General features: G+C 66.4%; 112 protein-coding genes (2 of these 112 running past the window's edge). 53 read left to right on the plus strand and 59 right to left on the minus strand.

What is annotated here, in order from left to right; all coding sequences use genetic code 11:
• On the minus strand, nt 1-26 hold the 5' portion of the coding sequence (locus G6N38_RS03745) for an ATP-binding transcription factor AbmR (protein WP_163746309.1). The gene continues 550 nt to the left of window position 1, outside the view; the window shows 26 of its 576 coding nt (coding positions 1-26); its start codon is at nt 24-26; its stop codon lies off the left edge, out of view.
• A gap of 92 nt (nt 27-118) precedes the next feature.
• On the opposite strand from G6N38_RS03745, the gene G6N38_RS03750 reads away from it, so the two are divergent.
• A complete protein-coding gene (locus G6N38_RS03750) occupies nt 119-331 on the plus strand; it encodes a hypothetical protein (RefSeq protein ID WP_163746310.1) in 213 nt (70 codons plus the stop codon).
• Nucleotides 332-343: 12 nt separating this feature from the next.
• Here the strand turns inward: G6N38_RS03750 and G6N38_RS03755 are convergent, their stop codons facing one another.
• The gene (locus tag G6N38_RS03755) at nt 344-1537 is read right to left on the minus strand and encodes an adenylate/guanylate cyclase domain-containing protein (RefSeq protein ID WP_163751781.1); all 1194 of its coding nucleotides are present in this window, start codon (nt 1535-1537) and stop codon (nt 344-346) included.
• A gap of 116 nt (nt 1538-1653) precedes the next feature.
• On the opposite strand from G6N38_RS03755, the gene G6N38_RS03760 reads away from it, so the two are divergent.
• Genes G6N38_RS03760 through G6N38_RS03770 form a run of 3 tightly spaced genes read left to right on the plus strand, consistent with a single transcriptional unit; the run spans nt 1654 to nt 3830 of the window.
• Nucleotides 1654-2568, plus strand: coding sequence for a sulfite exporter TauE/SafE family protein (locus G6N38_RS03760; protein WP_246227681.1), 915 nt, complete (start codon nt 1654-1656; stop codon nt 2566-2568).
• Nucleotides 2569-2577: 9 nt separating this feature from the next.
• Nucleotides 2578-3291: a FadR/GntR family transcriptional regulator gene (locus G6N38_RS03765; protein ID WP_163746311.1), complete on the plus strand. Its 714-nt coding sequence runs from the start codon at nt 2578-2580 to the stop codon at nt 3289-3291.
• 44 nt (nt 3292-3335) lie between these two features.
• Complete coding sequence (locus tag G6N38_RS03770; RefSeq protein WP_163746312.1) at nt 3336-3830, plus strand: DNA-deoxyinosine glycosylase; 495 nt, start codon at nt 3336-3338, stop codon at nt 3828-3830.
• Here the strand turns inward: G6N38_RS03770 and G6N38_RS03775 are convergent.
• The gene (locus G6N38_RS03775) at nt 3827-5218 is read right to left on the minus strand and encodes an amidase (protein ID WP_163746313.1); all 1392 of its coding nucleotides are present in this window, start codon (nt 5216-5218) and stop codon (nt 3827-3829) included. The two genes, G6N38_RS03770 and G6N38_RS03775, sit on opposite strands and share 4 nt — an antisense overlap.
• Before the next feature lie 36 nt (nt 5219-5254).
• Here G6N38_RS03775 and G6N38_RS03780 point away from each other — a divergent pair, with 36 nt between their 5' ends.
• Complete coding sequence (locus tag G6N38_RS03780) at nt 5255-5686, plus strand: HIT family protein (protein WP_163746314.1); 432 nt, start codon at nt 5255-5257, stop codon at nt 5684-5686.
• A gap of 10 nt (nt 5687-5696) precedes the next feature.
• Nucleotides 5697-6134 (plus strand): nitroreductase family deazaflavin-dependent oxidoreductase, encoded by a 438-nt coding sequence (locus G6N38_RS03785; protein WP_163746315.1) that lies wholly within the window; start codon nt 5697-5699, stop codon nt 6132-6134.
• A 73-nt stretch (nt 6135-6207) separates the two neighbouring features.
• On the opposite strand, the gene G6N38_RS03790 is transcribed toward G6N38_RS03785, so the two are convergent.
• Nucleotides 6208-7239 (minus strand): LLM class flavin-dependent oxidoreductase, encoded by a 1032-nt coding sequence (locus G6N38_RS03790; RefSeq protein ID WP_163746316.1) that lies wholly within the window; start codon nt 7237-7239, stop codon nt 6208-6210.
• A 56-nt stretch (nt 7240-7295) separates the two neighbouring features.
• Entirely contained in the window at nt 7296-8093 is a 798-nt protein-coding gene (locus G6N38_RS03795) for a uracil-DNA glycosylase (protein ID WP_163751783.1), read from the minus strand.
• Between the two features lie 144 nt (nt 8094-8237).
• Here G6N38_RS03795 and G6N38_RS03800 point away from each other — a divergent pair, with 144 nt between their 5' ends.
• Together G6N38_RS03800 and G6N38_RS03805 are read left to right on the plus strand one after the other, a co-directional pair.
• Nucleotides 8238-9479: a multidrug efflux MFS transporter Tap gene (locus G6N38_RS03800; protein WP_163746317.1), complete on the plus strand. Its 1242-nt coding sequence runs from the start codon at nt 8238-8240 to the stop codon at nt 9477-9479.
• A gap of 9 nt (nt 9480-9488) precedes the next feature.
• Nucleotides 9489-10856 carry an FAD-binding oxidoreductase gene (locus tag G6N38_RS03805; protein ID WP_163746318.1) on the plus strand — a complete coding sequence of 456 codons (1368 nt, stop codon included), beginning with the start codon at nt 9489-9491 and terminating at the stop codon, nt 10854-10856.
• Here the strand turns inward: G6N38_RS03805 and G6N38_RS03810 are convergent.
• From G6N38_RS03810 to G6N38_RS03830, 5 genes are read right to left on the minus strand one after another with little or no spacing between them, the layout of a single operon-like run.
• Entirely contained in the window at nt 10834-11316 is a 483-nt protein-coding gene (locus G6N38_RS03810; RefSeq protein WP_163746319.1) for a hydrogenase maturation protease, read from the minus strand. The two genes, G6N38_RS03805 and G6N38_RS03810, sit on opposite strands and share 23 nt — an antisense overlap.
• Nucleotides 11300-12754 (minus strand): Ni/Fe hydrogenase subunit alpha, encoded by a 1455-nt coding sequence (locus tag G6N38_RS03815; RefSeq protein ID WP_163746320.1) that lies wholly within the window; start codon nt 12752-12754, stop codon nt 11300-11302. The genes G6N38_RS03810 and G6N38_RS03815 overlap by 17 nt, the downstream gene beginning before the upstream one ends.
• 14 nt (nt 12755-12768) lie before the next feature.
• Nucleotides 12769-13398 carry an NADH-quinone oxidoreductase subunit B family protein gene (locus G6N38_RS03820; RefSeq protein WP_163746321.1) on the minus strand — a complete coding sequence of 210 codons (630 nt, stop codon included), beginning with the start codon at nt 13396-13398 and terminating at the stop codon, nt 12769-12771.
• Nucleotides 13395-14108: a 2Fe-2S iron-sulfur cluster-binding protein gene (locus G6N38_RS03825; RefSeq protein WP_163746322.1), complete on the minus strand. Its 714-nt coding sequence runs from the start codon at nt 14106-14108 to the stop codon at nt 13395-13397. The genes G6N38_RS03820 and G6N38_RS03825 overlap by 4 nt, the downstream gene beginning before the upstream one ends.
• Entirely contained in the window at nt 14105-15895 is a 1791-nt protein-coding gene (locus tag G6N38_RS03830; protein WP_281357883.1) for an NAD(P)H-dependent oxidoreductase subunit E, read from the minus strand. The genes G6N38_RS03825 and G6N38_RS03830 overlap by 4 nt, the downstream gene beginning before the upstream one ends.
• 276 nt (nt 15896-16171) lie before the next feature.
• Between G6N38_RS03830 and G6N38_RS03835 the strand changes: the two genes are divergently transcribed.
• On the plus strand, nt 16172-17401 hold the full coding sequence (locus G6N38_RS03835) for a cytochrome P450 (RefSeq protein ID WP_163746323.1): 1230 nt from the start codon (nt 16172-16174) through the stop codon (nt 17399-17401).
• Nucleotides 17401-18003, plus strand: coding sequence for a TetR/AcrR family transcriptional regulator (locus G6N38_RS03840; RefSeq protein ID WP_163746324.1), 603 nt, complete (start codon nt 17401-17403; stop codon nt 18001-18003). Before G6N38_RS03835 ends, G6N38_RS03840 begins: the two co-directional genes overlap by 1 nt.
• 13 nt (nt 18004-18016) lie before the next feature.
• On the opposite strand, the gene G6N38_RS03845 is transcribed toward G6N38_RS03840, so the two are convergent.
• Nucleotides 18017-18886, minus strand: coding sequence for a lysophospholipid acyltransferase family protein (locus tag G6N38_RS03845; protein WP_163746325.1), 870 nt, complete (start codon nt 18884-18886; stop codon nt 18017-18019).
• A 149-nt stretch (nt 18887-19035) separates the two neighbouring features.
• On the minus strand, nt 19036-19614 hold the full coding sequence (locus tag G6N38_RS03850) for a TetR/AcrR family transcriptional regulator (RefSeq protein ID WP_163746326.1): 579 nt from the start codon (nt 19612-19614) through the stop codon (nt 19036-19038).
• A gap of 75 nt (nt 19615-19689) precedes the next feature.
• Between G6N38_RS03850 and G6N38_RS03855 the strand changes: the two genes are divergently transcribed.
• Both G6N38_RS03855 and G6N38_RS03860 read left to right on the plus strand, forming a co-directional pair.
• On the plus strand, nt 19690-20541 hold the full coding sequence (locus G6N38_RS03855; RefSeq protein ID WP_163746327.1) for a class I SAM-dependent methyltransferase: 852 nt from the start codon (nt 19690-19692) through the stop codon (nt 20539-20541).
• Nucleotides 20538-21422 (plus strand): lysophospholipid acyltransferase family protein, encoded by an 885-nt coding sequence (locus G6N38_RS03860; protein WP_163746328.1) that lies wholly within the window; start codon nt 20538-20540, stop codon nt 21420-21422. The genes G6N38_RS03855 and G6N38_RS03860 overlap by 4 nt, the downstream gene beginning before the upstream one ends.
• An 88-nt stretch (nt 21423-21510) precedes the next feature.
• Here G6N38_RS03860 and G6N38_RS03865 read toward each other — a convergent pair whose 3' ends face one another.
• Complete coding sequence (locus tag G6N38_RS03865; protein WP_163745672.1) at nt 21511-21678, minus strand: hypothetical protein; 168 nt, start codon at nt 21676-21678, stop codon at nt 21511-21513.
• Here G6N38_RS03865 and G6N38_RS03870 point away from each other — a divergent pair.
• Nucleotides 21677-22924 (plus strand): glycoside hydrolase family 27 protein, encoded by a 1248-nt coding sequence (locus G6N38_RS03870; RefSeq protein WP_246227684.1) that lies wholly within the window; start codon nt 21677-21679, stop codon nt 22922-22924. The genes G6N38_RS03865 and G6N38_RS03870 overlap by 2 nt on opposite strands.
• Before the next feature lie 55 nt (nt 22925-22979).
• Nucleotides 22980-23579 (plus strand): DedA family protein, encoded by a 600-nt coding sequence (locus G6N38_RS03875; protein ID WP_163746329.1) that lies wholly within the window; start codon nt 22980-22982, stop codon nt 23577-23579.
• Here G6N38_RS03875 and G6N38_RS03880 read toward each other — a convergent pair.
• On the minus strand, nt 23576-24715 hold the full coding sequence (locus G6N38_RS03880; RefSeq protein WP_163746330.1) for an acyltransferase family protein: 1140 nt from the start codon (nt 24713-24715) through the stop codon (nt 23576-23578). The two genes, G6N38_RS03875 and G6N38_RS03880, sit on opposite strands and share 4 nt — an antisense overlap.
• Entirely contained in the window at nt 24712-26397 is a 1686-nt protein-coding gene (locus G6N38_RS03885) for a DEAD/DEAH box helicase (protein ID WP_163746331.1), read from the minus strand. Before G6N38_RS03885 ends, G6N38_RS03880 begins: the two co-directional genes overlap by 4 nt.
• Before the next feature lie 146 nt (nt 26398-26543).
• On the opposite strand from G6N38_RS03885, the gene G6N38_RS03890 reads away from it, so the two are divergent.
• From G6N38_RS03890 to G6N38_RS03900, 3 genes are read left to right on the plus strand one after another with little or no spacing between them, the layout of a single operon-like run.
• Nucleotides 26544-27056 (plus strand): LppP/LprE family lipoprotein, encoded by a 513-nt coding sequence (locus G6N38_RS03890; protein ID WP_246227686.1) that lies wholly within the window; start codon nt 26544-26546, stop codon nt 27054-27056.
• 30 nt (nt 27057-27086) lie between these two features.
• Nucleotides 27087-30476 carry a TM0106 family RecB-like putative nuclease gene (locus G6N38_RS03895; protein ID WP_163746333.1) on the plus strand — a complete coding sequence of 1130 codons (3390 nt, stop codon included), beginning with the start codon at nt 27087-27089 and terminating at the stop codon, nt 30474-30476.
• The gene (locus G6N38_RS03900) at nt 30473-31825 is read left to right on the plus strand and encodes an FAD-binding oxidoreductase (RefSeq protein WP_163746334.1); all 1353 of its coding nucleotides are present in this window, start codon (nt 30473-30475) and stop codon (nt 31823-31825) included. Before G6N38_RS03895 ends, G6N38_RS03900 begins: the two co-directional genes overlap by 4 nt.
• Before the next feature lie 52 nt (nt 31826-31877).
• Here the strand turns inward: G6N38_RS03900 and G6N38_RS03905 are convergent, their stop codons facing one another.
• Nucleotides 31878-32696 carry a thioesterase family protein gene (locus G6N38_RS03905; RefSeq protein WP_163746335.1) on the minus strand — a complete coding sequence of 273 codons (819 nt, stop codon included), beginning with the start codon at nt 32694-32696 and terminating at the stop codon, nt 31878-31880.
• Nucleotides 32697-32698: 2 nt separating this feature from the next.
• On the minus strand, nt 32699-33547 hold the full coding sequence (locus G6N38_RS03910; protein WP_163746336.1) for an SMP-30/gluconolactonase/LRE family protein: 849 nt from the start codon (nt 33545-33547) through the stop codon (nt 32699-32701).
• Nucleotides 33548-33650: 103 nt separating this feature from the next.
• Here G6N38_RS03910 and G6N38_RS03915 point away from each other — a divergent pair, with 103 nt between their 5' ends.
• From G6N38_RS03915 to G6N38_RS03940, 6 genes are read left to right on the plus strand one after another with little or no spacing between them, the layout of a single operon-like run.
• Nucleotides 33651-34622 carry a zinc-binding dehydrogenase gene (locus G6N38_RS03915; RefSeq protein WP_163746337.1) on the plus strand — a complete coding sequence of 324 codons (972 nt, stop codon included), beginning with the start codon at nt 33651-33653 and terminating at the stop codon, nt 34620-34622.
• Nucleotides 34619-35374: an HpcH/HpaI aldolase family protein gene (locus tag G6N38_RS03920; RefSeq protein WP_163746338.1), complete on the plus strand. Its 756-nt coding sequence runs from the start codon at nt 34619-34621 to the stop codon at nt 35372-35374. Before G6N38_RS03915 ends, G6N38_RS03920 begins: the two co-directional genes overlap by 4 nt.
• A complete protein-coding gene (locus G6N38_RS03925) occupies nt 35371-36102 on the plus strand; it encodes an SDR family NAD(P)-dependent oxidoreductase (RefSeq protein WP_163746339.1) in 732 nt (243 codons plus the stop codon). Before G6N38_RS03920 ends, G6N38_RS03925 begins: the two co-directional genes overlap by 4 nt.
• Nucleotides 36084-37565 (plus strand): flavin-containing monooxygenase, encoded by a 1482-nt coding sequence (locus G6N38_RS03930; RefSeq protein ID WP_163746340.1) that lies wholly within the window; start codon nt 36084-36086, stop codon nt 37563-37565. The genes G6N38_RS03925 and G6N38_RS03930 overlap by 19 nt, the downstream gene beginning before the upstream one ends.
• A gap of 4 nt (nt 37566-37569) precedes the next feature.
• Nucleotides 37570-38511, plus strand: a complete 942-nt coding sequence (locus tag G6N38_RS03935) for an alpha/beta hydrolase (protein WP_163746341.1) — start codon at nt 37570-37572, stop codon at nt 38509-38511.
• 38 nt (nt 38512-38549) lie between these two features.
• Entirely contained in the window at nt 38550-39116 is a 567-nt protein-coding gene (locus G6N38_RS03940) for a hypothetical protein (RefSeq protein ID WP_163746342.1), read from the plus strand.
• A gap of 9 nt (nt 39117-39125) precedes the next feature.
• On the opposite strand, the gene G6N38_RS03945 is transcribed toward G6N38_RS03940, so the two are convergent.
• A complete protein-coding gene (locus tag G6N38_RS03945) occupies nt 39126-39956 on the minus strand; it encodes an SDR family oxidoreductase (protein WP_163751786.1) in 831 nt (276 codons plus the stop codon).
• 108 nt (nt 39957-40064) lie between these two features.
• Entirely contained in the window at nt 40065-41960 is a 1896-nt protein-coding gene (locus G6N38_RS03950; RefSeq protein ID WP_163746343.1) for an MFS transporter, read from the minus strand.
• Nucleotides 41961-42231: 271 nt separating this feature from the next.
• Here G6N38_RS03950 and G6N38_RS03955 point away from each other — a divergent pair, with 271 nt between their 5' ends.
• A complete protein-coding gene (locus G6N38_RS03955) occupies nt 42232-43338 on the plus strand; it encodes an Rv2629 family ribosome hibernation factor (protein WP_163746344.1) in 1107 nt (368 codons plus the stop codon).
• Here the strand turns inward: G6N38_RS03955 and G6N38_RS03960 are convergent.
• Nucleotides 43335-44591, minus strand: coding sequence for a multidrug effflux MFS transporter (locus G6N38_RS03960; protein ID WP_163746345.1), 1257 nt, complete (start codon nt 44589-44591; stop codon nt 43335-43337). The two genes, G6N38_RS03955 and G6N38_RS03960, sit on opposite strands and share 4 nt — an antisense overlap.
• A 160-nt stretch (nt 44592-44751) precedes the next feature.
• Here G6N38_RS03960 and G6N38_RS03965 point away from each other — a divergent pair, with 160 nt between their 5' ends.
• The 3 genes from G6N38_RS03965 (at nt 44752) to G6N38_RS03975 (ending at nt 50349) form a co-directional block, all read left to right on the plus strand.
• Entirely contained in the window at nt 44752-45492 is a 741-nt protein-coding gene (locus tag G6N38_RS03965) for a hypothetical protein (RefSeq protein ID WP_163746346.1), read from the plus strand.
• Between the two features lie 210 nt (nt 45493-45702).
• Entirely contained in the window at nt 45703-49389 is a 3687-nt protein-coding gene (locus tag G6N38_RS03970; protein ID WP_163746347.1) for a multifunctional oxoglutarate decarboxylase/oxoglutarate dehydrogenase thiamine pyrophosphate-binding subunit/dihydrolipoyllysine-residue succinyltransferase subunit, read from the plus strand.
• Between the two features lie 519 nt (nt 49390-49908).
• Nucleotides 49909-50349, plus strand: coding sequence for a TetR family transcriptional regulator C-terminal domain-containing protein (locus G6N38_RS03975; protein WP_163746348.1), 441 nt, complete (start codon nt 49909-49911; stop codon nt 50347-50349).
• A gap of 142 nt (nt 50350-50491) precedes the next feature.
• Here G6N38_RS03975 and G6N38_RS03980 read toward each other — a convergent pair whose 3' ends face one another.
• Complete coding sequence (locus tag G6N38_RS03980; protein ID WP_163746349.1) at nt 50492-50866, minus strand: DUF732 domain-containing protein; 375 nt, start codon at nt 50864-50866, stop codon at nt 50492-50494.
• Nucleotides 50867-50967: 101 nt separating this feature from the next.
• Between G6N38_RS03980 and G6N38_RS03985 the strand changes: the two genes are divergently transcribed.
• A complete protein-coding gene (locus G6N38_RS03985) occupies nt 50968-51798 on the plus strand; it encodes an SDR family NAD(P)-dependent oxidoreductase (RefSeq protein WP_163746350.1) in 831 nt (276 codons plus the stop codon).
• A gap of 4 nt (nt 51799-51802) precedes the next feature.
• Here G6N38_RS03985 and G6N38_RS03990 read toward each other — a convergent pair whose 3' ends face one another.
• Together G6N38_RS03990 and G6N38_RS03995 are read right to left on the minus strand one after the other, a co-directional pair.
• Entirely contained in the window at nt 51803-52642 is an 840-nt protein-coding gene (locus tag G6N38_RS03990) for a glycine betaine ABC transporter substrate-binding protein (protein WP_170314201.1), read from the minus strand.
• 23 nt (nt 52643-52665) lie between these two features.
• Nucleotides 52666-53835, minus strand: a complete 1170-nt coding sequence (locus G6N38_RS03995; protein ID WP_163746352.1) for an NAD(P)-dependent malic enzyme — start codon at nt 53833-53835, stop codon at nt 52666-52668.
• A 138-nt stretch (nt 53836-53973) separates the two neighbouring features.
• On the opposite strand from G6N38_RS03995, the gene G6N38_RS04000 reads away from it, so the two are divergent.
• Complete coding sequence (locus tag G6N38_RS04000) at nt 53974-55080, plus strand: magnesium and cobalt transport protein CorA (RefSeq protein ID WP_163746353.1); 1107 nt, start codon at nt 53974-53976, stop codon at nt 55078-55080.
• A 21-nt stretch (nt 55081-55101) separates the two neighbouring features.
• On the opposite strand, the gene G6N38_RS04005 is transcribed toward G6N38_RS04000, so the two are convergent.
• From G6N38_RS04005 to G6N38_RS04030, 6 genes are all read right to left on the minus strand, one after another.
• Nucleotides 55102-55698 (minus strand): suppressor of fused domain protein, encoded by a 597-nt coding sequence (locus G6N38_RS04005; RefSeq protein WP_163746354.1) that lies wholly within the window; start codon nt 55696-55698, stop codon nt 55102-55104.
• Complete coding sequence (locus tag G6N38_RS04010) at nt 55699-56871, minus strand: ABC transporter ATP-binding protein (RefSeq protein WP_163746355.1); 1173 nt, start codon at nt 56869-56871, stop codon at nt 55699-55701.
• Nucleotides 56872-56882: 11 nt separating this feature from the next.
• Nucleotides 56883-57719 (minus strand): carbohydrate ABC transporter permease, encoded by an 837-nt coding sequence (locus G6N38_RS04015; protein ID WP_163746356.1) that lies wholly within the window; start codon nt 57717-57719, stop codon nt 56883-56885.
• On the minus strand, nt 57720-58643 hold the full coding sequence (locus G6N38_RS04020; RefSeq protein WP_163746357.1) for a carbohydrate ABC transporter permease: 924 nt from the start codon (nt 58641-58643) through the stop codon (nt 57720-57722).
• Nucleotides 58640-60052, minus strand: a complete 1413-nt coding sequence (locus tag G6N38_RS04025) for an ABC transporter substrate-binding protein (RefSeq protein WP_163746358.1) — start codon at nt 60050-60052, stop codon at nt 58640-58642. Before G6N38_RS04025 ends, G6N38_RS04020 begins: the two co-directional genes overlap by 4 nt.
• 188 nt (nt 60053-60240) lie before the next feature.
• Complete coding sequence (locus G6N38_RS04030) at nt 60241-60759, minus strand: general stress protein (protein ID WP_163746359.1); 519 nt, start codon at nt 60757-60759, stop codon at nt 60241-60243.
• Between the two features lie 151 nt (nt 60760-60910).
• Here G6N38_RS04030 and G6N38_RS04035 point away from each other — a divergent pair, with 151 nt between their 5' ends.
• Complete coding sequence (locus tag G6N38_RS04035; RefSeq protein WP_163746360.1) at nt 60911-61501, plus strand: DUF4190 domain-containing protein; 591 nt, start codon at nt 60911-60913, stop codon at nt 61499-61501.
• A gap of 4 nt (nt 61502-61505) precedes the next feature.
• The gene (locus tag G6N38_RS04040) at nt 61506-61970 is read left to right on the plus strand and encodes a DUF4190 domain-containing protein (protein WP_163746361.1); all 465 of its coding nucleotides are present in this window, start codon (nt 61506-61508) and stop codon (nt 61968-61970) included.
• Between the two features lie 6 nt (nt 61971-61976).
• Here G6N38_RS04040 and G6N38_RS04045 read toward each other — a convergent pair whose 3' ends face one another.
• Complete coding sequence (locus G6N38_RS04045; RefSeq protein ID WP_163746362.1) at nt 61977-62945, minus strand: HpcH/HpaI aldolase/citrate lyase family protein; 969 nt, start codon at nt 62943-62945, stop codon at nt 61977-61979.
• 24 nt (nt 62946-62969) lie between these two features.
• Here G6N38_RS04045 and G6N38_RS04050 point away from each other — a divergent pair, with 24 nt between their 5' ends.
• The 5 genes from G6N38_RS04050 to G6N38_RS04070 all read left to right on the plus strand — a co-directional run bounded on the left by G6N38_RS04050 (nt 62970) and on the right by G6N38_RS04070 (nt 67985).
• On the plus strand, nt 62970-64277 hold the full coding sequence (locus G6N38_RS04050; protein WP_163746363.1) for a magnesium transporter MgtE N-terminal domain-containing protein: 1308 nt from the start codon (nt 62970-62972) through the stop codon (nt 64275-64277).
• Nucleotides 64274-64813, plus strand: coding sequence for a DUF1003 domain-containing protein (locus G6N38_RS04055; protein WP_163746364.1), 540 nt, complete (start codon nt 64274-64276; stop codon nt 64811-64813). Before G6N38_RS04050 ends, G6N38_RS04055 begins: the two co-directional genes overlap by 4 nt.
• Nucleotides 64814-64931: 118 nt before the next feature.
• A complete protein-coding gene (locus tag G6N38_RS04060) occupies nt 64932-66110 on the plus strand; it encodes a lytic transglycosylase domain-containing protein (RefSeq protein WP_163751787.1) in 1179 nt (392 codons plus the stop codon).
• Nucleotides 66111-66205: 95 nt separating this feature from the next.
• Nucleotides 66206-66853, plus strand: coding sequence for a VC0807 family protein (locus G6N38_RS04065; protein ID WP_163746365.1), 648 nt, complete (start codon nt 66206-66208; stop codon nt 66851-66853).
• The gene (locus G6N38_RS04070) at nt 66840-67985 is read left to right on the plus strand and encodes an Mrp/NBP35 family ATP-binding protein (RefSeq protein ID WP_163746366.1); all 1146 of its coding nucleotides are present in this window, start codon (nt 66840-66842) and stop codon (nt 67983-67985) included. Before G6N38_RS04065 ends, G6N38_RS04070 begins: the two co-directional genes overlap by 14 nt.
• 6 nt (nt 67986-67991) lie before the next feature.
• Here G6N38_RS04070 and tatB read toward each other — a convergent pair whose 3' ends face one another.
• The 4 genes from tatB to sigE form a co-directional block, all read right to left on the minus strand.
• Nucleotides 67992-68396 carry a Sec-independent protein translocase protein TatB gene (gene tatB, locus G6N38_RS04075; RefSeq protein ID WP_163746367.1) on the minus strand — a complete coding sequence of 135 codons (405 nt, stop codon included), beginning with the start codon at nt 68394-68396 and terminating at the stop codon, nt 67992-67994.
• 4 nt (nt 68397-68400) lie between these two features.
• Nucleotides 68401-69897, minus strand: coding sequence for a serine protease HtrA (gene htrA / locus G6N38_RS04080; RefSeq protein ID WP_163746368.1), 1497 nt, complete (start codon nt 69895-69897; stop codon nt 68401-68403).
• A 79-nt stretch (nt 69898-69976) separates the two neighbouring features.
• Nucleotides 69977-70411 (minus strand): anti-sigma E factor RseA, encoded by a 435-nt coding sequence (gene rseA / locus G6N38_RS04085; protein WP_163746369.1) that lies wholly within the window; start codon nt 70409-70411, stop codon nt 69977-69979.
• Nucleotides 70412-70527: 116 nt separating this feature from the next.
• Nucleotides 70528-71235, minus strand: a complete 708-nt coding sequence (gene sigE, locus G6N38_RS04090; RefSeq protein WP_246227949.1) for an RNA polymerase sigma factor SigE — start codon at nt 71233-71235, stop codon at nt 70528-70530.
• Nucleotides 71236-71545: 310 nt separating this feature from the next.
• Here sigE and G6N38_RS04095 point away from each other — a divergent pair, with 310 nt between their 5' ends.
• The 5 genes from G6N38_RS04095 to G6N38_RS04115 all read left to right on the plus strand — a co-directional run bounded on the left by G6N38_RS04095 (nt 71546) and on the right by G6N38_RS04115 (nt 76122).
• Nucleotides 71546-72214, plus strand: a complete 669-nt coding sequence (locus G6N38_RS04095; protein WP_163746370.1) for an O-methyltransferase — start codon at nt 71546-71548, stop codon at nt 72212-72214.
• Between the two features lie 67 nt (nt 72215-72281).
• The gene (locus G6N38_RS04100; protein ID WP_163746371.1) at nt 72282-72959 is read left to right on the plus strand and encodes a TetR/AcrR family transcriptional regulator; all 678 of its coding nucleotides are present in this window, start codon (nt 72282-72284) and stop codon (nt 72957-72959) included.
• Nucleotides 72925-73848, plus strand: a complete 924-nt coding sequence (locus G6N38_RS04105; protein WP_163746372.1) for an ABC transporter ATP-binding protein — start codon at nt 72925-72927, stop codon at nt 73846-73848. Before G6N38_RS04100 ends, G6N38_RS04105 begins: the two co-directional genes overlap by 35 nt.
• On the plus strand, nt 73845-75440 hold the full coding sequence (locus G6N38_RS04110; protein ID WP_163746373.1) for an ABC transporter permease: 1596 nt from the start codon (nt 73845-73847) through the stop codon (nt 75438-75440). The genes G6N38_RS04105 and G6N38_RS04110 overlap by 4 nt, the downstream gene beginning before the upstream one ends.
• Before the next feature lie 7 nt (nt 75441-75447).
• The gene (locus tag G6N38_RS04115) at nt 75448-76122 is read left to right on the plus strand and encodes a methyltransferase family protein (RefSeq protein WP_163746374.1); all 675 of its coding nucleotides are present in this window, start codon (nt 75448-75450) and stop codon (nt 76120-76122) included.
• Between the two features lie 28 nt (nt 76123-76150).
• Here the strand turns inward: G6N38_RS04115 and G6N38_RS31155 are convergent, their stop codons facing one another.
• From G6N38_RS31155 to G6N38_RS04155, 8 genes are all read right to left on the minus strand, one after another.
• On the minus strand, nt 76151-76522 hold the full coding sequence (locus G6N38_RS31155) for a thioesterase family protein (protein ID WP_407662925.1): 372 nt from the start codon (nt 76520-76522) through the stop codon (nt 76151-76153).
• 89 nt (nt 76523-76611) lie between these two features.
• Complete coding sequence (locus G6N38_RS04125; protein WP_163746376.1) at nt 76612-77463, minus strand: substrate-binding periplasmic protein; 852 nt, start codon at nt 77461-77463, stop codon at nt 76612-76614.
• Nucleotides 77464-77496: 33 nt separating this feature from the next.
• On the minus strand, nt 77497-78147 hold the full coding sequence (locus G6N38_RS04130) for an amino acid ABC transporter permease (RefSeq protein WP_163746377.1): 651 nt from the start codon (nt 78145-78147) through the stop codon (nt 77497-77499).
• Nucleotides 78147-78797: an amino acid ABC transporter permease gene (locus G6N38_RS04135; protein WP_163746378.1), complete on the minus strand. Its 651-nt coding sequence runs from the start codon at nt 78795-78797 to the stop codon at nt 78147-78149. The genes G6N38_RS04130 and G6N38_RS04135 overlap by 1 nt, the downstream gene beginning before the upstream one ends.
• Nucleotides 78794-79567: an amino acid ABC transporter ATP-binding protein gene (locus G6N38_RS04140; RefSeq protein WP_163746379.1), complete on the minus strand. Its 774-nt coding sequence runs from the start codon at nt 79565-79567 to the stop codon at nt 78794-78796. Before G6N38_RS04140 ends, G6N38_RS04135 begins: the two co-directional genes overlap by 4 nt.
• Nucleotides 79568-79652: 85 nt before the next feature.
• Nucleotides 79653-80345 carry an HAD family hydrolase gene (locus G6N38_RS04145; RefSeq protein WP_163746380.1) on the minus strand — a complete coding sequence of 231 codons (693 nt, stop codon included), beginning with the start codon at nt 80343-80345 and terminating at the stop codon, nt 79653-79655.
• 49 nt (nt 80346-80394) lie between these two features.
• Nucleotides 80395-81189 carry an enoyl-CoA hydratase/isomerase family protein gene (locus tag G6N38_RS04150; protein WP_163746381.1) on the minus strand — a complete coding sequence of 265 codons (795 nt, stop codon included), beginning with the start codon at nt 81187-81189 and terminating at the stop codon, nt 80395-80397.
• Nucleotides 81186-82790 carry a class I adenylate-forming enzyme family protein gene (locus G6N38_RS04155; protein WP_163746382.1) on the minus strand — a complete coding sequence of 535 codons (1605 nt, stop codon included), beginning with the start codon at nt 82788-82790 and terminating at the stop codon, nt 81186-81188. The genes G6N38_RS04150 and G6N38_RS04155 overlap by 4 nt, the downstream gene beginning before the upstream one ends.
• 283 nt (nt 82791-83073) lie before the next feature.
• On the opposite strand from G6N38_RS04155, the gene G6N38_RS04160 reads away from it, so the two are divergent.
• Nucleotides 83074-83697, plus strand: coding sequence for a GntR family transcriptional regulator (locus tag G6N38_RS04160; RefSeq protein WP_163746383.1), 624 nt, complete (start codon nt 83074-83076; stop codon nt 83695-83697).
• A gap of 18 nt (nt 83698-83715) precedes the next feature.
• Here G6N38_RS04160 and glgC read toward each other — a convergent pair whose 3' ends face one another.
• Nucleotides 83716-84930, minus strand: a complete 1215-nt coding sequence (gene glgC / locus G6N38_RS04165; RefSeq protein WP_163746384.1) for a glucose-1-phosphate adenylyltransferase — start codon at nt 84928-84930, stop codon at nt 83716-83718.
• 151 nt (nt 84931-85081) lie between these two features.
• Here glgC and glgA point away from each other — a divergent pair, with 151 nt between their 5' ends.
• Nucleotides 85082-86245, plus strand: coding sequence for a glycogen synthase (glgA, locus tag G6N38_RS04170; protein WP_179968479.1), 1164 nt, complete (start codon nt 85082-85084; stop codon nt 86243-86245).
• A gap of 69 nt (nt 86246-86314) precedes the next feature.
• On the opposite strand, the gene G6N38_RS04175 is transcribed toward glgA, so the two are convergent.
• The 7 genes from G6N38_RS04175 to G6N38_RS04205 all read right to left on the minus strand — a co-directional run bounded on the left by G6N38_RS04175 (nt 86315) and on the right by G6N38_RS04205 (nt 91947).
• On the minus strand, nt 86315-86482 hold the full coding sequence (locus tag G6N38_RS04175) for a DUF3117 domain-containing protein (RefSeq protein WP_005059648.1): 168 nt from the start codon (nt 86480-86482) through the stop codon (nt 86315-86317).
• A 165-nt stretch (nt 86483-86647) separates the two neighbouring features.
• Nucleotides 86648-87223, minus strand: coding sequence for a DNA-3-methyladenine glycosylase I (locus G6N38_RS04180; RefSeq protein WP_163746385.1), 576 nt, complete (start codon nt 87221-87223; stop codon nt 86648-86650).
• Entirely contained in the window at nt 87220-87570 is a 351-nt protein-coding gene (locus G6N38_RS04185) for a DivIVA domain-containing protein (RefSeq protein WP_163746386.1), read from the minus strand. The genes G6N38_RS04180 and G6N38_RS04185 overlap by 4 nt, the downstream gene beginning before the upstream one ends.
• A 56-nt stretch (nt 87571-87626) precedes the next feature.
• Complete coding sequence (locus tag G6N38_RS04190; protein WP_163746387.1) at nt 87627-88565, minus strand: glucosyl-3-phosphoglycerate synthase; 939 nt, start codon at nt 88563-88565, stop codon at nt 87627-87629.
• On the minus strand, nt 88562-89437 hold the full coding sequence (gene folP, locus G6N38_RS04195; RefSeq protein WP_163746388.1) for a dihydropteroate synthase: 876 nt from the start codon (nt 89435-89437) through the stop codon (nt 88562-88564). The genes G6N38_RS04190 and folP overlap by 4 nt, the downstream gene beginning before the upstream one ends.
• An 84-nt stretch (nt 89438-89521) precedes the next feature.
• Nucleotides 89522-91321, minus strand: coding sequence for a long-chain-acyl-CoA synthetase FadD6 (fadD6, locus tag G6N38_RS04200; RefSeq protein WP_163746389.1), 1800 nt, complete (start codon nt 91319-91321; stop codon nt 89522-89524).
• Between the two features lie 56 nt (nt 91322-91377).
• Nucleotides 91378-91947: a cytokinin riboside 5'-monophosphate phosphoribohydrolase gene (locus G6N38_RS04205; RefSeq protein WP_163746390.1), complete on the minus strand. Its 570-nt coding sequence runs from the start codon at nt 91945-91947 to the stop codon at nt 91378-91380.
• A 72-nt stretch (nt 91948-92019) separates the two neighbouring features.
• Between G6N38_RS04205 and G6N38_RS04210 the strand changes: the two genes are divergently transcribed.
• On the plus strand, nt 92020-94083 hold the full coding sequence (locus tag G6N38_RS04210) for an ATP-binding protein (protein WP_163746391.1): 2064 nt from the start codon (nt 92020-92022) through the stop codon (nt 94081-94083).
• On the opposite strand, the gene dapE is transcribed toward G6N38_RS04210, so the two are convergent.
• On the minus strand, nt 94068-95132 hold the full coding sequence (dapE, locus tag G6N38_RS04215; RefSeq protein WP_163751790.1) for a succinyl-diaminopimelate desuccinylase: 1065 nt from the start codon (nt 95130-95132) through the stop codon (nt 94068-94070). The two genes, G6N38_RS04210 and dapE, sit on opposite strands and share 16 nt — an antisense overlap.
• Before the next feature lie 59 nt (nt 95133-95191).
• On the opposite strand from dapE, the gene dapD reads away from it, so the two are divergent.
• The 3 genes from dapD (at nt 95192) to G6N38_RS04230 (ending at nt 99488) form a co-directional block, all read left to right on the plus strand.
• Entirely contained in the window at nt 95192-96136 is a 945-nt protein-coding gene (gene dapD / locus G6N38_RS04220) for a 2,3,4,5-tetrahydropyridine-2,6-dicarboxylate N-succinyltransferase (protein WP_163746392.1), read from the plus strand.
• An 83-nt stretch (nt 96137-96219) separates the two neighbouring features.
• Nucleotides 96220-96921 (plus strand): ABC transporter ATP-binding protein, encoded by a 702-nt coding sequence (locus tag G6N38_RS04225; protein ID WP_163746393.1) that lies wholly within the window; start codon nt 96220-96222, stop codon nt 96919-96921.
• Entirely contained in the window at nt 96921-99488 is a 2568-nt protein-coding gene (locus tag G6N38_RS04230) for an ABC transporter permease (RefSeq protein ID WP_163746394.1), read from the plus strand. Before G6N38_RS04225 ends, G6N38_RS04230 begins: the two co-directional genes overlap by 1 nt.
• Here the strand turns inward: G6N38_RS04230 and G6N38_RS04235 are convergent.
• The 4 genes from G6N38_RS04235 to G6N38_RS04250 are packed head-to-tail and all read right to left on the minus strand — an operon-like array spanning nt 99485 to nt 103938.
• Complete coding sequence (locus G6N38_RS04235) at nt 99485-100804, minus strand: acyltransferase (protein ID WP_163746395.1); 1320 nt, start codon at nt 100802-100804, stop codon at nt 99485-99487. The genes G6N38_RS04230 and G6N38_RS04235 overlap by 4 nt on opposite strands.
• A 5-nt stretch (nt 100805-100809) precedes the next feature.
• Entirely contained in the window at nt 100810-102135 is a 1326-nt protein-coding gene (locus tag G6N38_RS04240; RefSeq protein ID WP_246227689.1) for a cytochrome P450, read from the minus strand.
• A 58-nt stretch (nt 102136-102193) separates the two neighbouring features.
• Nucleotides 102194-102541: a VOC family protein gene (locus G6N38_RS04245; protein ID WP_163746396.1), complete on the minus strand. Its 348-nt coding sequence runs from the start codon at nt 102539-102541 to the stop codon at nt 102194-102196.
• Nucleotides 102538-103938: an acyl-CoA synthetase gene (locus G6N38_RS04250; protein WP_163746397.1), complete on the minus strand. Its 1401-nt coding sequence runs from the start codon at nt 103936-103938 to the stop codon at nt 102538-102540. The genes G6N38_RS04245 and G6N38_RS04250 overlap by 4 nt, the downstream gene beginning before the upstream one ends.
• Nucleotides 103939-104019: 81 nt before the next feature.
• Here G6N38_RS04250 and G6N38_RS04255 point away from each other — a divergent pair, with 81 nt between their 5' ends.
• The 3 genes from G6N38_RS04255 to G6N38_RS04265 all read left to right on the plus strand — a co-directional run bounded on the left by G6N38_RS04255 (nt 104020) and on the right by G6N38_RS04265 (nt 106432).
• Nucleotides 104020-104514: an NUDIX domain-containing protein gene (locus G6N38_RS04255; protein ID WP_197748133.1), complete on the plus strand. Its 495-nt coding sequence runs from the start codon at nt 104020-104022 to the stop codon at nt 104512-104514.
• An 81-nt stretch (nt 104515-104595) separates the two neighbouring features.
• Nucleotides 104596-105099: an Rv2253 family sensor-like surface protein gene (locus tag G6N38_RS04260; protein ID WP_163746399.1), complete on the plus strand. Its 504-nt coding sequence runs from the start codon at nt 104596-104598 to the stop codon at nt 105097-105099.
• Between the two features lie 34 nt (nt 105100-105133).
• Nucleotides 105134-106432 (plus strand): acyltransferase family protein, encoded by a 1299-nt coding sequence (locus G6N38_RS04265; protein ID WP_163746400.1) that lies wholly within the window; start codon nt 105134-105136, stop codon nt 106430-106432.
• On the opposite strand, the gene G6N38_RS04270 is transcribed toward G6N38_RS04265, so the two are convergent.
• A complete protein-coding gene (locus G6N38_RS04270; protein WP_246227690.1) occupies nt 106404-107171 on the minus strand; it encodes a sulfite exporter TauE/SafE family protein in 768 nt (255 codons plus the stop codon). The genes G6N38_RS04265 and G6N38_RS04270 overlap by 29 nt on opposite strands.
• 156 nt (nt 107172-107327) lie before the next feature.
• Here G6N38_RS04270 and G6N38_RS04275 point away from each other — a divergent pair, with 156 nt between their 5' ends.
• Nucleotides 107328-108623: a threonine/serine exporter family protein gene (locus tag G6N38_RS04275; protein WP_163746401.1), complete on the plus strand. Its 1296-nt coding sequence runs from the start codon at nt 107328-107330 to the stop codon at nt 108621-108623.
• On the opposite strand, the gene G6N38_RS04280 is transcribed toward G6N38_RS04275, so the two are convergent.
• Both G6N38_RS04280 and pruA read right to left on the minus strand, forming a co-directional pair.
• A complete protein-coding gene (locus tag G6N38_RS04280) occupies nt 108548-109507 on the minus strand; it encodes a proline dehydrogenase family protein (protein WP_163746402.1) in 960 nt (319 codons plus the stop codon). The genes G6N38_RS04275 and G6N38_RS04280 overlap by 76 nt on opposite strands.
• Nucleotides 109504-111138 carry an L-glutamate gamma-semialdehyde dehydrogenase gene (gene pruA, locus G6N38_RS04285; RefSeq protein ID WP_163746403.1) on the minus strand — a complete coding sequence of 545 codons (1635 nt, stop codon included), beginning with the start codon at nt 111136-111138 and terminating at the stop codon, nt 109504-109506. The genes G6N38_RS04280 and pruA overlap by 4 nt, the downstream gene beginning before the upstream one ends.
• Nucleotides 111139-111222: 84 nt before the next feature.
• On the opposite strand from pruA, the gene G6N38_RS04290 reads away from it, so the two are divergent.
• On the plus strand, nt 111223-112785 hold the full coding sequence (locus G6N38_RS04290; RefSeq protein WP_163746404.1) for a PucR family transcriptional regulator: 1563 nt from the start codon (nt 111223-111225) through the stop codon (nt 112783-112785).
• Nucleotides 112786-112971: 186 nt separating this feature from the next.
• On the plus strand, nt 112972-113610 hold the full coding sequence (locus G6N38_RS04295; RefSeq protein ID WP_163746405.1) for a porin MspA: 639 nt from the start codon (nt 112972-112974) through the stop codon (nt 113608-113610).
• 42 nt (nt 113611-113652) lie between these two features.
• On the opposite strand, the gene dapC is transcribed toward G6N38_RS04295, so the two are convergent.
• Nucleotides 113653-113655, minus strand: the 3' portion of a protein-coding gene (dapC, locus tag G6N38_RS04300; protein ID WP_163751793.1) for a succinyldiaminopimelate transaminase. The gene runs 1083 nt beyond the window's last position; the window shows 3 of its 1086 coding nt (coding positions 1084-1086); the start codon falls outside the window, past its right edge; it ends in the stop codon at nt 113653-113655.

The following is a 113655-nucleotide window of genomic DNA, read 5'->3' on the forward strand; positions in this document are numbered from 1 at the left end:
CGACGGTGCGTGTGCTGATGCTTCATGAATTACATGATTACATCATTACGTGGTGTTCACCACGCATTCTCTGACGGCGAACACTTACAAACCCGCTGCGAGTGCGGATAATGACCGCATGGCAGGCAACGAGCTCGACCGTGATCGTGTCCGGGCTGCACGCGACGTGGCACGCATGCACCCCGCCCTGGTGGCGGTGGTGCTGGGGATCCCGACAGCGGCCGCTGTCGCATTGGTGTGGTGGCTGCTCGGGTCCGCCACGGCGGTGCTGATGCTGCTCGCGGCACTTCTCTTCGGTGGCTGGTCGATGGTGCGCAAGCGCAGGCGCTGAAACGGTTACCGCTCAGGGCTTGTCGGCACGACGCGCGCGAAAGAGCTTGACGTCGCCCTGGATGCCTTTGAGTCGGCGCGCCTTGGCGAACGACCAACTGAAGGAACCGTCGTCGCCGATCTTCTCGCGGGCCGCCTCCGCAACCAGGACCGATCCAGGCCGGGCGGCCGAGGTGACCCGGCTGGCCAGGTTGACCGGGCTGCCGAACCAGTCGCCCACCCGACTCACCGCGGGCCCGTAAGCCACGCCCACCCGCAATTGGGGCAATGCCTCGTCGGCTTCGGTGGCCTCGATGAGCGTCAACATCGCATCCAGCAGCGCTGCCGTATTCGTCGACACCATCATCACCGCGTCACCGATCGTCTTGACGAACCGCACCGGGGGCACGGCCACATCGCGGGCCGCGTCGGCCAGCCGGTTGGCAAGCTGCTCGAGTTCTTCAGGCGCGACCGTCTCGCCAAGCCGAGTGAACCCGACGAGGTCGGCGAAGGCGACGGCCACCAGACGGGCCCCGGGCAGCGGCGCCCCGGCCGCCCGTTCGTTGGCATTGACCGCCTCGGTTTCCATCGCATGCCGCAACTGCAGCATCAGCATGTCCTGGATCATCGGCCCCAACAGCGGGGCCGCAGTGCTCACCAATGCCCGCATACCCTTGGCCATCTCGAGTTCGGTGGTGCCCGCGCGCTGCATCGTCGACGCCACCCCGGTGTAGCGAATCGCCTCGGCAGCGTGCGAAAGCCCTTCTGCCAGCACCCGAACCACGGTGAGCAACTGATCGGGATCAAAACCCAGATCGAGGAAACGCTTGATGTGCACGACGGTCTCGGCGTCGGGTCGCAGGTAGACCTCTGCGTCAGGATCCTCGACCGATGGCAGCCCGCTGGCCCTCAGGAATCGCATGAGCTGGTCGACATCGAGGCCGGTCCGCTCGCTGATCTGCCGGACCGACAGCCGGGTGCCGTCATCGCCGAGGGTGCGGCGGCCCGGCAGCAGCATCGGCGCGAACGAAGCCTGGATCTCCTCGACCGAGATGCCCTGCTCCAGCAGCCACGGGATCAACTCCGCCCGCTGGGCTCGGGCATCGCCGGTCAATCCGTCGAGCAGCCCGGACGCCTCCGGGTCGACGGTGTCGGTCACTGACCCAACGTATACCGGGGCCAGCCCCCACCGTGGGCCTGGTCGTCTAGGTCGGCGGCTCCTGCACATCGAGGTGACGCGCCTCAACGAAGACTGTTTACGGCACGAGGCGATCGGTCCCATGACATATTCCGCTCGCCTCACCTCAGACATTTACTTGTCTGACATGTGCTACTTTGGCTCGCGTGAGCACGCGATCAATAGGAAGCAAGCGACCGAAAGCAACCGCCGACACGACGGGTTCCGCCTCGACCGCCAAGACCAAGGCCGAACTGGGGATCGGATTCACCGGTGGAGTCATCGGTGGCCTGTTGGGCGGAGGAAGCGGTGTCTTCTACGTCCCCGCCCTGGAGAAAGTGGCTGCCCTGTCAAGACCGTCGCTGCACGGAACGGCGGGAGCGGCCAACATCGCCGTAACCGGTGTCGGCGCTGCGACGTTCGCATTGGCCGGGGGCTCCATCGACTTCCGCGCCGGGATGGGATTGGTCGTCGGGGCGACGCTGGGAGCGTTTCTGGGCGCCAAGCTCATCTTGCGTATCCCCCACCGGTTCCTGCGTTGGCTGTTCGTGACGATTTTGCTCGCAACCGGCGCGAAACTGCTGCTGGACGCCGCGGGGGTGGGATCGCTCCGAGGCGCGACCATTGTGCCGCCCTCGCTGATCGCAAACCTGTGGTTCACCGTGCCCACCTCGCTTGTTCTCGGCTTCATCATCGGGGCATGGGCAGCGGGAATGGGTCTGGGCGGAGGACTGCTGGCCGTCCCCGTGCTGATGGTGCTGTACGGCGCGGACCTGCCCACCGCTGAGGGCACGTCACTGCTGATGTTCTTCCCCAACGCCATCGTCGGCACCGTCGTGCACGCTCGACAAGGCACCGCCGATAAACGTCTCGGGGTGATCTTGAACATCGGGGCGCTACCCGGCGCGATCGTGGGAGCGCTGGCAGCCCTGGCGCTAGACGTGCGGGTTCTGAGCATCGTTTTCGCGGCATTCGCGCTGTTAGTTGCCGTGCGCGAGATGTACCGGATGCACCGGACCCGTGGTGAGACTAGAGCCGCTGCCGATAGCATGTCGTCAGACAAGCGATTGAATGAGGAGTGAGATACGGCGGTGGAGGCCCTGACCCGTATCCCGCTGTCGGAGAAGGCGGCTCGATCGCTGTTGAGCGAGATCGCCAGCGGACGATGGCAAATCGGCGACCAGCTCCCCGGGGAAATGGCTTTGGCCGCCGAACTGCGCGTCGGACGCTCCACCATCCGAGAAGCAATCCGACTCCTTGCCGCACGCGGAGTGCTGAGCACCCACCAAGGCATCGGCGTCTTCCTCACCGCCACCGCACCCCATGAACCCTGGGACCGACTCGCCCAGATAGCGGCGATCGCCGAAGTGGTGCAGGTCAGGGTTGCCATCGAATCGCGCGCCGCAGCCATGGCCGCGCAGTGGCATCGCGAGGACGACGCCACCGCGATCGGTGACGCGCTCGCCGAACGCAACGGCCTGCTCAATGACACAGCCAGCAACCTCGCCAGCGCTGACATCAGATTGCACCGGCGAATCGTCGCCGCCTCGCACAACACGCTGTTGCTGTTCTTGTTCGACAGCATGCAGCAACGCCTCATCGCCAGCATGACCGAACTCCTCACACTCATGCCCGTCGACCAACACGACGCCGACGAACACACCGCGCTCGTCAGCGCCATCCTCAACCGCCAACCACGGGAAGCCGAGGACCTGACCCGCCGACACCTGCTCGGCCTAGCCGAGGACCTTGCAGCGCTACCGACGGCCAGCGAGGGGATCCCCCCTGCCAACCGAGGAGAGTGAACAACCCACATGCACGACACACACGAGCTTCTTGATCTCCCCTGATGCCCAAGTTGCCACTATTGCAGGGGTTTTCGCCGATAGCCGGTAATCGCCCCGGCACGCTGATCCTCGGCAACATGCCCAGCGCCATGTCATTGGCCACCGGAGAGTATTATGGCAACCCACGAAACATGTTCTGGCGCTTAGTCGCTGAGCTATTCGGGTTCGACGCCGACGATCCATATCCGCAGCGAGCCGCATCGCTTCGCAGGAGCGGCATCGCCGTGTGGGACGTACTCAGACACTGCCGGCGAACGGGCAGCCTCGATTCGGCCGTCGAACAAGACAGCATGGTGGCAAATGACTTCGCGACCTTCTTCGCCGAACACCCCTCGATCAAGCGCGTGTACTTCAACGGTGCGGCCGCCGAACGCAACTTCATGCGGCTGGTCACATTGGACGTGCCCCGCACCTACGTGCGACTGCCCTCGACGAGTCCGGCACAGACCATGCGCTATGCAGACAAACTCGCGGCGTGGCGGGTGATCACCGACTAGGACACCGGCGGCCTGCGGTGCGCCCACGGGCGGGCGATCTCGATCTGGTGGCTCAACGACAACAGCGTCGCCTCATCGGAGGGCCGGCCAACCAGTTGTATCGAGACCGGGACTCCATCGTTGTCCAGTCCCCACGGGACGACCGCGGCGGGCTGGCCGGTGGCGTTGAACATGCCGAGGAACGGAACCCGGGAGGCCACCATGGCCAACGTGGACACCCCACCGCGGTGCTGGTACTGACCGATCCGTGACGGCCCCAACGCGGTTCCGGGAGTGATCACCACGTCGACGTCGTCGAAAATCGACTGCACCCGTGCGTTCAACGCCGGTTCGGCGGCCCGCACCCGCGCGATCTGGGCATCGGAGATCAACCGGCCCAGGCGGGCAATGCCTTTCGTTCTGGGCTCGAGCCGCTCGCGGTGGGGCAACGCGGTGACATCCTGGTAGGCGCCGCGCCACATCCGTGGCAGCAGATGACCGTAGACGGCCCATGCCGGGTAATCGGGGTCGCGCCAGAGGACCTCATGGCCCAGGTCGCGCAGCAGCGTCTCGGCTCCGTCCAGCGCCTTCTGCTGAGCGGACCCGATGCGGCCGACCAACGTCGGCGGGATCTTGGTGCTCAACGCAATTCGCAGCCTGCCCGGTTCGCGGTTGGCGGCTGCGACGAACCCGCCCGACGGAGCGGGTTGGGCCGTCGTCGCATCGAGGAACAATGCGGCGTCCTCCACCGTGCGGGTCATCGGGCCGTTGACGGACAGCCCGCACCAGGCGTCGTCGTGCGGGGCTATTGGCACCCGGTCACGCTGCGGCTTGAGACCGAAGAGACCGCACCAGGTGGACGGGATCCGAATAGATCCGGCACCATCGGAGCCCAGCGCCATCGGCGCCAAACCCGCAGCCACCGCTGCCCCACTGCCACCGCTGCTGCCACCGGGTGTGCGGGCCAGATCCCACGGATTGTGCGTGGCGCCGAACGCGACGGTCTCGGTGAAGGGCCACAGCATCATCTCCGGAACCGCCGTCTTGCCCAGGATCACCGCACCGGCCTCGCGCAGCCGGCGCACCACCTCGGCGTCGGCCGTCGGCGCCAATCCGTAGGCGCTGCTGCCGTAGCAGGTGAACTCGTCGGCGACATCGACGTCGTCCTTGATCGCGATCGGAACCCCCAGCAGGGGCTTGCGTTCACCGGCGTCGAGCAGTTCCTGTGCGGCCGCGGCTTCGCGCCGCGCGCTCTCGGTGAAGACGACGCGATAGGAACGCAACTCCCGATCCACGCGGGCTATCCGCTCGAGATAGAGCTCCAAGAGTGCCGGGGCGGTGATCGTGCCGTTGACGAGCATGCGCGCCTGCTCGGCGGCACCGGCGAAGGCAATGTCGGTGGAGTCCATCTGCCGCAGCGTAGCGCTGGGCGCTACGGTGACGAGATGGCATGCGTGTTCTGCGAGATCGTCGCCGGTACGGCGCCGGCCATCCGCGTCTACGAGGACGACGACTTCCTGGGCATTCTCGACATCCGCCCGTTCACCCGCGGCCACACGCTGGTCGTACCCAAGCGGCACAGCGTCGATCTGACAGATACGCCGGCCGAGACCCTGGCCGGAATGCTGTCCGTCGGCCAGCGAATCGCGCAGGCCACCCGGGCCTCAGAGTTGGGCGCGACCGGGAACAACATCGCCATCAACGACGGCAAGTCGGCGATGCAAACGGTCTTCCACATTCACCTGCACGTGATCCCGCGGCGCGACGGGGACAAGCTCTCGTTCGCCAAAGGGATGCTGCTGCGCCGCGATCCCGATCGCGAGGCCACCGGCCGGATTGTGCGCGATGCCCTCAAAGCACTGGATACGACCGGATGAGAGTGATGGCATGACGTCGCTTAACCACAAGGCATTGATGCGATTCGTCAAGGCGCACGATGCGGTGTATCGGCGCAGCAATGGGTGGATCGGCCATCGGATGCCCGGTGTGCCACCTTCGTTGATGTTGCACACCATCGGGGCGAAAACCGGCGAGCCGCGCTCGATGCTGCTGGCGTACTACCGCGACGGCGACGACTATCTGATCGTCGCATCCAACGGCGGTGCGGACCGCAACCCGGCCTGGTATCACAATCTGCGCGCGCACCCGGACATCGAGATCAACCTCGGCAGAAGGCGTTTGGCGGTCACCGCACACATCCTGCTACCAGACGATCCAGACTATGCGCGGCTATGGCAACTCTGCGACTCGGCGAACGGCGGCCGGTACACCGCCTATCAGCAGGGAACGAAGCGCCCTATCCCGGTTGTGCGCTTGACGCCATGACGGCTGCGCCCAGACTGCACTTGTTTACGCGTCCGCTCGCGAAACGCGTACAACAACTGCAGTTTCGGCGCGGTTAGAACAGCTCTTTGGCCAGCAGTTCCAGCGTGGCCTCGCGCGCGGGCGCGGTGCGGGGGTCGGTGCCGCGATGCGCCGAGGCGACGGGGTTGACCATCACCTCGTCGACGTCGAACTCCAAGGCCACCGCGCGGACCTGCTCGGCGGCTTCGGCAGGCGAGCCCACCACGGCCATGGCGCGACCGGCCGCGATCACGGCCTCGGCCTGCGGGTGCATGGTCAGTGCCGCGGCATCTTCGACGAGGTCAAGCGGGCCTAGAGGCTGCCCGGTGCGCAGCCGCGCCATCATCTGCAGATTCGGCAGCAGCAGGGCCTCCGCCTCGGCCCGTGTGGGTGCGACCGCCGCGTTGACGGTCATGAACGTCACCGGCTCGGCGGCCACATCGCTGGGCCGGAACTCCGACCGGTAGGCCGCCAGTGCCTCGACGGTGCCCTGCCCGGCAAAGTGATGGGCGAAAACGTAGGGCAACCCCTTGGCGGCGGCCAGATGCGCGGAGTACATCGACGAACCCAGCAGCCACAGCCGTGGCTCCTCAACCGCCGCCGGGGTGGCCTTGAGGATGTAGTCCTGGTTGCGGATCGGGATCCGGACGCCGTGGGCGCTCATCAGCGCGGCGACATCGTCGAGGTACTGCGGGAAGTTCTCGATGTCGGAATCGTCCCGAGTGCCCCTCAGCATGATCGACGTCACCGGATCGGAACCGGGCGCCCGGCCGATGCCCAAATCGATGCGCCCGGGGGCGGCAGCCTCCAGTAGCGCGAACTGCTCGGCGACGGCCAACGGCGCATGGTTGGGCAGCATCACCCCACCCGAACCCAGCCGCAGCTGCGTGGTCTGGGCGGCCAGGTAGGCGAGGATCACCGGTGGGCTGGTGGCAGCGACAGCGGGCATGTTGTGGTGTTCGGCCACCCAGTACCGGGTGAATCCCAGCCGGTCGGCGGTCTGCGCCAGCCGCACGGTGGCCGCCAGCGCGTCTCCGGTGGTCTGGTCGGTGCGTACCGGAACGAGGTCGAGGACAGAAAGCCGCATAGCAGCCTCAACGATACGGCCGGCTGCTTGCTTCCCGGCTCATCAGCCTTCCCCACTCACTCGCGCAGACCGGCCCGCTTCGCGGCATCGGCGAAGACGTCGTCGAGCATGGCCGGGGTGAGCCGTCCGGTGAACATGTTCTGCTGGCTGGGGTGATAGCAACCCAGCAGTTGTCGACCCGACGGCAGCTCGACGACCACTCCGTGGCCAAACTTCGGCTTGGCCGAGCCCGGTAGGTCGTCGGCGAGCAGCCGTAGGGCGGCCTGCCAGCCGAATCCGCCCAGGGTGACGATCACCCGGACCGACGGGGCAATCATGTCCCACTCGGCGGCCAGCCACGGCTCGCACGTCGACCGCTCGTCCGGCGTCGGTTTGTTGGCCGGCGGCGCACACCGGACTGCCGCGGCGATGCGGATGTCGTTGGTGCTCAAGCCATCCGCGGCGTCGACACTCGTCGGTTGGCTTACCAAGCCGGCCCGGTACAGCGCGGCGAACAGTTGATCTCCCGACCGATCGCCGGTGAAGACCCGCCCCGTGCGATTACCGCCGTGGGCGGCCGGGGCCAGCCCCAGCACCAGAATCTTCGGCTGCGCCGAGCCCCACCCCGTGATCGGTCTGCCCCAGTACGGCTCACCGGCGAACGCACGCCGTTTGGTGACCGCCACCTCTTCCCGCCAGTCGACCAGCCGTGGGCATGCCCGGCACACGCTGACCAGCGCATCCAGATTGGCCAGATCGCACGCCGTGGCGGCCAGCGTGGCCACCTGCCCCGGATCGGTGGCCACCGGAGTGTGGGGCGTCGCGGGGTCACCCGGCCAGCCCGTCCCCGGCGCGACCGGCGACTCGAACAGCATCCCGGTACGCGGATGGGCATAGGGGGTCACCGGTCCACTGTGCCCGTGTGCACGGCTCTTCGCGAGAGGGCATGTGATTTCGGCGCGGAAACGATCGCTAGCGGCGGTTCGCGCGCCGAAATCGCCGGGAACTAGGCTCTCTCAGTGGCCAACACGCGCCTTCCCGCGCTGCTGATCCTGTCTTCGACGTTCCTGGCCGCAGGCGCCAACGGGATCTCGATGGTCGCGTTCCCGTGGCTGGTGCTGCAGCGCACCGGCAGCGCGGTGGACGCCTCGATCGTCGCGGGCGCGGCGACCCTGCCACTACTGTTCGCCACGCTCATCGCCGGCGCCGCCGTCGACTTCATCGGCCGGCGTCGGGTCGCGATGCTCTCCGATGCCCTGTCGGCCGCCGCGGTCACGGCGATCCCGATACTGGCCATCGTCTTCGGCACCGATGTGCTGAACACGCTCGTCCTGGCCGCTCTGGCCGCGCTGGGCGCATTCTTCGATCCGGCCGGCATGACCGCGCGACAGTCGATGCTGCCCGAGGCCGCCGCCAAGGCGGGGTGGACCCGGGATCACACCAACAGCGTCTACGAGGCGGTGTTCAATCTGGCTTACATCACCGGGCCGGGCATCGGGGGTCTGCTCATCGCGACGCTCGGCGGGGTCAACACGATGTGGGCCACCGCGGCGCTGTTCGGGCTGGCAATCCTGACGATGGCGGTGCTGCGACTCGAGGGCACCGGACGCCCGGCGCGCGAAAAGCTACCCGAGAGTGTGGTTTCCGGTGTCCTGGAAGGGTTGAAGTTTGTCTGGCGCAACCGGGTGCTTCGCACTCTCGGACTCATCGACCTGGCCGTGACCGGCCTGTACCTGCCGATGGAAAGCGTGCTCTTCCCCAAGTACTTCACCGACCGCAACGAACCGGCCCAACTGGGTTGGGTGTTGATGGCACTGTCGATCGGCGGGTTGATCGGGGCGTTGAGCTGGACGGTGCTGTCGAAGTTCTCCAGCAAGCGCAGGACCGTGCTGACGGCGGTACTGACGTTCGGCATCGCCGTGGCCGTCATCGGGTTCCTGCCGCCGCTACCGGTGATCCTGTCGTTCGCCACGGTGGTCGGCCTGGTCTACGGACCGATCGGGCCGATCTACAACTCGATCATGCAGAACCGCACCCCCGAGCAGCTGCGTGGTCGGGTGGTCGGGGTGATGACATCGATGACCTACGCCGCAGGTCCCATCGGGTTCATGCTGGCCGGCCCACTGGTCGACGCGTTCGGTCTGAAGGTGACATTCCTGGTGCTGGCGGTCCCGATTCTGCTGATCGGCCTGCTGTGTCCGTGGCTGCCCGCCCTGCGCGAACTGGACGACGAGCCCGAACCGCAGACGGCCCACGCCTAGGATGGCGCAATGGCCGTGAGCGCTGTGGCCGGGCTGGCCGCCGAACTGCCCGACGGGGTCGTCATCACCGACCCCGACATCGTGGCCTCCTACCGCCAGGACCGCGCCGCCGATCCCGGCGCCGGTACACCAGTGGCGGTGGTCCGGCCCACCCGCACCGAAGAGGTGCAGACGGTGTTGCGTTGGGCCTCGGACAATCACATCGCGGTGGTGCCGCGCGGGGCGGGCACCGGGCTGTCCGGTGGGGCGACAGCGGTCAACGGCGGGATCGTGCTGTCGACGGAGAAGATGCGCGACATCACCGTCGACCCGGTGACCCGCACCGCTGTCGTGCAGCCCGGGCTGCTCAATGCCGAGGTGAAGAAGGCAGTCGCGGAGCACGGGCTGTGGTATCCCCCGGATCCGTCGTCGTATGAGATCTGCAGTATCGGTGGCAACATCGCCACTAACGCCGGTGGACTGTGCTGCGTAAAGTACGGCGTGACAACCGATTACGTCCTCGGACTGCAGGTCGTGCTGGCTGACGGGACCGCGGTGCGTCTGGGTGGGCCGCGGCTCAAGGACGTGGCCGGACTATCGCTGACCAAGCTGTTCGTCGGCAGCGAGGGCACCCTGGGAGTCATCACCGAGGTGACCCTGCGACTGCTGCCACCGCAGCCCTCGGCGTGCACCGTGGTGGCCACGTTCGATTCGGTGGAGGCGGCCGCGTCGGCCGTACTCACGATCACCAGCCGCATTCGGCCCTCGATGCTGGAGTTCATGGACGCGGTCGCGATCAACGCCGTCGAGGACAAGTTGCGGATGGGACTGGACCGTTCGGCGGCGGCGATGATGGTCGCCGCCTCCGATGACCGCGGACCGACCGGTGCGCAGGACGCCGAGTACATGGCCGGAGTGTTCACCGAAGCCGGTGCCACCGAGTGCTTTTCCACCGCCGACCCGGACGAGGGAGAGGCGTTCGTGGCGGCACGAAGGTTCGCCATTCCGGCGGTGGAGGCCAAGGGCTCGTTGATGCTCGAGGATGTCGGGGTGCCACTACCTGCGCTGGCTGAGTTGGTCGGCGGGGTGGCCAAGATCGCAGCTGACCGCGACCTGACAATCTCGGTGATCGCGCATGCCGGGGACGGCAACACGCACCCGCTGATCGTCTACGACCCCGCCGACCCCGCGATGACCGAGCGCGCCGCGAAGGCGTTCGGCGAAATCATGGATCTGGCGGTGTCGCTCGGTGGAACGATCACCGGCGAACATGGCGTCGGCCGGCTCAAAAAGCCTTGGCTGGCAGGCCAGCTGGGGCCGGAGGCGATGGAGCTCAATCGCCGGATCAAGGCGGCGCTCGACCCCGACGGAATCCTCAATCCCGGCGCGGTGATCTAGCGGTCCGCGGCGACAGCACGCTCAAGGCCTTGTCGAGGTTGCGTTCCGCGGCTCCGGTCAGCCCTTGTCGCAGCTCCCATTGATAGCCGCGAATCGCGAGCAGGTAAGCGTCCGGGACGCGCTCGAAGCACTGCTGAGCGGTCGCCAGGATCGTCGGGACCGACATCGCATGCGAGGTGAAACTGAAGTCGAGCACCGGTTCGGGACGGCTGACGGCAAAAGATTCCACCGCCGGGTCCTTGGTCGCGTCGACGAACAACACCTGGGCGTATCGGCTGATCAGATCGGCATCTTCGAGGTTGAGTTGGTAGGTCCGGCGCAGACATGCCCCGAGTTTGTCCGGCCACTCCTCGAGCCGGTCGATGAACGCCCACCCCAGTCCGTCGTCTTCACGGCCGGCGTTGCCGATGCCGTAGATCAGAGTGTCGGGGCTGTCGAGCAGCTCACCGAGTCTGTTCATTGATCACCCGCCCGTTGCCATCCACCACAGACACGATCAGCGGCATCTGACCCAACGCGTGTGTGGCACAACTCAAGCAGGGATCGTAGGCACGGATACCCACCTCGATCGCGTTCATCATGCCCTCGGTGATCTCGGTCTTGCCGCCGAGGTACGCCTCGGCGACGCTGCGCACCGTCCGGTTGAGTACCTGGTTGTTCTGCGTGGTGGCGACGATCAAGTTAGCGAAGGTGATGTTCCCCTCCCGGTCGGCGCGGTAATGATGGAGCAGGCTGCCGCGGGGAGCCTCCACCACACCGATACCCTCACCGACCCACGCGTCCCCGCCCGGTACCACCACGAGGTCGTCCTTGCAGATGTCCGGGTCACCGAGCAGGTCCTTGACTACCTCGGCGGCATGGATGATCTCGATCGTCCGAGCCCAATTGGTGTGCAGCGTCATGGTGTTGGCGCGTCCGCCGGTGTAGGCATGGAATCGTTCCAGCGCTTCGGCAGCCAGCGGGGTCGGGAGGGTCTTGGTGACATTGAGCCGGGCCAGCGGTCCCACCCGGACAGACCCCGCGTCGCGGCCCAGGTCGGTGAGGTAGGGGAACTTCATGTAGCTCCACGTCTCGACGGCCTCGGAGATGTGGTTGAGATAGTCGCGGTAATCGAACTCCCGCACGACGTTCTTATCGTCATCGGTGATCCTGAGCCGGCCGTCGTAATAGTCGACATTACCGTCGTCATCGACCAGAGCCATGTTCAGCGCAGGCACGTTGGCGAAGGCATCGACCTCACCGCGATGCTGGTCATGGAAGTCGTAGAACATCTGCAACCCGAGCTGAGCATCCTCGATGACCTGGTCGACCGACGACAATCCGTCGCCACCGCGCAGAAACCGGTCCACGTCGGCGGGCGTGAGGCTCTTGTTCACGCCGCCGGGGACGGACGAGATTCCGTGCATACGTTTCCCGAAGACCGCCTCGATGACCTCCTGACCCCATTTGCGCAGCCGGACAACGCGTTTCACGAGCTCAGGATTGGCCTCGATCAGCCCGATGAAGTTGCGTTTCTCCGGAGCGGCGTCGATTCTGAACAGCATCTCCGGCACGACGAGGTAGAAGTAGGCCGTGACATGAGACTGGAGCATCTGCGCGTAGTGCCCCAGCCGACGCATTTTCACCGCGGTCGGGGTGAGCTGCGTTCCCACCCCGACCATGTCGTCAAGGGCCTTCGCCCCGGCCAGATGGTGGCTGACGAAGCAGATCCCGCAGATCCGCTGCATGAGAACCGGTGCCTCCCAGTACGGATGGCCCTGGATAAAGCGCTCGTAGCCACGGAATTCCACCACGTGCAGCCTGGCGTCGGTCACGTTGTGGTCGTCGTCGATTTCGATGACGACCTTTCCGTGTCCCTCGATGCGGGTGACCGGATCGATGACGATCGTCGTTGCCATGGTGAGGAGTTCCCCTAGTCGAAGTGGCGGAGCGATGTCGGCAGAGCGACCGGTCGGCCCTCGATCAGATCCTCGAGGACGTCGAGGATCGTGTCGGCGCTCGGCGGGCAGCCCGGGATGAAGTAGTCCATGTGGACGACTTCATGGCACGGATAGACGTTGTTGGTCAAGATCGGGAGGTGTTTACCGTAGGGCACCACCGGTTCCGCACCCGGCACCGCGGTCGACGAATGGACGTATGCCTCGGCCAGACAGTCGTTGAGCCCGAACAGATTTCGCAGTGCCGGGACGCCGCCCCAGATAGCGCAGGCGCCGACCGAGATGAGAACGTCGCAGTTGTCCCGGAAATGGCGCAGCGTCTCGATGTTCTCGTCGTTGGCCACGCCACCCTCGATGAACCCGATCGCACACCGTTCGGGAATGCGTTTGATATCGGTGAACGACGACCGCAAGATGGTGATCTTGTCCAGCAGCCCGATCATCCGCTCGTCGATGTCGAGCAAGGACAGGCTGCACCCCCAGCAGCCACAGAGGCTGATCATCGAGACCTTGATCTTCCCGGCGCGCAGCGCAGCCAGCTCCGGATCAAGCGGCGTGGCCGGAAGTTCATGCGAGGCAATCTCGTTGGCGTCACCCGTCGTCACTGGACCTGCTCCCGTGATGGTTCGAGAGCCTGGTCGCGCACCGATTCGATCTCGAAGCGGCGCTCGCCGATGGGTTCGTCGTAGCCGACCCCCTTCTTCAGGATCGCCCCGACCGGGCAGATGTCGACCGCCTCGCCGACCTGCTCCGGCGGCATCTTGTCGGCCAGTTCCACGTCGATGTCGATGCGCGCATGGGTACCGCGGCCATTGATGCTGAAGATCTTCTTGCCGGTCTCGCGATCCCGGATGAACTCGACACATCGCTGGCAGAAGATGCAGCGGTCACGCTCGAGCCAAATAGCCTCCGACGCATGGTCGGTCACCCGCTGCGGGAACTGATAGGGGAAACGCGACACCTCCATATCGACCTCGTAGGCGACGGCCTGCAACGTGCACCGGCCCGACTTCTCACAGCTCGGACAGTTGTGGTTGCCCTCCGAAAACAGTATTTCGACCAGCGCCTTGCGCGCGTCCACGGCCTCGGGAACGTCGACCTCGACCCGCATTCCGGCGCTGACCCTGACCGTGCACGCGGCCATCATCGCGCCGTTGACCTTGACCGAACAGGCTCGACAGGTGCCCAGGGCCGGGTGCTGCGGCAGGTTACACAGTGTCGGGATATAGACGCCGGCCTGTGCGGCGACGTCGATAAGCGTTGCCCCCTCCTGCGCGCTCACGGTGACGCCGTCGATCTCGATCTCAAGTGTCACAACGTCTCCCGCCCAGTCAGTTCGACGACAGCCTGGGCGTGGGCGGTGAGTTCGGCCGATGCGTCGAACGATGGCAGCAGCGCGCCGGAGGGCTTACGCAGCCGGGCCTGGTAGATCTCGGGGAACTTTTTCAGCGTGGTCAGGATCGGATTCGGGGACGTGGCGCCCAGCCCACATCTGCTGGTGTTGGCGACGATCCCGCCCCACGCGACCATATCGTCGAGATCGGACTCGGCGGCCCGCCCGGCAGCCACCAGACCGACTTTCTGGCGCAGCACCACGTTGCCCGCCCGACACGGCACACAGATGCCGCACGACTCGTCGACGAAGAACTGCATGAAATCCCCGACGATGTCGAGCAGGTCCCGGTCGTGGTTGAAAACCATGAACGAGCCGTTGCAGGACAGATCGTCGTAGGCCAGCCGGCGGCCGGCGTCGGCGGCCACCGACAGCATTTCCCCTGACGGGCCACTAATCTGCACGGCTCGCGGATTATCGGCCCCGATCATGTCCAGCACCTGCGCCAGAGTGATGCCCCACTCGACTTCGTAGATGCCGGGTGCCGCGCAATCGCCGGCGACGCTGAGCAACCGGGTGCCGGTCGATCCCGGTACACCCATGGCCGCGAACCAGTCAGCGCCCTCGGCCATGATGCGGCTGGCCGCGGCGAAGGTTTCGACGTTGTTGACCACCGTGGGCTTTCCGAGGAAGCCCTGCTCGACCGGAAAGGGCGGCTTGAGGCGCGGCGTCCCTCGCTTGCCCTCACAGGATTCGATGAGTGCCGACTCATCACCACAGATGTAGGCGCCCGCGCCCAACTGGATCCGGATGTCGAACCTGTCCCCGAGGACACCGTCGGATCGCAACTGCGCCAGATGGCGTTCGAGATAATTCAGCAGGTAGGCGTATTCCGCCCGCAAATAGAGGATGCCCTCGCGCGCGCCGACCGCGTGTGCGGCGATCGCCATGCCCGCGAAGACCTCCCGCGGCGAGTAGGTCAGCAGCGCGCGGTCCTTGAAGGTTCCTGGCTCGCCTTCGTCGGCGTTGCAGATGATGTACTTCTCGTCCCCGGCCGCTGCTCGGCAGAACTTCCACTTGTTGCCGGTGGGGAAGCCTGCGCCGCCGCGGCCGCGCAGGCCCGACTGGGTGATCGTGGCGATAACGTCCTCGGGCGCCATCGCCAGGCAGCTCGCAACCAGCCGACCGCTGTCGTCGTCACCGTCGAAGAACACCGGCCCGGAGGTATACACCACCGTTCTCGTCAGGCGTTCGACATAGGCCAGGTCGTCGTCCGGTATGCCGGTGGGGTTGGCGATCTGAGCCGGTGTCCGGCCGCTCTTAAGGCCCCGAATGATCTCGGTGACCGACCCAGCCGTCAGATCGGCGAAAACGATGCCGTCGATGAGCATGGACGGCTCGTGGTCGCTCAGACCAATGCAGGCGGTGTCGAACAGTCCGAAGTCCGTCGAGCCGGGTCCGCCGAATCGTGCCCCGGTCTCGCGTTCCAGTGCCTCACGCACTCGGTCATAGCCACGTGTCTTCGCGATGACATTGTCACTCAAATAGATTCGATAACGACCCGACGGCTTGGTGTGGAAGAAGTGATAGAACGTCGCGGTCTCCAGAACATCCTCGACCGACAGCCCGAGCCACTCGGCGACCCCGTCGGCCGCATCGGCGGAGATGTGGCCCTCCCGATGGTGGATATCCCACAGAATGTCCAGCAGGCCGGCGCGGTCGCGCGGGCGTCCATCGAGGACCGCCGCCATGTCGAGAGTCGTCGTCACAACACCACCCACTCAGCCAGGCTGTCGAGTTCCCACCTTCGGAAGGAGGGGAATGGGCGGCAGCGACGGCGCTTCATCAGCGGTCGCCTCACCCGCCCGACGTGGGCCTGTGTGCGGCGACGCTACCACGCACGACGTGCTCGCGTACCGCGGAAAAGACGAGTTCACCGGCAGGACTACGGCGCGTCACGTCGTGGGTAGCGAGAACGAGTAGCCGAAGGACCCGAGGCGGTACAAGACATTGACAAGTTGTAATCATCGTCGTATCCATAAGACATGATTGCCGTTATGTCTCATAAAGCCGAGGCTCGCTTCGAGCTCGCCACCGCCGAGACCTGGGGCAATCGCTGGCCGATGTACCAGGCCCTGCGTGACCTCGACCCCGTCCACCATGTCGTGCCGGAGAACCCCGACCATGATTATTGGGTGCTCTCGCGGCACGCCGACATCTTCGCCGCCGCCCGTGACCACGAGACGTTCTCCTCAGCCCAGGGCCTGACCGTCAACTACAACGAGCTGGAACTCATTGGTTTGCAAGATAACCCGCCGATGGTGATGCAGGACCCGCCGGTGCACACCGAGTTTCGCAAGCTGGTGTCGCGCGGGTTCACCCCCCGGCAGGTCGAAGCCGTCGAGCCCAAGGTCCGGGAGTTCGTGGTCAAGCGCATCGAGCGGCTCCGCGCCAACGGCGGCGGCGATATCGTCGCCGAGCTGTTCAAGCCGCTGCCATCGATGGTGGTCGCCCACTATCTGGGCGTGCCCGAGCAGGACCGCGACCAATTCGACGGCTGGACCGACGCGATCGTGGCGGCCAACAGCGTCGGTCCTGGCGCGCTGGCCACGCTCGGCGACGCGTTGGGCCAGATGATGGGCTACTTCACCGAACTCATCGAGCGGCGCCGGCGCGAACCCGAAGACGACACGGTGTCGCACCTGGTGGCCGCGGGGGTCGGTGCCGACGGCGACATCGCAGGCACGCTGTCGGTGCTGGCCTTCACCTTCACGATGGTTACCGGCGGCAATGACACGACCACCGGCATGCTCGGCGGGTCGGTACCGCTGCTCGCCCAGCGTCCCGACCAGCGCCGGCTGCTGGTGGACCAACCGGACCTGATCTCCGACGCGGTCGATGAACTTCTGCGGCTCACCTCCCCGGTGCAAGGCCTGGCGCGAACCACCACTTGCGACGTCGAGTTGCACGGTAAGACCATCCCGGCCGGACGGAAGGTGTTGCTGCTGTACGGCTCGGCCAACCGCGACGAACGCCAATACGGCGCAGACGCAGCCGAACTCGACGTCACCCGCCGTCCGCGCAACATCCTCACATTCAGCCACGGCGCCCACCACTGCCTCGGCGCGGCCGCCGCACGCATGCAAGCCCGGGTGGCCCTGACCGAATTGCTCTCGCGCTGCCCGGATTTCGAGGTAGACGAGGCGGGGATCGGTTGGGCCGGCGGCGGCTACGTGCGTCGCCCGCTATCCGTGCCGTTCCGGGTGGGTAGCTGATGACCGGCAGGGACTGGCTGGGTTCCCGACGCGCCGAGGTGGCCGCCGACCGCATTCTCGACGCCGCAGGCGAGCTATTCGCCAACCGCGACGTCGGGGGTGTCGGGATGAACGACATCGCTCGTGCCGCAGGCTGTTCCAGAGCAACGCTGTACCGCTATTTCGAGAATCGCGACGTGCTACACACCGCGTATGTGCACCGCGAAGCGTATCGCCTGCACGAACAGATGACCGACCTGGTGGGCGGGATCCCCGACCCGCGCGAGCGACTGCTGGCTGGGCTCAGCGAATCCATGAAACTGGTGCGTGATAGCCCGGCGCTTTCGTCGTGGTTCGCCGCCGCCGACTGCCCCATGGGTGCAGAGATGGCCGAGCAATCCGAGGTCATCCAGGCGCTGACGTCAGGCTTCCTTTTGTCACTGCACCCCGACGACCCGGACGTTGTCCACCGGCGCGCCCGCTGGCTGGTTCGGGTGCTGACGTCGCTGCTGATCTTCCCCGGCCGCGACCCCGACGACGAGCGCGCGATGCTCGAGGAGTTCGTCGTTCCGATGGTGTGCCCCAGCCAAACTGAATCCAGCCACCGTGGCGAAGCCGACTAGGAGATCAGCTCGGCTACCCCGCTGGGGGCATGACCGCCGACCGCCAGGCCCATGGAGTCAGATGCCGGAACGGGTCGGTGCTGCGAATCCTCTGTAGGTCGGCCAGGTCGGCCTCCAAGGACGACTTGGCCATTTCCCGAACCTTGGCCACCCAATCCTCCGATGACACTCCCTGCGGTTTCGTCGTGTCGATGGGTTCGGAGAACCGCGCGTAGAGGCGCTGCGGCCGCGGCAGCAGCGTCGGCCCGATCCCACGCATCAACTGGATGGTCATGTCCTGGCGTGCACCGGTCAGGCTGGCGACCGCCTTGTTCAGCCTGCCCCACCAGCCATGCCGGGTGGTGAGGATCTTGTATACGTCGTCACCGCCGACCACAGCGGCAGTGACGATCGGGTAGTTGTTCTCCACCGCGAGCCGGGCAAAGCCCGCGCGGTCACCCCACAACAAGGTGTACAACTCGTCCTTGCCCTTGCTGATCTCGCGCGCACCACCCGGGAATACGAGGATCGGCTCGTTGGCACGCATGAGCTCACGAGTACCGTCCGGCGTACCGATGATCGCGCCGGCCGCCTCGAGCACGTCGGCGTGCAAACCCTTGATCCGTCCGAAATGCCGATCGGTCAGCGGGCGCACCTTGTGGCCGATCTGTCGATGCACTTCGTAGGGAACCAGCAGGATCTCCGTCGATGCGGTGGCAGTGTGGTTGCCTACCAACAGGAATCGTCCGTCGGCCGGTAGGTTCTCCAGCCCCTCCACGTAGGGTTTGTAGATCGGACGGACATATTCCCACTTTCGGGCGAGTTCGAGTATCCAGCGCTCGAGTTGCTCGATTCGGCCGCCCTTCTCGAGGGAGCTCGCTGTACCGCCGGTGTTGTCCGGCATAGTGCCACCTTTCGTCGATCCAATTCGGCAAAGAAGCTTGAGGCCGCAGATCCACCTTGCCGAATGAACCTGTGCGCGGGCTCTGCGCAGTTCAGTAGCAACTGTGAACGTCACGGAATCAGCTGTCCAACAGCACTTCCCGGCAGATGCTAGGTAGGCGCAGCACTGCCGGGGGCGATGATTCTGGCAGCGGCCTCGACGGCCGCAGCGCGACGCGACGCGACGACCGCGTCGTCCTGGTTGTCATCCGGCACCGGCCAGTGGGCCCACGCCATGGCGATGCCGAACAACATCACCAGCAGTTCCATTGGCTCCCAGCGCGGATCGACGTGCCCGTCGGCCTGAGCATCCTCGATTGCCCTCACTTCACGACCGGGGATGTCGAAACCGCTGGAACTGGGCTCGTCGAGCCAAACACCCTCCAACCGAGCCCAGGTGATCATGCGCAGATGCTCCGGATGCTCGCGGGCAAGGTCGAAGATGTCGCCGACAAACTCCGGAACCGCGTCCGACCGCAATGTCACGGTGGTGAAAAAAGCGGCCCCATCGGCGGCCACCACCAGGCGAAACAACGCTTCCTTGTCCCCGAAGTGTGCGTAGAGACGCTCCTTGCTGGCGTTTGCCGCACTGGCGATGCGATCGATCCGGGCGCCGGCCAAACCGTACGCCGCGAACTCGGTGCGGGCGGCCGCCAGGATCTCGCCGCGCAGCTCGGTTGCAGTTCTCATACGGAAATCATAAACAAACGAACTGATTCGTTCGTTAGATTGGTCAAGGAAAGCCATCGGAGATCAGGAGCGAACATGACAGGCACGGGTAGTTTCCAATCCGGGGTTGCGTCGATGCCGCGGGGCGGCCGCGACGCCGGCTGGCTTGATCGACGGCTGCAGACCGATGTCCTGGAGTACACCGATCGCGACGACGTTCCAGATGAACTCAAGCAACGGGTCATTACGGGGCTGGACGCAATAGGCGCCCGCAGTGGCCAGCACGAGCAACATGCGCGACTCGCTTTGGCGGAGGTCGGCGATACACCCAACCCCCGCATCCTCGAGATCGGCGCAGGTCACGGGCGGCTCTCAGAGCAGATTCTGAAGCTTCATCCCACCGCGACGGTCACCGTCAGCGATGTCGACGCGAAGTCGGTGAGCAATATCGCCGCCGGCCCCCTCGGCTCCCACCCCAGGGCGCGAAGCCAAGTCATCGACGCCACCGCCATCGACGCCGCGGATGGCTCCTACGACCTGGTGGTGTTCGCGCTTGCCTTCCACCACCTCCCGCCCGGCACCGCCCAGCGGGCGATTGCCGAGGCCACCCGCGTCGCAACCCGCTTTCTGGTGATCGACTTGGAACGCCGCTCGCCGTTACAGATGGTCTTCGCGCCACTGGTGATGGCTCCGACGGCTCTGGCGTTCATGCCACGAACGTCAGTGTGGCCGGTCATGCATGACGGTTTCATCAGTGGACTGCGCGCGTACTCCCGTTCCGCATTCGTCGCGCTCGGCCAGGCCGCCGATCCGGATATGCAGATCGAGTTTCGTCAACCTCCGCAGGGCACACGGGCGACTCTACGACCACTTACCATCGTCTACTCGCGGCCCGCTGGTCGCAATACCGCTGCAGCACAATCTATCTCAAACGGACACGAATCATGACGATCCCAGTGAATCTGACCCAAGTCACCGAACAGCCCCCACGCGTACGAGCGCTGCGGCGTGCTCTCGGATCTCTCAGCGATACCGTGAGCCCCGCCGTCGATCTCCTGCAGCCCTACGTTGAAGGCACCGAAAACCTCCCGCGCGACGGTCGCTGTCTGCTGGTGGGCAATCACACCCAGGGTGGAATGGAGGTGTTTTTGATATCCCACTTCGTCCGGCGCGCGATCGGCACTCAAGTGCGACCACTGGCCGAACGCGGAATAGGCAAGATACGCGGACCGTTCGGCGACGTCGCCGCCGCCTTCGGCGCCGTCGTCGGCTCGCCCGAAAACGCGCTGGAACTGATGCGGCGGGACCAGACCATCCTGGTGTTCCCCGGCGGCGGCCGTGAAATCGCCAAGTTCAAAGGCGAGGAGAACACCTTCAACTGGCGCGGCCGCTCCGGCTTTGCTCGGGTGGCCATCACGGGCGGCTATCCCATCGTGCCGGTAGGCCTGGTGGGCAGCGACGAGATGTACCACAGCCTCATCTCCCGCGACAGCAGGTTGGGTCGGCTCAGCCTGGCGGCGAGCGAGATGATCACCGGCCGTGCGGATACGCCGATGCCGCTGATGCGCGGGATCGGGCCCACTCTGGTCCCCCGCCCGCAACGGATGTACCTGCGCTTCGGTATCCCTGTCAGCACCACCAAGCCGGCCGGCGTGTCAGACGACGACTGGGTTGCGACGGTCAAGCAGACGACGCAGACATCGTTGGAGACCACACTTTCCGATCTGCTGAAGATCCGGGCGGACGATCCCTACCGGGCGCTGAATCCGTTGGCGTGGCGGCACGCCGCGCACCCGGCGACAGAACAGCTTCCACCCGAACAGCAGTAACACCCGGCCACCACATCCGTTCCGCGGAAACCCTTCTCTGACAGCGCTGTCGGGAACCATCTGGCAACAGGCGACACCGCCAGAACCCTCACCACGTTCTCGTCATCGAAAACAGGAGATCGAGCTTGCGCCACCTGCTCTGCGTGATCAGTGCCGCGACCGCCGTCCTTTCGGCGTGCTCGCCCACCACCACCGTCAACCGTGCCACGCCACCATTGCCTCCCCCGATGGGGTGGAATTCATGGAACTCCGGCATGGAACTCAATGAGAGCGCGGTGCGGGACACCATCGACGCCATGGTGTCCTCGGGCATGCGTGATGCGGGCTACCAATACGTTAACCTCGACGCAGGCTGGGCTGCCCCGTTTCGAACGTCGAGCGGTGAACTGATAGCCGATCCGGACCGCTTTCCACATGGTGTCAAGCCACTCGCGGACTACGCACACCAGCGGGGGTTGCAGTTTGGCCTGTACAACAGTCCATTCAACCAGACCTGTGGGCAGGATCCCCGTATCGGCAGTTTCGGTCACGAAAAGCGTGACGCTGCAACCTTCGCCGACTGGGGTATCGACTATCTCAAGTACGACTGGTGCCGCGAGGACCCCGACCACGACGCGCAGGTTCGCGCATTCAGCGCAATGGGTGAGGCGCTGCGGAACAGCGGGAGACGCATCGTCTACAGCATCAACCCCAACAGCTCGAACGATCCCGCCGCCGGCGGCCGGTTCGATTGGTCGGGCATCGCCGACGTGGTACGGACATCCGGGGATCTGGTGCCGGTGTGGCTCAGTGTGCTACCGACACAAGGCCCCGGCGACCCATTCGTCAGCGGCCTCTTCAAGGGTGTGCCCGACCAATTCGCCAGCGCAGCAACAGTTCCTGCCCGGTCCGGCTACCGCGGCGATCCGGACATGCTGGTCGTCGGAGTGACGTGGAGCGAGTTTTACCTCAACCATATGGATTTGCTGCGCCAGGCCGTTCGGTCCAGGTCTCTGACCCCCGAGCAACTCGTCCAGTTCGAACCCGCACTTGCACTCCCCGAGCAGACCATGCAGCAGATCGCCACTACCCAGCCCAGCCTGACCGACGATGAGCAACGCAGTCATTTTTCCCTGTGGGCGATGCTGGCCGCGCCATTGATCGCCGGTAACGATCTGCGCTCGATGTCGGCGACCACGCTATCGATCCTGACCAACCGTGAGGTCATCGCCGTCGACCAGGATCCGCTGTTCCGTAAGGCTCATGCGATCGGCGGCGACCGACGTATCTGGGCCAAACCGATGGCCGATGGTTCGGTGACCGTCGCATTGTTCAACACCTCGAATGCCACCGCCGACCTGTCGACGACGGCCAGCGAAGTCGGCCTGCCATCCGCGCAGTGTTACACCGCGCGCGATCTGTGGGCTCATACCAGCGAAACGACCACGGGCACACTGGAAGCGCAATCGCTGGCGCCCCATGCCGTTCGATTACTGCGGGTGAGCGGCGGGTGCCGATCGTGAGCGGCCCTTCCGCAATACCCGTCGACGGCGGTCATCTGATCGCAGCGGAGGCCGGATGTTCCCGCTAGACCATCTCCCCCAGCTGCCCAACGGCCCACTGCTGTACCTGGTTTTGGCGGCCATCGTCATCGGCTCCTCGATTCCGGCCCTCGCCTTGGTGTTTACGGCCGAACCATTCCTGATGGCCGTGGTCATTCTCGCCGGTGCCGGGCACCCGTCGATCTCGGCACTGCTGGCCGTGACGGTCGGCGGAGCGGTGCTGGGCGATGTGCTCGGCTACCTCCTTGGCTGGACGCTCGGTCCCAAACTGTCGGGAAGTAGGCTCGGCCGCCGTTCGCGTAAGCAGGTGCACGGCGCGCAGCGCCATGTGCGGCGTCGGGGAGCGCTGGGCGCGCTCGTGGTGCAGCGCTGGGTGCCGCCGACCAGAGGCGTGGTGCCTGCCCTGCTGGGCAGCGTACGACACCCCTTCGGCCAGTTCGTGATCTGCTCCACCGCCGCCGCCACGCTATGGGCAGTTGTCATCGTCATCGGGACGCACGTCGCTGGCCCTACCCTGGTGCTGGCCATCCCGACCGTACTGCTGATCCCGGTGGTGATCCGGGTGGTCCAGCGCCTCGTGCGCCGGCTGCGCGACCGCCGCCGGCAGCCGGCCTAGCTGCGCACCCGGGTGAACCGGTGCAACACCCAGGCCACCGGGATCGTCATCACCAACGTGACGACGAACAGCGCCGGCGCCGAGCCGGTGTATACCCGCCAACGCAATACCTCGACCATGGCGATCTCCATCACGACGAGGTGAACCAAGAAGATCTCGTAGGAGATTTCGCCAAGCCACACCATCGGCCGGCTAGCCAGCGCCCACGCGTACCAGCCCCGGTTGCCCAGCGCGAGCGGCGCGACCATCAGCGTCGCGATCGCAGCGTACGAGCCGGTTTTGACCAATGCCTCGGTCAGCCCTGTCGGTGACGTGGTCGGCTCGCCGGCGATCGGCGTCGACACGATCACGAAGCTGACAACTGCCAGCGCCACGGCGATGAATCCGTAGACCCGAACTCCCATGGCCTGCAACACCGTCAGTAACATGCCACCGACGAACCAGGCCAGATACCCCGGCAGCCACAGCCGGGCACCGCTGGGAAGGAAGTCCGTCGTGTGCACCAGTACCATCCAGGCCGGGCTGAGCAGCGCCAGCACCACCAGCCCGGTCAGCAACAGTCTGGGCCGCCACCGTCGCCGGCAGATCACCACGAGCAGCAGCCAGGCCAGCACTGGCAACGCAACGTAGAACGCCACCTCCACTGCCAGGCTCCACATCTGCGTAAGTCCTTGGTGCAGATACCCATTGAACATGTAGTTGTCGGTGTAGATCTGGGTCAGCGTCAGGTTGCGCAGCAGGCCGATCCAGGTGTGACCGGGATTGGGCCCCCCGTCACGAAAGTGGTAGATCAGGTATGCCGCCAGCACGGTGACGACGTAGGCCGGCATGATGCGCCGCACCCGGTGCCAGGCGTAGCGGCGCACCGACGGACCGGTCCGCCCGCTGGCGGCGGCCCGGACCCAGGGCCCGAACAACAGATAACCCGACAGCACGAAGAAGATCGGCACACCGATCTCCATACGCGAATACACCAAGCCCACGAAGCCGTGCGTGTACTTGCCGGTGGTGTAGGCCGCGTGGGTGCCCAGCACCAGCAGCGCGGCGACCGCGCGAATACCGGTCAGTGAGGCGACCCGGTCCACACCCGAAACTGCTTCCAGTCCGCCTTGGTCGACCTGACTGGACGCGGTCATCGGCTCGTGCGCCGGGGCTTCCCGCCGGAGGGACGTGAGTCGTATCGAGGGCTGCCGCGGTCGGGCTTCAGGTCGATCAACACCCCGGAAATCCGGGTCTTCTCAAGGGCTTTCAGCGTCTGCTTGGACAGCGTCGCCGGCAGCTCGACCAACGAGAAATCACTCTTGATGGTGATATGCCCGAAATCGCTTCGGTGCAGCCCACCCTCGTTGGCCAGCGCCCCGACGATCGAGCCGGGCCCGACCTTGTGCTTCTTGCCGACCGCGATGCGATAGGTCGCCAGGTCGTCGCGGGTCTTACGCGGCGCACGTTCCCGCTCGTCGCGGTCGGGACGCTCCCTGCGCTTCTCCGGCGGCGGCTCGGTCATCAGGAATTCCGCACCATCACGACTCTGTAGCGCCAGCGCCGCAGCGATATCGGCCATCGGCACATCGTTATCGCGCTCGTAGTCCTCGATGAGGCGACGGAACATGTCGAAGCCTGGCGCGTTCAGCGCCTCGGTGATCGAATCCTGGAACTTGGCGACCCGCTGGGCGTTGACGTCTTCGACACTGGGCAGCTGGTCTTCGGTGACCGGCTGTCGAGTGACCTTCTCGATCGACTTCAGCAGATGGCGTTCCCGCGGCGAGACGAACAGCAGCGCGGTTCCCGATCGCCCGGCTCGCCCGGTACGTCCGATGCGGTGCACATAGGACTCCGGGTCGTGCGGAATGTCGTAGTTCAGCACGTGCGAAATGCGTTCGACGTCCAGGCCGCGTGCGGCGACGTCAGTGGCGACCAGGATGTCGATCGATCCGCTCTTGAGCGCTGCGATGGTCCGCTCTCGAAGCGCCTGCGGGATATCGCCGTTGATGGCCGAGGCGGCGAACCCCCGGGCTCGCAGCTTCTCGGCGACCTCTTCGGTGGCCTGCTTGGTCCGGACGAACACGATCATCGCTTCGAACGGTTCCACCTCGAGCAAACGGGTCAGGGCGTCCATCTTCCGCGGCCCGGCGACCTGGATATAACGCTGGGTGATGTTCTCGGCGGTGGCGGTCTTCGACTTGACCGCCACCTCGACGGCGTCGTGCAGGTATTTGGAAGTGATCTTGCGGATCGCTGGCGGCATGGTCGCCGAGAACAGCGCCACTTGCTTGTACTCCGGGGTATCGGCCAGGATCCGCTCGACGTCCTCGGCGAACCCCATCTGCAGCATCTCGTCGGCCTCGTCGAGCACCAGGTAATCCAGGTGCGACAAGTCCAGGCTGCCCTTTTCCAGGTGATCGATGACACGCCCAGGCGTTCCGACGACGACCTGTGCGCCGCGCTTGAGGCCGGTCAGCTGCGGGACGTAGGAGGAGCCGCCGTAGATCGGCAGCACATTGATGTTTCGGTGCGCGCCGTAGCGGCTGAACGCCTCGGCGACCTGCAGGGCCAGCTCACGCGTCGGGGCGAGCACCAGCGCCTGAGTGGCACGGCTGGTCGGGTCGATTTTGGACAGGATCGGGATCGCGAACGCCGCGGTCTTACCGGTGCCGGTCTGGGCCAGACCGACCACGTCGGACCCTGCCAGCAGCGCAGGAATGGTTGCCGCCTGGATAGCCGAGGGCGTTTCGTAGCCGACGTCGGCTACGGCCTGCAGCACCGCTGGGTGGATCTGCAGGTCGGCGAAGGTTTGGGGGACGTCTTCCGGGGATGTCATCGGATCTGCAGTCTACTGCCGCAGCGTGCCGTAACCCCGCTCCGCCCGGAAAGGCCGGTACCGTCGCCCCTGTGTGGCATCGGCGGCCGGCGGGCAGGAGCGAAGCGACCCGGGGATTAAGGCTAAGTGTCGCAGCGGCGGGAGCCGTGCTCGTCGCCGCGCTCGCGGGCTGCAGTTCAGGCGACTCGACGGTCGCCAAAACACCGCAGCCGACGACAACCGCGGTCACCACCACCGAGGCTCCCCCGCCGCCACCGCCTCCGTCGACCACCACACCGCCGCCGCCGGACCCGTGCGCGGTGAATCTGGCCGCACCGACCATCGCGCAGACCGTCTCCGATCTTCCGCGCGACCCGCGCAGCGGGCAGGCCTGGAACCCCGAACCGATAGCCGGGAACTACAACGAGTGCGCGCAGCTGTCCGCGATCATCATCAAGGCCAATACGAACGCCGACAACCCCAACACCCGCGCAGTGATGTTCCACCTCGGCAAGTACATCCCGACCGGCGTGCCCGACACGTACGGCTTCAACGGCGTCGACACCACCCAAAGCACCGGCGACACCGTCGCGCTGGCCTACCTCAACGGCCTTGGCATGCAGAGCGTGGTGAAGTTCCGCTGGAACGGCAATGGGGTCGAGCTGATCGGCAACGGCTGACCTGTCGGCGCGCGCGCCTACAGTAGGGCTGTGTTCGTCGCCGACGACCGCGTCATCTACAGCGCATCCGATCTCGCCGCGGCCGCACGCTGCGAGTATGCGCTGCTGCGCGCCTTCGATGCCAAGCTGGGCCGCGGCCCTTCGGTGTCAGTTGCCGACGAGCTGCTGGCCCGTACCGCCGAGCTCGGCGGCCAGCATGAGGAACGCCACCTCGACGAGCTGCGCTCGATTACTGACGTCACGATCATCGGCAGGCCCGCCTACACCGTCGCCGGACTGACTGCCGCCGCGGACGCCACCCTGACTGCGGTCGAACAGCGCGCGCCCGTCATCTACCAGGCCGCGATGTTCGACGGCCGCTTCGCCGGATTCGCCGACTTCCTGGTGCTCGATGCCGACCGCTACCGGCTGCGCGACACCAAGCTCGCCCGCTCAGTGAAGGTGGAGGCGCTGCTGCAGCTGGCCGCCTACGCCGAGACGCTGGCCGCCGCGGGTGTGGCCGTGCACGACGAGGTGGAGTTGGTGCTGGGCAACCGAACAACGCAGGCCTACCGGGTCGACGAGTTGCTGCCGGTCTATCGGTCGCGACGCACCGAACTGCAGGAGTTACTGGATCGGCACCTTGCCGGCGAAGTCGCGGTCCGGTGGGAGGACGAATCCGTGCGCGCCTGCATGCGCTGCCCGGAGTGCGAGGCGCAAGTCCGTGCGCACGACGACCTGTTGTTGGTGGCGGGCATGCGAGTCAGCCAGCGGGCCCGCCTGATCGACGCCGGCATCAGCACCGTGGCCGAGCTGGCTGCGCATGAGGGGCCCGTCCCGGACATGCCGGCCCGCGCGGTTGCCGCGCTGAGCGGACAGGCCCGGCTGCAGATCGCTCCGCGGGTGGACGGCAAGCCGCCGTTCGAGGTGGTCGACCCGCAGCCGCTGATGCTGTTGCCCGATCACGACAAGGGTGATCTGTTCTTCGATTTCGAGGGTGACCCGCTGTGGACGGCCGACGGTACCGACTGGGGCCTGGAGTACCTGTTCGGTGTGCTCGGCGCGGGTGGGGACTTCCGGCCGCTGTGGGCCCATGACCGCCGCCAGGAACGTAAGGCGCTCAAGGGTTTCCTGGATATGGTCCGCAAGCGACGCAAGCGGTATCCGAAGATGCACATCTACCACTACGCGGCATACGAGAAGACGGCCCTGCTGCGCCTGGCCGGCCGCTACGGCGAGGGCGAGAACGAAGTCGACGATCTGCTGCGCAACGGCGTCCTGGTGGACCTGTATCCCTTTGTGCGCAAGAGTATCCGGGTCGGCACCAAGAACTACAGCCTCAAATCACTCGAGCCGTTGTACATGGATGCCGAACTACGCACCGGCGATGTCACCACCGCCACTGATTCGATCACCATGTATGCCCGCTACTGCGAGCTGCTCGCCAACGGCAACGCCGACGAGGCCGCGACCGTGCTGAAGGAGATCGAGGACTACAACCACTACGACTGTCGGTCCACCCGCAAGCTGCGGGACTGGTTGTTGCACCGCGCATTTGAAGCCGGTGTGCCACCGCTGGGCATGCAGCCGGTGCAGGACAGCGGGCAACTCGACGTCGACGACGACCTGGCGCGCACGCTAGGCACTTTCGCCGGGGACGACATCACCGCCCGTAGCCCCGAGCAGCGAGCGGTCGCGATGGTCGCGGCCGCCCGTGGGTATCACCGCCGCGAGGACAAGCCGTTCTGGTGGGGTCACTTCGACCGGCTCAACAGCTCGGTTGACGAATGGTCGGACACGCCAGGCGTTTTCCTGGCCACCCAGGCTGTAGTCGACACCGAATGGCACGTTCCGCCGCGGGCCCGCAAGCAACAGCGGCGGTTGCTGCTGACCGGTGCGATCGCCGCCGGTGAACTCGACCGTGACATGTACGCGCTGTACAACCCGCCGACACCGGCCGGTCTGTCCGACGACCCCGAGCGACGGGCCTACGCCCCGGTGACCGTGCTCGGCTGCGACGACCCGTCGGCCCCCACCGAAGTGCTGGTGATGGAACGAGAGCCCAAGAACGGTGGGCCGTTTGACGCCGTGCCGTTCGCGCTCACCCCCGGCCCGCCGTTTGCGACCAAAGCCCTGCGCGAGTCGATCGATGCCGTCGCGGCCCAGGTCGCGGCGGGCCTGCCCGACCTGCCGTCGTCGGCCGTCGTCGACATCCTGCTGCGCCGCCCGCCACGCACGGGTGCGCTGCTGCCGCGTACCGGCGACAGCGCCGCCGACATCACCGCCGCACTGCTGGCGCTGGACTCGTCGTATGTGGCGGTGCACGGCCCGCCCGGTACCGGCAAGACCCACACCGCTGCTCGGGTGATCGCCGACCTGGTCAACCAGCACTGCTGGCGCATCGGCGTCGTCGCACAGTCACATGCCGTGGTGGAGAACCTATTTCGCGACATCATCAACGCCGGGGTGGATCCAGCCCTGGTGGCCAAGAAACCCAGCGGCACCGGCCCGTGGACCGATATCGACGAAAAGACCTACCCCGCGTTCATCGCCAGCAATGACGGCTGCGTAATCGGCGGCACAGCATGGGATTTCGCGAACCAGACCCGGGTTCCCCCGGGCTGCCTCGACCTGTTGGTCATCGAGGAAGCCGGCCAGTTCTGTCTGGCCAACACCATCGCCGTCGCGCGGGCGGCCACCAATCTGCTGCTCCTCGGTGACCCGCAGCAGCTGCCCCAGGTCAGCCAGGGCACCCACCCCGAGCCGGTGGACGCCTCGGCGCTGGGCTGGCTGGTCGCCGGTCACCACACGCTGCCCGAAGATCTCGGCTACTTCCTGGACCGCTCGTACCGCATGCATCCGACAGTGTGCGCCGCAGTGTCCCGGCTGTCCTATGACAATCGACTGCACTCGGTGCAGGAGCGCACCGCAGCCCGCCACCTCGCCGGATTCCGGCCTGGGGTGCACGTACTGACCATCGAACACGACGGCAGCTCGACGGACAGCCGCGAAGAGGCCGAGGCGATCTTGGCCGAGATCACCCGCATGCTCGGATCAGCCTGGACCGACGAGGACGGTACCCGCGAGCTGAGCCCCGCCGACGTGCTGATCGTGACCCCTTATAACGCGCAGGTGGTGTTGTTGCGGCGGCTGCTCGACGCGGCGGGACTGTCCGAGGTGCAGGCCGGCACGGTGGACAAGTTCCAGGGCCGTCAGGCCCCGGTCGTGTTCATCTCGCTGGTGGCCTCGTCGATCGCCGAGGTGCCGCGCGGAATCTCGTTCCTGCTCAACCGCAACCGGCTCAATGTCGCGGTGAGCCGGGCGAAGTATGCCGCGGTGATTGTTCGTTCGACGATGCTGACCGACTACCTGCCGTCGACACCAGCGGGGTTGGTGGAGTTGGGGGCGTTCTTGGCCATGTGTGGTAAACCCACGCCATGAGTTCCTCGCTGTCCGAACGACTCCAGGCGATCGTGGGTGCCGCACACGTCGTCACCGACGCCGATGTCCTGGACAGCCGGAGCATCGACCACACTGGGCGCTATCGAGGGAAGGCCAGTGCGCTGGTCCGTCCCGGCTCGGCCGACGAGGTCGCCGCAGTGTTGACGGAATGCCGCAACGCGGGGGTGTCAGTGACGGTGCAGGGCGGGCGCACCTCGCTGGTGGCCGGAACGGTGCCCGAGCACGAGGACGTGCTGCTCTCGACGGAGCGGCTGACCGAGATCGACGATGTGGACGTCGTCGAGCGCCGCATCCGGGTGGGGGCCGGAGTGACGGCGGTGGCCGTACAGCGGGCAGCTGCCGCGGCCGGCCTGTTGTTCGGGGTCGACCTCGCCGCCCGCGATTCGGCCACCGTCGGCGGGATGGCGTCCACCAACGCCGGCGGGCTGCGAACGGTGCGCTACGGCAACATGGGTGAGCAGGTGCTCGGGCTGGATGTTGCACTGCCCGACGGCTCGGTGGTGCACCGGCACAGCCAGGTGCGCGCCGACAACACCGGCTATGACCTGGCATCGTTGTTCGTCGGCGCGGAAGGCACGTTAGGGGTGATCACCGGGTTGGATCTGCGCCTGCATCCGGTGCCCGCACATCGGGTGACGGCGGTGTGCGGTTTCACCGACCTGACCGCGCTGGTGGCCACCGGCAGGGCGTTACGTGACACCGAATCCATTGCCGCCCTTGAGCTCATCGACGGCCGCTCGACGGCGCTGGCCGCGAAACATCTTGATGTGCCGGCGCCCACACCCGGCGACTGGCTGCTGCTGATCGAGCTGGCCGGCGAGACCGACCTGACCGAGCGACTCGCCGACGCACTGGAAGGCGCCGAGCTAGCCGGCGAACCAGCGGTCGGTATCGACAATGTTGCTCAGCAACGGCTCTGGCAGGCCCGCGAATCCACCGCCGAGGTGGTCGGGCTATTCGGGCCACCGCTGAAATTCGATGTCTCCCTGCCCTTATCGGTGATCCCGGCGTTCGCTACGGATTCCGCCGCGCTGGTCACCGAGCACGCCCCGGACGCCATCCCGGTGCTGTTCGGCCACATCGGCGAGGGCAATCTGCACCTCAATGTGTTGCGCTGCGGCGCCGAGCAGGAAGCGCACCTGTACGCGGCGATGATGAAACTCATTGCCAACCATGGTGGCAACGTCAGCTCGGAGCACGGTGTGGGCAGCCGTAAGCGCGCCTACCTGGGCATGGCGCGAACGGATGCCGACATCGCCGCGATGCGCGCCATCAAGGCTGCGTTCGATCCGACCGGCTACCTCAATCCCGCGGTGCTATTCGACTGACGCTCCGAATGTAACGCCGCGGCGCGAAAACTCGGGATCGAACGCCCTGACGTCACGCTCGCGGGGGGCGCGGCCGCACCAGCACCGACTGTTGAATGACGCCGACGGCACCGTCGTCGTCGAACAGCGTGCCCACCGTCGTTGCCACCCCGTCGGGCCCATACATCGTCTCGGCGCGCACACCGATCCACTCTCCGTTCGGAACTCGGTGAATGTGCACCACCAGATCGGTATTGAGGAACGTGTACTTTCTGATGTCGATCTTGGAGCCGATGCCGTTGGCGTCGTCGGCGACAGCGAACAGCCGCTCGAGCGGTGTCATCTCCTCACCCTGCACCAAGTCGACCAGCGGCCGCAGCCACGACTCCCCCGGACCGGGCGCCAGCGGTTTGGTCAACCACAACCACTCCAGGCTGTGCACGTAGTTGCGGTCGAAGTTGTCGGCCAGGTTGCGGTTCACGCCGTCCGCGCGCGGGCGCAGCGGCGGGACCGGGGCCGACAGCAACGCCTCGGTGTCCAGCGTCAGCATCCGCCAGCCGCTGGCCCGGGCGACCGCGCGTGGCCGCCCGTCGGAACCCTGGCCGAGCATCGTCGCCGAGACCAATTCGATCTGCTTACCGCCCCGCTCAACCGTCGCGGTGACCCACAGGTCCCCCTCGGCCGGTACCGGACCCAGCAGGTCGACGACCACCCGGCTCAGCCTGGTGTCCACCCGCTGCTGACAGCGTTCCAGCGCGCGGACCAATAGCGCCGACACCGGACCGGCGTGCTGGATGTGCGACGTCCACGTGCTGCGAACCAAGTCGGTGGCCCGAAACCTCTCTCCGCGCGGGTCGTCCGGGTCGACGAGTTCGTAGTAGCTGTCGGTCATGCTTACCTTTCGGTTGACGGGAAACCCGCGCCGGGGATCTCGACCCTGACCGTCTCGACGCATGACCCGCTGGTGCCGATGAGGCGCTGCGGATAGGCATCCGGCGTCGAGACCAGGAATAGGATGCGCCGGTCGGGCCCGCCGAGGATGCAGGCGATGGCGGCGCGGTCGCCGATGTCGATGCGGTCGGTGACCGCGCCGCCGGCCTCGATGCGGGCGAACTGGTGGGCCAGCGTCATCGACGTCCACACCCCACCGGCGGCGTCGAGCGCGATACCGTCCGGCGGACCGTCGAGCCCGTCGGCGAACACCCGCCGCCCCGACAGCCCGCCGCCGCCGTCGATGTCGTAGGCGGTCAATCGCCGCCCGATCGACTCGGCCACGATCAGCGTGCGGCCATCTGGCGTGATCACCATGCCGTTGGGGAAGTCGAGGTCCTCGGCCACCACAATGACCGAGTCGTCGGGGTCGAGCCGGGCGATGATGCCGCCCTCGCGCGCCTGGCAGCCGACGTAGGCCCGGCCGGCGGCGTCGATCACCAGGTCACCGAGATTGGCCGGTGCGATCCCGGACAGGTCGGCGACCTCGGTGACCGCGTCGCCGTCGTAGCGCAGCACCACCCGGCGCTCGGTCGATACGATCAGCAATGTGCCGTCGGGACGGAAGCCCAAGCCGGCGGGCGCGTGGCCGGCCAACTCCAGTGTGGTCATCGAGCCGTCCAGGGTGACGGTGTGCACCGCCTCGCCAAGCATGTCCGACAGCCACAACAGACCTTCGAACCAGCGGGGCCCCTCGCCGAAGCAGAAGCCGTCGGCCAGCGGGGCCCGGGGCGGGGAACCGATCGCCGTCATATCTCGCCTTTACACATATCCCAACCTTTACAAAACATTGCACAAGTGTCACGCTCCGTAGGTGGCACTGTCAACGACCCACGCGTTATCGGAGGCCTAGCCAGTGTGGTGTTATCGGCTCGTCGCGCCGTATACCTTCGAGCGGGTCACGGTTCCCGAACCGCCATCCGACCGGCTGCCCGACGGCAAGGTCCTGCTGAAGTTCCTCGCCGCCGGAATCTGTGGCAGCGACATCCCCGGCTTCAAAGGCGTGCAGGGCCGGCTGCCCGGTGACACCGGTGCACTGGCCGCCGAGATGGCCGGCTTCCCGGTCCACGAGATCGTCGGCGAAGTCCTGGCCAGCGCCCACCCCGACCACCGCCCCGGCGACCGCGTCGTCGGCTGGGCCTCCGGCTTCGACGGCCTGATGGAGTTCGTGGTCTCCGACGGCAACGGGCTGGCCCCCTACGACCCGACGCTGAGCCCCGCCCACGCAGTCGGACTGCAGCCGCTCGCCTGCATTCTGTATGCGGTCGAACAACTTCCGCCCCTGGCCGGCAAGCGGGTCGCCGTGATCGGCCAGGGTTCGATCGGGCTGCTGTTTTCCTTCGTCGCCAAGGCCGCCGGCGCCGCGCATGTGACCGGGGTCGATCCCATCTACCGCGATGATATCGGCGCGAAGTTCGGCGTCGACACCGTAGTGCGCGCCACCAGCGATCGCTGGGTGGCTCACCTCGCGCCACACAACAAGCCCGACGTGGTCATCGAGGCCGTCGGCCACCAGGTGGCCACACTGAACAACGCCGTCGAAGCGACGGGCTTCGGCGGCACGGTGTTCTACTTCGGCGTGCCCGACGACGACAGCTACCCGATCAGCATGCGCACCATGCTGCGCAACAACCTCACACTGAAATCCGGTGTGACACTGGAGCGCCGGCGGATGCTCGATGCCGCCGACGCCTTCGCCCGTGAGCACCCTGATCTGCTCAGCAGGTACCTCACCCACACCTTCGACGTCACCGAGGTGCAGGACGCCTTCGAGTTCGCCTGCCGTCCGACCCCGGGGCGAGTGAAGATCTCGATCGTGGCCTCATGACCGCCAGCAGACTGCAGCAGGCACTGGCCGAAAAGCCTCAGGTGTGGGGAGGCTGGATCACCGGACCGACGTTCGCCGGGCCCGACGAATTCGCGCACGCTGGTTACGACTACGTCGGATTCGACATCCAGCACGGCTACCTCGACGACGCCGACGTGGCACAGATCCTGCGCCGCATCGAGCATGTCCCGATCGCCACCGCGGTCCGGGTCCCCTCGCCCGCGTCCGCGCCTATCGGCCGGCTGCTCGACGCCGGGGCCGACGCGATCATCGTCGCGATGGTCGACCGGCCCGAGCAGGCCGCCGAGGCGGTGGCCGCAACCCGATACGCCCCCGAAGGCATCCGCAGTTTCGGCCCGCTGCGCGCCAGCCTGGGCCGCGACCCGGCTGAATTAGCAGGCAGGGTCAGCGTGTTCGCCATGATCGAGACGGCGGCAGGGCTGGACGCGGTCGCCGACATCTGTGCGGTGCCAGGGCTGGCGGGTGTCTACGTCGGACCGGCGGATCTGGCTATCTCCCTTGGGGTCGGAATAGTCAAGGCGACCAGCAACAGAGAAGTTCGTGATGCGGCAGTACGCGTGCAGCAAGCCGCGGCGGCGGCAGGCATCGTGGCGGGTATCCACGCCGGTGACGGCCTGACTGGAAAGGATCTGGCCGAATTGGGCTTTCAGCTGATAACCCTCGCTCCGGAGTCGGCCGCATTACGCCGCGGTGCGACCGCCCATCTCGCGGAAGCCGAGGGTCGGCAGTGAGCGCAACCAAAGTCGCACTGGTCACCGGGGCGGCACGCGGCCAGGGTGCGGCGGTGGTCAGGCGGTTGCGCGCCGACGGCTTCAAGGTTGCCGCCGCCGACGTTCGCATTGACGAACTGCGCACCCAGGTCAACGAACTCGACGACCCGGATGTGCTCGCCGTCGAGCTGGACGTCACCTCCGAACAGCTGTGGTCGGCGGCGGTGGCCGAGGTGGTCGAGCAGTTCGGCGGATTGAGTGTGCTGGTGAACAATGCCGGCGTATTACACCGAGCGTCACTGTCCGAAGAGACCCCGCAGGGCTTTGAAAGTAGCTGGCGATTCAACACTTTGGGACCCTTCCTGGGTATCAGGGCGGCGCTGGGCCATCTGCGCCAGGCCGAAGGGGCGGCGATCGTGAACACCTGCAGCACCGGGGCGATCCGGCCGTTCCCCTTCCACGCGGCGTACGGGTCGTCGAAATGGGCGCTGCGCGGCCTGACCCAGATCGCCGCCGCGGAATTGGCCGGTGACGGCATCCGGGTCAACGCGGTGTTCCCCGGACCGATCGACACACCCATGCTCGACGACACGGCCCGACAGCGGCTGATCGAGCGGTCGTATGGCGGCCGGCTCGGCCAGCCGATGGAAGTCGCGGACGCGGTGGCATTCCTGGTCTCCGAGCATGCCTCGTTCATCACCGGAGCCGAGCTCGTGGTCGACGGTGGGCAATGCCTGCGGATCGGTTGAGCCGGCTGTCCGTCGGCATCATCGGCGCCGGCCCTGGCGGCCTGGCACTGGGTATCTTCCTGGCCAAAGCTAGCTTTCGTGACTTCACCATCTTCGACCGGGAGGACGGGGTCGGCGGAACCTGGCGGATCAACACCTATCCCGGGCTGGCCTGCGACGTGAAGTCGCACCTGTACTCCTATTCGTTCGACCTGAACTCGGACTGGAGCCGGATGTGGCCGGGTCAGCCAGAGCTGCTGGAGTACTTCGAACGCTCGACTGACCGTCATGGCCTGCGCCCACACCTGCGGCTGAACACCGAAATCACCACGGCACAGTGGAATCCCGGCGCCAACACCTGGACGTTGACCGATTCAACCGGGCAGCACCACACCTTCGACATCGTGGTCTCCGCGGTCGGGATGTTCACCAGGCCGCTACTGCCCGAGCTGCACGAGCTGGAGCCGTTCACCGGGACGCTGATGCACACCGCGCGCTGGGACCATTCGGTGGACCTGCGCGGAACCCGGGTTGCCGTGCTGGGCACCGGCTCCACCGCGTCACAGCTGCTGCCCGAGGTCGCCAAGGTGGCCGACAAGGTGTACTCGGTGCAACGCTCCCCCACCTGGATACTGCCCAAGCCGGACCGGCCGTACAGCGACCGGGAGCGCTGGATCTTCAAGCGCATTCCGTTCGCCAAGAAGTTCTACCGCACCCGGCTGTGGCTGCGCAGTGAACGCAACATCTCGGTGATCGAGAACGGCAGCGACAAAACCCAAGAGTTCAAAGACATCTCGCTGCGCCACCTGGAGTCCGCGGTGGCCGACGCCGACCTGCGCGCCAAACTCACCCCCGAACACCCACTGGGCTGTAAGCGGCTGGTGTTCGCCGCCGACTACCTGTCGACCTTGACCCAGCCGCACGTCGAGGTGGTGTCCAGCCCGGCCCGCTCGCTGCGGGCACGCTCGCTGGTCACCGAGGATGGCTCCGAACTCGACGTCGACGTGGTGCTGTGCGCCACCGGTTACGCCGCCACCGACTACCTCGGCCAGATCGAGGTCCTCGGCGAGCACGGCCGGTCACTGCACGACACCTGGCACGACGGTGCCTTCGCGTATCTAGGCATGACAGTTCCGGGTTTCCCGAACTTCTTCATGCTCTACGGACCCAACACCAACGTCGGCTCCAACAGCGTGATCTTCGTGCTCGAAGCCCAGGCCCACTACATCGTGCGGGCGCTGAAGCACCTGCGCCGCACGCGCGGGCGCTATGTGGCGGTGCGCGCCCAAGCGATGGCGGACTACCTGTCCGATATCGACCGGTGGATGGCGGGCACCGTCTGGACCACGCGATGCAGCAACTACTTCCGGGCGCCCAACGGCCGGGTGGTCACGCAGTGGCCGCGCAGTGCGCGCGCGTTCTGGACGATGACGCGCCGATTTCGCCCCCGCGCCTACACGTTCACCGCACCGCCGGGCGGATAGCACCATGCAGCCCGACCCCGAACTCCTCCGGCGACTCGACCCCGCGCTGCACGGGTTCGCCGCAGCACGCAGCGATCTGTCGCTGGGTGGTCTTGCCGCCGTTCGGGATTCGCTCAACCAACGCCGGCACGAGGCGGTCGGCCAGATCGATACCACCGGGGTCGAGATCACCGACGCCCGCGTTCCGTGTGACGGCACGGCGGCGGTTCCGGTCCGGATCTACCGCGGCGCCCCGGCACCGTCGCCGGCCGTGATCTATTGTCACGCCGGTGCATTCGTAATGGGCAACCTCGACACCGACCACCGCCAGTGCGTCGAACTGGCCCGCCAAAGTGCCTGCACGGTCATTTCCGTCGACTATCGACTGGCCCCCGAACACCCCTACCCGGCTGCGCTCGAGGACACCGCCGCGGTACTGGCATGGGCCTGGGCGACAGCCCAGGAGCTCGGACTGGACCGCGACCGGCTGGCACTGGCCGGCAACAGCGCCGGAGCCGCGCTGGCCGCCGGGCTCGCCCAGCGGGCAACGGCCGAGACGTCGCCGCCGATCGTCGGCCTGTTGCTGCACCAACCCGTGCTCGACGACCGCCGCAGCGCGTCAAAAGCGGAGTTCGACTCCACCCCCGGCTTCGACGGGGTCGCCGCCGGACTGATGTGGCGGCACTATCTCGGCCAGACTGCCCCCAGCGCTGCCGCGGTACCCGGCCGCGGCCACCAAATGATCGGCGCCGCAAGCACCTTCATCACCTGCTCAGAGCTGGATCCGCTGCGTGACGAGGCACTGGAGTACGCCCGCCAGTTGTTGCAGGCCGGCGTTCGCACCGACCTGCACATCTTCGGCGGAACCTGTCACGGCTTCGACTCGCTGTGTCCCGACTGGAAGGTCAGCACGGCACTGCTGACAATGCAGGCGCAGGCGCTGCGGCGCTTCTTCGGCGAATCTTGAGCTTTACAGATTCTCGTGAAACTGTCACGCTGTGTCTCGTGCAGGATATCGACGAACGAGACCGGCAGCGCGAGCTCGCCCGGTCACGGCAACGCACCCCCAGGCACGCCCGCTACCAGCTCGACGTCGTCGGCGCCCATGTCGCCGACATCGTGGACTCGGCGGGCGGCTGGCTCTTCGACCGGGTGATGGCGGGCTGGGATGTACGGGTCGCAGTCGCCGATCCGGGCGACCTGGCCGCACTGCAGATCCTCGGTGTTCAGACGGTCGGGCTGGGAACGGTGTTCGGCGCCGGCGCGAACGCCCCGACCGCGCTGGCGGTGGCCGCCGCGGTGTGCGGCACCGACGATCGGGTGCGCGATGCGTTGGCGGCGTCGGTGCGCTCGGCGCGAACGGAAGTCACCATGTGGGGTGATGTGTGGGTCCCCAGCATGGGGCGTCCCGGCGACGAGGTCCGTCACGAATTGAGCGCAGCCGCACGCATGTTCAAGGCTCAGGCGGCGTTCGCCGCGGGGCTGGAGCCGACGACCGCAGCCTTCGAGGTATTCCGGAGCTACGGCCAGTTGATTGGGGCCGATTACCCCGACCTACTGCCAATGGGCTGACGCCCGCTGCTACTTGTCGACGAAGATGTCGATGATCGGATTGTCGCCGCCGCCGTAATGGGACAGGTCCTCGATACCGGCCGCCCGCAAGACGTCAGAGTCGATCAGGCAGGAGCCGTTGACCTGCGCGCCCGGCGAGGTGAGGATCTCGACCGCCGCGTCGGCCATGATCTCCGGGCTGCGCGAAGACGCCATGGCCTCTTCGAAGTCCGGGGAGTTGGCCACCGCCGAGGTCGCGATGTAGGTCTCGGGCCACAGGCAGCTGAAACCGATTCCGGTGTCGGCATATTCGGCCGCCCACCCCAACGACAGCAGTGTCATCCCGTACTTCGACAGCGTGTAGGCCGGGTGGGCACCCAGCCAGTACGGATTCAGGTTCAGCGGCGGCGCGATGGTGACCACGTGGCCGTTGGGCGATGTGCGCAGATGCGGCAGGCAGGCTTTGGTCAGCAGGAACGTGCCGCGAATGTTGATCTGCTGCATGAGATCGAACTTCTTGGCCGACAACGTTTCGGTCGGGTCGGTGGCGATGGCGCTCGCATTGTTGATGCAGATGTCCACCCCGCCGAAATTCTGCACGGCGGCGTCGACCGCGCGGGCGACATCCTCCTCGCTGCGCACGTCGCCGACCACCGCGACGGCCTTACCGCCGGCCGCTTCGATCTCGGCGGCAGCGGTGTAGACCGTGCCGGGCAGCTTCGGGTGCGGCTCGGCGGTCTTGGCCAGCAGCACGACATTGGCGCCGTGCCGGGCCGCACCGAGCGCGATGGCCAGACCGATTCCCCGGCTGCCGCCGGATACGACCAGGGTGCGGTCGACGAGCGAACACGTCTCGGCCATCATTCTCCTCGTTGAAAACTACATTCTCATTCTCAGCGAGCATAATACTCATGCAGGAAGAACGGTTGTCGGGATCGGTGGCATCGGGCGGGGTAACGAGGAAGCTTTTCAGTCACCCGGCCGTGAATGGCGACCGTAAGTCTCGACGTCGGCGCGCTCGTCGCGATGGTGGCGGGCCGGCTGCGGCTGACTCGGGTCGATGAGGCGATGCCGGGACCGTGGCGCGGGCTCTGGTGCCACGATCTCCAGAGGCCGGTGGTGCGATTCACCATCGACAGGGAAACCGTTGTGCGCGAATCCAATCGGCTCAACGGGCAGCTCGGCCCGTGGTTCGGGCTCGTCGAGCGGATGCTGCCACACAATCACTTCGGTCGCGTCATCGACCGGTTCGGGCACGGACACCGGCCGGTGGGTCGAATCCACCTCATACTCCACGTAGTCGTCGTCGTCATAGTCGTCGTCATAGACCGGGATTTCGTCGGTGATGTCGTCGTCCATCGCCGGGCGCGGGGACCCCAGCCCACCGAGCACGAACAGCGCCGCGACGATGCCGAACAGTGCGACGAACGCGGGCAGCAGCATCGACTGCGCCAGAGCCGCCGAGAACGGCTCGTGCAAGAACGTCGGAAGCTTCAGCACGGCCATTTCACTGGCCGACGCGTCAGTTGGCGCGGCCGGCATCTCGTCGCTGATCCGGGAGGCCATGAACGCGGCGATCCCGGCGCTGCCCAGCACCGAACCGACTTGTCGGGTCGCGTTGTAGACGCCGGCGCCGGCGCCGGCCAGATGCGGCGGCAGGTTGCGGGTGGCAGTGGTGGCCAGCGGCGCCCAGATGAACGCCATGCCGACGCCCATCGCGATCAGCGGCAGCACCAGCCGCCAGATCGGCGTCGTCGGCGTCATGTCGATCGACAGCCAGGTCAGGGCAATCGCGACCACCGAGAAGCCGAACCCGAGGATCGGCCGGGGATGGGCCCGGTCGACCAGTTGACCCACGAACGGGGCCAGCACCCCGCTGAAGATGGCCATCGGCGCGATCAGCAGCGCCGAGCGCGTCGGCGACAGGCCACACACCACCTGGGCGTAGAAGAAGATCGGCAGCATCATCGCGGTGACGACGAAGCCGATCACTGCCACACCGAGGTTGGACAGGGTGAAGTCCCGATCGGCGAACATCTGCAACGGCACCAGCGGCTCGCGGCGGTTGATCGACTGCCAGTACACGAACGCGGTGAAGAACCCGACGCCCGCGACGATGACCGCCCAGATCCAGGCCTGCCAGTGGTGGCTCTGGCCCTCCTGCAGACCGAACACGACCAGGAACATGCCGACGCCGGAGAGCACCACACCCAGGACATCGAAGCGGTGCCTGCTGGTCGGCATCGTCGGGATCAGCCAGACCGCCAGCGCCAAGCCGATCACACCGACCGGAACGTTGACGAAGAAGATCCACTCCCAGCCCAGCCGCCCGACCAGCACTCCGCCGGCCAGCGGGCCGATCAGGGTGGCCACTCCCGCGGTCGCACCCCACATGCTCATCGCCACGCCGCGGCGCTCGGGCGGAAAGATGCGGGTGATCGTTGACAGGGTCTGCGGGGTCAGCAGGGCGGCGCCGATTCCCTGCGCGACGCGGGCGGCGATCAGCATGTCGATAGAGCCGGCCAGACCGCACCACAGCGAGGACGCGGTGAAGATGGCCAGGCCGATGATGTAGAGATTTTTCGGGCCGAAGCGATCCCCGAGGCGCCCGGCCAGCAGCAGCGGCACGGCGTAGGCCAGCAGGTAGGCGCTGGTCACCCAGATGACAGTGTCGTAGCTGGTGATCTCCAGCCCGTCCATGATGCTGGGGTTGGCGACCGCGACGATCGTCGAGTCGACCAGGATCATGAAGAATCCGACGAGCATGGCCCACAGCGCAGGCCACGGATTCGCGGGCGCGCTGGGCTGGTCCGGCTCGGGGTCCAAGTCCACGTCCGGCGCCGAGCCGGCCATGTGCCTGGTCATATCCGTACCTCACTTCGGCTTGCTGCAACGGTGTCGGCGCGCGCTGTCGAACCGTTGTCGGGCCCCCGCACCTCATCGGTTAGCAGCAACACCATGTGCGTAACGCTGCCGGATGTGATTGTGCTTCCGGCTGCCGTCACGCGCCGGATCGAGCCTATCGGCCCGCCGAGCGGGTGCCCGGTGGCGGCCCCGGCCAGACGCGACGACTCCGGCGTACGTTGAGGCAGACAGCCATCACGATCCTGGACCGATTTCCAGCGCAGGAGAAGCCATGCATTCCGACCGCTTTCGGCCATTAGTGGACTCGAAGGGTCCGTTCGTCTCGATCTACTTCGACGACTCCCATGACACCCAGGACGCCTCGGCGCAGCTCGACGCCAGGCTCCGCGATGTACGCAAGCACCTCGAGGAGCAGTCCGTCGACGCGGCGGTGATCGAGGCCATCGACGGCGCCGTGCGCGGCGCCCATCCGCCCGTGGGCCGCAGCGGCCGGGCGGTCGTCGTCGCGGGCACCGACATCGTCCTCGATGAGCACCTCATCAGGCCGCCCACCACCACGGTCATTCGGGTCTCCGAGCTGCCCTATCTGGTTCCGATCGTCGAACATGGCCTGCTGCACGCCGCCTACCTGTTGGTCGTCGTCGACCGCACCGGCGCCGACGTCACCCTGCACCGCGCCGGCCTGGTCAGCACCCAAACCGTCGAGGGCGAGGGCTACCCGGTGCACAAGGCCAAGTCGGCCGAGCACGAATTCGGCGGGGCGCAACCGCGGGTCGACGAAGCCATCCGCAAGAACATCCGCGAGGTCGCCGACCGCGTCACCCAGCTGGCCGACGAATCCGCGGCGGCGCTGGTGTTCATCGAGGGCGAGGTCAATGCGCGCACCGAGCTGGCGTCGGCGCTGCCCGAGCGGGTCGCCGAGAAGGCCGTTGAGCTGCAGGGCGGTGGACGTGCCGCCGGAACCGACCAGTCCGAGGTCCACCACGAGATCGGTCAGGAGTTCCTCAAGCGCCGGCTGACCACGATCGATGACGCTGCCCAGCGTTTCGCCGCCGGTCGCGGCACCGGGCTGGCTGTCGAGGGCCTGGCCGATGTGACGGCCGCGCTGCGGGACGGTGCGGTGGACACGCTGATCATCGGCGACATCGGGGATGCCACCGTCGTAGCCGGCTCCGATCTGGCCATGATCGCTGCCGATGCCGACACCCTGTCCGACCTCGGCGGTGCGCCCGAGCGCACCCTGCGCGCCGACGAAGCGCTCCCCCTGCTCGCGGTTGCCACCGGCGCCGCCCTGGTGCGCACCGACGAGCGGTTGAGTCCGGCCGACGGCATCGGTGCGGTGCTGCGGTATGCGGAGAACAGCTCAGCGAGCAGCTAAGCAGCCTCGGGGACGGCTTCGTCGCCAGCGCCGACCGCCAGCAGCGCCAGCAGCGCGATGGCCACACCCGCGGTCATCACCACCGACAGTGCGATCTCGTCATTGCCCATCAGCCCCACCACGGGCGCGATCACCGCACCCACACTGAATTGCGCGGCGCCCAGCAGGGCGGCCGCGGTCCCGGAGGCTTCGTGGTGGCGGGAAAGCGCGACCGCGGGAGCGTTCGGGATGACGAAGCCCATCATCGACAGCACCGCCCAGGCCGGGACCAGGAAGCCGTACATCCCGCCGGTGTGGGTGACCGACAATGCGATGAACACCGCCCCAGCCGCAGTCGCCAGGGTCAATGCGCCCACCAGGATGCGCTGGGGCGAGAACCGGCGCAGCAGAACGACATTGAGCTGGGTAGCCGCGACGAACGCGATCGCGCCCGCGCCGAACACCAGCGCGAAGGTCTGCTGATCGAGCCCGTGACGGCCTTGCAGGACGAAGGCTGCACCGGCGATGTAGGCGAACAGCCCTGCCATCCCGAGCGCACCCACCAGGACCAGGATCACGAAACGCAGATCCCTCAGCAGGGTCAGGTAGGTCGATCCGATCGAGCGCACCCGCAACGGACGCCGGTGAGCCGGTGTGAGGGTTTCCGGCAGCGCCAATGCGGCGACCAGGAGGAGGGCACCGGCCAGCACGATCAGCGCGGCGAACATCCAGTGCCAGGACGCCTTGAGTAGCACCGCCGCGCCCAGCGACGGCGCCACGATCGGGGCCACCCCGAGAACCAGCATCAGCCGCGACATCACCGTGGCCGCCTCGCTGTCGTCGAACAGGTCGCCGACGACGGCTACCGCCACCACCATCGCGGCCGCGGCACCCATCCCCTGCAGCCCACGCGCCACACTGAGCACCTCGATGTTCGGGGCGAACAGGCAGAGCACCGAGGCCAGCATGTGCAGGACGATGCCGGCCATCAACGGGCGGCGCCGGCCCAGCGAGTCCGACAGCGGGCCGACGATGAGCTGCCCTAGCGCCAGACCCGCCAGCGTGCCGGTCAGCGTCAACTGGGCCACCGAGGAGGACACCCCGAGCTCATGGGCAATCTGCGGCAACGCGGGCAGATACATATCGATGGTCAGCGGCCCCAGCGCCACCATCGCACCCAGCACGACGATCATCCGCCGCTCGCTGGGAGCTGCCACCTCCGCGGACCCGGCCGGCGGGTTTTGGGTGGCAGCCACAGCCCGGGATGTTGCCATGCACACCCACAGCGCGCGCCACTGGTTATTTGTTCCTCCTGCGGCTATTCGGCCCGTGGTGACCGGGATCACCGCAGGGCACCTTCAGGCGGCGCTCGTTCGTTAGCCTGGATGTCGGAGCCGGCCGGCGATAGTGAGCCGGATACCAGGAAGGCACCCCATGAAGGTCCGTCGCGAGCAATTACCGGCGCGGGTCGATGACGACGCGACCATGTCCGCGCGGGTGCTGTCCCAGGTTATCGAGCGCAGCACGCGGGTCCAGGCGCCAGCGGTCAAGGCCTACGTCAGCCGGCTGCGCCGATCCAAGCCCGAAGCCACCCCCGCCGATATCGTCACCAAGCTGGAGAAGCGCTATCTGGCTGCGGTGATGGCCAGCGGTGCCGCCGTCGGTTCGGCCGCCGCGGTTCCCGGTATCGGCACTTTGGCCGCGTTGTCGGCGGTGGCCGGCGAGACGCTGGTGTTTCTGGAGGCCACCGCGGTCTTCGTACTGGCGATCGCTGAGGTACATGGCATTCCGCTCGAGCAGCGAGAGCGTCGCCGGGCGTTGGTGCTGGCGGTTCTGGTCGGCGACGAGAGCAAGGGCGCGATTGCCGACCTGCTGGGCCCGGGCCGCACCAGCGGCGCCTGGCTGGCCGAAAGTGCCGAGATGTTGCCGTTGCCGGCGTTGTCACAGCTCAACACGCGCCTGATGCGGTACTTCGTCAAGCGGTACACCCTCAAACGCTCGGTGATGGCGTTCGGCAAGATGCTGCCCGTCGGCATCGGAGCCGCGGTTGGCGGCGGCGGCAACCGAATGATGGGCAAAAAGATTGTGAACAATGCCCGCACAGCGTTTGGGCCCGCGCCCGCCCGGTGGCCGGTCAGCCTGCACCTGCTGCCGGCGATCGAGCCCGGGCGATAGCCGTTCGTCGACCTCTACCGACCGGTTGTCGCAGCATGAGACGTGCTTGCACATCTCTGCGGTAGTGCTAGTCGGGCATGGTGCTGACGTGCTTCGGGAAGACCGAAGAAGGGTTAGCCTTTTAGGCGGCGATGTGTCGGAGCAAAACAGTGGGGGCAAACCGTCCGCGTGCGGCTTGCCCAGACGAAGGAATCGAGGCGAGTAACTGCCGTGAGCAGTACGAGTTCACCATTCGGCCAGAATGAATGGCTTGTCGAGGAGATGTACCGCAAGTTCCGCGACGACCCCTCCTCGGTCGATGAGAGTTGGCACGAATTCCTGGTCGACTACAACCCCGAGCCGGTGACCGACTCGGTCGCCGGCGGCAACGGCCAGCCGGCCGCGGCGCCGGTCTCGCCGCCGGAACCCGCGCCGGCCCCTGCCCCGGCCAAGACCACCCCGGCCACCACCGCGCCGGCGGGTAATGGCGCGGCCGCACCGGCACCGAAGGCTGCACCGGCACCGGCGCGCAGCGGTGACGAGACGCAAGTGTTGCGCGGCGCGGCTGCCGCCGTCGTCAAGAACATGAACACCTCGCTGGAGATCCCGACCGCGACCAGCGTGCGGGCCATCCCGGCGAAGTTGATGATCGACAACCGCATCGTGGTCAACAACCACCTCAAGCGCACCCGCGGCGGCAAGGTGTCCTTCACCCACCTGCTCGGCTACGCGATCGTGCAGGCGGTCAAGACATTCCCCAACATGAACCGCCATTACGCCGAGATCGACGGCAAGCCCAACGCGGTCACGCCCGAACACACCAACCTGGGCCTGGCGATCGACCTGGCGGGCAAAAACGGGAGCCGGCAACTCGTTGTCGCCGCGATCAAGAACTGCGAGACCATGCGGTTCGGCCAGTTCATCGCCGCCTACGAGGACATCGTGCGACGCGCCCGCGACGGCAAGCTGACCGCCGAGGACTTCGCCGGCGTGACGATCTCACTGACCAACCCCGGCACTATCGGCACCGTCCACTCGGTGCCCCGGCTGATGGCCGGCCAGGGCGCGATCATCGGCGCCGGCGCGATGGAGTACCCGGCGGAGTTCCAGGGCGCCAGCGAGGAGCGCATTGCCGAGCTGGGCATCGGCAAGGTGATCACGCTGACGTCGACCTACGATCACCGCATCATCCAGGGCGCAGAGTCCGGCGATTTCCTGCGCACGATCCACGGGCTGCTGCTCTCCGACGACTTCTTCGACGAGATCTTCTTCGAGCTAGGCATCCCGTACGAGCCGGTGCGCTGGCGCACCGACAACCCCGACTCGATCGTCGACAAGAACGCCCGGGTCATGGAGCTGATCGCGGCGTACCGCAACCGCGGGCATCTGATGGCCGACATCGACCCGCTGCGATTGGACAAGACCCGTTTCCGCAGCCACCCCGACCTGGACGTCAACACCCACGGCCTGACGCTGTGGGACCTGGACCGGGTCTTCAAGGTCAGCGGGTTCGCCGGCAAGGAATACAAGAAGCTGCGCGACGTGCTCGGGCTTCTGCGCGACGCCTACTGCCGCCACATAGGCGTCGAGTACACCCACATCCTCGAACCCGAGCAGCAGAAATGGCTGCAAGAGCGCATCGAGGTCAAGCACGAAGGTCCGACGGTCGCCCAGCAGAAGTACGTGCTGTCCAAGCTGAATGCCGCCGAGGCCTTCGAGACCTTCTTGCAGACCAAATACGTTGGCCAGAAGCGATTTTCGCTTGAAGGCGCGGAAACTGTCATCCCGATGATGGATGCCGCGATCGACCAGGCCGCCGAGCATGCCCTCGACGAGGTCGTGATCGGTATGCCGCACCGCGGCCGGCTCAACGTGTTGGCCAACATCGTCGGCAAGCCCTACTCGCAGATCTTCAGCGAGTTCGAGGGCAACCTGAACCCCTCGCAGGCGCACGGCTCCGGTGACGTGAAGTACCACCTGGGCGCCACCGGCAACTACATCCAGATGTTCGGCGACAACGACATCGAGGTGTCGCTGACCGCCAACCCGTCACACCTGGAGGCGGTCGACCCGGTCATGGAGGGCCTGGTGCGGGCCAAGCAGGACCTGCTGGACAAGGGCACCGGCGATGATGGCTTTACGGTGATGCCGCTGATGCTGCACGGCGATGCGGCCTTCGCCGGCCAGGGTGTGGTGGCCGAGGTGCTGAACCTGGCGTTGCTGCGCGGCTACCGCACCGGCGGCACGATCCACATCATCGTCAACAACCAGATCGGCTTCACCACCTCGCCGCAGGACTCGCGCAGCTCGGAGTACTGCACCGACGTCGCAAAGATGGTGGGAGCCCCCATCTTCCACGTCAACGGTGACGATCCGGAGGCCTGTGTCTGGGTGGCGCGCCTGGCGGTGGACTTCCGGCAGAAGTTCAAGAAGGACGTCGTCATCGACATGCTGTGCTACCGCCGTCGCGGGCACAACGAAGGTGACGATCCGTCGATGACGCAGCCCTACATGTACGACGTGATCGACACCAAGCGCGGCGTTCGCAAGACCTACACCGAAAGCCTGATCGGCCGCGGCGACATCTCGATGAAGGAGGCCGAGGACGCGCTGCGCGACTACCAGGGCCAGCTGGAGCGGGTGTTCAACGAGGTTCGCGAGCTGGAGAAGCACGCTATCGAGCCCAGCGAGTCGGTCGAGGAAGACCAGATGATCCCGCGCGGCATGACCACCGCGGTGGACAAGGCGCTGCTGGCCCGCATCGGTGACGCGCACCTGGCGTTCCCCGAGGGCTTCAACGTGCACCCGCGCGTCAAGCCGGTGCTGGAGAAACGCCGCGAGATGGCCTACGAGGGCAAAGTCGACTGGGCGTTTGGCGAATTGCTGGCGCTGGGAACGTTCTTGGCCGAGGGCAAGCTGATCCGGTTCTCCGGGCAGGACACTCGTCGCGGCACGTTCACCCAGCGGCACTCGGTGATCATCGACCGCAAGACCGGCGCGGAGTTCACCCCGCTGGATCTGTTGACCGTCAACCCCGACGGCACACCGACCGGCGGCAAGCTGTTGGTGTACGACTCGGCGCTGTCGGAGTACGCGGCGGTGGGCTTCGAATACGGCTATTCGGTGGGCAATCCCGACGCGCTGGTGTTGTGGGAGGCGCAGTTCGGCGACTTCGTCAACGGCGCGCAGTCGATCATCGACGAGTTCATCAGCTCCGGTGAGGCGAAGTGGGGTCAGCTCTCCGATGTGGTGCTGCTGCTCCCCCATGGTCACGAAGGCCAGGGGCCCGACCACACGTCGGGCCGCATCGAGCGGTTCCTGCAGCTGTGGGCCGAGGGCTCGATGACGATCGCCTTGCCGTCGACCCCGGCGAACTATTTCCACCTGCTGCGCCGGCACGGCCTGGACGGGGTGCACCGTCCGCTGATCGTGTTCACGCCGAAGTCGATGCTGCGCAACAAGGCTGCCGTCAGCGATATCCGGGATTTCACCGAGCAGAAGTTCCGGTCGATCATGGAGGAGCCGAGCTACACCGACGGCGAAGGCGACCGCGACAAGGTCACCCGAATCCTGTTGACCAGCGGCAAGATCTACTACGAGCTGGTGGCACGCAAGGAGAAGGACAAGCGCGACGATGTCGCGATCGTGCGGATCGAGCAGCTGGCCCCGCTGCCCAAGCGACGGCTGAGCAACACACTCGATTCATACCCGAATGCAGGAGAGTTCTTCTGGGTGCAGGAGGAGCCGGCCAATCAGGGCGCCTGGCCGACGTTTGGGCTCACGTTGCCAGAGTTGTTGCCGGAGAAGCTTACCGGGATCAAGCGGATCTCGCGCCGCGCAATGTCGGCGCCGTCGTCGGGCTCGTCGAAGGTGCACGCCGTCGAGCAGCAGGAGATCATCGACGAGGCGTTCGGCTAGTCAAACCTCGCGCGCGAGTGTGCGCTGTCATACGCCGCGACCGGCGCGTCGCGGATGAAACGGCACACTCGCGCAATTGAGGCGCTAGACGGTGTGCAGGCCCGAGCTTCCCACTTTCGGGGTCGCCGACGTCACGACGTCGATGTGGTGTCGCGGGTGCGTCGATGATCTCGACAAGTCGTGGGCTGGTCGGGTTGCGGAATTCCGCTGTCCTGTCCGGCGGTTAGGGATTCCCTAGCCGTGCGTGACGAGTTGCCGTGCAGGGGTGTGGGACGTGGGGGTTTGGCGCCGCAGACTCAGCGCCATCCTGGCGGCTTCTGAAAGATACGTGCGCAACGTCTCATGGTGTCCGACGAAGAGCCGGCTGGTACGCAACCACATGGGCAGGACCGTGTTTACCCTCAGTACGTTGCGAATGCTCAGCGGCAAGGCCAAGCCAAGGTCCTCCTTCCATTCGGGGTGCGGGACAGGTTCGACGAGGCGGTGGCGTCCACTCGGCGAACTGGCGATTCACCGGCTGTGGCACCGTCAAGTTCCGGGCACCGAGCGGCTCGACGACGAGCCAAGTCACGCGAGAGCCTGCTCGCGGTCGCCGCGGAGGCGTTCCACCACACGCCGTATCGCGACGTCCGGATCGAAGACTTGGCTGCCGCGGCCACCGGCCCCAGTCCCTTGACGGAGCAACTGCGCGAAAGCATCGGCAACCACATGGCGCAGCTGGTGGCCGAGTTTGAGTCCCAGATCGAATTGGCCATCGCCGCCGGGGAGATGCACGCGGACTTCGACGCCCACCTGGTGGCCCAATTCCTCTGGGGCGCGTGGAACGGAGTCGTGTCCCTGGGGTTGCGTGGCGACAAGATGCGACTGGGAGATGACGAAGTCGCCGCCTGCCTCCGACAAGGCACACGGATCGTGCGGAACGGACTATCCGTCAGCCACTGTCCAAGCACATCCGCCTAGAAGCACCGACGCAAAGCACGCCGAATGCGGCTGCTACGTGGCGCACACCAAGAGCCAAAGACCTTGGGGCAGTCCCGTGCGAGCGGGTAGCGCAGCGTGATGTCAAGGGCGCCGGCGTGCAGTTTGAGGGACCAGCGCGCAGCTAGAAACCGAGGTTGCCCAGCAACGGCAGCGAGATCGGCGTCTGCCCGTTAGCCAGGTCCTGCACGGCGCGCGGGCAGAAGAACGAGACCGCGAGGCCGGTGAACATGGTGGCCGGACCCAACGGCCGGCCCAGCCGATCGGCCACGGTGGACGCGATGTCGGCGGTGTTCTGGCTCCGGTCAGCGAGCAGCGGGCAGACCGACTGGCCCAGTTCGACGGCTTGTCCCGGATCGATCCCGGTGATGCCGGCACCGGTCAGCGCGTTCAGGAAATCGTCGGTGGTGGTATCGGCCTGGGCAGGCGCCGCCAGCACCACGGCACCGGCGGCCAAACCGGCCACGGCTGCGGCGCTGGAAATCCGGCGAAACATCATGCTCTAAGCATCGCGGACGGGTATCCCCCTGTTACCGGCGGGGGGCAGCCCGATACCCTTGGTCCCACTAAACATGCGTCAAACAACTCGGAGGAGCGTTCATGCAGGGGTTTGCCGGGAAGGTAGCGGTGGTGACCGGGGCCGGGTCGGGCATCGGTCAGGCATTGGCGATCGAGCTGGGTCGCTCGGGCGCCAAGCTCGCGATCAGCGATATCGACACCGAGGGCTTGGCGGTGACCGAGGAGCGCCTCAAGGCGATCGGCGTCGAGGTCAAGGCGGATCGTCTGAACGTCACCGAACGCGAGGCCTTCCAGGCCTACGCCGACGGCGTCAAGGCGCACTTCGGCAAGGTCAACCAGATCTACAACAACGCCGGGATCGCGTTCTCTGGCGATGTCGAGATCAGCCAGTACAAGGACATCGAGCGGGTGATGGATGTCGACTTCTGGGGCGTCGTCAACGGCACCAAGGCCTTCCTGCCGTACCTGATCGAGTCCGGTGACGGTCACGTCGTCAACGTCTCCAGCCTCTTCGGGATCTTCTCGGTGCCCGGCCAAGCCGCCTACAACGCGGCCAAGTTCGCGGTTCGCGGGTTCACCGAGGCGTTGCGCCAGGAGATGATCCTGGCCAAGCACCCGGTGAAGGTGACCACGGTGCACCCCGGCGGGATCAAGACCGCCATCGCCCGCAATTCCACCGTCGCCGAAGGACTCGACCAGGCCGAGATGGCGAAGGCATTCGACAAGAAGCTGGCCCGCACGACGCCGGAACGCGCCGCCGTCATCATCCTCGACGCGGTACGCAAGAACCGGGCTCGGGTGCTGGTCGGCGCCGACGCCAAGATACTCGACGTGATCGTCCGGATCACCGGCTCGGGCTACCAGCAGCTGTTCTCCACGGTGCTACCCAAGCTCGCCCCGCCGATGCGCTGAATCCTCAGCGGCCCAACGGGTGTGCCGACAACCAGTCCTCGGCGACTGACTGCGGATCCCGGCCCTCGGCGACGTGCTGGCGCATGTCGACCAGGGAGCCGGTGTCCAGCACGCCGGCGATTTCGTTGATCGCACGGACCTGCTGTTCGTCGAGTCCATTGCGCCGATACAGCGGCACGATGTTCTCCGCCATCACCAGCGCGGGTTTGCGGTCGGCGAGCACCACAAACTCACTGGGCATGCCGGCGTCGGCGGTGTTGGTCCAACCGGCCGTGATCTCCCCGGCTCGCAGCGCATCGAACATCGTTGTCTGGTCCGGGAATTCGCGCGGCGGCGCCCACGTGCAGCCGCCCACCGCGGGAGGCAGCCCGGGGGTGTGCGCGACAGCTCCCACCCGTAACCCGGCACAATGACTCACCAGGGCGGTGAGGTCGCGGCTGCCCCACGCCGTGACGGTCGCGTCGGTGACGGCAAGCGCAGGCTTGTCCTCGGCTGAGGTGGTGTAGTCGCCGGCGGCGACTCCTTCCGGCAGCACCCCGACCATCGCGCGATACACCTGCGAATCCGATCGGACCGTCGTGCCGGGGGCGAACTGCCGCAGCAGCCGGCCGGTGAATCCCGGCACCACGCTGACCGCGCCGGAATCCAGTGCCGCCAGCGGATCGTCGACGATCTGCACGTGCGCGGCGCTGCCGTACGAGCGCAGTGCCGCAGCATACAGCTGGGCCAGCAGGGTCATCTCCGGGTCGGCCGTCGCACCGACCGCCAACGACGGACCCGGCGCCGGCGATCCGCACGCCACGACCGCCAGAGCCAGCAGTCCCAGCACCAGCCGGCGAAACATCGTCGGCCTCAAGAGGTTTCGCCTTAGGCCTCGGATGCCGCGGCCACCGCAGCGGCCACCGCGGGTCCCACCCGGGGGTCCAGCGGGCTCGGCACGATGTGATCAGCCGCCAGGTCATCACCGACGACGGAGAAAATCGCCTCTGCCGCTGCGACTTTCATCTTCTCGGTGATCCGCCGCGCGCCGGCGTCGAGCGCACCGCGGAACACCCCGGGGAACGCCAGAACATTGTTGATCTGGTTGGGGAAGTCGCTTCGCCCGGTCGCCACAATGGCGGCGTGCTTGCGCGCAGCGTCCGGGTGGATCTCGGGGTCCGGGTTGGACATCGCGAACACGATGCCGCCCGGCGTCATCGTCGCGATCAACTCCTCGGGAACGAGTCCGGCCGAGACCCCCATGAATACGTCCGCGCCCTTGAGCGCCTCGGCGATTCCACCAGTGAGCCCCCGTGGGTTGGTCCGCGTCGCCAGCTCTGCCTTAACCGAGTTCATGTCGTCGCGGCCGCTGTGCAAGATGCCCTGACTGTCCAGCACCGTGATGTCGGTGATGCCCGCAGCCAGCAGGATGTTCGTGCACGCGACGCCCGCGGCACCCGCACCCGACATGACCACCTTCAGCGTGTGCATGTCGCGATCGAGAAACTTGGTGGCGCCCAGCAGCGCGGCGAGTACCACGATCGCGGTGCCGTGCTGGTCGTCGTGCATGACCGGGCAGTCCAGTGCCTCGATCAGGCGCTGCTCGATCTCGAAGCACCGGGGCGCGGAGATGTCCTCGAGGTTGACGGCACCGAACGTCGGGCGCAGCCGGATGATCGTCTCGACGATCTCGTCGGGATCCTTCGTGTCGAGCACGATGGGGATCGAGTCCAGGCCGCCGAACGTCTTGAACAGCGCGGACTTGCCCTCCATCACCGGCAGCGAGGCGGCGGGACCGATGTCGCCGAGGCCGAGGACGGCGGTACCGTCGCTGATCACCGCGACCAGGCGATTGGCCCAGGTGTACTTCTTGGCCAGGGTGTGGTCGGACGCGATCGCGCGGCTGACCTGGGCTACGCCCGGGGTGTAGGCGATCGACAGGGCGCGCTGGGTGTCCAGCGGCGCCTTCAGTTCGACGGACAGCTTCCCGCCGACGTGAGCGGCGAAGATCTCTTCGTCGTCGATTGCGACGCGGGGAGTACTCACTGTTTCGGACACGGCGTCAGGGTACTCGCCCCCGAAACCTCACCGGGCAGGGTTCCCCCGCGCTGAACTACGCCAGGAAAGCTACTGGCGCGTAGCATTTCCACACGGGCCCACCGGGGCCTCACCCGCCGCGCGAGGGGAGGTCGCAACATGCCGTCGTTCCGCTCTTTGCCACCGTCGCTACTCGGTCCCGGCCGATCCTCATCGCCCGCTGAGGTCGATGCCCGACGTATCCATGTGCCGGTCGCGCGCGCCATGGTCGACTGTGCGATCTACGTCGAGGGAGAACGCCTGCCGGGCAAGTACACCCACGCGGCTGCACTGGCCAAAGTTCACGAGCTCGAGGCCGAGGGGCAGAAGGCGTTCGTGTGGCTGGGGCTGCATGAGCCCGACGAGCATCAGATGGAGTCGGTGGCCCACACCTTCAACCTGCATCCGATCGCGGTTGAAGACGCCGTGCACGCCCATCAGCGGCCCAAGGTGGAGCGCTATGACGACGCGCTGTTCCTGATCGTCAAGACGGTGAAGTACGTGCCGCACGAATCCGTGGCGCAGGCCCGCCAGATCGTCGAGACCGGCGAGATCATGGTGTTCGTCGGAGCCGACTACGTGGTGACCGTCCGCCACGGTGACCACACCGGCCTGGCCGGACTACGCCATCACCTGGAAAGCGAACACCTCCAGCTCGCCCTTGGCCCGTACGCGGTGATGCACGGTATCGCCGAGCATGTCGTCGAGAGCTACCTCGATGTCGCACGCCTGATGGAGTGCGACATCGACACGATCGAGGAAGAGGCCTTCTCCCCCGACCTCAAGACCGATATCGCGCAGATCTACATGCTCAAGCGCGAGGTCGTCGAGATGCGGCGCGCGGTGTTTCCGTTGACCGGCGCGCTGCAGAAAATCACCAGCGAGCACAAAGACTTGATGACCAAGGAAGTGCTGCGCTACATGCGCGACGTGCTCAGCTTGCAGACACAGGCCGGTGACCAGATCTCGAGCTACGACGAGTTGCTCAGCTCCCTGGTGCAGGCCGAGCTCGCCAAAGTGGGTCTGCAACAGAACCTCGACATGCGCAAGATCTCGGCGTGGGTGGCGATCGCGGCGGTGCCGACGATGATCGCCGGCATCTATGGCATGAACTTCGAGCACATGCCCGAGCTGTCGTGGGCGTATGGCTATCCGGCGGTGCTGGCGCTGATGGTGACCGTCTGCGGGTTCCTGTATTTCAATTTCCGCCGCAACCACTGGCTGTAGAACGAACTCCGGCGTCAGCCGCTACCCCGGCTGGGCCGCACGACGATTCGGATCCAGCACGTCGACACCGTCGTCGAGCCATGCCTGGCGCATCGCATCGGCACCCTTGAGCCGTATCCACGCGGCCTCAGTCGGGGTGACGGGTACCGCTGCCAGAAAGCGAACCGGCTCCCGGGGCGCCTCCAACGGCAGGTCGGCGATGGCCGAATCACCAAGCAGCACAGCGGTGAACGCGGCACCATCCCACAGCGGCGCGGACAGGTCGATCAACGCATCGGCAACCAGAACGACGCCTTCGACAGCCGGCGTCGCCGCCACCACGGCCAGGCTGCGGGCCAACCCGGTGGTGGGGGTGGCGGCGCGCAGCGAGAGGACGACCTCGGCCCGCGGGCCGCGCAACGGGTCGGCCACGCCCGACGTCGGCTCAGTCATCGGGTGCCGTGAACACCCAAGTGTCACATAGTGAGCCACGCCGTCCGGGTTCGGCCCGAACCGCAACACTTCGAGACGTTCGAGACCCAGGAAGGTCACACTCGCCGAATCCGGCTCGGCTTCGATCCCGGCCTCGGTGAAGTGGCCGCGCACGTGAGCGCGGACCGGATCCAGGGGCTGGCTCACTTAGACCGACGGCGGGATCGTCAGGTTCACACCACTGTCAGCGTCGAAGATGTGCAACTTGGTGGTGTCGAACGCCAACTCGATGGTTTGCCCGATGGCGACCTTCGACTCCGCGGAAAGTCTTGCCACGAACTCGTTCTCGCCGGCACCGGTCTCCGAGGCCAACTCCGCCAGCTGCGCAGACTTGGCGCCGTCGCCAGAGGTCGTGAAGTACACGTACTTGTCGGCCCCCAGCGACTCGACCAGGTCGACCTTCACCTCAAAGGTCAACGCACGGATGCGCTCGTAGGCGTCGAGCAACGCGGCGTCTTCGAAGTTCTCGGGGCGCACCCCGACAATGACGTTGGCCGGCTTGGGATGCCGAGCGACCACGTCCTGGATCGCCTGTCCCAACGTCACCTCACCGAACGGCAGCTGCAACCCCATATCGGTGAGCGTGGCCGGGAAGAAATTCATCGCGGGCGAGCCGATGAACCCGGCGACGAACAGGTTCGCCGGCCGCTCGTAGAGCTCCTCGGGGGTGCCGATCTGCTGTGCCTGCCCGGCACGCAGCACCACGACCCGATCACCGAGCGTCATCGCCTCGGTCTGATCGTGGGTGACGTAGACGGTGGTGGTGCCCAGCCGGTTCTGCAACCGGGCAATCTCACCGCGCATCTGGACGCGCAACTTGGCGTCCAGGTTGCTCAACGGCTCGTCCATCAAGAACGCCTTGGGCTGGCGCACGATCGCGCGGCCCATCGCCACCCGCTGGCGCTGCCCGCCGGACAACTGCGAAGGCTTGCGGTCGAGAAGTTCGGACAGATCAAGAATTTTCGCCGTCTCCTCGACCTTCTGGGCGATCTCGGCCTTGCTCAGCTTGGCCAGCGTCAGCGGGAAGGCGATGTTCTGCCGAACCGTCATATGCGGGTAGAGCGCGTAGGACTGGAAGACCATCGCAATGTCGCGGTCGCGGGGCGCCTTCTCGTTGACCCGGCTGCCGCCGATACGCAGCTCCCCGGAACTGATCTCTTCGAGCCCGGCGATCATGTTCAGTGTGGTCGACTTGCCGCAGCCGGACGGGCCGACCAGGATGACGAACTCGCCGTCGGCGATCGTCAGGCTGAGGTCCTTCACGGCGATTGCGCCGTCCGGGTAACTCTTGGTGACATGGTCCAGAACGATCTCGGCCATCGAAAACCTCGCTACCCCTTCACCGCGCCGGACGTCAGCCCGGCGACGATCCGTCGTTGGAAGATGAGAACGAACACGATGATCGGCACCGTGATCACCATCGCGCCCGCGGCGATCGAGCCGGTCGGCTCCTCGAATTGCGAGCTGCCGGTGAAGTTCGCAATGGCCACCGGCGCGGTGATCGCGGCGTTGGTGGCCGTCAGCGACAGCGCCAGCAGCAAGTCGTTCCAGGCGAAGATGAACACCAGGATGGCCGCCGTCACGATGCCCGGCGCAGCCAGTGGTGCGATCACCCGGCGGAACGCTTGAGCCGGTGTCGCGCCATCCATCTTGGCGGCCTTCTCCAGATCCCAAGGGATCTCCCGGAAGAACGCCGACAGGGTATAAATCGCCAGTGGCAGCGCGAACGTGATGTAGGGGATGATCAGCCCCGGCCAGGTGTCGAACAATCCGAGCCGGCGTTCAATGTTGAACAGTGGCGTCACCAGTGAGATCTGGGGGAACATCGCGATCAGCAGTGCCGCCCCGATGAGCGCCTTCTTGCCCGTGAACTCCAGCCGGGCTACGGCGTAGGCCGCCATCCCGCCGATGACGACCGCGATCACCGTGGTGATGAGGCCGATGCCGATCGAGTTGATCAGCGCGGAGCTGAATGCGTCGCCCTTGAAGATGCCCTTGTAATTGTCGAAGGTGATCTGCGACGGGATCAGCTTGCCGTCCTTGACGGTTGACGTGGGCTTGAGTGACAGGCTCAGGATCCACAACACCGGGAAGAGCGCGTAGACCACCACAAGGGCATCAATGATGACCCAGCTCGCCGCCCGCCGGGCGCCAACCCGCTCAGACATCTAGCGCACCTCGTTGTCCGTGCCCGGCGCCGATGCGCCGAACAGCTTGATGTAGATGAACGCGATGACAGCCACCGATCCGAATACCAGCACGCTGATCGCCGAGCCCAGCCCGATGTTGAAGGCCTTGAACAGGTTGTCGTAGCCCAGGATCGACACCGAGGCGGTGTCGTTGGCACCGGCGGTGAGCACATAGATATTGTCGAAGATGCGGAACGCGTCAAGCGTGCGGAACACCAGCGCCACCAGGATCGCCGGCTTGATCAACGGCAGCGTCACCTTGATCAGTCGCGTCCAGGGGCCGGCCCCGTCTACCTGGGCGGCCTTGAGCAGATCCTCGGGCACCAGTGCCAAACCGGCGAGCAACAACAGCGCCATGAACGGTGTGGTCTTCCAGACCTCGGCAAGGATGATGATGGCCAGCGACGGAATCTGTTGCGTCAGTGGCGCGCTGCCGTCAGGAAGCAGATTGGCAAGGTACCCGGTGCCCGGCGTCCAGGCGTAATACCAGCTGTACGAGGCGGCGACGGTGACGATGCCGTACGGAATCAGGATCGCGGTGCGCACCAGCCCTTTGCCGAAAATGGTGCGGTGCATGACAAGTGCTAGCGCCATGCCCAGGACGAACTCGATGGCCACCGAGATCACCGTGATGACCAACGTGACGACGAACGCCGTCCACCAGTACTTGTCGCTCAAGATGGTCTGGTAATTCTCGAACCAGATGAACTTCGTGTCGGCCGGGCTGGCGAGGTTGTAGCGCTGCAGGCTCAGCCACAGGGCGTACACGATCGGGTATGCGGTCACCGCCAGCATCAGCACGACGGCCGGGGTGATCAGCAGATAGGCAAGCCTGCGTTGGGACCGGCGGTCGTCGCTGCGGGCCGCAGCAGTCGGCGCGGGGCGGGGTGTCGCGGCCGTCATGGGATCAGCCCCTTCCCATCGATCGCCTTCTGCACCTGCGCAGTGAGCTCATCCGCGGTCTTCTCCGGATCGATCTGGGTGATCGGGGCCAGCGTGGCCGAGATGCGGGTTGACACCGCCTGATAGTTCGGCGTCGCCGGGCGCACCGCCGCGGTTGTCAGCTGATCGCGGATGATCGCGTACTGCGGATACTTCTTCTGGAACTCCGGGTCCGAGTACAGCGAAGTGCGTACCGCGGGCAGGCCGCCCTCGATCGAGGTGTATTTCTGGTTCTCCAGATTCCGAATGCAACGGACGGCTTCGAACGCCTCAACCGGATGACGGGTGGTCTTGGCCACCGCAATATTCAGCCCACCCAGGGTGACGCGGGTGGGCTGGCCCGGGATCACTCCCGGGTACGGCGCGAACCCAAACACCTCTTTGGACGCATCGAAGGCGACCGTGAATTGGTCGTCGGTTGGCGAGAAGGTGCCGGCATCGTTGATGCTGCCCGCGAGTTCCGGCTTGTCGTTGAGCGGCAGGAACGGCACACCACCCTTGACCGCGTTCTCCAGCATCGAGGCGAAAACGAACGGCCAGTTGACCTCCAGCGCTGCTTTGCCCTGCTCGAGGGCCAGTCGTGCGGTGCCCTCGTCGGTCTGGGTGACCGACGGGTCGGCGCCCGGCGCGGTCGCCACCGCTTTGATGATCTGGAGCGCCTTGACGGTCGCCGCCCGGTGCTCAGGGGTGTCAGTCAAGGTGACCTGTTTGCCATCCTCGGAAAGAACCTGTCCCCCAGCACTTTCCAGCAAAGTGTTGAACCACACGACCAGGCCTTCGTATTGCTTCGCCTGCACGGCTATCCAGCTGGGTTTACCCTCGGCGTGCAGCCGGGTAGCTTCGGCCACCATACCGTCCCAGGTGTCCGGTGGCGGCGCAACCAAATCCGCTCGGTACCAAAGTAATTGGGTGTTGGTCGTGACCGGTGCTGCGAACAGCTTATTCTGCCACTTCGCCGTTTCCAGCGGACCGGGCAGGGTGTTCTCCGTCGCGTCCGCCTCGGCCTGCCCGGCAGGATCGTCGGACAATGGCAATGCCCAACCGGCCTCGGCGAACTCCGCGGTCCACACCACGTCCAGTGCCATCAGATCGAGCGTCCGGTCGTTACCGGTCAGCCTGCGCGCTAGTTGCAGCCGCTGGTCGTCGGCAGCCTTGGGCAGGCTGCGTTGTTCAATGCGAAACCGGCCGCCGAGTTCGTCGTTGCAACGTTTGGCGACGGCTGTAAAAGTCGCCGTCTCGCTGGCCGGTGTGTAAAAGCTGACAACGACGCCATGGTCACCGGAGCCGCATGAGGACACCACCGATGCGCATGTCAGAGCGGCGATCGCGGCCGCACCCACCCGCCGAGCGCGTGTGCCTTGGCAAGCCATCAGCAACCGCCTCCCGTGTTCTCGACTCGTGACGCAACTGTCCCCGTTTCGGGGCACGGTGCATCACGACAGGGCATTACCCCGCGGCCAAACCGTAGAACCCCTGCGGCGTGATACGCAACACTCCCACGCCGTGTGCCTCGAAATCGTGACCCCCTGGGCGACGACGCGGGTCACGATTGGCGGGTCTAAATCGTCAAGCGCGCCAGCATGTCCCGCGCCTTCTCGGCGCTCTGCGGATCACACAGCACGTCGTATCGGCCCGCCACCAACTGCATGGTCGAACTGAAATCCCTTGTGCCACGGGCCATCGCATATGGAACAGCTGATGTGATCAGTCCGAAGATCACGCCTGCGACCACACCGGTGATCAGCGATGCCCACGGGTTAGGGCTGAAGAACCCCAGCACCAGGCCGATGAAGATGCCCAGCCAGGCGCCGGTGATCACCCCGCCGCCGAGCACTTTGGGCCAGGACAGCCGGCCCGTGACCCGCTCGACCTGCATCAAATCGACACCGACGATGGTCACCTGTTGCACGGGGAACTGCTCGTCGGACAGATAGTCGACGGCCTTTTGGGCCTCGGCGTAGGTGGGATAGGAACCGATCGGCCAGCCCTTGGGCGGGGTCGGCAGGCTCACCGGACCGCGACGGGACCCGGCGGACGCTCCGCCGGGGTTCTGACCGGGCGGGAAGGGGCTGGTCATATCTGCTCATTCTCCTGTCGTGCGCGCCGTTTGTCGCGTCGTGCCTGCCCGCGGCAGGCGGTCCTATGCCTGCTCAACGTGCCGCGGCAGGCGATGGTGCCCCACGACGAGTCAGTCTCGGGCCACCTGCACATACGCTAGGTTGATCAGCATGACAGCTTCCGGCGGCGACTCCGGCGAAAAGGCGCAGAACGCGGCCGATCAGAGCCCTTCGGAAGGGACCTACGAAGCGCCGGCGATCGAGCACAGCACACCGCCTGCCGGCGGTGAGGCCGCTCCGTCGGGGTACGAGCCGTCCCCGCCTGCCTACGAAGCCCCGAGCGTGTACCCACCGCCGTCGGGCTACCCCGCGCCCAGCTATCCGCCGCCGGCCCCCGGGGGTTACGGGGCACCAGGCTATTCCGAGCCGGCACCGTACTACCCGGGCTACCCGGGTCCGCAAGGCGCAGCGACCTATCCGCCGCCGCCTCCGCAATACGGCGGGGCACCCGTCCCGGGCGGTTACGGGTATCCGGCTGCACAACCGGGAACCAACACCTTGGCGATCTCGTCGCTGGTGGCCTCTGTCGTGGGCGTGTTGTGCGGCATCGGCGCAATCGTCGGAATCGTGCTCGGCGTCATTGCCCTCAACCAGATCAAGCAATCCCGTGAGGGCGGCTACGGCCTGGCGGTCGCGGGGATCGTGGTGGGCGCCGCAACGGTGGTCCTCAACATCATCTGGTTGAGCTTCGTGTGGAGCTGACCCGATGACCAATCCCCCACTCCCCGAAGGCACACCGCCGCCCACCGATCCCTACACCCCGGTCGACTATCCGGCGCACTACCCACAGCAGCCGCCGCCGGTATACCCGTCGCCGTATCCGCCTCCGACCGGTTTTGGATACCCGCCGCCGGGCTACCCTCCGCCGGGATACTGCGGTTACCCCGCAGATCCCTACGATCCGTACCGGCCCACCAAACCGCCGGGCACCAACGGCAAGGCCATTGCCGCGCTGGTGAGCTCGGTGGCCGGTCTAGCGTGCTGCTTTCCCGCGATCGCCGGGCTCATTCTTGGGATCATCGCGATGCGCGAAACCAAGCGCACCGGCCAGGACGGCTACGGACTCGCGCTCGCCGGCACGATCGTCGGTGGCCTCGTCATAGCCGGCGGCGTGCTCTATGTCCTGTTCTTCATCATCATGGCCGCCAACTCCGCGTCGTACGCGACGTAGCCGCGCCTAGGCGGGCGGCACAAACCGCTCGCCGTCGCGCGTCATACCGGCCGCCCGCCCCTTGCCTGCGATCACCAGCGCCATCTTGCGGCTGGCTTCGTCGATCATCTCGTCGCCGAGCATCACCGCGCCACGGGCACCACCAGCCTTCGAGGTATGCCAGTCATACGCTTCGAGAATCAGCTCAGCACGGTCGTATTCGGCTTGGCGGGGACTGAAGATCTCATTGCCCGCCGCGATCTGATCGGGGTGCAGCACCCATTTGCCGTCGTACCCCAGCGCCGCGGCGCGCCCGGCCACCCGCCGGAACGCCGCCACGTCACGCACCTTCAGATACGGTCCGTCGACCGCCGCGAGCCCGTGCGCGCGCGCCGCCACCAGGATGGTCATCAGCACGTGGTGGTAGGCATCGCCGACGTCGTAGCCCTCGGGCTGCTCGCCCACCACCAGGGTGCGCATGTTGAGGCTGGCCATCAGATCGGCCGGACCGAGCACCAGCGCCTGAACCCGTGGCGAAGCCGCAATCGCGTCGATGTTGGTCAGCCCCTTGGCATCTTCGATCTGCGCATCGATCCCGATCTGCCCGAGCGGCAATCCGTGCGTCAGCTCCAGCTGGGTCAGCAACAGATCCAGTGCATGGACGTGGCTGGCGTCGGTCACCTTCGGCAACACGATCACGTCAAGGTGGCCGTCGCGCGCGGACGCGACCGCGGAAACCACATCGATCACATCGGCATGCGTCCACGGTGTGGTCCAGTCGTTGACCCGCACACCGCGCAACTGGCCCGCCCAACCCGGGCTTGCCAGCGCCGCACCCACCTGTGTGCGGGCCTGCGCCTTGGCATCTGGTGCCACCGCGTCCTCCAGGTCGAGGAACACTTCGTCGGCAGGAAGACCCTTGGCCTTCTCGATCATCTTGAGATTGCTGCCCGGAACTGACAGGCACGTTCGACGGGGTCGGTAGGCGTTCTCCACGCTTACACTCCTACCCTTTGAGTCATGGCGTCGATGAACAGGGTCTATGCGGCGCGACTGGCCGGGCTGGTCGTGCTCGGGCCGGACGGAGAATCCCTCGGCCGGGTTCGTGACGTCGTGATCAGTATGAGCATCGTCCGCCACCAACCGCGTGTTCTCGGCCTGGTGGTCGAATTGCTCACCCGGCGAAGGATTTTCGTTCCCATCCTGCGGGTCACTGCCATCGAGCCGAATGCGGTCACACTCAACACCGGCAATGTGTCGCTGCGCCGTTTCTCGCAGCGCCCCGGCGAGGTCCTGGTGCTCGGCCAGGTTCTGGACAGCAGGGTCCGGGTTAACGACCCCGAGTTGCCGCAGATCGCCGGCGTGGACGTGATCGTCGTCGATCTGGGCATCGAGCAGAGCCGGGTCCGGGATTGGGTGGTCACCCGCGTGGCGGTGCGCAGTCTGCGTCGGCTGGGCCGGCGTTCGACGGTCCAGGTGGTGGACTGGGACAACGTGGCCGGCCTGACCCCGTCCGCGCTGGCGATGCCCGGCCAGGGGGTGGCCCAGCTGCTGCACCAGTTCGAAGGCCGACGTCCGATCGAGGTGGCCGATGCGATCCGCGATCTACCGGACAAACGCCGCACCGAGGTGATCAACGCACTCGATGACGAGCGGCTGGCCGACATCCTTCAGGAACTACCCGAGGACTACCAGAGCATGCTGCTGTTCCAGCTGGACACCGAGCGGGCAGCCGACGTGCTGGAGGCCATGGAACCCGATGACGCGGCCGACCTGCTCGGTGTGCTGAATCCGACCGAGGCCGAGGTGCTGCTGCGCCGAATGGATCCCGAGGACTCCGAACCGGTCCGACGGTTGTTGAGCCACTCACCCGACACGGCGGGTGGTCTGATGACCTCCGATCCGGTGGTGCTCGCACCGGACACCACGGTCGCTGAGGCGCTGGCGCGGGTGCGTGATCCCGATCTGACGCCGGCGCTCGCGTCGCTGGTGTTTGTCGTACGCCCGCCGACAGCCACCCCCACCGGCCGCTACCTGGGCTGTGTGCACCTACAGGCACTGCTGCGTGAACCGCCAGCCAACCTGGTCAGCGGCATCGTCGACTCCGATCTGCCGAGCCTGGCCCCCGGCACCTCGCTGACCGGGGTGACGCGGTACTTCGCCGCCTACAACTTGGTCTGCGGTCCGGTCGTCGACGAGCAGAGCCACCTGTTGGGCGCGGTGTCTGTCGACGATGTGCTCGACCATCTGCTGCCCGACGACTGGCGGGAGAGCTTCGAGGATCCGCAGCCGTCCCACCAGGCGACCAGCGCAGAGGGGACGTTATGAGCGACCCGCGTCAGCGGCTCGACACCCCCCGCACCTCGCGGCGGCCGGTTTTCAACCTCGACCCCGAGGCGGTCGGCCGGTTCAGCGAGTCGATCGCCCGCTTCCTGGGCACCGGGCGCTATCTGGCCTGGCAGACGATCCTCGTCATCGTCTGGATCGCCCTGAACCTGTTCGCGGTGCGCTGGCAGTGGGACCCCTATCCGTTCATCTTGCTGAACCTGGCGTTCTCCACCCAGGCCGCCTACGCGGCGCCGCTGATCCTGCTGGCGCAGAACCGGCAGGAGAACCGGGACCGGGTCTCGCTCGAGGAAGACCGCCGGCGCTCCGAGCAGACGAAGGCCGACACCGAATTCCTGGCCCGTGAGCTCGCATCGCTGCGGTTGGCGGTCGGCGAGGTGGCCACCCGCGATTACCTGCGCCGCGAGCTCGAAGAGCTGCGCGAGTTGCTGGAATCACTGCAAGCCGATAACGGGGCCAGGGTCAAAAAGGACAAGCCCAAGAAAATCAGAGCGACAATCGACGAGGCCAGCTCGTAACCAAGGTGACCAATGGATACCACTGGGGTCACAAAGGTATGTATGGTGACTTCGTTCACAGGGGCATGCTTTCTTTGTTGAGGACGGACGAGTGGGCATAGGAAACCGCGTCACCCGGATGGTGCGGAAACCTGCGTTCGGAATTGCTGTACTCACTCCTGTCGTCCTTGCCGGCGCCGTTGGCGCGGCCCCCGATTTTCCGCATCCGCCGGTCGTCGGCACCGAGGTCACCCCGCTGGCGGCGGTCTCGCCGCAGACCGACACCTCGGGTGTAACCGTCGTCGCGCTGGCCAAGCAGCCAACCAACTTTCACTTCGCCGCGGCAACGCCGTCGGTGCCCCCGCCGGCCATCGTGGTCAGTTCCCCAGGATCCATGCGGATCCCGGCGGTGGCGCTGGCCGCCTACCGCAACGCCGAGCAGGCGATGGCCTCGACCGCGCCCGGCTGCGGACTGAGCTGGAACCTGCTGGCGGGCATTGGCCGCATCGAGTCCGGGCACGCCAACGGCGGTGCCACCGACTCGCGAGGCACCGCGATCAACCCGATTTACGGCCCGACGCTGGACGGAAGCCTGTCCGGCAACGAGGTCATCGTCCAGACCGTCCAGGCCGGGCGGCCCGTCTACGCCCGAGCGATGGGACCCATGCAGTTCCTGCCGGGCACCTGGTCGCGCTACGCCGCAGACGGCGACGGCGACGGTAAGGCCGACCCGCAGAACGTCTACGACGCGGCGCTGGCCGCGGCTCGCTACCTGTGCAGCGGCGGCCTGAACCTGCGCAATCAGTCGCAGGTGCTGACCGCAATCCTGCGGTACAACAACTCGATGGCCTACGCCCAGAACGTGCTGGGTTGGGCCGCCGCCTACGCCACCGGCGTCGAGCCGGTGAATCTGCCGCCGATCGTCGGACCGGCACCGGCCATCGGTGATGCGCACCTGGAGAACCCGGAAGGTTTGGGCCCTGGCTTGCCGCTCAATGCGATCGGCCTGCCGTCCACCGATCCGCTCACCCAGGTGCCGCTGATCAATCTCGGCAACTCCGAGACAGCCGGATCGCTGGCGCTGGGCCCGCTGCCGGGACCGGCAAGCGCGCTGCCGGGGCTGCCCTGCCAGGTGATCTGCCTGGGCACCCAAGCTCCACCACCACCGGTGACAGCCGAGGCCCTGCCCGAAGCTCCGCCGCCGTGGCAGCCGCCCTGGGCGTTGCCGCCCCCGCAGCCGGCACCCGAGCTCGCCCCGGAGGCTCCAGTGGCCCCGCTGCCTGCCGTTCACGGCGCGCTGCCCGGGCCGGCCAGCTAGCTTCTCGAAGCTCACCCCAGGAGCGCGCTCGCCGCCGGGCCGCAGCGTCGGCCAGCACAGCCGCCGGACAGTCAAAGCCGTTAGCGTGAGCTGTTGTGACCGAACGCGGCCCGGGACAGCGTCAGTCGATGCGACCGCTATTTCAGACGGTCCTGGTCGACGTCGCACCCCCGTTGGCGGCGTATTACGGCCTGCGCGCGCTGGGGATGTCCGAGTACCTCGCACTGCTATCTGCCACCGTGCTCTCGGGACTGCGAGTGCTCTATAGCGCGGTTAAAGTCCGACGGCTGGACCCATTCGCCGTCTACCTGCTGATGACATTCGGGCTGAGCCTGGCCGTTGGGCTGTCCACCACGGACCCCAAGCTGGTCCTCGTCGGCAACACCTTCGTCAACGGCCTGGGCGGGTTGATTTTCCTGGGCAGCTGCGTGGTCGGCACTCCGTTGACGCAAGTCGTCGGGGATCGATTCCGGGCCGCCGGAGATGGCCCGAGTACTGCAGACGCCACACACCGTCGGCGGATCCACGTTCGGCTCTCGGCGATGTGGGGCATCGGTCTACTGCTTGAGGTCGTCATCCGCCTGCTGGTGATCGAGACCCTCTCGGTCGATACCGCCAACGGGGTCAACACCGTGATCACCCTCGTCGTCATCGGTCTTCTGGTGCTGGCGACCGTCATGATCGGCCGCCGAAACGCACCGCCCGTCGCAGGACCTACACTCGGCGCTGATGTCCGAACATAATTCCGAACTGCAATCCCAGGTGCGTTCGGCGCTGGCCAAGGTGATCGACCCTGAGCTGCGCAAGCCGATCACCGAGCTCAACATGGTCAAGAGCATCGGCGTCGCCGACGACGGCGCCGTGCACGTCGAGATCTACCTGACCACGTCCGCGTGTCCGAAGAAGGCCGAGATCAGCGAGCGGGTGACCCAGGCCGTCGCCGACGTGCCCGGCACCGCGGCAGTGACCGTGGCGCTGGACGTGATGAACGACGAGCAGCGCACCGAACTGCGTAAACAGCTGCGCGGCGACGCCGCCGAACCGGTGATCCCATTCGCCCAGCCCGGTTCGCTGACCCGGGTGTACGCCGTGGCGTCCGGCAAGGGCGGGGTCGGCAAGTCCAGCGTGACGGTCAACCTCGCCGCGGCGCTGGCCGCGCGCGGCCTGTCGGTCGGGGTGCTCGACGCCGACATCTATGGCCACTCGGTGCCCCGGATGATGGGCACCGACGAGCGGCCAACGCAGGTGGAGTCGATGATCCTGCCGCCGGTCGCCCACGACGTGAAGGTGATCTCGATCGCCCAGTTCACCCAGGGCAACGCGCCGGTGGTGTGGCGCGGGCCGATGCTGCACCGTGCGCTGCAACAGTTCCTGGCCGACGTGTACTGGGGCGATCTCGATGTGCTGCTGCTGGATCTGCCGCCGGGCACCGGTGACGTCGCGATCTCAGTGGCCCAGCTGGTTCCCGGCGCCGAGATCCTGGTGGTGACGACCCCGCAGCTCGCGGCCGCCGAGGTGGCTGAACGCGCCGGTGCGATCGCACTGCAGACCCGGCAGCGCATCGTCGGCGTGGTGGAGAACATGTCCGGGCTGCTGATGCCCGACGGCACGACGATGCAGATCTTCGGCGAGGGTGGCGGCCGCCAGGTCGCCGAGCGGCTCACCCGGGCTGTGGGTGCCGACGTACCGCTGCTGGGCCAGGTGCCGCTGGACCCGGCGCTGGTGTCGGCGGGCGATTCCGGGGTACCGCTGGTGCTCTCGGCGCCCGATTCAGCGGCCGGCAAGGAACTGCGCGGCGTCGCCGACAAGCTGGCGGCGCGGCGGCGCGGACTGGCTGGGATGTCGCTGGGCTTGGACACCACCCGCCACGGCTAAGCGACGCTAAGTCGCGTCCGCGTCGAACGGCGCGGGTGTGCCGGGCGGCAACGGCTCTGATCTGGGCGGCGCCGGTTGCGGCGGCGGAGCGCTATGTGGCTTCTCGGCGCCCGGAGCCTGGAACGCCTCGCCGATCCACGAGTCGTCACCGTCGAGCAGGTGTTTGGTCAGCGCGGCCCGCGGTGTCATGCCCCGCAGCTTCTGCAGCTCGCTCAGCGGCTGGCGAAAGTCCTCGAACTCAGGCCCCAGATCATCCCGGAGCTGGCTGGTCGCCCCGCTGATGTAGTCCCGGGCCTGCCGCAGCGTGCTGGAGGTCCACCGGATGGCGCCCGGCAGCCGTTCCGGCCCGAGGATGACCAGCCCGATGACCACCAGCAGGAGCATCTCGCCCCACCCGACGTTGGCGAACATCGCGTCAGTTGTCCGGCGCGGGGTTCACCGTCAGCGTGACCTTGCGGCCGTCGCGGATGACTTCGATCGGCGCATCCTGCCCAATCTTGAGCTGGCGTATCGCGACCGCGAATTCGTCAGCGTCGGCGACCGTGCGGTTGCCGACCTTCACGACGATGTCGTTCTCGAGGATGCCGGCCTTCTCAGCCGGGCTCCCGGCTTTCACATTGGCCACCTGAGCGCCCTGCGCGAGGTCGTTACTGACCGAGCGCGCCGACAGTCCCAGTGTCGGGTGCGAGACCTTGCCGTCCTTGATCAACGCCTCGACGGTCGCTTTGACCTCGTTGACCGGAATCGCGAACCCGAGGCCACTTGCACTGTCGGACAACGACTTTCCGGCGGTGTTGATGCCGATCACTTCGGATTCCATGTTGATCAGCGGGCCGCCGGAGTTGCCGTGGTTGATCGAGGCGTCGGTTTGGATGGCGTCGATGACGGTGTCGGTGTCGGAGCCCTCACCCGACAGCGGGATGGGCCGGTGCAGCGCACTGATGATGCCGTGGGTGACGGTGCTGCGTAGACCCAGCGGGGCGCCGGCGGCGATCACCTCGTCGCCGACGTGAACCTTGTCGGAGTCACCGAACCGGGCCACCGTCAAGTTGTTGACGTTATCCACCTTGAGCACGGCCAGGTCGGTCTTCGGGTCGCGGCCGACGAGGTTGGCCGGGACCGACTTGCCGTCGTTGAAGACCACCGAGATCTTGAACTTGCTCGGGTTGTTCGCGGCGTCGGAGATGACGTGGTTGTTGGTGACGATGTAGCCGCGGCCGTCGACGACGACGCCAGAACCCTGGGCACCCTCTTCGTCACTGACCGCCTCAATGGTGACGACGGAGTCGGCAACCGAAGCCGCGACCTTGGCGAACCGGCCCGGCGGAACCTCGCCGGTGCTGTTGGTGGCCAGCGACACCTTGGACGTGGTGAAGGCTTCGACGACCTCGGCCGTCTTACGCCCCACCCATCCGCCGGCGAAACCGATGATCAGCGCGATGATGCCAAGCACGGCCAGCGAGACATAGGACACCCGGCCACCAAAGAGCACTTCCCGCACGCCCAGCTTGCCCGTGGGCCCGGCCGCGACAACGGGTGCGGCCTGCTGAAGCGCCGGTGTCCCCAGTCCGGCAGCCGCGGCTGGATCCCGCCAGGGATCGTCGGCCTCGTCGGATTCGTCGGCGCCCGCCTCGAGCGCGCCTGCGTCGGCGGGGTGGCGCTGCAACGAGTCGCCGGTACCCGGCGGCCGCCCAAACGCCTCACCGAGCACCGGGTCGGGCGGGTGGTCCTTGGGTTGGAACTCGACTTCGCCGCGGAACTTGGCCGGGCGCAGCTCCTCGGCAACAAACGAGCCGTCGACACCCGTGGGGCGCCCAAAAGTACGGGTGGCCGCCGGGTCGACCGCGGGTCGCGAGACCGGACGAGGAGCCAGGCGGGGGCTGCTGCCGGAGTTGTCCTGATTGGGGCTCAAGTTCAACCTCTATCCAAGCGCTCAGCCGCGAGCGCGCGCGATGGGACCGAGCACGACGCTGCTCGACTTCACATCCACCCTACCGGCGCTTTCGCCGGTCACGGTCTGTGCCGTCAGCTAACTGATCGGCGAGTCCCGACTCGATGTCGCCGCCGGGGCGGCTCCCGCGGTGTGGCCCCACCGGCTCATCCGGGGCCGACTGCGGGATCTGCGATAACAGCCCCAGCAGGCTGCTCGGCATGCTGATCGGCAGCGAGTCACGCAGCGCGGTACGGGCCTGAGCCTGCCCCTCGACCTCGGACGCACACTCCGCGCACAGCGACAAATGATGCGCCGCGCGTAGATGGGCATTCATCCGTAACTCGCCGTCGACGTAGGCGGCGATCGCCTCAGTGGACAGATGCTCGGTCGAGCGAAATTGCCGGGGTGCACCAACGGGTGCGTCGCTTTGGGAAGCGAACTGAGAAGGAAGCCAGGAGAACGCTCGACGGAACATGTGTCCACGGTCGACCATCACTGCGCTCCTCTCGGTTGCGTCGAATTTGCGCACCGCTAGGTCGAATGTAGCGCGCGCAGCGCCATACGACATGACATGACGGTCACTTTGCCCGGCAGCCGGCGCAAGCAGGGCTAGGCGGATTCGGCGGTGAAGTCGGACATCGCCCGCACGCCGGAATGGGCTGCGAGATAGTCACGAAGCGCCTGCCGACCACGGTGGATGCGGCTACGCACGGTTCCCAGCTTGACGCCGAGCGTCGCGCCGATCTCCTCGTAGGACAGACCTTCGATATCGCACAGGACCACTGCGGCACGGAATTCCGGTGCCAGCGAATCGAGTGCAGCCTGCAAATCCGGCCCCAGCCGCGAGTCGTGGTAGATCTGCTCGGGGTTGGGCTCGTCGGACGGCACCCGGTCGTAGTCCTCGGGAAGCGCTTCCATACGGATGCGGCCGCGACGACGGACCATATCGAGGAACAAGTTCGTGGTGATGCGGTGCAACCAGCCCTCGAACGTGCCGGGCTGATAGTTCTGCACGGAGCGGAACACCCTGATGAACGTCTCCTGAGTGAGGTCCTCGGCGTCCTGCTGGCTACCCGACAACCGGTAGGCCAGTCGGTAGACCCGGTCGGCATGCTGGCGCACCAACTCATCCCAGGACGGCATGGCCGTCCGGTCGCCGGTCGCGTCGAACACCGCGGTGCCCTGCAGTTCCTCGGACGGTTCAACCCACTCCGCATCGCCGATCTGCTCGGGATGCGACATGTGCGCCGGAGCCATCAGTGTGGTGGTCGTCGGATCCTCCTGGTTCATGTGCGTAGACGGTTCGATGCCGCCCATCGCATCAAGGGACACAACCCGAGCGCCTTCTGGCATATTCCCCGACCAGCGTTGCCCTTGTTCCATGCCAGCTACCGTTCCCCAAACCGGTGTGGGGGCGATATGAGCTAACTAAGGTTTGATTAAGAAATGCATTCGTTACCAATTCGTGCCCTGAACTGACGCTTCTCCCCCGGCGCGTCGAACTTGACGGGCGACGTAAGCCATTCCCGGGTCGCTTCGTTCCTGCCCGCCGACCGCGTGTCCGCCGCGCCGATACCCCTGGCGCGCCTGCCCAGCGGTCGATGCCGTTGGCTCTACGCTGCTGAGAATGGCCACTACCGAGGACCAATCAGGCCAACCTGAGGCCAGTCGCGCCGACCGGATGCTGGCCCACGCAGAGGGTTCGATCTCCGAGGACTCCATCGTCACGGCTGCCCGCGAGCGCGCCGTCGACGCCGGCGCCGGCGCGGTCACCCCAGCGGTTGGAGCGCTGCTCAGCGTATTGGCCCGACTGTCAGGCGGCAAAGCGGTCGTCGAGGTCGGCACCGGCGCCGGCGTGAGCGGATTGTGGCTGTTGTCGGGCATGCGCGACGACGGCGTTCTGACGACCATCGACATCGAGCCCGAGCATCAGCGGATCGCCAAACAAGCCTTCAACGAGGCCGGAATCGGGCCATCGCGTACCCGGCTGATCGCCGGACGGGCCCAGGAAGTCCTCACCCGGCTCGCCGACGAGTCCTATGACCTGGTATTTCTCGATGCAGCACCGTCCGATCAGGCCGATTTCGTGGTCGAGGGAGTGCGACTCCTTCGTCCTGGTGGCGTGATCGTCATCCACCGGTCGGCCCTGGGCGGTCGCGCCGGCGACCCGGCGGCCAATGACGCCGAGGTGACGGCGGTGCGTGAAGCGGCTCGGCTGATCGCCGAGGACGAGCGCCTCACCCCGGTGCTGATCCCGCTGGGCGACGGGATTCTGGTCGCGGCCCGCGATTTCTAGACCCTTACCCGTCCCGTCTTGGGTGGATGCTTGACGCCTGATTAAACGCGTGTTTAGCATCCTAAACATGCGTTCAACGGACTTGACGACGGCGGCCCGGATCCGTGACGCCGCGATCGAGCAATTCGGGGCGCACGGTTTCAACGTCGGGGTGCGCGCAATCGCCCAGGCCGCCGGCGTCAGCCCCGGCCTGGTCATCCACCACTTCGGCTCCAAGGACGGCCTGCGCCAGGCGTGCGATGACTACATCGCCGAAGAGATCCGCAGCGAAAAGTCCGAGACCATCCGCTCCACCGACCCGGCCACCTGGCTGGCGGCCGCAGCCGAAATCGAGTCGTTCGCGCCGATGATGGCCTACCTCGTGCGCAGCATGCAGTCCGGTGGCGAGCTGGCCAGGAATCTGTGGCGCACGATGTTCGCCAACGTCGAGAGCTACCTCGACGAGGGCGTCCAGGCCGGCACGGTGAAGCCGAGCCGCGACCCGGCCGCCCGGGCGAGATACCTGGGGATGACCGGTGGTGGCTCGTTCCTGCTCTACCTACAACTGCACGACACCCCAACGGATTTGCGGGCCGCGCTCCACGACTACGCCAACGACATGATGCTGCCGGCCCTCGAGCTGTACACCGAGGGCCTGCTCACCGACTCGACGATGTTCGACAGCTTCGCAGCCCACGGCGAAATCGCGACCAGTATCGAGGGAGAACCAGATGCCAACGGCACCCGCACCGACGGCGCGCACTGACACCGCCGCGGTCGAAATCAGTGGACTGGTAAAGACTTTCGGCCGTACCCGAGCCTTGGACGGGATGGACCTGACCGTGCGGGCCGGCTCAGTCGCCGGCTTCCTCGGGCCCAACGGCGCCGGCAAGTCCACCACTATCCGAGTCTTACTGGGACTGTTGCGCGCAGATGGCGGGACCGCGCGACTGCTCGGCGGCGATCCATGGCACGACGCCGTGGCGCTGCACCGGCGGATCGCCTACGTGCCGGGTGAGGTGACACTGTGGCCGAATCTGACCGGCGGGCAGGTCATCGACTTCCTGTGCGGCCTACGCGGCGGAGCCGACCCGCGCCGTCGGGACCGGCTGATCGAGCGTTTCGAACTCGACCCGCACAAGAAGGCTCGAACCTACTCCAAGGGCAATCGCCAGAAGGTCGCGCTGGTCGCCGCGTTTGCCACACAAGCCGAAATCTACATTCTCGACGAGCCGACCTCGGGACTCGATCCGCTGATGGAGAACGTGTTTCGGCAATGCGTGCAGGAGGTGGCGGGTCGCGGCGCGGCGGTGCTGCTCTCCAGCCACGTCCTGGATGAAGTCGAAAAAGTCTGCGACACCGTCACAATCATCCGCGCAGGCCGCACGGTGCAGTCCGGCTCGCTAGCCCAGCTACAGCACCTGATGCGGACCACTGTGACCGCACGTACACGCCGCGACCCCGCCGTGGTGGGCCGATGGCCGGGCGTACACGACGTCGACATTCGTCACGGGCAGATCCGGTTCACTGTCGCCCGTGACGTGCTGGACCCCACGATGGTGCACCTGACCCGACTGGGCATCGTGGACCTCACCGTGGCACCGGCCTCGTTGGAAGATCTATTCCTGCGCGAATACCGGACACCGGCGCAATGATTGCGACCACAACCACGCCGGCTTCATCCTCGCTGACCGGGACTGTCACACTGGTCCGCTTCGCCCTGCGCCGCGACCGGATTCGACTGGCGGTGTGGGTTTCGGCGCTGACGCTGATGATGGTGTACGCCCCCAACGCCATCAGACTCGCCTATCCCGACCAAACGCAGCGTCAAGCACGGGTCAACCTGCTCAAGACGCCGGCTGGAATCGTGCTGGGCGGGCCCATGTTCGGGGGTGATGAGACCGATCTCGGCGTCATGATGGCCAACGAGCTGACCCTCACGCTGATCGTCGCGGCCTCAATTCTGGCCGTCCTGACCGTCGTTCGGCACACCCGCGCCGAAGAGGAAAGCGGTGCAGCCGAATTGGTGCTCTCCTCAATCGTCGGCCGACATGCCCGCAGCTGCGCCGCGCTGATCGTCATCGCGCTGGTGAACGCCGTATTGGCGGTGACGATGACAATCGCCATGGCGGCCAGCGGTTTCGCCGTGGTTGACACCGCAGCGATGTGCTTGGGCATTACGGCGGTGGCCGTCGTCTTCGGGGCTGTTGCGGCACTGAGCGCTCAACTGTGGCGACAGGCGAGAACCGCCACCGGCGCAGCACTGGCAGCGCTGGCCGCCGCCGTGCTGGTGCGCGGGGCCGGCGATGTGATCGACAATTCCGGCAGCCCACTGAGCTGGTTGTCCCCCATCGCGTGGGCACAGCAGATGCGTCCGTTCGTAGCAGTGCGGTGGTGGCCACTAGGCCCACTGGTGATGCTGACCATCGCGCTCGTTGCGGCCACGTTCATGCTCGAGAGCAGACGGCAGTACGACGACGGCGTATTGGCGTCGTCGGGTGAACGTTCCAACCCCCGGCCGGTGGGCGGAGTGTTCGGATTACAGCTGGTCATCCAGCGCGGCTTGACCGTCGGTTGGGCGATCGGGCTGTTGATTGCCGGGGCGGCCTTCGGGTCGATGACCAAGTCACTCCTGGACGCCGCGCGCGGTAATGAGCTTCTGGCCCGGGTGCTTTCGGCCCACGGCACCGACGGTGTGTACACCACGATGACGCAATTCCTGGCAGCGGCGACGACAGCCTATGTGGTCAGCGTGGTTGTGCGCCTGCACCGTGACGAGGAGTCCGGGATCGGCGAAGCCGTGCTCGCGGGTTCGGTGTCGCGGTGGACGTGGTTGTTGTCGGGAGTCGGCGCGGCACTGACTGGTGCGGCCCTGCTGCTGGTGTGCGCAGGCCTGGGCAACGGCCTTGGGGCGGGTTTGACGCTGGGTGAACCGATGACCATCGTGCGGCTGACCCTGGCCGCGCTGACCTTCCTGCCGGCGATGGCCGTCGTCGCCAGTATCGCCGCGCTGGCAGTGGCGCTGCGACACCCCGGTATCGGTTGGCTGGCAGTGATATTCGTGGTCTGCGCGTTGTATCTCGGTGCACTTCTGCGGTTGCCGCGCTGGCTGATCGACGCCTCACCGGTGGGCCGCACCACTGCCCCGTCGTCGATTTCGGTTGTGCCGCTGTTGGTGATGATCGTGATCGCCGTTGTCGTCACGCTCACCGCCGGGCTCATCTACCGCCGGCGCGACATCGGGTAGGAGAACGATGGGCCTTTCGCTGCGAATCATCATTTCGTCGGTCGTCGGTATCGCGGCCTTCGCCGCGCTCCTGTTCGTGCCCGCGGGGACCGTGAACTACTGGCAGGGTTGGGCGGTGCTTGCCGTGTTCACGGCGGCGAGTCTGGGACCGACCCTCTTCATGGTCCGGATCGATCCGGCGGCCCTGGAGCGGCGCATGCAGGCCGGTGTGAAGGCCGAAACCCGGCCCGTCCAGAAAGTCGTGATCGCCGCGACGTTCATGGCGTTCGCTGCGATTCTCGTCGTGCCCGCACTCGATCACCGGTTCGGCTGGTCCCATGTTCCGGCCTGGCTGTCAGTACTCGGCGTCGTGATGGTAGCCACCGGTCTGGGCCTGACGATGCTGGTGGTCTTCCAGAACCGCTATGCCTCCGCCACCATCACCGTCGAAGAGGGGCAGCCGCTGGTGAGCACCGGGCTGTACGGCTTTGTGCGCCATCCGATGTACTCCGGAAACGTGATCCTGATGATCGGAATCTCACTGGGCTTGGGCTCCTACTGGGCGCTGCTGCTGGTCCTCGTGGGGGTGCTCCTCATGGCCGTGCGGATCGTCGACGAGGAGAAGATGCTCACCGAACAGCTGGACGGTTACCTGCAATACCCACAGAAAGTGCGCTACCGTCTGGTGCCATTGGTCTGGTGAACCGCTGCTGACGAAGGGGAATGGCGCCTCAGCTCCCGTTGAGTGCCGCCTCGATAGCGGATCGTTTCAACACCGCGCGTATGTGCCTCACATGAGCCACCACCTGACCGCTCTCGTCTACGACCTCGACGCTGAAGGACGCTTTACGGCCTAGTCGGTCCTCCATCGTCGCGTGTGCGGTTAGTGTCGCGCCCACCGGTGAGGGGCGGTCGTGAGTTAATTCGACGCCCGCGCCCACAGTGATCTCACCGTCAGCGAGCGTCGGCGCGAGCACACTGTGACACACCAACTCTGCCATCGCGAGCACGAAGGGTGTTGAGGCTGCCGCCGGGAACTCGGGACCCCAGGCGGCTGCGGTATCGGCTTGTCCCACAGTGCGACTCAATGAACCTGTTGACACAACATCACTCTTTCTTATAGGTGGGCAACGTACATGGATCAGTCCAGGCGGCGTGCGACCAACGCGTAGCCACTGGACTGGCCGGCTTATCAGCCGATCAGTTTGAGCGGCCCAGGGTCGGCTGCTGAGGGGTTGAGCCCGTTGTCCTCGAGAATCCTGGCAATGGTTCCGTTGTTACGCAGCGTGACGATGTCCTCCGATACTGCGGTGAAGAGGCTGGGGTTGTTCATCGACATCGGGAAACACACTTGCCCGGGGACTTCGCTTGACGCCACGCGCGAGTCTGGGGCGGGCCGCTCGATAGTCCAGTTCGCATTCTTCTGCTTCTTGGCGAAGGACGCCGTGCCAATGGAATCAATTGCGGAATCCAGTCGACCCGACTCCAGGTCGTTGTACACCGCAGTCGGATTGGGATAGATCCGCAGGCGCGGCCCGAACATTTTCTGCAACTCTTCGTTCCACATGTAGCCGTCGACCGTGCCGATCGACCTACCCTGTAGCTCATCGAACGTGGTCGCACCGTCGTTCGACACGATGACGATCTGGTCGCTGAACACGGGGCCGGCCAAGGACAGCACTTGTGCCCTGGCAGTCGTGCAGTACCAATCGCCGGCGGATACGTCTGCGCGACCATTCTGCGTGGCGGGAATGACGGAAGCCGTGTCGAGTGGCTGAGACATCAGGGTCAGGCATTCCATCTCTGCGATATTGCGCAGGATTTCACCTTCGATGCCGGACACCGAGGTGCCGTCGACTACGAGAAACGGCGGGAAATTGTAGGTCGCGACGGTCAGGCTTCCTGGCCTGACCGTGCTAATCCCGGGGTGGGCTGCGGTGCAGTCCCGGGCCGATTGTTGACCGTTGGAGGCGGTATTGCATGCCGTGAGTGCGGTAAGAAGCAACAGGGCGGCCCCTGCGGTGCTGCTCAGTGTTCGGCGCATATCAGAGTTGCCTTTCCAGGGTGGGGATGAAGGTCATGTGTGCTGATGGCGCAGCACCTTCTCGAGCTGCTCGGTGGCGAAACTCGCCGAGACCGTAATGACCGCATAGAGCACGCCGGCGATAATGAACAGGTTGAAGTAGTGGAAGGTGTTGTTGGCAATGGACTTCGCTTGCGAGGTCAGCTCCGGGACAGCGATGACGAAGGCGAGTGACGTCGCTTGGAACATCAAGATGCAGAATCCGAGCAGGGGCGGCAGAGCGATCCGGATTCCCTGAGGTATCACCACGTCCCGCAGGACATGCACGCCGCTCATGCCCAGCGCATGGCCCGCCTCGATTTCACCGCGCGGGACGGCTTGCAGGCCGCCGCGCAGGATTTCGCTGGTGTAGGCCGCAGTGGTCATGGCCAAGGCGATGGCGGCGCAGATGAACGCGCTTAAGGTCACTGGGATGCCGTTGTAGACGATTTGCAGCAGCACCAGTGCCGGTGTGCCGCGGCCAATTTCGACGAGCACGATGACGGCTGAGCGCAGGACTTTGCGTCGCGATGAGGTTCCGACCGCGAGTAGCAATCCGGCCGGAAGTCCCAGCAGCAACGCCACGAACGTCAGCCGCAGACTGGTCCAGAGGCCGGCCAGCAGTTGGTCGTGATGGATCAGCCAATCGTTCCAAATAGCGGTCATTACGCAACCCTTTCCAGCATCCTGGCCTCAACTCGGCGCGCCGCCCAGGCTGACGGAAAGGTCAGTGCGACGTAGTAGATGCCTGCCACGAAGAACGGCGTGACCGAACTGGTGTTGCTGGACGCGGTGGTGGCGTAGTAGGTGATCTCGAAGACCCCGATGGTGGACGCCAGAGATGAGTCCTTGAGCAAGCCGATGGCATACGACGCGGACGCCGGAATGGCCACCCGGATCATTTGCGGTCCAACGATCCGTGAGGCGGTGTCGATCTGCGACATGCCCAGCGCCCGACTCGCTTCGAACTGTCCCTGGTCGACCGCCCGCAGCGCGCCGCGATAGATCTCTGCCATGTAGGCCGCTGACACCACGCCGATGGCAATAACCGCCGAGCGCCAGGACGTGAACACCGAACCCAGCGCAGGGTTGAATTGTGTTGGGCCGTTGTAGATCAGGAACAGCCAGATGATCAGGGGGACTCCGCGCGTGATCTCGATGAAGACACGGGCGGCGGCCCGCAGCACCCAGATGCGGGAAATGCGCAGGACCAACAACGGCAGCCCCAGGACGGCGCCGAGGGCAAAACCCACCACCGTGAGCTGAAGCGTCGTCACTATGCCTTGCGCGACGATCAACCAGGTATGGGTGGTCACCGTCGGTCCAGAACCGCTCGAAGGAACTCGCGGGTGCGCGGCCGGGCCGGGGAAGCGAAGACCGCGTGCGGGTCGCCCTCCTCGAGGATGGCCCCGTCCGCCATCACCACGAGGTGATCGCTCACGTCACGGGCGAACTGCATCTCGTGGGTCACCACGACCATAGTCATTCCGTCGTCGGCGAGTTCACGCATGACGCTGAGCACCTCGAGGCCAACCTCGGGGTCGAGCGCCGACGTAGGTTCGTCGAAGAGCATCACCTTCGGGTCGAGCGCCAATGCGCGGGCGATGGCGATCCGCTGCTGTTGGCCGCCGGAGCAGCGCCCGGGGTACTGGTTGGCCTTGTCGGCCAGGCCAACCCGCTTCAGCAGAGCGTTGGCTCGTTCGTCGGCTTCCGCCTGGCTGCGGCCCAGCACGCGTCGTTGGGGCAGCGCGACGTTGCGCAGCACGGTCATGTGCGGAAAAAGATTGAACGACTGGAACACCATCCCGACCCGGGACCGCAATGCAGCCAGCTCTTTTGCCTTGATGACGTGGTCGACGTGGATGGTCACCCCGTCGACCATGATGGTGCCCGAGGACGGCCGCTCCAGCAGGTTGACGCAGCGCAGAAGTGTGCTCTTTCCCGCGCCGCTGGGACCGATGAGTGCGACTACCTGCCCCGTGTCCACCGAGAGCGAGACGTTGTTGAGGACGACGTGGTCCCCGAACCGCTTCTCGACGGCGTCGAGCACGATCGCCGGCCGAGACCCGATACTCGAGCTGGACATCTCACGCACCTTCATTTCTCGTGGAGCAGTGAAGAATTAGCGATCGGGCATGGCTATGCCGCCAGAGATCTTCTGTGCAGGAGGTTCATGACAGTTCGTGCAACGCGCCCGGCAGCGAGGCCAGGTCGGGAATCGTCACGGTCACGCTGCGCTGTCCGCTGTCACTCAGATGGATCCACTCGTTGTTCTCGGCGTTCTCCGAGCGATGTACGAAGATGGTGCGGAAACCACGTCGGTGGGCGGGTTCGCAGTCATGCCACACGCTGTTGCCGACGTGAATCCAGTCGGTGGGTGCCGGGGTGTGACGAGCGACGAAGGTGTCGAACATTGGGTCGCCAGGTTTGTAGCTCTGCACTTCCTGGGCGGTGATGACCTCATCGAAGGGGATGGGCAGGGGCCCGGCCAGGGTCTGCGCGAACAGGTCGGCATCGGTGTTGGTCAGGATGCCGAGCTTGTACCCGGCGTCGCGCAACTGTTGAAGGGCGGGGACGCTGTCGGCGAAGGCGGGCCAGGTCGGCAAGGTGTCGGCGAGAACGCTGAACTGGTGTTCTTCCAACGGGATCCCGGTACTGGCGGCAGCGCGACGTAGACCTTCGGTCAGAATGGCGCGGTAGTTGCGAAACGGCGGCTCGGCCTCCACCTCGGGCTCACACCGGTAGTACGCATCGATGAGTTCGGCCGATCTGCCGGGCGCGACACTGTCCAGTGCCGCGGTCATTCCGGTCCGCCAGTCGATGATGGTGCCGTAGCAATCGAAGGTCAGCCAGCGGTCTGCCATGGTGGGTTCCTGTCTGCTCGTGGTGAAGGGACATGTCGTTGCGTCGAGGTCATGCGGGTGTTCTGCCGGTGGATCGATGCCGGAACGACTCCATGAGCGCCGCGGAATCTGGATGGAAGTGCGCCGCGTGGACTTCGGTGAGTTCGGCACTCAACGCGTCGGCGAAGGTCTGGTTGAGCCCGCGAAAGAGGGCCGCTTTGACGGTGGCGATGGCGTGCGGTGGGCGGGAGACGAGCTTGGCGGCCAGTTCCTCGGCGGCCGCGGGAAGTTGGTCGGGTTCCACGACCCGGCTGATCAGGCCGATCGCATCGGCCTGGGCGGCCGAGATCGGTTCACCGAGTAGGACAAATTCCGACGCCTTGATCCGTCCGATGGTGAGCCCCAACAGAAACGAGGTGCCGCCGCCCATCCCGGTGCCGATGAGGACTTCGGGGAGGCTGAACTGGGCGTCGCTGCCGGCAACGACGAAATCGCAGGCGAGGGCGATCTCGCACCCGGCACCGACCGCCAGACCGTTGATCGCCGCGACCACCGGGATCGGAAGGGACGTCAGGGCGGCGGCAAGGCGCTGTTGACCGTCGATCTGTCGCAGCCCGCCGTCGTCACGGTCTTCTTTCAGGTCGAAGCCCGCGCAGAACGCGCGCCCGGTCCCCGTGATGATCACCGCGCGCCGTTCGTCGTCAACCGCCTGTGCCAGCGCCGCTTCCAGTGCGTCGACCAGACTCTCGTTGAGCGCGTTGAGGCGATGCGGCCGATTGAGCCGGAGCACCAGGACTGCATCGTCCTGGGCGGTGGTGACGACCAGTTCGGTGTCGCCGTGTGATTCCGAGGGTGGCTGACTCATGATTGTCCTAGGGGTTGGCTGGTGTCGACGCCCAGGCGGGTGGCGATGTCCTTGAGCGCGCGCTTATCGACCTTGCCGATGGCAAGGCGGGGAAATTCATCACGAATGTCGAGGCGCTTGGGGATCTTGTAGTTGGCCAAGCGCGTCCGCAGGAAGCTCCGCAACTCCTCGGTGTCGAGGTCCGCGCCGGCGCGGGATATCACGAAGCCGACGCCGACCTCGGAGTAGAGAGCGTCGGGAACGCTGACCACCGCGGCTGCCTGGACCTGTGGGTGTTCCTCCAGGGCGAGTTCAATCTCGCGGGGATAGACGTTGTAGCCGCCCGACTTGAACATGTCAGTAAGCCGGCCCGCCAATCTAATTCGACCGTCCTGGTCCAGTCGGCCGACGTCGCCGGTGTGGAACCAGCCGTCGGCGTCGATGGCTTGATCCGTCGCTTCCGGTCGATTCAGGTAGCCCAGCATGATGAACGGGCCACGAGCCTGGATCTCGCCCTCCTCGCCGACGTCGCAGACTCGGCCGTCGGGGCGCGCGATGCGGATCTCGAACCGCGGATCTGGCCTGCCCACCGTGTTCGCCAACGCCTCGATATCATCGTCATCGTCGGTGTAGATAATCGAACCGACAGTCTCGGTCATCCCGAAGCTTGTGCAAACTAGTGGAATTCGCCGCTGCAGCTCGCCTATCAGTTCGCGAGGCGCGGCCGCTCCACCCCAGATCGCGCGTTTCATACTGGATAGATCCGCCGTCTCCCACTCGGGAGTTCCTGTCACCAGCAGGAACATCGTAGGAATCGCCAGCCAGTACTCGAGACGTTCGCGCGCAATGACTTCCAGGACACCGCAGCGATCGAACTTCTCCATGTAGTGCACGGTGCCACCGGCCACGACGACGGAACTGCTGATATCTCCCAGGCAACCTACGTGGTTGATGGGAAGGTCGCACAACATCCGAGGTGCCGCCTCATACCAGCGGTCTGCCTGAATGACCGAACATTGCACCAGGCCGCGGTGAGACAGCAGGGCGCCTTTGGGCCGGCCGGAGGTCCCGGAGGTGTAGACCAGGACCGCCGGGTCGGCGCTCTCGACAGCACTCTCGGCTTGGCGCAACTCGTCTGCGCCGATCGCTTCTCCCGCTTGCAGAAATGCGTTCCAGGAGTCACCGGGGGTGATGACCGGACTATCCGAATGAACACGGCCACAGAGTGATTCAAGAGCTTCTCGATAGTGCTCGGATAGGCCCATCAGAATTCGCGGCTGCGAATCGCCGACCACGTGGTCGAGTTCACCGGGCGTGTACTTCGGGTTCAACCCCTGCCAGATAGCGCCGATTCGGGCCGCAGCCAGGAAGCTGACGAAGAACTCGGGCCTGGGGTTGCCGAGCACCGCGACGCGATCACCGTGCCGCACACCTGCCGCCAGGAAGGCACGCGCCAGGGCAGCTGATTGTTCTTCAACATGCCCGCGGGTGAGCCGAACTTCGGTGTGGGTGAGCATCTCGTGGTCCGGATCCACCTGAGCCCAATGCGCGGTGTAGTCGGTGATGCGCGGTAAGTCCGGCATGGCCTGGGGATCCTGACCGGGTTCCTCGGATATTGACACAATATCAATGTGACATACCTTACGCTTAGGGTCAAGAGGCGACCCGAGCCACTCGGAAGAGCGGGTTGGATGGCGTGCGATTCACGAAAGGCTGGCGCAGACATGGTGTTTCAGCAGTGCACCCGATGGGCAGTGAATAGACATTCCACAGTGATGCGCACGAGAGGCCGTATGCGGTTCTGCGGCATCTCGGCACGATATTGATACAATTCGCCGGTCTGCCGCCTGGCGCAGACCGGCAATCGACTGGATGGGGCGGCGAGTGTCAGATCCGTTAGGTCGCGTGTCGACTGTCGATGCACTGGTCACCTCGATTCGGCAGCGCGTACTGTCCGGTGACTTCGGCCCTGGCAGCAAGCTGCAGGAAGTTCCGCTGGCCCAGAGCTACGGTGTGGGGCGCTACTCGCTGAGGGGTGCGCTGCGGGTACTCACCGACGAAGGTCTGCTCAGGTACGAACAAAACCGTGGGGTCTTCGTCCCGTCCTTGGCCCGCGACGATGTGGCCGATCTGTACAAGTTCCGTGCGGCACTCGAGATTGAAGCGGCGCGGTTAGCGATTCGCGCCGGCGCCTCACTGGCGGCCGCAGAGAAGATGGTCGAACAGCTCGAAGCCATGACCGGCAATGAATCGTGGGCTGAGACCATTACCGCGGACCTAGGGTTTCACCGGGAAGTTGTTCGGGCGGGCGGCAGCTCACGCCTGTTGAGGGCATATGTCGCGATGTCCTCGGAGCTGCAGCTGATTCTCGCCCGGAGCCAACAGCACTACAAGGACCCGAAACGGATCGGCCGCGAGCATCGAGAGATTCTCAACGCGTTGGCCAGCGGAGATCTCGACATTGCGGAAAAGGCCCTTCGCTACCACCTCGAAGTGGCGGTAGCCGAACTACTTACCCTGTTCGACTGATTTCACAGCGGGGGCAAGCTAAATCCAGACACCCTTGCCGACGGCCACCACACCACCGGCGCTCAGCGCGAACCGTTCGCGGTCCTTCTCCAAGTCGACGCCGACCATCTCGCCGGGACCCACGACGACGTTCTTGTCCAGGATCGCGTGCCGGACCACCGCACCCCGGCCCACCCGAACACCGGGCATCAGCACGCTGCCTTCGACGATCGCACCGTCCTCGATCACGACATTGCTCGACAGCACCGAATTGCGCACCGAGGCCGCGGAGATGATGCTGCCGGCGCCGACCACCGACTCCTGCGCCGAGCCACCGTTGACGAACTTGGCCGGGGCCAGGTTCTCCGACTCGCCGCGGATCGGCCAGCGCTTGTTGTAGAGGTTGAACACCGGATGAACCGACACCAGATCCATGTGTGCGTCATAGAAGGCGTCCAGCGTTCCGACGTCACGCCAGTAGCCGTGGTCGCGTTCGGTGGCGCCGGGTACTTCGTTGTTACTGAAGTCGTAGACCGCAGCCATGCCGTCGGAGACCAGCCGCGGGATGATATCGCCGCCCATGTCGTGATCGGAGTTGTCGTCGTCGGCGTCGGCGCGAATCGCGTCGATGAGCACCTTGGTGGTGAAGATGTAATTGCCCATCGAGACGAACGTCTGCTCGGGATCGTCCGGTGTGCCGGGTGGGTCGGCCGGCTTTTCGATGAACTCACGGATGCGGCCGGACTCGTCAGCGTCGATGCAGCCGAATGCGTGGGCCTCGGCCCGCGGCACCCGGATGCCGGCCACCGTGGCGCCGGCACCACTCTCGATGTGGAACTTGACCATCTGCTCGGGGTCCATCCGGTACACGTGGTCGGCGCCGAAAACCACGATGTAGTCCGGATCCTCGTCGTAGATGAGGTTCAGCGACTGATAGATCGCATCGGCCGAACCCGTGTACCAGCGTGGCCCGAGGCGCTGCTGGGCGGGGACCGGCGTGATGTATTCGCCGGCCAGACCGCTCAGTCGCCAGTTCTGCGAGATGTGCCGGTCGAGCGAATGCGACTTGTACTGAGTGAGCACACAGATCCGCAGGTACCGCGCGTTGACCAAATTCGACAACACGAAATCGATCAGCCGGTACGCGCCGCCGAAGGGAACCGCAGGCTTCGCCCGGTCCACGGTAAGCGGATACAGTCGCTTGCCCTCTCCGCCGGCTAGGACAATGCCCAGCACATGTGGCAATTCCCTCATGCTGCAAACCTAATGGCACGCGCAACAGACGGCTAGGCCATCGGGACTATTGCCGGTCGCAGTGTCGCGGCAGCAACGACTTTGGCCGTCGCGCGCGACCACGTTGACCACAAAGCTGCGGCGGCAGGCCGGTGCTACTACCGTCTGGCGTATGCGGGTGGCGATGATGACTCGGGAGTATCCACCCGAGGTTTACGGCGGGGCAGGCGTGCATGTGACGGAACTCGTCGCCCAGTTGCGCCGTCTCTGCGAGGTCGATGTGCACTGTATGGGCGCGCCGCGCGCGGGGGCGATCGTCGCGCAACCCGACCCGGCACTCAAGGGTGCGAACCCGGCGTTGTCGACACTGTCGGCCGATCTGGTGATGGCCAACGCGGCCGCCGAGGCAACGGTGGTGCACTCTCACACCTGGTACACCGGGATGGCCGGTCACCTGGCCGCGCTGCTGCACGACGTCCCGCATGTGCTGACCGCCCACTCCCTCGAGCCGTTGCGGCCGTGGAAGGCCGAGCAGCTCGGCGGTGGCTACCGCGTGTCGCTGTGGGTCGAGCGCACCGCGATCGAAGCCGCCGACGCAGTGATCGCGGTCAGCTCGGGCATGCGCGAGGACGTGTTGTCGGTCTATCCGGCACTGGACCCCAACCGCGTTCATGTGGTGAAGAACGGAATCGACACCAGCGCCTGGTACCCGGCTCCCCCGGAGCGGGGCGAATCAGTGCTCGCCGAACTCGGCGTCGACCCGTCGCGGCCCATGGTGGCCTTCGTCGGCAGGATCACCCGGCAGAAAGGCGTGCCGCACCTGATCGCCGCCGCACATCGCTTCGACCCGGAGGTTCAGCTGGTGCTATGCGCCGGCGCACCGGACACGCCGGAGATCGCGGCCGAGGTCAGTTCGGCCGTGCAGGAGCTGGCTAGTGCGCGCAGCGGTGTGTTCTGGGTGCAAGAATTCCTGCCGATCGCCAAGATTCGCGAAATCCTTTCGGCAGCAACAGCTTTCATCTGTCCATCGGTGTACGAGCCACTGGGCATCGTGAACCTGGAAGCGATGGCGTGCGGCACGGCGGTGGTCGCCTCTGACGTCGGTGGCATACCCGAGGTGGTCGCCGAGGGTGTGACGGGAACGCTGGTGCACTACGAGGCGACCGACCCGGCGGGCTTCGAGGCCGGTCTGGCCGCAGCCGTCAACGCACTGGTGGGTGACCCGGAGAAGGCCCGCCGGTTCGGGGCAGCCGGACGGCAACGCTGTATCGACGAGTTCTCGTGGGCGCACATCGCCGAACAGACGTTGGAGATTTACCGCAAGGTGTCGGCCTAAGCCGGCCAAAGGGCCGACCGGCAGAGAAGAAACCCCGCGCGCCCACGCGGGGTTTCAATGGTGGATCGGTCAGCTGGTGACGTTCTTGAGTTCGTCACCAAGGGCGGCGGCCTCATCGGGCGTCAACTCGACGACCAGTCGTCCACCGCCTTCCAGCGGTACTCGCATCACGATGCCGCGCCCCTCCTTGGTTGCTTCCAGCGGACCGTCACCAGTCCGGGGCTTCATCGCCGCCATCGAGTGCTCCCTCCAAATTCAAGCCGGCCCGCCTTCGCAGACCCGATCGGATGCCGGGTGCATGGCTGGTGCGTCCGGCACTGAACTGCTTGTTTTCGATTCTATTGTTCCTTATCGGCGGGCATGGGTGTGAAAGACCCGATTGAGACCCTGTGATTTGCGCCCTCAGACCGTTGCCGAGGGGACCCAGCACGTCGCGATGTGGTCGTCGACCATGCCGGTGGCCTGCATCAGTGCGTAGGCCGTGGTGGGGCCCACGAAGCGGAAGCCACGCTTCTTGAGGTCCTTGGCCATGGCCTGGGACTCAGGCGTGATCGACGGCACATCCGCCAGCGTCTTGGGTCGTGGGCGCGGCGGCGGGGCGTAGGACCACAGCAGGTCGGAAAGGTCGACGTCCAGATCGATGACCGCCCTGGCGTTGGCGATGGTGGCTTCGATCTTGGCGCGGTTGCGCACGATCCCCTCGTCGGCCATCAGCCGAGCGACGTCGCGTTCGGTGTACGCGGCGACCTTCTCGATGTCGAAGCGAGCGAACGCCTGCCGGAAGTTGTCCCGCTTGCGAAGGATGATCAGCCAGGACAGGCCGCTCTGGAACGCCTCGAGGCTCATTCGCTCGAACAACGCCACCTGACCACGCAACACCCGGCCCCATTCCTGGTCGTGATAGTCGCGGTAGAGCACCGACTGGGCCTGTACCCAATCGCACCGGGTGCGGCCGTCGGCTTCGGCGACCTCGCTCACGCGAGCTCCTCGTCGGGTCCGGACGCGGCGTGGTGCGTGACCATCGGTTCGTCGAGCCCCGCCGCGGCACGCACCGCGGAAAGCTCACCACGCAGCTGATCGAGCTCGGCGCCGAGGCGATCCAGAACCCAGTCCACCTCGCTGGTCTTGTAGCCGCGCAACACCTGGGTGAACTTCACGGCGTCGACGTCCTCGCCGGTCACCCCGGAGGCCGGCAGCACGGTCGCCGTCGTCGCGCGGGGCAGCGGCGGCAGCTCTTCACCGCGGCCGAAGATCAGGCTGGCCACCCCGAACAGGACGACGCCGATCAGGATCAGCACCACCAGGTACAGCAGGATCAATGTCACGTCACCGATATTGCCCTAACCGGCCGACATCGTCGGCGCCGGAGCGCGGAAGAAGATCAGCGCAGGGTGTTCATCGGCGGGCGATCCGCCAGCGACACCGTCGTGGTCCGCGGCAGGTACCCGTCATGGCCATCGGGCAAGAACTGGGTGAGCCCGATACCGGAGTCGGCGATGCCGCAGCGCGACAGCAGGGTCGCGATGACCTGGCGGCTCATGGCGCCCAGCTCGATCAGCGGCCGGTTGCGGTGGCTGCGCACACCCAGATTGACCTGTGCGATCGCATCCAGGCCGAGCCGGTCGTAGGTGTCGACCAGCAGGCCGATCTCCACGCCGTAACCCGGCGCGAACGGCACCGAGGTCAGCAGTTCGCGGGTGCCGGCGTACTCGCCGCCCAGCGGCTGCAGCACGCAACCCAGCTCGGGGCGCAGCGCGGCCAGTAGCGGGCGGGCGACCAGCTCGGTAACCCGGCCACCACCGTTGGCGTCCTCACCCTTGCCGACCTTCAACGGCCGCCGGTAGAAGCCCTTCACCAGATGGACCCCGTCGGCCGTCAGCAGTGGACCGACCAGCCGTGGCACGAACATCGGATCGGGGTCGATGAGATCCGAGTCGACGAACACGATGATGTCGCCGGTCGTGGCGGCCAGCGAGCGCCACAGCACCTCACCCTTGCCTGGCTGCGGCTCGACCTCGGGCACCGCCTGCTCGCGGGTGACCACCCGGGCGCCGGCGGCGATCGCTTCGATCTCGGTGTCGTCGGTCGAGCCGGAATCCAGCACGATCAGCTCGTCGACCAGGCCACCGAGCAACGGGCGGACGGTGTCCACCACCGAACCGACCGTCTCTTCCTCGTTCAGCGCGGGCAGGACGACGGAAATGGTGCGGCCGCGCTTGGCGGCCACGAGTTCGTCGATAGTCCAGGTCGGCCGGCTCCAGCTGTGGTCAGACAGCCAGGTATCGCCGGGAAGTGTGTCGTTGGCCACGAGTTCGGTCATGCCAGGCCCCTCACCGTCCGCGCCGGCGGACGCTCCCCACGGATCGACGCGACCATTTCCAGCACGCGCCGAGTGGGTCCCACTTCATGCACCCGGAACATCCGGGCTCCGTCGGCGGCGGCCAGTGCGGTCGCTGCCAGCGTGCCCTCGAGTCGTTGAGTGAGCTCCACACCCAAAGTCTCCCCGACGAAATCTTTGTTGCTCAGTGCCATCAGGACAGGCCATCCGGTCTTAACAAGATCTTTTACGTGGCGCAACAAAGTAAGGCCGTGATAAGTGTTCTTGCCGAAATCGTGGGTCGGATCGATCAAAATCGCGTCCCGGGCGACCCCGAGAGCGACGGCCCGCTCGGCGGCGGCGGTGACCTCAGCGATGACATCGTCGACCACACCGGTCACCGTGGTCCCATAGTTCACCCGAAAGGGCCGGGTCCGCGGCGCGGCCCCACCGGTGTGGGAACACACCAGCCCCGCCCCGAATTCGGCCGCCACCTCGGGTAGGCCCGGGTCGGCACCGGCCCAGGTGTCGTTGATCAGGTCCGCTCCGGCCGCACAGGCCTGTTTGGCCACCGAGGAGCGCCAGGTGTCGACGCTGATCAGCTGCTCGGGGTATTGGCCACGCAGCCATTCGATGAAGGGCACCACGCGGGCGATCTCCTCGTCGGCGTCGACCAGGGTGCCCGGTCCTGCTTTCACTCCCCCGACGTCGACCACGTCGGCGCCGTCGGCCACGACGCGGTGGGCGGCGTCCTTTGCCGCCTCGTCGGAGAAGGTCGCGCCGCGGTCGTAGAACGAGTCGGGCGTGCGATTGACGATCGCCATGATCAGCGCGCGATCACCGGCGACCGGTCGTCCGCAGAACGTCGACTTCACCCCTCCATGGTGCCTGGTGGGGTCGAGATCGACGAAATGATGGCACCGGAGGGCAGGAGCGAAGCGACCCGGGAATTGGCCGGGTCAGCCCTTGGGCCTGCCGCCGGCGGCGACTTCCTTGGGGTACTCGGCGTAGAACGGCACGTAGCCGTCCTCCTTACCGGCCAGCACGTACAGCGGGTCCTCGATCTCCTCACCGTCGCCGCCGTAGGCCTGCTTGCGCAGGTCGACCTTGCGGCTCTTGAACGTCGACGTGGTTTCCAGCGACTCGACAATCCGGACGAACAACGGCACCGCGTAGCTGGGCAGGTTGCCGTAGACGGTCGCGGCCAGCGCCTTGCCGTCGAACTCCACACCGTCGCGCAGCTTGATCGCCGCCATGCCGGCCCGTCCGCCGGTGTCGGGCACCTCCACACCGAACACCGTGGATTCCTCGACGTTCTTGTCCTGACCGAGGGCACCTTCGACCTGCGTGGTGGCGACGTTCTCGCCCTTCCACCGGAAGGTGTCGCCGAGCCGGTCGGCGAACGCGGCATGCCCCATGCCCTGCGGGTTCATCACATCACCGGTGTTGAACCACACATCGCCCTCTTTGAAGGCGTTGCGCACCAGCTTCTTTTCGCTGGCCTCTTTGTCGGTGTAGCCGTCAAAGGGCGACAGCTTGTTCACCGGGCTGATCAACAGGCCGGGCTGGCCGGGCTGCACCTTGCGGACCCGGCCGTTGTCGTCGCGCGCGGGCTCGCCGGTCTCCGCGTCGTACTCCACGTAGGCCAGCGGCGTCGGGCTGACGCCCGTGCTCTTGGGGATGTTGAAGATATTGATGAACGCCGCGTTGCCCTCGCTGGCGGCATAAAACTCGGCAACCCGGCCGATGCCGAATCGGCGGGTGAACTCGTCCCAGATCTCCGGGCGCAGCCCGTTGCCGGCGATGACCCGGATCTTGTGCGCGCGGTCGGTGACCTTGGCCGGCTGGTTGAGCAGATAGCGGCACACCTCGCCGATGTAGATGAACGCAGTGGCTTGCATCTGGATGATTTCGTCCCAGAACCGCGACGCCGAGAATGACTGACCCAGTGCCAGTGTGCCGCCTGCGCTGATCACCGACGACAGCGCGACCGTGAGCGCGTTGTTGTGGTACAGCGGCAGCGGGCAGTACAAGGTGTCGTCACTCTTGAGTCGAAGACCCAGGCCGCCGAACGCGCCCAGGGCGCGCAGCCACCGATGATGGGTCATCACGCTGGCCTTGGGATGCCCGGTGGTGCCCGAGGTGAAGATGTAAAACGCGGTGTCTTTGGCCTGGACCTGCGACGCCGACGCGGGGTTATCCGTCGGCTTGCCGGCGGACTGCTCGACGAGCTCCTCGATCGTCATCAGCTGGCCGGGCTCAGCACCGCTCTCCTTGATCGGGTCGATCAAGTCGGATTCCGCGACCACCACCGTGGCTTTGAGCAGACCGATACTGTGCGACAACACATCTGAGCGCTGGTGATAGTTCAGCATGCCGGCCACCGCACCGCATTTGACCGCGGCCAGCATCATCAACACCGTGTTGGGCGAGTTGCGCATCATGATGCCGACGACGTCGCCGCGGCCAACTCCCTTGTCGGCCAACACCGCCGCGAAACGGTTCGCGGTCTGGTTGGCCTCCCGGTAGGTGATCTTCTCGTCACCGAAACGGATGAACACGTGGTCGGCGGAGCGGGCAGCGCGGTCCTGGAATACCTTGCCGATCGAGGTCTTCGACGTCGGCAACGCCAGGAAGCCCGTCAGCACACCGCGCAGGATCACCGGCGCGTCCATCACGACCGCGGGCAACCGCGTCGCGAGGTCGAGCAATCCCACCGATTTTCCCGCACCAGACTCGGCGGAATCGCTACTGGTCATTCGGCGCCTACCTCTCGTATCTCGCCCGTCCCGCGGGTCAGCGTAACCCCGGCCCGCTACAACCCGGCCGCGCAGACCTCGATCGCCGTTGCCACATCGTCGACAACCACCAACCGGTCCAATGCGGCCTGAGCGACATAGCCGGGCTCAACCAAAGATGCCAGCCAGGTTCGTAGTCCGTCGTAGTGACCGGCGGGATCGAGCAGCACCACCGGCTTTGCGTGCATACCGAGGTACCCCGCGGTCCACGTTTCGAAAAGTTCCTCCAGCGTGCCGATCCCGCCTGGCAGTGTCAGGAAGGCGTCGCTGCGGTCCTCCATGACTTGTTTGCGCTGCCGCATGGTGTCGGTGACGATCAGCTCGTCGGCGTCGACATCGGCCAGCTCGCGGTGCACGAGCGCCTTCGGGATGACGCCGACGGTGCGCCCGCCGCGGGACCGGGCCCCCTCGGCCACCGCGCCCATCGCCGAGACGTTGCCGCCGCCGGACACCAGCGTCCAGCCGCGCTCGGCGATCGCCTCGCCCACCCGGTGCGCGAGGTCGAGCAGCTCAGGGTGGCGCGGTCCGGAGGCGCAGTACACGCACACCGCCCAGTCGTCGTCAGGGTTCTCGGATCCAGGATGCACCCGGCAAACCTAACGCAGCCGATTTACCGCTATTGCCCTGCCGGTGGCGGCCTGCGCAAATAAAGTCCGGCTATGCCGATTCGGTGGCCTCTGGTGCCGCGCCAGCCCGTAGCAGACGCGATCGAACTCCTTCAGAGCCACGGCGGGGTGGCCCTGGTGGGTGCCGACGGAACCGGCAAGACCACCCTTGCCCAGCAGATCGCCGATCGGCTGGGTGAGAAGAGCCCGGTCTGGGTGATTGCCACCAGAACGCAGTCCGGCGTGCCGTTCGGGGCGTTCGGTCCGCTGGTCGAGGTCACCGAGGTCGGCAAGCCGGCGGCGCTGATCCGCTCGGCACTGGATTCGCTTCTGGCTCAAGCCGACAGCACGCTGATCGTGGTGGACGACGCACAGTTGCTGGATCCGCTATCGGCCACCTTGGTCTATCAGTTGGCCCGCCACCCTCAGGTGCGGCTGCTCGTGACGGTCCGAGCAGGCGGAGCATTGCCGTCGGCGGTGGCAGCGCTCTGGGAGGACGGGTTGCTGGCCCGCCTGGATGTCGGTCCACTGGACGAGGCCGAAACCCAGGCCCTACTGGCGGCTTTGAACGAGCCGCGCGAAGACGCCTACCGGCGCAGCGGCGGAAACCCGCTGGAGCTGCGGATGCTGACGCAGACGCGTTCGGTGGCAACGTCGCTCGACGCTCTGGTCGACGCCTATCTGGCGCAGCTGCCGTCCCCTGTGCGCACCGTGTTGGCGTACCTAACGGTGCACGAGCCGCTCGCGCGATCCGATCTGGCCGCACTGGCCGGCGATGGCAGCATCGAGCAGGCCGTAAAAGACGGGGCGGCAACACTATTCGACTCGATGGTCTATGCCGGTCACCCACTGTTCCTCGATCGAACAGAACGGACGACCGACCCCGCTGACGCCCGCCGGCTGCGCACCGAGATCGTGGCCCAGCTGGCCACCCGGCCCTGCCGCGATCTGGCCGACCGGCTGGGCCGGGCGGTGCTGGCGCTGGACAGCGACGCGCCCGAGTCCGTCGACGATGTGGTGGCCGCGGCCCAGCAGGCGCTGCGGCTGGGCGACCTGAGTGTCAGCGAGCGGCTCGCCAGCGCGGCGCTGGCACGTTCGGAGCGTTTCGATGCCCGGCTGGCACTGAGCTATGCGCTGGCCTGGCAGGGCCGCGGCCGCGAAGCGGATTCGGTACTGGCCGCCGTCCATGCCGACACGCTCTCCGAAGCCGAGGTGATGGCGTGGGCGTTGCCGCGGGCGGCCAATCAGTTCTGGATGCTCTCGGAACCCGAACGCGCCACCGCGTTCCTGCAGAACATCCGCAAACGGATCTGCACGACAGCCGACCGCTTGACACTGGATGCGCTGTCGGCGACGTTCGCGATGAATGCCGGCAACCTCGCGCGCGCGATCGAGATCGCGGCCGAGGTGCTGGCCGCCCCGGAGGCCGAGGACATGGCGGTGGCGTGGGCGGCCAGCGCGTCGGCGTTGTGCTCGGCACGGATGGGCCGGTTCGATCAGGTGGGTCCGCTGGTGGAGCGGGCCCTGGGCGCCGAACATCCCGGGCTGCTGCGGTTCACCGTGGGCCTGGCGCAGACAACGACGCTGTTGATGTCCGGGCAGTCCGACGCGGCGCACGACACCGCGAGTGAGTTCACCGATTTCGCCGAGCTGGCCCAGCCTGGCCGGTCGATCGGTGAGGTGCTGATGGCTCAAGTGCTCATCGCCCAGGGCGACCCGGCGGACGCGGCGCAACTGCTCGGCCCGGCGGCGACCACCCTGGACCGGACGGGCTACTCGTGGGGACCACTATCGCTGATGTATTTGGCCACGGCGCTGGCCCAGCAGGGCGAGATCGCCGAGTCGGCCAAGACGCTGAGCCGCGCCGAGTCCCGACATGGCACCAAGTCGGCGTTGTTCGCTCCCGAGTTGGGGGTGGCGCGGGCCTGGCAACTGGCGGCCATGAGCGACGCCGACGGGGCGATCGAGGCGGCCCGAGACGCCGCGCGTGGCGCCGAGCGCGGTGGACAGCTGGGGGTCGCGGTGTGGGCGTGGGACCAGGCCGAGCGGCTGGGCGATACGCACGCCGCCGCCGCGCTGGCGAAACTGGCCGAGGCCGGGGTTCAGGCCGTCAGGTAGCGCCGCAAGGTGTCGGCGACGGCGGTGATCTGCGCGATGGCCACCCGTTCGTCGCGCTTGTGTGCCAGGTTCGGGTCGCCTGGACCGTAGTTCACCGCGGGGATGCCGAGCGCGGCGAACCGGGCGACGTCGGTCCAGCCGTACTTGGCCCGCACCAGTCCGTCGGCGGCCGCCACCAGCGCTGCCGCCGCCGGGTGATGTAGCCCCGGTAGCGCACCGGCGGCCACGTCGGTCTGCTCGAGGTGCACATCGAGCCCGTCGAACACCTCACGCACGTGGGCCAGCGCCGCCTCCGGTGAGCGGTCGGGGGCGAACCGGAAGTTGACGGTCAGCGCGGCGGCGTCGGGGATGACGTTGCCGGCCACCCCACCCTCGATCCGGACCGCCGAGAGCCCCTCCCGGTAGGTGCAGCCGTCGATGTCGACGATGCGGGCGTCGTAGTCGGAGAGCCGGTCCAGCACCGCACCGAGTTTGTGAATCGCGTTGTCGCCCAACCATGATCGCGCGGAATGCGCGCGCGTTCCGGCCGCCGAGATGACGACCCGCAGGGTGCCCTGGCAGCCGGCCTCGATATAGCCGCCGGACGGTTCACCCAGGATCGCGACGTCGGCGTGCAGCCAGTCCGGAAGCTCGCGTTGGATACGGTTCAGACCGTTGGCGCTGGCCTCAATCTCCTCGCAGTCGTAGAAGATCAGGGTGATGTCGTGGACCGGTTCGGCGATGGTGGCGGCCAGGTGCAGGAACACCGCGTCACCGGATTTCATGTCCGATGTGCCGCACCCGAAGAGGTGGTCGCCCTCGAACCGGGACGGCACGTTGTCGGCGATCGGCACCGTGTCCAGGTGGCCGGCCAGCACCACCCGCGAGGGCAGGCCGAAGTTCGTGCGGGCCAGCACCGCATCACCGGTGCGGACGATCTCATAGCCGCGGGTCTGCGCGCGCAGCGCGGCTTCCACCTCGTCGGCGATCCTGGCCTCGTCGCGCGACACGCTCGGGATGTCGACGAGCGCAGCGGTCAGCGCGATCGGGTCAGCGCTCAGGTCTAGCAAAGGGTCCGGCACAACTTCCCAGGCTAGCGGTCGGCGCCGATGTATTACGGTGGAGCACCGTGACTTCTGCTGCGGGCTTCGGACTGGCCACCATCACCGAGGACGGCACCGTCCTCGACACCTGGTTCCCGGACCCCGAACTGGGCGCCTACAGCCCCTCGGGCAGCACCCGGCTCTCCGCCGACGACGCACCCGAGGATCTGGCGGCGCTGGCCGGGACCGATCCGGCTCGTGGTGTCGAGACCATCGTCGTACGCACGGTGATCGCCGACCTGGCCGACAAGCCCGCCGACACCTATGACGCCTACCTGCGGCTGCACCTGCTGTCGCATCGGCTGATCGAACCGCACGGGCTCAACCTCGACGGTATCTTCGGTGCGCTGACCAACGTGGTGTGGACGAACTTCGGGCCATGCCAGATCGAAGGCTTCGAGAACGTGCGGGTGCGGTTGCGCCGCCGCGGTCCGGTGACGGTCTACGGCATCGACAAGTTCCCTCGGATGGTCGACTACGTGGTGCCGACCGGGGTACGGATCGCCGACGCCGATCGGGTCCGGCTCGGCGCGCATCTGGCCCCGGGCACCACCGTCATGCACGAGGGATTCGTGAACTTCAATGCCGGCACGCTGGGCGCCTCGATGGTGGAGGGGCGCATCTCGGCCGGGGTCGTCGTCGGCGACGGCTCCGACGTCGGTGGCGGCGCCTCCATCATGGGCACGCTGTCCGGTGGCGGCACCCAGGTGATCTCGATCGGCAAGCGCTGCCTGCTGGGCGCCAACGCGGGCCTGGGCATCTCACTGGGCGACGACTGCATCATCGAGGCCGGCCTGTACGTGACCGCGGGCACCAAGGTCACCACCCCGGACGGACAGACCGTGAAGGCGCGCGAGTTCTCCGGCGCCAATAACCTTCTGTTCCGGCGCAATTCGCTGACCGGGGCGGTCGAGGTGGTGGCCCGCGACGGTAAGGGCATCGCACTCAACGAGGCGCTGCACGCCAACTAGGCGCACTGTCCGGCCAAATCGGACCGAATTGCAGTAGCGCACTACTGCACCCGCCACGCCCCGTGCACGTGACGATCAAGGGCGTGAACCCGGTATTGCAACTCAATGGGGTGAATAAGTCATACCGACGGGGCGATGAGCTGGTTCACGTGCTCGTCGATTTCGACTTCGCCTTGGACGCAGGCGAATTCGTGGTCGTGACCGGACCATCGGGAGCCGGCAAGTCGACCTTGCTGCACATTGCCGGCGGGTTGGACGCACCCGACACCGGCACTGTGGCAGTGACTGGTCACGACGTCTGGTCGATGAGGGCAGGCTCCCGAGCGGCGTTCCGGCGGCGCAACCTCGGCTTCGTGTTCCAGTTCTTCAACTTGGTGCCGATGCTGACGGCAGTGGAGAACGTGTCATTGCCGCTCGTCCTGGACGGTGTGTCAGCGCGAACAGCCGACGCGCGGGCGGTGGAACTGCTGGACCGGATCGGGCTTGGCGACCGGGCGAAGCACCGGCCGGCCGAACTGTCGGGCGGACAAATGCAGCGCGTGGCAGTCGCCCGCGCACTGGTGGCCCGGCCGTCCATCGTGCTTGCCGACGAGCCGACCGGAAATCTCGACAGTCATTCGTCGACCGAGGTCTTGGATCTCCTGCGATCACTGTCCGACGAGGACGGTACAGCCGTGGTCATGGTCACCCACGATCCGGCGGCGGCACGCTACGGCACCCGTGAGGTGCACCTGGTGGACGGACGCGTTTGCGCGGCCGACGCCGTAGTCCCTGTGGAACCGTGATGCGTTGGTTGCGCGCGGGATCGATGGCGTTGCGGCGCATCCACCTTGCGGCGCTGATCGCGGACTGGCGCCGCACGCTGCTCAGCGTTCTCGGCGTCGCCCTCGGGGTGACTGTGGTGCTGGGCGTTCTGATCCTCAAATCAGAGGTCGCCCGCCCGTTCGACGCCTTCGGTCCGTCGCTTACCCACGCCGCCGACACCGAGGTGGTCGAGGTGACACCGAACGTCAGCGGTCGGTTGCCGATCGCGACCGTCAACCAGCTGCACACCGAGATCCCCGGGGCGGCCGTCATCCCGATCGTCGCCGGCCTCACGCCCGTGGACGTTCCAGGTGCCACCAAGCATGGCTTCTTCCTGCTCGGCGGCTCATGCCAGATCGAGTTGTTGGTGGGCACGTTCGACTGCGAACAGCGCGCCCGTGACATGAAGCCCGCAGACGGGCCCGGTGTGCCGCTGCAGATTCCGACGGCGATCGCCGAACGTCATGGCCTGAAACTCGGTGACGAGGTGCGCATCCCCGGTCTGCCCCGAGGTTCTGCGCATCTGGGGTGGACATTTGCCGAATTCGACCGCGTCGCGGGCATTAACGACGGCTACGTGTTGCTGGCGCCCTCCACCGATATCGCGGCGGCGCTGCTCGGCTCCCCTGGCTACGTCACGTCCACGTTCGTCGTCCCACGACCCGGGATCGACAGATCGCACCTCACCGCTGATATTGATCGGGTGGTCGCCGGCGTCGCAGTGGCTGGCGCCCCCCATCCGCACCTGCCTGCCGTGTTCGAGAACGGCGCGCAGACCTTCAACCTGGTCGCGGTGGCCGGCATCATCGTCGGCATCTTGATCGCGGTGAACACGATCCTGCTGGCCGTCGAGGACCGGCGCGCGGTGATGGGAACCATCGGTGCGATCGGCGCCGGGCCTGCTGGGTTGTTCGGCGGAATGGTCACCGAAGGAGCAGTGGTGGGCCTCGTCGGTGGATTGTTGGGCGTACCAAGCGGATTCCTCCTTGGTAACTATCTGGTCGGCAGTTTCGGACAGTCCATGCTGGCCGGATCTGGCGGCACAATCGCTGCGCATTTCACGCCGAGCCTGATTCCGCTCGGCGCGGGTGCAGGAATCGTCTGCGGCGTCCTCGCCATGATCGGGCCCGCCGCCAGGTTGGTCCGTGACGGACCGCTGGCGGCAATGGCGAGCGCTGGTGGAGTGCAGCGCGCCCGAAGAATTCCCGTCTGGCCGCTGTTCATCGGGGTCGGCTTGCTGGCGGCTTCGGTCGTCGTGCTGAAGATTTTCGAGCGCGGATCGCTACCACTGAACGTGGGCATCAACGGCATGACGATGGGGTTGTTCGGGTTGGTGCTGGCCACGGTATGGCTCGCCCCGCGCGAGGCCGGTGTACTGATCAAGGGGCTGACGATCGTGCGTCCCGCCGTCGGGCGCCTGCTGAGCGCCGACTTCGGGCGCTACGCATTGCTTTTCGCGTTCTCCGCCGCATTGCTCGCCGAGAGCACGAGCTTTGCCATCGGGTCATACAGCATGCAGCTGCTCGGCACCTCCCAGGTTGCAGCGCAGAAGCCGGACCGCCTTCCCGACTCGTTGTTGATCGCCCCGCAGTCGGTGCTCGATCAGCGGGACGGCCAACTCTCTGACGCAACGTTCGCGCTGGTGTCTCGCGCTGCTAACGGACGCAACGTCTCGGCGCGCTGGCGATCGACGATCTCGTCGGGAAGTTCCTCACGACTTGTCGCCGGCGTCACACCGGGTGATTGGTACAGCAGAGCGCTGTATGAGCCGACGGCTGCCGGTGACGCGTTCTGGCAGGGCCTGCAGGACGGCGAGGTCGGACTGAGCGAGATTGCGGCGAGCCGGCTCGAAGCTGCCGCGGGAGACACCGTCGAGCTGCCCACCGTGAATGGACCGAAGCGGTATCGAGTAGCCGGGATCGTTACGCCACAGATGGTCAATGACGCCGCGGTGGGCGATATCGTCCTGGTTTCCGAGCGCTTGGCACGCGCCGACTGGGCTGCGGTACGCGATCAGGTCGCGGTGGCCTACCAGTCGTCGGTCGACGCGAGTGCCCACCGTGACGATTTCCTGAAGCTGGATGCCGGATTGTGGGTGTACGACACCGAACAATGGCGATCGGTGGCCGCCACCGGGATAGAGCGCTTTCTGCAACCGTTCACGCTCGCCGGCTATGTGGTGATGGCCGCCGCGGGTCTGAGCCTGCTCAACGTGTTCGTGCTGGGATTGGTGCAACGCAAACGTGAGCGAGCCGCATTACGGGCAATCGGGGTTACCCCGGGACAAGAGCAGGCCGTGATCATCGCCAACGCCGTCCTGCTCGGCCTGCTGGTCGCGAGCCTGGCCGCGCTCGGCGGTGTGGGGCTGACCTACCTCTGGTCGTTGGGCTCACCGGTGTACTACGGCATCAAGATCGAATGGGGTGTGGCCCAATTGGCGTTGCGATCCGGGGTGACCGCCGTATTCGCCTTGATCGCGATCGCCGCGGTGTATCCCGTGATCCATGCGCGTCGCCTGGAGGCGGTCGACATACTGCGCACCAGCTAGGCGTGAAGTTCCCGATGCAATCGGGGAATGTCGTCGTCGGCGCACCGAAAGCGGTGCAGGTGCTCGCGGATCCCGCGACGTGACATGAACGTGAATTCTTCTGGCGGCAAAGACATCTGAAAAAGCAGCCCGCGACCCTGCGCCCCCTCCATAAGTGCGCCACCGCCCGCAACCGGCAGTGTCATCACCATCGTGCAGTAGGACGGGACGGTCTTTTCGAATTCGATGCGGTAAAGGCCAAAGCCGCTCAGGTTCGTGATGAGCGGATTCCACCGCGCCGGATTGAAAGCCGTGGATACACAGCGAGCACCCCGCCACGCACCGGCGATGTCCAGGAACTGCTGGTTGATCCGCATGTCGCAGTGTTCGTCGTCAAAGTGGTCCACATGGTGGCGTATGCGTTGGGCGATCGAGTATGCCGCGTCTTCGGTGAACAGGTCGACGTTCATCGTCGTAATGATGTTGCCGGTCAGCCTCGGGTCGAGTCCACAACGCTTGCGTGTGTTCACGACAATCGCGAGAGCGCGACGGCCCACCAGGGGATCGGCGTTCATCAGCGCTTCAGATACCACCGCGCACACAACGTCGTTGGCGGATAACCGCGTACCGCTTCCGAACGCGTTACGCATGCGAGCGATCTCAGCCTCACCGAAGTAGAGACTCAGGGTCCGCTGCCTGGGCGAATCTTTTATCAAATATCGCACGCAGCGGGCGGTTTCGATGAGGCCGAGGCAACGCACCCCCGGCCGTCGCGCGCCATCGGCGCGAAGATGTTCGTCGAGGTATGCGGCGCGGTCTTCGATGATCAGCGGCTGCATGCACGGTGTGTCGGCGGCCGCGGCAACCCAGGTGTTCATGAAGTGCATCAGGGTCTGCATATCGCCGACGGCGTGGTGCCACGAGAAACCGATCGCCGTTGCGTCATCCGCGAGTCGGGTGACACGCACCCGGCACACCGGACCCCATCCCCATCGTGCGATGGCGCCGTTCACGGGGTCGACAAGCCAGATCCCGGTGTCGTCCACAGTCGAGCGGATGGCCTCCTCGAGGGTGCGATCCGAGGACACCACCGTGAACGGCACACCCTGGCCCCTGCACCGGATTCCCATCCTCCCTCTGGCCAGAGTCATTCGTCCGGCGAAAATCGGCAGCACGGTGAGGGCGTGCGCAAATGCCCGGGCAAGGGCGGTGGTCTCAAGCGGTCGCTCGAAGAAGAAGACCATGTGGGTCGCCAGGTTCGCGACGATGACATCTCCGACATTGCAACGAATGTCGAGCGGCTGTGCGCGCGACGGCTTGATCAGTTGGGTCGACACGATCGCTACCCCCGACGGCTGACCACGATGCGCCCGCCGAGCTTCGGGACACGGGCGATTCCCCGGAAATGCGACTTCTCATCGGCCGCGGCATCGGTGTGGATGCGGAAGTTCTGCAACACAGTCCTCAGCACGATGTCCATTTCGGCGGTGGCGTAGTCAGCGCCGAGGCACCGCCGCGTTCCACCACCGAACGCCAGCCATGCTGCCGGCGGTTTGGCAGAGCGGAAGCGGTGCGGGTCAAAGCGTTCCGGATTCGCAAAGACGTCCGGATTGTCGTGGAGATCGGCGATGCGCACCAGCACCGTGCGCCCGTGCGGAATGTGCCACTCGCCGAGGCCGAAGCCCGGTGAGGTGACCCGGCGACCGGCCACGTCGATGACGGTTCGGCTTCGCAACACCTCCGCAATCGTGGCCCGCCGGAAGTCGCGGCCCCCTTCATCGACCTCTCGCACCAGTTCTGCGAGGACTTCTGGATGACGTCGCAACCGTTCGAACACCCAACTGAGTGCCGAGGCCGTGGTTTCATGGCCCGCACCGATCAGCGTCAACAGCTCGTCGCCGATGTCGGACGGCGGCATGGCACTTTCGCCGACGCTCCGGCTGCGCACCAACAGCGCCAAGACGTCCGTCCGCTCACCGAGACCCGGATCGGCCTCGGCGCGAGCGATGAGCGTGCGTACGATTCGGTCAAATTCCATTCGGAATTCGTCCAGCCTGGCCCACGGGCTGTGCCGCCTGGCCCAGATGGGCGCCGCCGGCACGAATGCCATCAGCTGACCGAGTCTCATGTAGGGCGGAACGATATCGCGCAGCGTCTCCAGTTCAGCGCTATCGGAGCCGAAGATGGTATGCAGAATCACGTTCAAAGTGATCCTGTTCATCGGTTCGAGTGTCCGAAACTCCTTGCCCTCAGGCCAGTTCGTGCCTTCCCGGACTGTCTCGTCCTCAACGATGCGCATGTGGCCGTTGAGGTTGCGACCGTGGAGTGCGGGAGCAAGCAGCCGACGCCGGCTGCGATGCGAAACGCCGTCGAGCCCGAACACCGACCCGGGCCCGAACCAATTGCCGAGGTTCGGCTGCACGTTACGAAGCTCTTCGGTGCTCGCGGCACACACCGACCGCACCAGGGCAGGATCAGAAACCACGACGGATCGTCCGAACAGCGGAACATTGATTTCGAAGACGCGCCCGTGCCGCTTGATCCAGCCGCGCATCGCCGCACCACGAAATGCGGCGAATTCCACCCCCTGCACCAGCTTTGGTGAGCGCACTCGCGGCGGGCTCAACCTCGACGGTGTCAGTGTTTCGTGCGGGTCAGCAAGGGCCACAGGCGAATTGTCACTCGCGTACGGCGCAACCACCTCGGTAGTGCACTACTGCAATCCGCTAGTCGGCGGCCAGTATGCAGAACTCGTTGCCCTCGGGGTCGGCGAGCACCACCCAGCTCTGCTCGCCCTGACCGATGTCGACGGGGCGCGCCCCCAGCGCCAGCATGCGGTCGACCTCGGCCTGCTGATCGTCGGGCGTGAAGTCAAAATGGATGCGGTTCTTGATGATTTTGGCATCGGGGACCGCCAAGAACAGCCAGTCCGGTCCGGCGCCGGCAGGTGCACGCAACGCCACGTCCCCGTCCTCGGTCGGCTCGGCCGGCCAGCCCAGCACTGTCGACCACCACGAGGAGAGCACATGGATGTCGTGAGCGTCGATGCAGACTTCGCTGAATCTGAGTGTCACTTCATGAGCTCCTTTTTCACCACTTTGCCCATCGCGTTGCGCGGCAGCGAATCGACCAGCCGCACCTCTCGCGGTCGCTTGTGGATCGAAAGCTGTTCGGCCACATACGCAATCAGTTCGTCCGGTTTGGCGTCGCCGACCACGAACGCGACGATGCGCTGACCGAGATCGGCGTCGGGCAGCCCCACCACCGCGACCTCATCGACCCCGGGATGACCCATCAGCACCGTCTCGACCTCACCCGCACCAATCCGGAAGCCACCGGACTTGATCAAGTCCACCGACTCACGCCCGACGATGCGGTGCATACCGCCGTCGTCGATGACGGCGGCATCCCCGGTGCGATACCACCCGTCGGGGTCGAACGACTCGGCCGTGGCATCGGGCCTGTTCAGGTAGCCGTCGAACAATGTGGGCGCCTTAAGGTGAAGACTGCCAATGGTTTCCCCGTCATTCTCGGCGACCGACCCGTCCTCGCGCACCAGCCGGGTCTGCACCCCGGCCAACGGCAGGCCGACCCATCCGGGCCTGCGTTCGCCGTCCGCCCGGGTGCTCAGCGTGATCAGCGACTCGGTGCTGCCGTATCGCTCGACGGGCAGGTGGCCAGTCAGTTCGGCAAGCCGGCTGAACACCGGCACGGGCAGCGGCGCGCTGCCCGACACCAGCAGCCGCGCCGACGCCAGCGCGGTGGCAGCCTCGGTGTCGGCCGCCACCCGCGACCAGACCGTCGGGACCGCGAAATACAAACTTCCACCAGCGCCGGCGTAACCGGCCGGGGTGGGTTTTCCGGTGTGCACGAAGCGGTTTCCCACCCGCAGCGACCCGAGCAACCCCAGGATCAGGCCGTGGACGTGGAACAGCGGCAGCCCGTGCACCAGGGTGTCGTCCGGGCTCCACTGCCAGGCCTGAGCCAGCGCGTCGATGTCGGCGGCGATCGCGCCCCGGCTGATCAGCACCCCCTTGGGCAGGCCAGTGGTGCCGGAGGTGTACATCACCATGGCGGTGGCATGCGGCGGTGACTCGGGATAGCGATGCCACGATCGGGCGTGCAGCCGCACCGGCACGTGCGGCAGGCCGCCGAGGTCAGCGGGCTGCTCCCCCAGCCAGGCCTGGGCACCGGAATCGGTCAGGATGTGCGCGCGTTCGGCGACCCCGACGTCGGCGGGCACCGGCACGAATGGCACCCCGGCGATCAGGCAGCCGGTGACGGCGAGCACGGTCGTCGCGGTGGGAGTGGCGAGCACGGCCACCCGGCCGGCGCCGCCGACCCGCTCGGCCACCGACGTGGCCGCACCGACGAGATCACTACGAGACAACACGGCGCCGTCGATGCGCACGGCGTCGCCGATATCGGCTCCGGCGGCGACAGCGGCCGGATTCAGGGAGGCCAGCAACACGCCAGCGACGCTACCGAAGATACTGGCGTGGTGAAGCCCATCACCCAGGTCTCGTCGCGCGAGGTGTACCGCAACAACTGGATGACCGTGCGTGAGGACAGCATTCGACGGCAGGACGGCTCGGCCGGCATCTACGGCGTCGTCGACAAGCCCGACTACGCACTGATCATCGCCGTCGACGGCACTCGGGTGGGGTTGGTGGAGCAGTACCGGTATCCGCTGGGCGAACGTCGCTGGGAGTTCCCGCAGGGCACCGCCCCGGACCGGGCGGACGTCGAGCCGACTGAACTCGCGATCCGCGAGCTGCGCGAGGAGACCGGCCTGACCGCGGGTTCGTTCGTGGTTCTCGGCCGTCTGGACATCGCCGCGGGCATGAGCAGCCAGCGGGGGTGGGTGTTCCTGGCCACCGATATCACCGCAGGTGAACCCGAGCGCGAGCACGAAGAGCAGGACATGCACTTCGAGTGGTTCGAGCGCAGTCGGTTCGAAGAGATGGTCCGGACTGGCGAGATCACCGACGCCCAGTCGATCGCCGCGTACGGGCAATTGCTGCTTCGGGAGCGTTTCGAATACTGACCGGCGCGTCATGGGACAGATGTGACAGGTGAGGTTTAGTGACGGCTACGCTGATTACTCGCAACGATCATTCGAGGAGTCATGGAATCGGGCCGCCTGGGTGTCGCACTGCTGGCCACAGCCACCATCTGCGCCGCGGGACTGCTGTCCCCCGCCTCGGCGCACGGTCAGCCACTGGCATGGAACGGGCGCTATCAGATGGTGACCTACGCCTCGCAGAAGGCGGGCACCAGCCCGGCGAACCGCCAGAAGGAAAACGACTTCGGCGCCGCCTTCACCCTGTCGACCACCTGCTCGGGGGGCGCCTGCGCGGCCACCGTCGTCGACGGCCCGGCGCCCGGTAACCCGACGATCCCGCAGCCGACCCGCTACACCTGGAACGGGTCCGAGTGGGCCACCACCTACGACTGGGTGTGGGACTGCTTCCTGGGCGACGGCTACCAAAAACAGTGGAGCCCCGCCACATCGTGGGCGTTCTACTCACCGCAGCCTGACGGATCCCTGCGCGGCACCTGGCACACCGACATCGCCCAGGGGCCCTGCCGCGGCAGCGTCGTCATGCCGGTCGCAGCCTTCCCGGCCTGAGGTGTCCGCGCCGATTCACCCACAATGGAGATCGATGACTGACACGGCAACGGCGACGGTGCGCAACCACTCGATGGATCTCTTTCGGGTGTGTGCCCTGCTGTTCGTCGTCCTGGGGCATTGGATGGCGGCCTCGCTGACCTTTTCCGACGGGGCGTTCTGGCGGGACAACCCCTTGGTGGACCTGCCCTGGACGCAGTGGCTGACCTGGATCTTCCAGGTGGTGCCGGTGTTCTTCGTGGTCGCCGGTTACGCCAGCGCGGTGTCGTGGATGCAGCGCAAACCCGACGAGTCCCGGCAGGCCTGGTTGCGCCGCAGGCTGGTCCGCCCGCTGGGGCCGACCGCGGTCTACGTGGTGTTCGCACTGTTGGTCGTGGCGGTGTTGGGCGGCGTCGGCGTGGCGGGCTCAGAGCTGGACTTCGGTGCCTGGGCGGTGGCCATGCATCTCTGGTTCCTGGGCATCTACGTGCTGGTCGTCGCGCTGACGCCGGTGGCGGTGGCCGCCCATCGGCGGTGGGGCCTGTGGGTGCCGGTGGTGACGACGCTGGTAATCGCCGGCGTCGACGCGGCGACGATCGGCGCCCATGTGCCGTATGTCGGCTGGCTGAACCATCTGCTGGTATGGGCGGTGCTCTATCAGCTCGGGATCGCCTGGCAGGACGGCATGTTGCGCGGGCGGGTTGCGATCGGGCTGGCTGCGGGTTCGGCGGTCGTGTTGGTGCTGCTGGTCACCGTGGGGCCCTACCCGGTCGCCATGATCGGCGTTCCCGGCGCGGTCGTAGACAACACCGGCCCACCCAACCTGGCGCTCCTCGCGCTTGGCGGCGTGGAGGCCGGGCTGGCGCTGGCCGCCGCCCCCGTTGTCAACGGGATGTTGAAATCGGCTCGCGCCCAACGCATTCTGGTGATCGCCAACGACAATGTGATGGCGCTCTACCTATGGCACATGATCCCGGTGGTGATCGTGGCGCTGGCGGGTTATCCGACCGGGCTGCTGCCGCAACCGACGCTCGGCACGGCGGACTGGTGGTGGTTCCGCCTGGCGTGGGTGGCAATCCTGGCGGTGGTGGCGGTCGTCGAACTGGCGTTGTTGTGGTGGGGGCGCGCGTTGTTCTCCGCGCCGCTGCCTACCCTCGCGGTCCCGATCCCGGCGTGGCTGGGCGAGGTGCTGCTATTCGCCGGCACTGTCGCGATCGCCGTCACGATGTCGGTGTTCGCCGCGCTCGGTTTCGCACCTGAGGGACGTTTCCCGGTGGCGGCCAGTGTCGGGTTCGCCGTGGGGATAGCGCTGGTGGCGCTGGCACCTATCGGTAGGCGTCGAAACCCAGCTTGACGGCCAGCACCAGCCCGGCGGCGCCAATCACGATACGCAGCGGGGTGGCCGGCGCACGCCGCACGACGATAGGACCCAGTCGCGATCCGATCAGACAGCCCGCGCCCAACGGGATAACCGCAAGCCAGTGCACCGGGGCAAGGACGGCGAACAGCACCGCCGCCACCGTGTTGGCCAGCCCGAGCAGAATGTTCTTGGTGGCATTGGCGTGGGCCAGACTGTCTGCGCCCGCGTTGAGCAGCAACGCCAGGAAGAGCACGCCGGCCGCCGCGCCGAAATAGCCGCCGTAGAGCGCGATCCCGAACATCGCCGCCATCTCGGCCACCACCACCACGCGACGACGCCGGCCCGGGCGGGGTGTCCCGCGGGGCGCGACGATCGCCACCGACGCCAGGGCGAGCAGTACCGGGACCACCTTCTCGAAGGCGTCGGCAGGTGTGGTCAGTAGGAGCACCGCACCGACGGCGCCGCCGGCGACGGTCACTGGCGCACTGCGGACCAGGAAGCGGCCCTGCCCGACGAGTTCGGGTCGCGACCCCCACGCCGAGCCGATGCCGTTGAACACCAACGCCACCGTGTTGGTGACGTTGGCCGTCACCGGTGGCAACCCGACGGCGAGCAGCGCTGGATAGGTGGCGACCGAAGCCAGACCGGCGATGCTGCCGGTCAATCCGCCGAGCACACCGGCGATCAGCAGAGTGATGGCGTCCAGTGCGTTCAGTGGGGGTCCTTTCGACACCAAGGGGCCCGATCGGGCGCTTCCATGATGCGCCTTGCCATCGGCAACCCCCGACACGCCTGGACCTGAGCTGTCGATGAGCCGGTGCGGCCTGCAGCCGCGGGAGAGGATCAGTGGCGGGTATCCGGGTGACTTTCGTGCACATGGGAGGTGAGAGTGTCCGACGTTGCAACCGACCGCGATCTCACGCTGCGAGCAGCGGCCCTGCTCTACGGCAACGGCCAGTCGACGCAGATGGTGCTGGTGGCCGTCGACCGGATCAACCAGGGGCTCGACAGCCACACGACGGTAGTCCCCTCCTGGGCCTCGCTGCTGGCCGTGACCGACGATCCCGCCGCGCCGGTGCGAGTGGCTCCGGTCAGCCCTGTCGGGGTGAACATGCGTCGCGTCGCCAGGGCGATGCGGGCCATCGATCGTGCCGAGGACGGGCCTCTTGATCGCGCCGAACTCGACCGCGACTTGACTCTTGCCGCTGGCGAAAAATTTTCCAGTACAGCGGCTTTCGTAGCGGCCTGCGCCGCAGGCGCTGCGGCTCTGGCGGTGGTGTTCGGCGTCGACGAGGTGCGCGCCATTGTGCTGGCCGCGATCAGCGCCGCCGCCGGCGGCGCGCTACGTCGCGGGCTGGGGCGGTTCTCCGCGGGCCCACCGATGCAAGCATTCGCCGCGGCCACCGTTGCCGGTGCCGTTGGGGCGCTGGCCATGCACCTCAACATCGGCGCCGCGGCACTGATCACAGTCTGCCCAGCCATGGTGCTCGTGCCAGGGCCGCACGTACTCAACGGCGCGATGGACGTGCTGGCGTTGCGGATAACTCTGGGGATCGCCCGGCTCGGCTACGCCGCCTTGGTCCTCGCCGCGATCGCCGCGGGATTGATCCTTGGCCTGAGACTAGGTGGACAGACCCTGCCGGTGAGCGGTGGCGCGGCGGCCGTGCCGCTGATCGCTGACGTGCTCGCAGCAGGCGTCGCCGCCGCCTGCTACCCGGTCTACTTTTCCATGCCCTACCGGATGATCGGTTGGCCGATCGCGACCGGGATGGCGGCCCATGCCCTGCACTGGTGGGCGACCACGGTGTGGCACCTGAGCCTGGCCAGCTCGGCGTTCCTTGCCTGCCTGCTGGTCGGCGCCGTGCTCGCGCCGGTCTCACACAAGCTGCGAATCCCGTTCGCAGCCATAGGTTTCGCCGCAGTCGTCGCACTGGTCCCAGGGGTGTACGTGTTCCGGACGCTCAGCGGGCTGGCACAGCTACCGGCATCCACCACACCGGAACTGGTCGCCGTGACGATGTCCGATGCGGCAACCGCCGCGTTGGTCGTCACCGCCATGGCCCTCGGCCTTATCATCCCCATCCACATTCGCGACGCCCTGGTCCGCCGTCAACCCCGCTGCGCCAGTGCCCGCAGGAAGAACATCAGGTTGGCCGGGCGTTCGGCAAGTCGGCGGACGAAATAGCCGTACCACTGCGTACCGAAGGGCACGTACACCCGCACGTGGTCGCCCTGCGCCGCCAGCCTGCGCTGCTCGCCGTCGCGGATGCCGTACAACATCTGGTATTCGAATTCACTTACGCCACGGTTACATTGGCGGGCTAGTTCACCGGCTGCTGCGATGACGGCGGGATCGTGCGAGGCGACCATGGGGTACCCGCTGCCGGCCATCAGCGTGCGCAAGCAGCGCAGGTAAGACTGCGTGACCTCACCTGCGTCCCGGTAGGCCACCGATGCCGGCTCGTCGTAGGCGCCCTTGCACAACCGGATGCGGGCGCCGGCCGCGGCGAACTCGGCACAGTCGGCCTCGGTACGTTTGAGGTAGGCCTGCAAAACCGTTCCCACGAAGGCGAACTCGGTGCGCAGTTCGCGCACGATCGAGAGCGTTGAGTCGGTGGTGGTGTGGTCCTCGGCGTCGATGGTGACCCAGGCGCCGATCTGCTGGGCCCGTTGACAGATGGCGTGGGCGTTCTCCAAGGCGATCTTGTCGCCGTCGGCGGGCAGCGCCTGGCCGAGGGCGGACAGTTTCAGCGACACCTCCAGCGGGCGTATCGCCGCCGCGTTCTCGCCGCGGGCACCGAGCGCGTCGAGCAGTAGCAGGTAGGCCTTGACGGTCCCCTCGGCGGCGTCGATATCGGCGACATCCTCACCGAGGTAGTCGATGCTGACCAGCCGGTCCGTGTCGCGCAATGCGGTCACCGCGACCAGAGCGTCGTCGATCGTTTCGCCTGGCACGAACCGGCGCACGACATCGCGGGCGACCGGCATGCGTTCGGCGCTGTGGCGCAACCGCTCTGAGCGCCCGGCAGCCAGGATCGCGGGTCGCGCGACTCGAGTGAAGGCGCTCATGACTCCACCCCCATGTGCGGGTAGATGTGATCGGTGGGCGGGACGAACGTCTCCTTCATCGAACGCGCCGAGGTCCACCGCAGCAGGTTGAGCGCGGAGCCGGCTTTGTCGTTGGTGCCCGAGGCCCGCGATCCGCCGAACGGCTGCTGTCCGACGACGGCTCCGGTCGGCTTGTCGTTGACGTAGAAATTGCCCGCGGCGAATCGCAGCCGATCGGCCGCCGTCGCCACGGCGGCCCGATCGTCGGCGATCACCGCGCCGGTCAGCGCGTAGCGGGAGCCCTTGTCGACGACGTCAAGCACGTCATCGAACTCGTTGTCGGGGTATATGTGCACGGCCAGGATCGGCCCGAAGTACTCGCATGAGAACGCCTCGTCGGTCGGGTCGTCGGACAGCAGGACCGTCGGCTGTACGAAATAGCCTTCGCTGTCGTCACATTCGCCGCCAACCGCGATGGTGACGCCGGGGGCGCTCTTGGCCCTTTCCAAGGCCCGCGCATTCTTGGCGAATGCACGGGCGTCGATGACGGCTCCGCCATAGTTCGCCAGGTCGGTGACGTCACCGTAGGTCAACGCCGCGGTGGCGCCGAGGAAGTCGTCGCCCATCGTCTGCCACAGCGAGCGCGGAACGAACGCGCGCGAGGCGGCCGAGCACTTCTGCCCCTGGTAGTCGAACGCACCGCGAATCAGGGCCGTGCGCAACACATCCGGATTCGCCGAGCTGTGCGCGACGACGAAGTCCTTGCCGCCGGTCTCCCCGACCAGCCGCGGGTAGCTGTCGTAGTCGGCGATGCGGGTGCCGACCTCGCGCCACAGATGCTGGAAGGTGGCGGTGGACCCGGTGAAGTGAATGCCCGATAGCCGCCGGTCGGCGAGCACCACATCGGAGACCGCAAATCCGTCGCCGGTAACAAGGTTGATCACCCCGGCCGGCAGACCGGCGGCCTCCAGCAGCTGCATGGTCAGGTAGGCGGCGAAGGTCTGGGTGATCGACGGCTTCCAGACCACGGTGTTGCCCATCAGCGCCGGCGCGGTCGGCAGATTGCCGGCGATCGCGGTGAAGTTGAACGGTGTGACGGCATAGACGAAGCCGTCCAGCGGGCGGTAGTCGGTGCGGTTCCACACGCCCGGGCCGCTGGTCGGCTGCTGAGCCAGGATCTGGCGGGCGAAGGCGACATTGAAGCGCCAGAAGTCGACCAGCTCGCAGGGGGCGTCGATCTCGGCCTGGTAGGCGGTCTTGGACTGGCCCAGCATGGTGGCCGCGGCGATCTTCTCGCGCCATGGGCCGGCCAGCAGGTCGGCGGCCCGCAGGAATACCGCGGCGCGGTCGTCGAACGGGGTGGCGGCCCATTCTCGTTTGGCGGTCATGGCTGCGTCGACCGCCGCCACGGCATCGGCGGTGGTGGCGTTGGACAGGGTGCCCAGCCGGGCGCTGTGCCGGTGCGGCTGGGTGACGTCGATGCGCTCGCCGTCACCCAGGCGGTGCCGGCCGCCGATGACGTGCGGTAGGTCGATGGGGCTGGTCGATAGATCGTGGAGGGCCGCGGTGAGGCGGGCCCGCTCAGCGGAGTGAGGTGCGAAATCGTGAACCGGCTCGTTGGCGGGCACGGGAACGTCGGTGCGGGCATCCATGCTGTCCAGGATTGCGCCCGGCGCGCCGCAAACCGTTGGCTGATCCGACAAGACTGACCGATGCCACTAGTAGAGTCTGACAACATGCGGGAGGTCGGCGTCGGACTGGGCCAGCTGGTGTTGGCCCTGGATGCGACGCTGGTCCGGCTCGTTGAGGCGCCGCGGGGGCTGGACCGTCCGGTGCGGTCGGCAGCCCTGATCGACGCCGACGATGTGCGGCTGGGCCTGTCCTTCAGCGCCGGCTCGGCGGATGTGTTCTTTCTCCTCGGAATCTCCGACGCCGATGCGATCGGATGGCTGGACCGGCAGATCGCCGCGCACGGCCCGCCGGCCGCGATATTCGCCAAGGAACCCTCCGACGCCGTCGTCGACCGAGCTGTCGCCGCCGGGACCGCCGTCGTCGCCGTCGACCCCAAAGCCCGGTGGGAACGGTTGTATCGCCTGGTCAACCACGTATTCGAGCACCGGAGGACCGACTCGGTCACGGATTCGGGCACCGACCTGTTCGCCCTGGCGCAATCGATCGCCGACCGCACCCACGGCATGGTCAGCATTGAAGACGAGCAGTCGCACGTGCTGGCCTATTCGGCGTCCAACGAAGAGGCCGACGAGCTGCGGCGGTTGTCGATCCTGGGCCGGGCCGGCCCACCGGAGCATCTGCGCTGGATCGCCCAATGGGGCATCTTCGATCGGCTTCGCGCCGGTGCCGACGTGGTCGCGGTCGACGAGCGGCCGGAATTGGGGCTGCGGCCGCGGCTGGCCATCGGCATCCACCGCCGGGACGCGACCGTACCCTTCTCCGGCACCATCTGGGTCCAGCAGGGCACTCGACCGCTGGCCGACGATGCCGAGGAGGTGCTGCGCGGTGCGGCGGTGCTGGCGGCCCGGATCATGGCCAGGCTGGCGGCCCGGCCATCGGCGCATCTGCTGGCCGTGCAACAGCTACTCGGACTCGCCGACACCGACGAGACCGACGTCGTCACCTTGGCACGCGAGCTCGGGGTCCCGCTCGACGGGCGTGCGGCCGTGATCGGCTTCATCGCGGGCGACGCCCACCCCCGGACTGCTGACGTTCTGGCCCTGAGTGCGAGCGCGTTTCGCCCCGATGCGCAGGTGGCTGCCAATGGGCAGCGGGTGTATGTCGTGCTGCCGGACTCCGGCCGCACGGCCGCGGTCGTGTCGTGGATCCGCGGCACGATCGGCGCGCTACGCACCGAGCTCGGCCTGGACCTGCGGGCGGTGATCGCGGCCCCGGTCGCCGGCCTGACCGCCATCGCCGGCGCGCGCCGCGAGATCGACCGCGTCTTCGACAGCGCAGCGCGTCACCCGGTCTTCGGTCAGGTGACGACCCTGGCCGAGGCCCGCACGACGGTGTTACTCGACGAAATCGTCACGCTGGTGGCCGCCGAGCCCCGGCTGGTGGACCCGCGGGTGCGCCGATTACGGGAAGCCGAGCCCGTGCTGGCCGAGACCTTGCTGGTATACCTGGACAGCTTCGGCGACGTCGCGGCGGCCGCCGCGACGCTGCACGTGCACCCCAACACCGTCCGCTACCGGGTCCGCCGCCTTGAACAGGCACTTTCCACCTCACTGAGCGATCCCGACGTCAGGCTATTACTGTCACTAAGCCTGCGGGCAACCGCCTGATCAACGTCGTCAAGTAGCCGCGCCGCATTCACCGAGAATATTTTCAACCAACCTGGTAACAATGTTGCATCTGTTACCGATGAGGCCTTTGTCATGACTGGGTGTGAGCCCTGTCACGACGCAAGAAAACCTCGGTGTTCGGGGCCCCCCGATTACCGTCGAACCACTAAGCACCAAGGGGTCAGCATGAAACGTATGGGTCGAGTGCTGGTGGCGATGATCGCCGCCGTCGCGGCGTTGTTCGTCGGGACAGGCACTTCACACGCAGGTTTGGATAACGAGCTGAGTCTGGTCGACGGCGGTGGCCGCACGATGACGATTCAGCAGTGGGACACCTTCCTCAATGGCGTGTTCCCCCTGGACCGCAACCGGCTGACTCGTGAGTGGTTCCACTCCGGCAAGGCTGTCTACAGCGTGGTCGGCCCGGGCGCCGATGACTTCGCGGGCACCTTGGAGCTGGGCTACCAGGTCGGCTTCCCGTGGTCGCTGGGTGTGGGCATCAACTTCAGCTACACCACGCCCAACATCCTGCTCGACGACGCGAACATCTCCCCGACGGGCTTCAACCCGCTGGGATCGGTGATCACCCCGAACCTGTTCCCGGGTGTCTCGATCAGCGCTGACCTGGGCAACGGCCCCGGTATCCAGGAAGTCGCCACCTTCTCGGTGGACGTCTCGGGCCCCAACGGCTCGGTGGCCGTGGCCAACGCCCACGGCACCGTCACCGGTGCCGCCGGCGGTGTGCTGCTGCGCCCGTTCGCCCGGCTGATCTCCAAGGCCGGCGACAGCGTCACCACCTACGGCGAACCCTGGAACATGAACTAACGAGAAGTACCTGACCCCGCTTGGGTGGGGCGGTTGGGCTTGCTA

Origin of the sequence: Mycolicibacterium helvum (assembly GCF_010731895.1) — a bacterium.
Classification (GTDB): domain Bacteria; phylum Actinomycetota; class Actinomycetes; order Mycobacteriales; family Mycobacteriaceae; genus Mycobacterium; species Mycobacterium helvum.

What these genes read in the sequence shown, in the direction of transcription:
- G6N38_RS04100 (WP_163746371.1), top strand. Translation starts at nt 72,282, where the DNA reads ATGCGTTCAACGGACTTGACGACGGCGGCCCGGATCCGTGACGCCGCG.
- G6N38_RS04010 (WP_163746355.1), bottom strand. Translation starts at nt 56,871, where the DNA reads ATGGCCGAGATCGTTCTGGACCATGTCACCAAGAGTTACCCGGACGGC.
- G6N38_RS03835 (WP_163746323.1), top strand. Translation starts at nt 16,172, where the DNA reads ATGATTGCCGTTATGTCTCATAAAGCCGAGGCTCGCTTCGAGCTCGCC.
- G6N38_RS04210 (WP_163746391.1), top strand. Translation starts at nt 92,020, where the DNA reads ATGCCGATTCGGTGGCCTCTGGTGCCGCGCCAGCCCGTAGCAGACGCG.
- G6N38_RS04280 (WP_163746402.1), bottom strand. Translation starts at nt 109,507, where the DNA reads ATGAGCGCCTTCACTCGAGTCGCGCGACCCGCGATCCTGGCTGCCGGG.
- G6N38_RS04295 (WP_163746405.1), top strand. Translation starts at nt 112,972, where the DNA reads ATGAAACGTATGGGTCGAGTGCTGGTGGCGATGATCGCCGCCGTCGCG.
- rseA (WP_163746369.1), bottom strand. Translation starts at nt 70,411, where the DNA reads ATGGTCGACCGTGGACACATGTTCCGTCGAGCGTTCTCCTGGCTTCCT.
- G6N38_RS03815 (WP_163746320.1), bottom strand. Translation starts at nt 12,754, where the DNA reads ATGGCAACGACGATCGTCATCGATCCGGTCACCCGCATCGAGGGACAC.
- G6N38_RS04150 (WP_163746381.1), bottom strand. Translation starts at nt 81,189, where the DNA reads ATGAGTCAGCCACCCTCGGAATCACACGGCGACACCGAACTGGTCGTC.
- G6N38_RS04230 (WP_163746394.1), top strand. Translation starts at nt 96,921, where the DNA reads ATGCGTTGGTTGCGCGCGGGATCGATGGCGTTGCGGCGCATCCACCTT.
- G6N38_RS03985 (WP_163746350.1), top strand. Translation starts at nt 50,968, where the DNA reads ATGCAGGGGTTTGCCGGGAAGGTAGCGGTGGTGACCGGGGCCGGGTCG.
- G6N38_RS03900 (WP_163746334.1), top strand. Translation starts at nt 30,473, where the DNA reads ATGAGTTCCTCGCTGTCCGAACGACTCCAGGCGATCGTGGGTGCCGCA.
- G6N38_RS04060 (WP_163751787.1), top strand. Translation starts at nt 64,932, where the DNA reads ATGGTGCGGAAACCTGCGTTCGGAATTGCTGTACTCACTCCTGTCGTC.
- G6N38_RS03955 (WP_163746344.1), top strand. Translation starts at nt 42,232, where the DNA reads ATGCATTCCGACCGCTTTCGGCCATTAGTGGACTCGAAGGGTCCGTTC.
- G6N38_RS04030 (WP_163746359.1), bottom strand. Translation starts at nt 60,759, where the DNA reads ATGACCAGCCCCTTCCCGCCCGGTCAGAACCCCGGCGGAGCGTCCGCC.
- G6N38_RS03990 (WP_170314201.1), bottom strand. Translation starts at nt 52,642, where the DNA reads ATGTTTCGCCGGCTGGTGCTGGGACTGCTGGCTCTGGCGGTCGTGGCG.
- G6N38_RS03840 (WP_163746324.1), top strand. Translation starts at nt 17,401, where the DNA reads ATGACCGGCAGGGACTGGCTGGGTTCCCGACGCGCCGAGGTGGCCGCC.
- G6N38_RS04145 (WP_163746380.1), bottom strand. Translation starts at nt 80,345, where the DNA reads ATGGCAGACCGCTGGCTGACCTTCGATTGCTACGGCACCATCATCGAC.
- fadD6 (WP_163746389.1), bottom strand. Translation starts at nt 91,321, where the DNA reads ATGACCAGTAGCGATTCCGCCGAGTCTGGTGCGGGAAAATCGGTGGGA.
- G6N38_RS04020 (WP_163746357.1), bottom strand. Translation starts at nt 58,643, where the DNA reads ATGACGGCCGCGACACCCCGCCCCGCGCCGACTGCTGCGGCCCGCAGC.
- G6N38_RS04265 (WP_163746400.1), top strand. Translation starts at nt 105,134, where the DNA reads ATGACTGACACGGCAACGGCGACGGTGCGCAACCACTCGATGGATCTC.
- G6N38_RS04140 (WP_163746379.1), bottom strand. Translation starts at nt 79,567, where the DNA reads ATGTCCAGCTCGAGTATCGGGTCTCGGCCGGCGATCGTGCTCGACGCC.
- glgA (WP_179968479.1), top strand. Translation starts at nt 85,082, where the DNA reads ATGCGGGTGGCGATGATGACTCGGGAGTATCCACCCGAGGTTTACGGC.
- G6N38_RS04110 (WP_163746373.1), top strand. Translation starts at nt 73,845, where the DNA reads ATGATTGCGACCACAACCACGCCGGCTTCATCCTCGCTGACCGGGACT.
- pruA (WP_163746403.1), bottom strand. Translation starts at nt 111,138, where the DNA reads ATGGATGCCCGCACCGACGTTCCCGTGCCCGCCAACGAGCCGGTTCAC.
- G6N38_RS03935 (WP_163746341.1), top strand. Translation starts at nt 37,570, where the DNA reads ATGCAGCCCGACCCCGAACTCCTCCGGCGACTCGACCCCGCGCTGCAC.
- G6N38_RS03855 (WP_163746327.1), top strand. Translation starts at nt 19,690, where the DNA reads ATGACAGGCACGGGTAGTTTCCAATCCGGGGTTGCGTCGATGCCGCGG.
- G6N38_RS04190 (WP_163746387.1), bottom strand. Translation starts at nt 88,565, where the DNA reads ATGACCGAACTCGTGGCCAACGACACACTTCCCGGCGATACCTGGCTG.
- G6N38_RS03910 (WP_163746336.1), bottom strand. Translation starts at nt 33,547, where the DNA reads ATGACGGCGATCGGTTCCCCGCCCCGGGCCCCGCTGGCCGACGGCTTC.
- G6N38_RS04115 (WP_163746374.1), top strand. Translation starts at nt 75,448, where the DNA reads ATGGGCCTTTCGCTGCGAATCATCATTTCGTCGGTCGTCGGTATCGCG.
- G6N38_RS03845 (WP_163746325.1), bottom strand. Translation starts at nt 18,886, where the DNA reads ATGCCGGACAACACCGGCGGTACAGCGAGCTCCCTCGAGAAGGGCGGC.
- G6N38_RS04055 (WP_163746364.1), top strand. Translation starts at nt 64,274, where the DNA reads ATGAGCGACCCGCGTCAGCGGCTCGACACCCCCCGCACCTCGCGGCGG.
- G6N38_RS04050 (WP_163746363.1), top strand. Translation starts at nt 62,970, where the DNA reads ATGGCGTCGATGAACAGGGTCTATGCGGCGCGACTGGCCGGGCTGGTC.
- G6N38_RS03780 (WP_163746314.1), top strand. Translation starts at nt 5,255, where the DNA reads ATGGCATGCGTGTTCTGCGAGATCGTCGCCGGTACGGCGCCGGCCATC.
- G6N38_RS04105 (WP_163746372.1), top strand. Translation starts at nt 72,925, where the DNA reads ATGCCAACGGCACCCGCACCGACGGCGCGCACTGACACCGCCGCGGTC.
- G6N38_RS04025 (WP_163746358.1), bottom strand. Translation starts at nt 60,052, where the DNA reads ATGGCTTGCCAAGGCACACGCGCTCGGCGGGTGGGTGCGGCCGCGATC.
- G6N38_RS03920 (WP_163746338.1), top strand. Translation starts at nt 34,619, where the DNA reads ATGACCGCCAGCAGACTGCAGCAGGCACTGGCCGAAAAGCCTCAGGTG.
- G6N38_RS04040 (WP_163746361.1), top strand. Translation starts at nt 61,506, where the DNA reads ATGACCAATCCCCCACTCCCCGAAGGCACACCGCCGCCCACCGATCCC.
- G6N38_RS03905 (WP_163746335.1), bottom strand. Translation starts at nt 32,696, where the DNA reads ATGACCGACAGCTACTACGAACTCGTCGACCCGGACGACCCGCGCGGA.
- G6N38_RS03865 (WP_163745672.1), bottom strand. Translation starts at nt 21,678, where the DNA reads ATGCCGGAGTTCCATGAATTCCACCCCATCGGGGGAGGCAATGGTGGC.
- G6N38_RS03880 (WP_163746330.1), bottom strand. Translation starts at nt 24,715, where the DNA reads ATGACCGCGTCCAGTCAGGTCGACCAAGGCGGACTGGAAGCAGTTTCG.
- G6N38_RS04070 (WP_163746366.1), top strand. Translation starts at nt 66,840, where the DNA reads ATGTCCGAACATAATTCCGAACTGCAATCCCAGGTGCGTTCGGCGCTG.
- G6N38_RS03810 (WP_163746319.1), bottom strand. Translation starts at nt 11,316, where the DNA reads ATGAACAGACTCGGTGAGCTGCTCGACAGCCCCGACACTCTGATCTAC.
- G6N38_RS03930 (WP_163746340.1), top strand. Translation starts at nt 36,084, where the DNA reads ATGCCTGCGGATCGGTTGAGCCGGCTGTCCGTCGGCATCATCGGCGCC.
- G6N38_RS04125 (WP_163746376.1), bottom strand. Translation starts at nt 77,463, where the DNA reads ATGCGCCGAACACTGAGCAGCACCGCAGGGGCCGCCCTGTTGCTTCTT.
- G6N38_RS03945 (WP_163751786.1), bottom strand. Translation starts at nt 39,956, where the DNA reads ATGGCCGAGACGTGTTCGCTCGTCGACCGCACCCTGGTCGTATCCGGC.
- G6N38_RS03850 (WP_163746326.1), bottom strand. Translation starts at nt 19,614, where the DNA reads ATGAGAACTGCAACCGAGCTGCGCGGCGAGATCCTGGCGGCCGCCCGC.
- G6N38_RS04260 (WP_163746399.1), top strand. Translation starts at nt 104,596, where the DNA reads ATGGAATCGGGCCGCCTGGGTGTCGCACTGCTGGCCACAGCCACCATC.
- G6N38_RS03805 (WP_163746318.1), top strand. Translation starts at nt 9,489, where the DNA reads ATGGCCGTGAGCGCTGTGGCCGGGCTGGCCGCCGAACTGCCCGACGGG.
- G6N38_RS03960 (WP_163746345.1), bottom strand. Translation starts at nt 44,591, where the DNA reads ATGGCAACATCCCGGGCTGTGGCTGCCACCCAAAACCCGCCGGCCGGG.
- G6N38_RS03770 (WP_163746312.1), top strand. Translation starts at nt 3,336, where the DNA reads ATGCCCAAGTTGCCACTATTGCAGGGGTTTTCGCCGATAGCCGGTAAT.
- G6N38_RS03980 (WP_163746349.1), bottom strand. Translation starts at nt 50,866, where the DNA reads ATGATGTTTCGCCGGATTTCCAGCGCCGCAGCCGTGGCCGGTTTGGCC.
- G6N38_RS03790 (WP_163746316.1), bottom strand. Translation starts at nt 7,239, where the DNA reads ATGCGGCTTTCTGTCCTCGACCTCGTTCCGGTACGCACCGACCAGACC.
- G6N38_RS04015 (WP_163746356.1), bottom strand. Translation starts at nt 57,719, where the DNA reads ATGTCTGAGCGGGTTGGCGCCCGGCGGGCGGCGAGCTGGGTCATCATT.
- G6N38_RS04255 (WP_197748133.1), top strand. Translation starts at nt 104,020, where the DNA reads ATGACCGTGCGTGAGGACAGCATTCGACGGCAGGACGGCTCGGCCGGC.
- G6N38_RS03950 (WP_163746343.1), bottom strand. Translation starts at nt 41,960, where the DNA reads ATGACCAGGCACATGGCCGGCTCGGCGCCGGACGTGGACTTGGACCCC.
- G6N38_RS03870 (WP_246227684.1), top strand. Translation starts at nt 21,677, where the DNA reads ATGGAACTCAATGAGAGCGCGGTGCGGGACACCATCGACGCCATGGTG.
- G6N38_RS04035 (WP_163746360.1), top strand. Translation starts at nt 60,911, where the DNA reads ATGACAGCTTCCGGCGGCGACTCCGGCGAAAAGGCGCAGAACGCGGCC.
- G6N38_RS03785 (WP_163746315.1), top strand. Translation starts at nt 5,697, where the DNA reads ATGACGTCGCTTAACCACAAGGCATTGATGCGATTCGTCAAGGCGCAC.
- G6N38_RS04095 (WP_163746370.1), top strand. Translation starts at nt 71,546, where the DNA reads ATGGCCACTACCGAGGACCAATCAGGCCAACCTGAGGCCAGTCGCGCC.
- G6N38_RS04175 (WP_005059648.1), bottom strand. Translation starts at nt 86,482, where the DNA reads ATGGCGGCGATGAAGCCCCGGACTGGTGACGGTCCGCTGGAAGCAACC.
- G6N38_RS03885 (WP_163746331.1), bottom strand. Translation starts at nt 26,397, where the DNA reads ATGACATCCCCGGAAGACGTCCCCCAAACCTTCGCCGACCTGCAGATC.
- G6N38_RS04290 (WP_163746404.1), top strand. Translation starts at nt 111,223, where the DNA reads ATGCGGGAGGTCGGCGTCGGACTGGGCCAGCTGGTGTTGGCCCTGGAT.
- G6N38_RS03795 (WP_163751783.1), bottom strand. Translation starts at nt 8,093, where the DNA reads ATGCTGTTCGAGTCGCCGGTCGCGCCGGGGACGGGCTGGCCGGGTGAC.
- G6N38_RS03750 (WP_163746310.1), top strand. Translation starts at nt 119, where the DNA reads ATGGCAGGCAACGAGCTCGACCGTGATCGTGTCCGGGCTGCACGCGAC.
- G6N38_RS04130 (WP_163746377.1), bottom strand. Translation starts at nt 78,147, where the DNA reads ATGACCGCTATTTGGAACGATTGGCTGATCCATCACGACCAACTGCTG.
- tatB (WP_163746367.1), bottom strand. Translation starts at nt 68,396, where the DNA reads ATGTTCGCCAACGTCGGGTGGGGCGAGATGCTCCTGCTGGTGGTCATC.
- G6N38_RS03965 (WP_163746346.1), top strand. Translation starts at nt 44,752, where the DNA reads ATGAAGGTCCGTCGCGAGCAATTACCGGCGCGGGTCGATGACGACGCG.
- G6N38_RS03775 (WP_163746313.1), bottom strand. Translation starts at nt 5,218, where the DNA reads ATGGACTCCACCGACATTGCCTTCGCCGGTGCCGCCGAGCAGGCGCGC.
- sigE (WP_246227949.1), bottom strand. Translation starts at nt 71,235, where the DNA reads ATGGGCGGCATCGAACCGTCTACGCACATGAACCAGGAGGATCCGACG.
- G6N38_RS03860 (WP_163746328.1), top strand. Translation starts at nt 20,538, where the DNA reads ATGACGATCCCAGTGAATCTGACCCAAGTCACCGAACAGCCCCCACGC.
- glgC (WP_163746384.1), bottom strand. Translation starts at nt 84,930, where the DNA reads ATGAGGGAATTGCCACATGTGCTGGGCATTGTCCTAGCCGGCGGAGAG.
- G6N38_RS03755 (WP_163751781.1), bottom strand. Translation starts at nt 1,537, where the DNA reads ATGTGCAGGAGCCGCCGACCTAGACGACCAGGCCCACGGTGGGGGCTG.
- G6N38_RS04000 (WP_163746353.1), top strand. Translation starts at nt 53,974, where the DNA reads ATGCCGTCGTTCCGCTCTTTGCCACCGTCGCTACTCGGTCCCGGCCGA.
- G6N38_RS03875 (WP_163746329.1), top strand. Translation starts at nt 22,980, where the DNA reads ATGTTCCCGCTAGACCATCTCCCCCAGCTGCCCAACGGCCCACTGCTG.